At 46.0% G+C, this 115,343-nt stretch carries 87 protein-coding genes and 1 other annotated feature (2 of these 88 only partly in view); of the genes, 24 read left to right on the forward strand and 63 right to left on the reverse strand.

Annotated features, from left to right (window positions below; all coding sequences use genetic code 11):
• The 4 genes from lepA to gpr form a co-directional block, all read right to left on the reverse strand.
• Window positions 1–1,503: the 5' portion of a translation elongation factor 4 gene (lepA, locus tag ACT89M_RS20250; RefSeq protein WP_090914807.1), read on the reverse strand. It extends 312 nt beyond the left edge of the window; the window shows 1,503 of its 1,815 coding nt (coding positions 1–1,503); it begins with the start codon at window positions 1,501–1,503; its stop codon lies off the left edge, out of view.
• 146 nt (window positions 1,504–1,649) lie between these two features.
• A complete protein-coding gene (locus tag ACT89M_RS20255) occupies window positions 1,650–2,006 on the reverse strand; it encodes a DUF3679 domain-containing protein (RefSeq protein ID WP_090914809.1) in 357 nt (118 codons plus the stop codon).
• A gap of 26 nt (window positions 2,007–2,032) precedes the next feature.
• Window positions 2,033–3,325: a stage II sporulation protein P gene (locus ACT89M_RS20260; protein ID WP_154957804.1), complete on the reverse strand. Its 1,293-nt coding sequence runs from the start codon at window positions 3,323–3,325 to the stop codon at window positions 2,033–2,035.
• Window positions 3,326–3,481: 156 nt separating this feature from the next.
• Window positions 3,482–4,483, reverse strand: coding sequence for a GPR endopeptidase (gene gpr, locus ACT89M_RS20265; RefSeq protein ID WP_154887994.1), 1,002 nt, complete (start codon window positions 4,481–4,483; stop codon window positions 3,482–3,484).
• A 176-nt stretch (window positions 4,484–4,659) separates the two neighbouring features.
• On the opposite strand from gpr, the gene rpsT reads away from it, so the two are divergent.
• Window positions 4,660–4,932 (forward strand): 30S ribosomal protein S20, encoded by a 273-nt coding sequence (rpsT, locus tag ACT89M_RS20270; RefSeq protein WP_024628504.1) that lies wholly within the window; start codon window positions 4,660–4,662, stop codon window positions 4,930–4,932.
• A gap of 183 nt (window positions 4,933–5,115) precedes the next feature.
• On the opposite strand, the gene holA is transcribed toward rpsT, so the two are convergent.
• From holA to ACT89M_RS20285, 3 genes are all read right to left on the reverse strand, one after another.
• Entirely contained in the window at window positions 5,116–6,132 is a 1,017-nt protein-coding gene (gene holA, locus ACT89M_RS20275) for a DNA polymerase III subunit delta (RefSeq protein ID WP_308722836.1), read from the reverse strand.
• A 258-nt stretch (window positions 6,133–6,390) separates the two neighbouring features.
• Window positions 6,391–7,686, reverse strand: coding sequence for a zf-HC2 domain-containing protein (locus tag ACT89M_RS20280; protein ID WP_154887992.1), 1,296 nt, complete (start codon window positions 7,684–7,686; stop codon window positions 6,391–6,393).
• Window positions 7,683–8,231 carry an RNA polymerase sigma factor gene (locus ACT89M_RS20285; RefSeq protein WP_090914823.1) on the reverse strand — a complete coding sequence of 183 codons (549 nt, stop codon included), beginning with the start codon at window positions 8,229–8,231 and terminating at the stop codon, window positions 7,683–7,685. Before ACT89M_RS20285 ends, ACT89M_RS20280 begins: the two co-directional genes overlap by 4 nt.
• 349 nt (window positions 8,232–8,580) lie before the next feature.
• Here ACT89M_RS20285 and ACT89M_RS20290 point away from each other — a divergent pair, with 349 nt between their 5' ends.
• The gene (locus ACT89M_RS20290) at window positions 8,581–8,883 is read left to right on the forward strand and encodes a hypothetical protein (protein WP_090914824.1); all 303 of its coding nucleotides are present in this window, start codon (window positions 8,581–8,583) and stop codon (window positions 8,881–8,883) included.
• A 149-nt stretch (window positions 8,884–9,032) separates the two neighbouring features.
• Here the strand turns inward: ACT89M_RS20290 and ACT89M_RS20295 are convergent, their stop codons facing one another.
• The 4 genes from ACT89M_RS20295 to ACT89M_RS20310 all read right to left on the reverse strand — a co-directional run bounded on the left by ACT89M_RS20295 (window position 9,033) and on the right by ACT89M_RS20310 (window position 15,565).
• Entirely contained in the window at window positions 9,033–11,054 is a 2,022-nt protein-coding gene (locus ACT89M_RS20295) for a copper amine oxidase N-terminal domain-containing protein (RefSeq protein ID WP_154887990.1), read from the reverse strand.
• Window positions 11,055–11,193: 139 nt separating this feature from the next.
• Complete coding sequence (locus ACT89M_RS20300; protein WP_186809611.1) at window positions 11,194–14,211, reverse strand: ComEC/Rec2 family competence protein; 3,018 nt, start codon at window positions 14,209–14,211, stop codon at window positions 11,194–11,196.
• Between the two features lie 188 nt (window positions 14,212–14,399).
• Complete coding sequence (locus tag ACT89M_RS20305; RefSeq protein WP_090914912.1) at window positions 14,400–14,921, reverse strand: deoxycytidylate deaminase; 522 nt, start codon at window positions 14,919–14,921, stop codon at window positions 14,400–14,402.
• A 47-nt stretch (window positions 14,922–14,968) separates the two neighbouring features.
• Window positions 14,969–15,565 carry a ComEA family DNA-binding protein gene (locus tag ACT89M_RS20310; RefSeq protein ID WP_261769235.1) on the reverse strand — a complete coding sequence of 199 codons (597 nt, stop codon included), beginning with the start codon at window positions 15,563–15,565 and terminating at the stop codon, window positions 14,969–14,971.
• 185 nt (window positions 15,566–15,750) lie between these two features.
• Between ACT89M_RS20310 and comER the strand changes: the two genes are divergently transcribed.
• Window positions 15,751–16,596: a late competence protein ComER gene (gene comER, locus ACT89M_RS20315; RefSeq protein ID WP_123062606.1), complete on the forward strand. Its 846-nt coding sequence runs from the start codon at window positions 15,751–15,753 to the stop codon at window positions 16,594–16,596.
• On the opposite strand, the gene leuS is transcribed toward comER, so the two are convergent.
• From leuS to spoVAC, 17 genes are all read right to left on the reverse strand, one after another.
• Window positions 16,577–19,021, reverse strand: coding sequence for a leucine--tRNA ligase (gene leuS, locus ACT89M_RS20320; RefSeq protein ID WP_090914920.1), 2,445 nt, complete (start codon window positions 19,019–19,021; stop codon window positions 16,577–16,579). The genes comER and leuS overlap by 20 nt on opposite strands.
• A gap of 73 nt (window positions 19,022–19,094) precedes the next feature.
• Window positions 19,095–19,347: a binding site (T-box leader), on the reverse strand.
• 113 nt (window positions 19,348–19,460) lie between these two features.
• Window positions 19,461–20,417, reverse strand: a complete 957-nt coding sequence (locus ACT89M_RS20325) for a phosphotransferase family protein (protein ID WP_154887987.1) — start codon at window positions 20,415–20,417, stop codon at window positions 19,461–19,463.
• Window positions 20,418–20,643: 226 nt separating this feature from the next.
• Entirely contained in the window at window positions 20,644–21,414 is a 771-nt protein-coding gene (locus ACT89M_RS20330; protein WP_154887985.1) for a class I SAM-dependent DNA methyltransferase, read from the reverse strand.
• Between the two features lie 211 nt (window positions 21,415–21,625).
• Complete coding sequence (locus tag ACT89M_RS20335) at window positions 21,626–22,531, reverse strand: CvfB family protein (protein ID WP_090914926.1); 906 nt, start codon at window positions 22,529–22,531, stop codon at window positions 21,626–21,628.
• A complete protein-coding gene (rsfS, locus tag ACT89M_RS20340; RefSeq protein ID WP_090914928.1) occupies window positions 22,528–22,875 on the reverse strand; it encodes a ribosome silencing factor in 348 nt (115 codons plus the stop codon). The genes ACT89M_RS20335 and rsfS overlap by 4 nt, the downstream gene beginning before the upstream one ends.
• A 17-nt stretch (window positions 22,876–22,892) precedes the next feature.
• Window positions 22,893–23,459 (reverse strand): bis(5'-nucleosyl)-tetraphosphatase (symmetrical) YqeK, encoded by a 567-nt coding sequence (gene yqeK, locus ACT89M_RS20345; protein ID WP_154887983.1) that lies wholly within the window; start codon window positions 23,457–23,459, stop codon window positions 22,893–22,895.
• Window positions 23,443–24,033 (reverse strand): nicotinate-nucleotide adenylyltransferase, encoded by a 591-nt coding sequence (locus ACT89M_RS20350; protein ID WP_090914933.1) that lies wholly within the window; start codon window positions 24,031–24,033, stop codon window positions 23,443–23,445. The genes yqeK and ACT89M_RS20350 overlap by 17 nt, the downstream gene beginning before the upstream one ends.
• 14 nt (window positions 24,034–24,047) lie before the next feature.
• Window positions 24,048–24,341 (reverse strand): ribosome assembly RNA-binding protein YhbY, encoded by a 294-nt coding sequence (gene yhbY / locus ACT89M_RS20355; RefSeq protein ID WP_090914936.1) that lies wholly within the window; start codon window positions 24,339–24,341, stop codon window positions 24,048–24,050.
• A gap of 76 nt (window positions 24,342–24,417) precedes the next feature.
• Window positions 24,418–25,287, reverse strand: coding sequence for a shikimate dehydrogenase (aroE, locus tag ACT89M_RS20360; protein WP_154887981.1), 870 nt, complete (start codon window positions 25,285–25,287; stop codon window positions 24,418–24,420).
• Window positions 25,288–25,338: 51 nt separating this feature from the next.
• Window positions 25,339–26,466 carry a ribosome biogenesis GTPase YqeH gene (gene yqeH, locus ACT89M_RS20365; RefSeq protein ID WP_154887979.1) on the reverse strand — a complete coding sequence of 376 codons (1,128 nt, stop codon included), beginning with the start codon at window positions 26,464–26,466 and terminating at the stop codon, window positions 25,339–25,341.
• Window positions 26,463–26,990: a YqeG family HAD IIIA-type phosphatase gene (locus tag ACT89M_RS20370; protein WP_090914942.1), complete on the reverse strand. Its 528-nt coding sequence runs from the start codon at window positions 26,988–26,990 to the stop codon at window positions 26,463–26,465. Before ACT89M_RS20370 ends, yqeH begins: the two co-directional genes overlap by 4 nt.
• 108 nt (window positions 26,991–27,098) lie before the next feature.
• Window positions 27,099–29,312: a DUF4129 domain-containing transglutaminase family protein gene (locus ACT89M_RS20375; RefSeq protein WP_487344791.1), complete on the reverse strand. Its 2,214-nt coding sequence runs from the start codon at window positions 29,310–29,312 to the stop codon at window positions 27,099–27,101.
• Window positions 29,309–30,556 (reverse strand): DUF58 domain-containing protein, encoded by a 1,248-nt coding sequence (locus ACT89M_RS20380; protein WP_154888615.1) that lies wholly within the window; start codon window positions 30,554–30,556, stop codon window positions 29,309–29,311. The genes ACT89M_RS20375 and ACT89M_RS20380 overlap by 4 nt, the downstream gene beginning before the upstream one ends.
• A 3-nt stretch (window positions 30,557–30,559) precedes the next feature.
• The gene (locus tag ACT89M_RS20385; protein WP_090914948.1) at window positions 30,560–31,516 is read right to left on the reverse strand and encodes an AAA family ATPase; all 957 of its coding nucleotides are present in this window, start codon (window positions 31,514–31,516) and stop codon (window positions 30,560–30,562) included.
• Window positions 31,517–31,710: 194 nt separating this feature from the next.
• Entirely contained in the window at window positions 31,711–32,061 is a 351-nt protein-coding gene (spoVAE, locus tag ACT89M_RS20390) for a stage V sporulation protein AE (RefSeq protein ID WP_090914950.1), read from the reverse strand.
• A 5-nt stretch (window positions 32,062–32,066) separates the two neighbouring features.
• Window positions 32,067–33,083: a stage V sporulation protein AD gene (gene spoVAD / locus ACT89M_RS20395; protein ID WP_308722839.1), complete on the reverse strand. Its 1,017-nt coding sequence runs from the start codon at window positions 33,081–33,083 to the stop codon at window positions 32,067–32,069.
• Complete coding sequence (gene spoVAC, locus ACT89M_RS20400; RefSeq protein WP_090915634.1) at window positions 33,080–33,532, reverse strand: stage V sporulation protein AC; 453 nt, start codon at window positions 33,530–33,532, stop codon at window positions 33,080–33,082. The genes spoVAD and spoVAC overlap by 4 nt, the downstream gene beginning before the upstream one ends.
• A gap of 649 nt (window positions 33,533–34,181) precedes the next feature.
• On the opposite strand from spoVAC, the gene ACT89M_RS20405 reads away from it, so the two are divergent.
• Together ACT89M_RS20405 and ACT89M_RS20410 are read left to right on the forward strand one after the other, a co-directional pair.
• Window positions 34,182–35,255 carry a M42 family metallopeptidase gene (locus ACT89M_RS20405; RefSeq protein WP_154887973.1) on the forward strand — a complete coding sequence of 358 codons (1,074 nt, stop codon included), beginning with the start codon at window positions 34,182–34,184 and terminating at the stop codon, window positions 35,253–35,255.
• 202 nt (window positions 35,256–35,457) lie between these two features.
• Window positions 35,458–35,778, forward strand: coding sequence for a hypothetical protein (locus tag ACT89M_RS20410; protein WP_154887971.1), 321 nt, complete (start codon window positions 35,458–35,460; stop codon window positions 35,776–35,778).
• A gap of 275 nt (window positions 35,779–36,053) precedes the next feature.
• Here ACT89M_RS20410 and ACT89M_RS20415 read toward each other — a convergent pair whose 3' ends face one another.
• Window positions 36,054–36,761 carry a metal-dependent hydrolase gene (locus ACT89M_RS20415; RefSeq protein ID WP_154887969.1) on the reverse strand — a complete coding sequence of 236 codons (708 nt, stop codon included), beginning with the start codon at window positions 36,759–36,761 and terminating at the stop codon, window positions 36,054–36,056.
• A 272-nt stretch (window positions 36,762–37,033) separates the two neighbouring features.
• On the opposite strand from ACT89M_RS20415, the gene nirB reads away from it, so the two are divergent.
• The 4 genes from nirB to ACT89M_RS20435 all read left to right on the forward strand — a co-directional run bounded on the left by nirB (window position 37,034) and on the right by ACT89M_RS20435 (window position 41,572).
• The gene (gene nirB / locus ACT89M_RS20420) at window positions 37,034–39,463 is read left to right on the forward strand and encodes a nitrite reductase large subunit NirB (protein WP_154887967.1); all 2,430 of its coding nucleotides are present in this window, start codon (window positions 37,034–37,036) and stop codon (window positions 39,461–39,463) included.
• A gap of 63 nt (window positions 39,464–39,526) precedes the next feature.
• Window positions 39,527–39,853 carry a nitrite reductase small subunit NirD gene (gene nirD / locus ACT89M_RS20425; RefSeq protein ID WP_154887965.1) on the forward strand — a complete coding sequence of 109 codons (327 nt, stop codon included), beginning with the start codon at window positions 39,527–39,529 and terminating at the stop codon, window positions 39,851–39,853.
• 60 nt (window positions 39,854–39,913) lie between these two features.
• Window positions 39,914–40,696 (forward strand): formate/nitrite transporter family protein, encoded by a 783-nt coding sequence (locus ACT89M_RS20430; protein ID WP_145332246.1) that lies wholly within the window; start codon window positions 39,914–39,916, stop codon window positions 40,694–40,696.
• A gap of 246 nt (window positions 40,697–40,942) precedes the next feature.
• Window positions 40,943–41,572, forward strand: coding sequence for a YfbR-like 5'-deoxynucleotidase (locus ACT89M_RS20435; protein ID WP_090914967.1), 630 nt, complete (start codon window positions 40,943–40,945; stop codon window positions 41,570–41,572).
• Here the strand turns inward: ACT89M_RS20435 and ACT89M_RS20440 are convergent, their stop codons facing one another.
• The gene (locus tag ACT89M_RS20440; protein WP_261764457.1) at window positions 41,573–42,388 is read right to left on the reverse strand and encodes a response regulator transcription factor; all 816 of its coding nucleotides are present in this window, start codon (window positions 42,386–42,388) and stop codon (window positions 41,573–41,575) included. It abuts the gene before it with no gap.
• 10 nt (window positions 42,389–42,398) lie between these two features.
• Window positions 42,399–44,294, reverse strand: a complete 1,896-nt coding sequence (locus tag ACT89M_RS20445; RefSeq protein WP_261769233.1) for a cache domain-containing sensor histidine kinase — start codon at window positions 44,292–44,294, stop codon at window positions 42,399–42,401.
• 180 nt (window positions 44,295–44,474) lie between these two features.
• Here ACT89M_RS20445 and ACT89M_RS20450 point away from each other — a divergent pair, with 180 nt between their 5' ends.
• From ACT89M_RS20450 to ACT89M_RS20460, 3 genes are all read left to right on the forward strand, one after another.
• Window positions 44,475–45,776: an ABC transporter substrate-binding protein gene (locus ACT89M_RS20450; RefSeq protein ID WP_154887961.1), complete on the forward strand. Its 1,302-nt coding sequence runs from the start codon at window positions 44,475–44,477 to the stop codon at window positions 45,774–45,776.
• A gap of 110 nt (window positions 45,777–45,886) precedes the next feature.
• Window positions 45,887–46,759: a carbohydrate ABC transporter permease gene (locus ACT89M_RS20455; protein WP_154887959.1), complete on the forward strand. Its 873-nt coding sequence runs from the start codon at window positions 45,887–45,889 to the stop codon at window positions 46,757–46,759.
• 1 nt (window position 46,760) lies between these two features.
• The gene (locus ACT89M_RS20460) at window positions 46,761–47,585 is read left to right on the forward strand and encodes a carbohydrate ABC transporter permease (protein ID WP_090914971.1); all 825 of its coding nucleotides are present in this window, start codon (window positions 46,761–46,763) and stop codon (window positions 47,583–47,585) included.
• A 124-nt stretch (window positions 47,586–47,709) separates the two neighbouring features.
• Here ACT89M_RS20460 and ACT89M_RS20465 read toward each other — a convergent pair whose 3' ends face one another.
• The 16 genes from ACT89M_RS20465 to ACT89M_RS20540 all read right to left on the reverse strand — a co-directional run bounded on the left by ACT89M_RS20465 (window position 47,710) and on the right by ACT89M_RS20540 (window position 81,901).
• Window positions 47,710–49,038 carry an MFS transporter gene (locus ACT89M_RS20465; protein WP_154887957.1) on the reverse strand — a complete coding sequence of 443 codons (1,329 nt, stop codon included), beginning with the start codon at window positions 49,036–49,038 and terminating at the stop codon, window positions 47,710–47,712.
• 20 nt (window positions 49,039–49,058) lie between these two features.
• The gene (locus ACT89M_RS20470) at window positions 49,059–49,694 is read right to left on the reverse strand and encodes a TetR/AcrR family transcriptional regulator (RefSeq protein ID WP_154983237.1); all 636 of its coding nucleotides are present in this window, start codon (window positions 49,692–49,694) and stop codon (window positions 49,059–49,061) included.
• A 61-nt stretch (window positions 49,695–49,755) separates the two neighbouring features.
• A complete protein-coding gene (locus tag ACT89M_RS20475; protein ID WP_090914977.1) occupies window positions 49,756–50,523 on the reverse strand; it encodes an ABC transporter ATP-binding protein in 768 nt (255 codons plus the stop codon).
• A gap of 15 nt (window positions 50,524–50,538) precedes the next feature.
• Window positions 50,539–52,860, reverse strand: a complete 2,322-nt coding sequence (locus ACT89M_RS20480; protein WP_487344792.1) for an ABC transporter permease — start codon at window positions 52,858–52,860, stop codon at window positions 50,539–50,541.
• A gap of 30 nt (window positions 52,861–52,890) precedes the next feature.
• Window positions 52,891–53,655 (reverse strand): thioesterase II family protein, encoded by a 765-nt coding sequence (locus tag ACT89M_RS20485; RefSeq protein ID WP_154887951.1) that lies wholly within the window; start codon window positions 53,653–53,655, stop codon window positions 52,891–52,893.
• A 25-nt stretch (window positions 53,656–53,680) separates the two neighbouring features.
• A complete protein-coding gene (locus ACT89M_RS20490) occupies window positions 53,681–54,565 on the reverse strand; it encodes a hypothetical protein (RefSeq protein ID WP_186811628.1) in 885 nt (294 codons plus the stop codon).
• Window positions 54,562–54,825: an acyl carrier protein gene (locus ACT89M_RS20495; RefSeq protein ID WP_090914983.1), complete on the reverse strand. Its 264-nt coding sequence runs from the start codon at window positions 54,823–54,825 to the stop codon at window positions 54,562–54,564. The genes ACT89M_RS20490 and ACT89M_RS20495 overlap by 4 nt, the downstream gene beginning before the upstream one ends.
• A 15-nt stretch (window positions 54,826–54,840) precedes the next feature.
• A complete protein-coding gene (locus ACT89M_RS20500; RefSeq protein ID WP_154887949.1) occupies window positions 54,841–55,890 on the reverse strand; it encodes an HAD-IIIC family phosphatase in 1,050 nt (349 codons plus the stop codon).
• Window positions 55,891–55,908: 18 nt separating this feature from the next.
• A complete protein-coding gene (locus ACT89M_RS20505) occupies window positions 55,909–56,760 on the reverse strand; it encodes a 3-hydroxyacyl-CoA dehydrogenase family protein (protein WP_090914987.1) in 852 nt (283 codons plus the stop codon).
• Window positions 56,761–56,792: 32 nt separating this feature from the next.
• A complete protein-coding gene (locus ACT89M_RS20510) occupies window positions 56,793–58,115 on the reverse strand; it encodes an aspartate aminotransferase family protein (RefSeq protein ID WP_186809609.1) in 1,323 nt (440 codons plus the stop codon).
• Entirely contained in the window at window positions 58,112–59,092 is a 981-nt protein-coding gene (locus ACT89M_RS20515; protein WP_154887946.1) for an ACP S-malonyltransferase, read from the reverse strand. Before ACT89M_RS20515 ends, ACT89M_RS20510 begins: the two co-directional genes overlap by 4 nt.
• Window positions 59,089–60,246 carry an acyl-CoA dehydrogenase family protein gene (locus ACT89M_RS20520; RefSeq protein ID WP_154887944.1) on the reverse strand — a complete coding sequence of 386 codons (1,158 nt, stop codon included), beginning with the start codon at window positions 60,244–60,246 and terminating at the stop codon, window positions 59,089–59,091. Before ACT89M_RS20520 ends, ACT89M_RS20515 begins: the two co-directional genes overlap by 4 nt.
• Complete coding sequence (locus tag ACT89M_RS20525) at window positions 60,243–60,500, reverse strand: acyl carrier protein (RefSeq protein ID WP_090914993.1); 258 nt, start codon at window positions 60,498–60,500, stop codon at window positions 60,243–60,245. Before ACT89M_RS20525 ends, ACT89M_RS20520 begins: the two co-directional genes overlap by 4 nt.
• Window positions 60,497–64,639 (reverse strand): beta-ketoacyl synthase N-terminal-like domain-containing protein, encoded by a 4,143-nt coding sequence (locus tag ACT89M_RS20530; protein WP_186809608.1) that lies wholly within the window; start codon window positions 64,637–64,639, stop codon window positions 60,497–60,499. Before ACT89M_RS20530 ends, ACT89M_RS20525 begins: the two co-directional genes overlap by 4 nt.
• Window positions 64,629–81,362 (reverse strand): amino acid adenylation domain-containing protein, encoded by a 16,734-nt coding sequence (locus ACT89M_RS20535; RefSeq protein WP_487345319.1) that lies wholly within the window; start codon window positions 81,360–81,362, stop codon window positions 64,629–64,631. The genes ACT89M_RS20530 and ACT89M_RS20535 overlap by 11 nt, the downstream gene beginning before the upstream one ends.
• Window positions 81,363–81,424: 62 nt before the next feature.
• Window positions 81,425–81,901 carry a DUF6790 family protein gene (locus ACT89M_RS20540; protein WP_167375605.1) on the reverse strand — a complete coding sequence of 159 codons (477 nt, stop codon included), beginning with the start codon at window positions 81,899–81,901 and terminating at the stop codon, window positions 81,425–81,427.
• A 563-nt stretch (window positions 81,902–82,464) separates the two neighbouring features.
• Here ACT89M_RS20540 and ACT89M_RS20545 point away from each other — a divergent pair.
• Window positions 82,465–83,322: an SDR family oxidoreductase gene (locus ACT89M_RS20545; RefSeq protein WP_154887937.1), complete on the forward strand. Its 858-nt coding sequence runs from the start codon at window positions 82,465–82,467 to the stop codon at window positions 83,320–83,322.
• Between the two features lie 149 nt (window positions 83,323–83,471).
• Here ACT89M_RS20545 and ACT89M_RS20550 read toward each other — a convergent pair whose 3' ends face one another.
• From ACT89M_RS20550 to rnhA, 7 genes are all read right to left on the reverse strand, one after another.
• Window positions 83,472–84,011, reverse strand: a complete 540-nt coding sequence (locus ACT89M_RS20550) for an RNA 2'-phosphotransferase (protein ID WP_154887935.1) — start codon at window positions 84,009–84,011, stop codon at window positions 83,472–83,474.
• 19 nt (window positions 84,012–84,030) lie between these two features.
• Entirely contained in the window at window positions 84,031–84,471 is a 441-nt protein-coding gene (imm48, locus tag ACT89M_RS20555) for an Imm48 family immunity protein (protein WP_154887933.1), read from the reverse strand.
• Between the two features lie 16 nt (window positions 84,472–84,487).
• Window positions 84,488–85,393 carry a nucleotidyl transferase AbiEii/AbiGii toxin family protein gene (locus tag ACT89M_RS20560; RefSeq protein WP_261769231.1) on the reverse strand — a complete coding sequence of 302 codons (906 nt, stop codon included), beginning with the start codon at window positions 85,391–85,393 and terminating at the stop codon, window positions 84,488–84,490.
• 44 nt (window positions 85,394–85,437) lie between these two features.
• On the reverse strand, window positions 85,438–86,019 hold the full coding sequence (locus ACT89M_RS20565) for a hypothetical protein (protein WP_154887931.1): 582 nt from the start codon (window positions 86,017–86,019) through the stop codon (window positions 85,438–85,440).
• Between the two features lie 182 nt (window positions 86,020–86,201).
• On the reverse strand, window positions 86,202–87,191 hold the full coding sequence (locus ACT89M_RS20570; protein ID WP_154887929.1) for a serine/threonine protein kinase: 990 nt from the start codon (window positions 87,189–87,191) through the stop codon (window positions 86,202–86,204).
• Window positions 87,192–87,487: 296 nt separating this feature from the next.
• Window positions 87,488–88,357 (reverse strand): alpha/beta fold hydrolase, encoded by an 870-nt coding sequence (locus ACT89M_RS20575; protein WP_090915009.1) that lies wholly within the window; start codon window positions 88,355–88,357, stop codon window positions 87,488–87,490.
• Between the two features lie 210 nt (window positions 88,358–88,567).
• Window positions 88,568–89,221: a ribonuclease H gene (gene rnhA, locus ACT89M_RS20580; RefSeq protein WP_090915011.1), complete on the reverse strand. Its 654-nt coding sequence runs from the start codon at window positions 89,219–89,221 to the stop codon at window positions 88,568–88,570.
• Window positions 89,222–89,413: 192 nt separating this feature from the next.
• Between rnhA and ACT89M_RS20585 the strand changes: the two genes are divergently transcribed.
• The 3 genes from ACT89M_RS20585 to ACT89M_RS20595 all read left to right on the forward strand — a co-directional run bounded on the left by ACT89M_RS20585 (window position 89,414) and on the right by ACT89M_RS20595 (window position 91,506).
• On the forward strand, window positions 89,414–90,040 hold the full coding sequence (locus tag ACT89M_RS20585; RefSeq protein ID WP_308722841.1) for a DUF421 domain-containing protein: 627 nt from the start codon (window positions 89,414–89,416) through the stop codon (window positions 90,038–90,040).
• A 135-nt stretch (window positions 90,041–90,175) separates the two neighbouring features.
• Entirely contained in the window at window positions 90,176–90,598 is a 423-nt protein-coding gene (locus ACT89M_RS20590) for a MarR family winged helix-turn-helix transcriptional regulator (protein ID WP_154887927.1), read from the forward strand.
• A gap of 53 nt (window positions 90,599–90,651) precedes the next feature.
• The gene (locus ACT89M_RS20595; protein ID WP_253492379.1) at window positions 90,652–91,506 is read left to right on the forward strand and encodes an alpha/beta hydrolase family protein; all 855 of its coding nucleotides are present in this window, start codon (window positions 90,652–90,654) and stop codon (window positions 91,504–91,506) included.
• 157 nt (window positions 91,507–91,663) lie between these two features.
• On the opposite strand, the gene ACT89M_RS20600 is transcribed toward ACT89M_RS20595, so the two are convergent.
• A complete protein-coding gene (locus ACT89M_RS20600; RefSeq protein ID WP_308722842.1) occupies window positions 91,664–93,013 on the reverse strand; it encodes an amino acid permease in 1,350 nt (449 codons plus the stop codon).
• A 710-nt stretch (window positions 93,014–93,723) separates the two neighbouring features.
• On the opposite strand from ACT89M_RS20600, the gene ACT89M_RS20605 reads away from it, so the two are divergent.
• The 4 genes from ACT89M_RS20605 to ACT89M_RS20620 are packed head-to-tail and all read left to right on the forward strand — an operon-like array spanning window position 93,724 to window position 101,478.
• Window positions 93,724–96,516: a hypothetical protein gene (locus tag ACT89M_RS20605; RefSeq protein ID WP_308722843.1), complete on the forward strand. Its 2,793-nt coding sequence runs from the start codon at window positions 93,724–93,726 to the stop codon at window positions 96,514–96,516.
• A gap of 31 nt (window positions 96,517–96,547) precedes the next feature.
• A complete protein-coding gene (locus tag ACT89M_RS20610) occupies window positions 96,548–97,990 on the forward strand; it encodes a glycosyltransferase (protein WP_308722844.1) in 1,443 nt (480 codons plus the stop codon).
• A 33-nt stretch (window positions 97,991–98,023) separates the two neighbouring features.
• A complete protein-coding gene (locus ACT89M_RS20615) occupies window positions 98,024–99,817 on the forward strand; it encodes a FecR family protein (RefSeq protein WP_308722845.1) in 1,794 nt (597 codons plus the stop codon).
• Window positions 99,818–99,861: 44 nt separating this feature from the next.
• A complete protein-coding gene (locus ACT89M_RS20620) occupies window positions 99,862–101,478 on the forward strand; it encodes a stalk domain-containing protein (protein WP_308722846.1) in 1,617 nt (538 codons plus the stop codon).
• 92 nt (window positions 101,479–101,570) lie between these two features.
• Here the strand turns inward: ACT89M_RS20620 and sigK are convergent, their stop codons facing one another.
• The 3 genes from sigK to ACT89M_RS20635 form a co-directional block, all read right to left on the reverse strand.
• Window positions 101,571–102,269 carry an RNA polymerase sporulation sigma factor SigK gene (gene sigK / locus ACT89M_RS20625; RefSeq protein WP_090915017.1) on the reverse strand — a complete coding sequence of 233 codons (699 nt, stop codon included), beginning with the start codon at window positions 102,267–102,269 and terminating at the stop codon, window positions 101,571–101,573.
• A gap of 126 nt (window positions 102,270–102,395) precedes the next feature.
• On the reverse strand, window positions 102,396–102,575 hold the full coding sequence (locus tag ACT89M_RS20630; RefSeq protein WP_090915654.1) for a hypothetical protein: 180 nt from the start codon (window positions 102,573–102,575) through the stop codon (window positions 102,396–102,398).
• A 239-nt stretch (window positions 102,576–102,814) separates the two neighbouring features.
• Window positions 102,815–103,522, reverse strand: coding sequence for an alpha/beta hydrolase (locus ACT89M_RS20635; RefSeq protein WP_373323258.1), 708 nt, complete (start codon window positions 103,520–103,522; stop codon window positions 102,815–102,817).
• 690 nt (window positions 103,523–104,212) lie between these two features.
• Between ACT89M_RS20635 and ACT89M_RS20640 the strand changes: the two genes are divergently transcribed.
• Window positions 104,213–106,624 carry a galactose-binding domain-containing protein gene (locus ACT89M_RS20640; RefSeq protein WP_308722847.1) on the forward strand — a complete coding sequence of 804 codons (2,412 nt, stop codon included), beginning with the start codon at window positions 104,213–104,215 and terminating at the stop codon, window positions 106,622–106,624.
• A gap of 84 nt (window positions 106,625–106,708) precedes the next feature.
• On the opposite strand, the gene ACT89M_RS20645 is transcribed toward ACT89M_RS20640, so the two are convergent.
• A complete protein-coding gene (locus ACT89M_RS20645) occupies window positions 106,709–107,992 on the reverse strand; it encodes an MFS transporter (protein ID WP_261769229.1) in 1,284 nt (427 codons plus the stop codon).
• A gap of 66 nt (window positions 107,993–108,058) precedes the next feature.
• Window positions 108,059–109,006, reverse strand: coding sequence for an ADP-ribosylglycohydrolase family protein (locus tag ACT89M_RS20650; RefSeq protein ID WP_253492367.1), 948 nt, complete (start codon window positions 109,004–109,006; stop codon window positions 108,059–108,061).
• Window positions 109,007–109,524: 518 nt separating this feature from the next.
• On the opposite strand from ACT89M_RS20650, the gene ACT89M_RS20655 reads away from it, so the two are divergent.
• Together ACT89M_RS20655 and ACT89M_RS20660 are read left to right on the forward strand one after the other, a co-directional pair.
• On the forward strand, window positions 109,525–110,193 hold the full coding sequence (locus ACT89M_RS20655; RefSeq protein WP_221789837.1) for an HAD family hydrolase: 669 nt from the start codon (window positions 109,525–109,527) through the stop codon (window positions 110,191–110,193).
• Window positions 110,194–110,239: 46 nt separating this feature from the next.
• Window positions 110,240–111,412, forward strand: coding sequence for a mannitol-1-phosphate 5-dehydrogenase (locus ACT89M_RS20660; RefSeq protein WP_308722848.1), 1,173 nt, complete (start codon window positions 110,240–110,242; stop codon window positions 111,410–111,412).
• A gap of 161 nt (window positions 111,413–111,573) precedes the next feature.
• Here the strand turns inward: ACT89M_RS20660 and ACT89M_RS20665 are convergent, their stop codons facing one another.
• From ACT89M_RS20665 to ACT89M_RS20675, 3 genes are all read right to left on the reverse strand, one after another.
• Window positions 111,574–112,467, reverse strand: coding sequence for a hypothetical protein (locus tag ACT89M_RS20665; protein WP_253492362.1), 894 nt, complete (start codon window positions 112,465–112,467; stop codon window positions 111,574–111,576).
• A 226-nt stretch (window positions 112,468–112,693) separates the two neighbouring features.
• Window positions 112,694–113,350 (reverse strand): YkyA family protein, encoded by a 657-nt coding sequence (locus tag ACT89M_RS20670; RefSeq protein ID WP_308722849.1) that lies wholly within the window; start codon window positions 113,348–113,350, stop codon window positions 112,694–112,696.
• Between the two features lie 26 nt (window positions 113,351–113,376).
• Window positions 113,377–114,279 (reverse strand): polysaccharide deacetylase family protein, encoded by a 903-nt coding sequence (locus ACT89M_RS20675; protein ID WP_244159166.1) that lies wholly within the window; start codon window positions 114,277–114,279, stop codon window positions 113,377–113,379.
• Between the two features lie 380 nt (window positions 114,280–114,659).
• Between ACT89M_RS20675 and ACT89M_RS20680 the strand changes: the two genes are divergently transcribed.
• Window positions 114,660–115,343, forward strand: the 5' portion of a protein-coding gene (locus tag ACT89M_RS20680) for a DMT family transporter (RefSeq protein ID WP_308722850.1). The gene runs 261 nt beyond the window's last position; only the first 684 of its 945 coding nucleotides appear in the window; it begins with the start codon at window positions 114,660–114,662; the stop codon falls past the right edge of the window.

Consider the following 115,343-nt stretch of genomic DNA (forward strand, 5'->3'; position numbering starts at 1 on the left):
ATCGACTTGTTCGCCGTTAAGCAGGATGTCCATTTTCACCAGATTCGACTGGCGGTAACCGGACAGCTCATAGTCAAACGAAGCATAACCTTTGGTGCTTGATTTCAACTGGTCGAAGAAGTCATATACAATCTCGGACAACGGGATCTCATAGGTAATCGTAACCCGTGTTGTGTCCATATATTCCATATTGATAAATTCGCCACGTTTATTTTGGCACAATTCCATAATGGTTCCCACGTAATCATTCGGTACAATGATTGAAGCCTTCACATAAGGCTCTTCAACGTAATCAATCCGTCCTACCTCAGGGTAGTTGGATGGATTATCAATTTGAATCTGCTCGCCGTTAGTCAGCGTTACGTGGTAAATTACGCTCGGTGCTGTCGTGATCAACGGAATGTTGAACTCGCGCTCAATCCGTTCCTGAATAACGTCCATGTGCAACAATCCCAGGAATCCACAACGGAATCCAAAGCCCAGCGCGCTGGAAGTCTCCGGCTCAAAGCTGAGCGATGCGTCGTTCAACTGCAGCTTCTCCAATGCCTCACGCAGATCCACATAGTCCGATGTCTCAATCGGATACAGACCGCAATATACCATTGGATTGATTTTACGATAACCGGGCAGTGGTTCAAGTGTCGGATTTTTCGCGTCAGTAACCGTGTCCCCGACTTGAGTATCGCCGACGTGACGGATACCCGCAACGATAAATCCTACATCCCCGACGTTCAGCTCGTCCACAATGGTCATGCGTGGCTTGAACGCTCCTACTTCGATGACTTCAAACGATTTGTTTGTTGCCATCATTTTGATTTTGGAACCCGCCTTGATTTTACCGTCAATAACACGCACATACACGATAACCCCTTTGTAAGGGTCATAGTGCGAGTCAAAAATCAGCGCTTTAAGCGGTTGATCCGGATCACCTACAGGTGCGGGCACACTCTGTACCACTTGCTCCAAAATCTCTTTGATCCCGATGCCGGCTTTGGCCGAAGCCAATACAGCGTTGCTGGTATCCAGTCCGATAACATCTTCAACTTCCTGCTTCACCCGTTCCGGGTCAGCACTTGGCAAGTCAATTTTGTTGATAACCGGCAAAATCTCCAGATTGTTGTCGAGCGCAAGATATACGTTAGCCAGCGTCTGCGCTTCGATCCCTTGAGCCGCGTCAACGACAAGCAACGCCCCTTCGCATGCAGCAAGACTACGTGATACCTCGTACGTAAAGTCTACGTGTCCAGGCGTATCAATGAGATTCAGTAGATACTCTTCACCGTCGTCCGCTTTGTAATTCAGGGCAACTGCTTGCAGTTTAATGGTGATTCCGCGTTCGCGTTCCAGATCCATCTGATCCAGTACTTGCTCCTGCATTTCACGTGATGTCAGCGCACCTGTGTACTCCAAGATCCGGTCCGCAAGTGTTGATTTACCGTGATCTATATGTGCAATAATTGAAAAGTTACGAATTTTACGTTGTCTTTCCCGAATGTCAGTCATTCCTTACCCCCAGAAACAGCCTAGTGTCAATCACTTCATTATAACAGTTGCTTCAAGGTGCATCAATCCCATGATGATTTTACTTTTATAATAAAGTTACTTGAAGAGTGCCCCGGAGGTTTAGTTTTCCTTTAATCCGCCCGCTTCTATTCATCTACTCCGCCAAAAAGAGAGACCACCCACTTGATGCCGCTGTTTGACAAGTTTTGCAGCAATCCAGCCGTTTTTTCCGCCAGCACATCCACCGGGGCCTTGTGCTGGTCTGCCCCAAGCACCTGGCTCGGGGTCTGGACAGGAACAAACGGCTTTTTAACCTCGGTCTGCACAGGCTCAGTGGATACAGTTGTATTTTTCTCAGGTGCGGTTTCTGTGGTCGCCACTACGGGGACACTTTCCACAGGGTTGTTATGCTGAAAACCACTGCCTGCCAGCTGCATGCCAAGCAATACACCAAGCAACATAAGCACACTGACAGACAGCATTTTTTTGCCAAATCTGGACATCCCTCAGATCTCCCTTCTTCTATAATTTATCCGCCCTTGGATACCGGTTTTGCGCTTGCTTTATCTACGTTCTGCTCGTCCCAGTATACTTCCGCGATCATATCCGCCAGAATTTTGGACGTTCGTTTCAGCTCAGCTGCCGTATTGTCAATGCCACCGATTTCGATGAGAATGCTGTTCGGGGAAAGCGTTTGGTTATATTCTCCATTGTTGCCTCCTCCGCCATTCTTCCCCCACACCCCTCGGGATACCCCCGGATACTTCGCTTCCAGCTTTTTGTGGATTTTCGCAGCAAAGGCTTCATTTTTACGCCAATTTGGATTCTCATGTCCGATAATAAAATATACCTTGGCATAACTCTGATCACCGATGGTGGTTGTCGTTTTTTTATGTCGCTGGGAATCGCGGTGAATATCAATTAGATAGGTCAGATCGTCATTCTGAGCAAGCGCCGCTTTGACAGTCTGTCTGGAATATTTATAGGAAAAGTTCCAATTGTAATCTTTGATTTTCGTTTGATAATCTTCCTTCGCATGCTCTACTCCGACGCCCAGCTTCTCCAAGCTATCCGATAGATAGGTTCCCACTTGAAAAACATTACCTGTCGCTTTACCGGAAGATGGATTATCGCTATCCGTGCCTAGCAGTGGATTATATCCTTCACGCGGATGCGAGTGATAGATAAGGACGGATTTTCTCGTAATGGCCGGGTTCCCCTTGTCTTGCCCATTCCCTTTTGCTGGTGGATCTTCATCGACTGTACCCTTTCCCGGATCATCCTCACTGGAAACGTCTGGATCATCCTTACCCGGGGGAACATGCAGTTCACTTCCTGGCTTACCTTCACCTGATGAGGCTGTTTCTGTCAGGCCTGGACCTGGCTGATAATCTTCAGGTGCTTCTGCCTTGGTATTGCCAGAGCCTGGTCTAAGCAGAACGGGCTGATTTGCACCCATGCCTGGCATTTCACGTGCGATTAAACTTTTGGGATCTTGAGGATTCACATTCGTGAGCAATTGAAACACAAAAGAAGTTAGATTTTCACCGGAAATTGCAGTGTTCTGTTCCTTCTGAGTAAGATGAGGCACTTCCATACCCAACATGTCCACAAAAAAGCGGCTTGAGACTGAACCTGCAAATCCCTTCATGGAAGAAACCGGGGAACTATTCAACCTTTTTTCCGCCATGCCTCCGAGCCCGAGTGCAACAAAAAAGAGGGCAGATATGATCATAAGCAGCAACAGTGTACGGCCCATGGCCAGCACATGCAGACATCTTTTTTTCCACTTACCAATGTTCCATGCCAATATCTTGTTCATTCTTATGTCTCCTTCCCTTGCAGAACAACTCTTATACTTCAACTCTATGAGAGTATTCGATTTGATAGAACAGGAAGTAGAAAGATAAAGTGGACAAAAAAAAGAAAGTCCGATAGATTCGGACCTTCTTCTCCGTTCCATATTAGGGGATTTGCTCTAGTGTGTGTAAGCCGCAACGTTATCAGGGTTTACTGCTTCGTGAAGAGCCGCATTAAGTCCGGTTGCAATGACATTCGCTATGCCTTCAATGAACTCATCAATTTCTTTCGGAGTTACGATCAGGTCATGTCCGAGCGGTTCAAGCACTTCTTTTACCAGACTCAAACGATCCTCTTCACCGATGTCATCGAGCATACCCATGATTTGTTTTGTCTGATCAGTTTCCTGACGAAAGTGAGAACGCATCATTTCGATGACGTTGTTCACGATGGTCGAAGCATAACATACCGTTGGCACACCGATGGCAATGCAGGGAACACCCAGAATTTCCTTCGTTAATCCACGACGTTTGTTACCAATACCAGAACCAGGATGAATCCCGATATCAGCCACCTGAATCGTTGTATTCACTCGTTCAAGTGAGCGGGAAGCGAGCGCATCAATGGCGATAATGGCATCAGGACGGGTACGCTCAACAATGCCCTGCACAATGTCACTTGACTCGATTCCCGTTGTACCAAGCACACCCGGAGCAATAGCACTGACCTCACGATATCCAGGCGCCACCTGATCTGGTACCAATTCAAAATACTGCCGGGTAACCATCAAATTCTCTACAACCAACGGACCAAGAGAATCTGGAGTTACATTCAGGTTGCCGAGACCTACGATCAGTACCTTGGAATCCTTGCCGATGCCCGCCTTGGTCATAAACGCTTCCATTTCTCGTGTGAATTCGGCGGCTACCCGTTCCTGCAGTTCAGTATCTCCGTTGCGAAGGGAGGGCACCTCAAGTGTGACATAATGGCCTTTTACACGCCCTATGGCTTTCGCTGCTTCATCATTCAACACATCAATCCGTGTAATCGTAATGCCCTCTTTCTTATCTACATCCTCACGTAATCCGGGGATCGTCTGTTTCTGACTGCCTTGTGCCATTTCTTTGGAGTCAATGGCCAAATCGGTACGTACGGTATAATTTTGTAAATCCAGTGTCATCTGTGTCCCTGCCTCCCTTATTCCATTTGAGTATATTGTGTGGGAAAAAGGCGGGCTTTATGCAACATACCAAACAACGATGCAAAATCTGTTGCAATTTACATGCTAGCGTGATAGAATATTTTAAGTTGTGAAACGTTTGTATTCATGCGAATGCCTTACAGGAGGTGAATGTAATGCCAAACATCAAATCCGCTGTTAAACGCGTAAAAACGAGCGACAAGCGCCGCGCACTCAACGCTTCTCAGAAGTCTGCACTCCGCACAGCTGTTAAAGCTGCTGATGCTGCTCTGGTAAGCAACGAAGTTGACACTGCTAAAGCTGCGATTCAAGCTGCTTCCAAAAAGCTGGACAAGGCTGTAACTAAAGGTCTGGTTCACAAAAATGCAGCTGCACGCAAAAAGTCTCGCTTGGCGAAAAAACTGAACGCTCTTTCCGCACAAGCGTAAGAAGCGTTACTTATACGAACCAATGGAAAAATCCTGAACAGCATGGGCTTTCAGGATTTTTTAGCATCTGTTCCGCCAAGTAAAAGAACATACCATAAAAAAACAACCTGAACATCTCTGATCATCTGTTGAAATATCAACAGATGGAGAACTCTCAGGTTGTTTTTTTGTTTTTGCCTACGGCTATGCTCCAAGTCTTAACAAAAATAACTCCAGGCCAAGAACCTTATCCACGGCTCCTGTTTTCATCTGATAATCCAGCTCACTCAAGTGACTCAAAATCTTTCGCAACCGGTCAGCATCGAATTTCCGAGCCTGTTCCCCGGCAATTTTGATAGCGTACGGATGCAAGCCAAGTTGACTGGCGATCTGCTGCTGTGAGTAACTTTGTTGCCCAAGTTCCTTGACCTGAATCATAATACGGAACTGCCGCGCAATCAGCGCTGCAATCTTGATCGGTTCTTCACGTTGCTTCAAAAGTTCATAAAAGAGTGCAAGTGCTTTTTCTAACCTCAGATTAGCCAGTTCCTCCACAAGTGCAAATACGTTCTGCTCCGTGCTACGAGCCACCAGTGACTCGATATCTGCGCGGCGAATCGTTCCTCCGTTTCCTGCAAACAAACAAAGCTTATCCACTTCGGCAGATAACCCTTGCAGTCCCGTTCCAGCATAACTGATTAGCGTATCTGCTGCCCCAGCTTCAAAGGTTACCTCTCTCTGTTTCGCGAGTTTCACAATCCATTGGACCAATTCTTCTCCACTTAGCGGTGCAAAGGCCAACACAACCGCTTGTTTCTTGGCTGCTTTTACTAGTTTCTTCCGCTCATCCAACTTATCTCCTTGCGCCAAAAAAACGATCGTGCTGTAATCAGCGGGATTATCCATATATGTAATCAAGCGATCCACCTGATGCTCTATTTTGGATTCCTTTCCCGCGGTAAACAAACTGGTGTCCCTTACAATAATCAATTTGCGCGGAACGAGAAAGGGAACCGTCTCTGCTTCTTCCACAACAACCTCGATCGGTGTTTCGGAGAGATCATAGGGAATAACCGCAAAATCCTGATGCTCCTCTTCAATAACATGCGTTTTTAACATCTCTGTGAACTGCTGTATCTGGTACTTCTCCGTTCCATACAGCACATAGATTGGCGCAGTTTCTCCGCTGCGTATTGCCTTTGTTGCGCTTTTTACATCCATCCACCGTGCCTCCTTATCCCTTTTATCCTACCAGAAAATACACAAGACAACAAAGGGACCTTCATCCATGTATGGATAAAGGCCCACTGTTCTGCATCTATATAAACGCAGGCACAGCCATTCTAGAAATAGCTGGCGTGCGGTCATACGACGTCAGTTGTTGGATCAGAGATAGGACGTTCTTTAGTTAGATCCAGTATATGCTTGTTCATTAGAAAAGGTTCTCTCTAATTGCCCTGCAGAAACCTTATAATGGAGCTATTTCGCAGGTGATACATTAGATGAGGTACTGACTTTGAAGGTATCCTTTGTAGTCGCTCCGTCTTTGTCCATTTCATAATTGAACTGCTGGCTGTCTTTGGACCAACTTCCCGACTTTAACGTACCTTCTACACTCCGTTGCTCAATCAGATTCAGAACATCCGGATCATTCGCAGATTTCGCATAAATACTTAACTGGTCACCGAGTAGCATAACAACATAAGAACCATCCGGTGATTTCCATTCTTTTGTCCCTGTCGGTGCAGCGATTCCCTGTTCAGGAGCCATTAGTCCCTGCTGACCTCCAGTGGCACCCGATTCCGTTCCAGTTCCTGCATTGTCAGTTTCACTGCCTTGAGCCGGGGTATCCTGGTTTGGAATGATCGTTTGAGCCGAAAATGTCTCGTCGAGCTCATCGTTTGATTCGGACGCACTTCTTCCATCCTTGTCATTAGGAGTGGAGGCACTACCTTCACTTGTATCCGGCTTTTTCTGCTCCGTTCCCTGACCTGAATCCATGCTCTTCTGAGTATTACCAGAGTCAGAAGAAGGACTTGAATTTACCTCTTGCTTGCCTTTGTCTTGAGATGACGGCCCTTCTGCGGAAGGTTTTACTGACTCTTGATCACCTGGAGCTTCTGGAGTTTTAAGTTCTGTTCCGTTGCTCTCGTCAGGTTGATCCGCATTCGGTTGCATTGAACCTTCCGTCACCGGATCATTTGACGAGTCAGGCGCAATCGCACTGCCTTCTGCTTGGTTCCTTATGTCTCCTTGATCGCTTTTCAGATACATCCTCTGTGCAGACTGCTCTTCACTGTAGCTATCTTGCGGTGCCCCCGAGCTCATAAGCATCGAATCTGCATTCTCAATCTGCTCTGGCTGATATCCCCAGATGGCAAATCCCAATACAACAGCCGCGGCCGCTGCACCCACAGACATCCGTCCCACCATCGAATTAAGCCATTTGGTTTTCGCTTTCTGCTCACTAGAACTTGAGCGCTTTAGACTCTCAAATGCCGCAGGGACAGGACTCATTTCTTGCACGGTACTGCTTTGTTCTTTTCGCGCTTCGTCAATCGCATCCAATTGAGGCATAATCGCATCAACCAGACTGAACTTCGGGCTTACTTGCGGCAAATCTTCCAGTTCCCTGGATAGAGCTCTGAGCATACTAAAATTTTCGGCGCACTCCGGACACTTGGCCACATGCTGTAGCATCTGCGTCGTTTCCGCCTCGCCCAGATCATGATCCAGATACCGGTGCATCCATTCCACCACCTCTTCGCATTTCATCCTGTCACACCACCTTTCTGATACTCCTGTAGTAGATTTTGTAACTGTTGTCTGGCTCTAAATAAGTAAGACTTTACCGTATTTAGCGGAAGATCGAGACAATCCGCAATTTCGTTATAGGATAAATCTTGCAAATATCTTAGAACAATGACGGTCCGATGATGCTCTGGCAACTTGTTGATCGCATCTTGAATGTCCTTGGCTACATAAGTAGACATCACTTCAAATTCTACATCCTGCTTATCCTGAAAAACCATTTCATGCTCATCTATGGACACCGATGGCTTGGTTCTTCTGAACTTGTCAATGCAGATATTCGTTACGATGCGTTGCACCCAGGTTTTGAACTGGGCTTTTTCTTCATAAGAATTAATCTTGGTGTAAATGCGGATCAACGCTTCCTGCGCAGCATCCAAGGCGTCCTGTTCATTATTTAGAATGTAATATGCGGTCCGATAGACGTGCTGTTCAATCTCCCGCAATAGGGTAATTAGAGCGTCGCGATCGCCCGATTGAGCGGCTCTGATGAGTTCCGGCTCTACCACAAAGGATCCCCCTCTCCCTGCAACCTTACTGACGTAATCATCGATAAAATTGTTGCAAAGTTAAGTATATTTTAATTTTCCATCACAAAATAACGGCATATGTATAAGGGCCGCCGAATCTTATCTTAGAATAACAGAAAATGCAAACGTAGTCATCAAACGTCTGACATCACGAATTCCAGTACTTACACGACTCAAAATAAATGCAACGGCATACATTATGGTTAAGTACTTTTAAAGGCCTAAAAATAAAAAAAGTCGAAATTTGTCCAAATTTAAGCTTTTTTTAATGCATTTTTCATGAAAATGGTGTATTGTAAATTTACATTCATAAGACGAGGTGATGAGCATGCCAGCTCTAGCGAAAATTCAACAATTAAAAGAACAAATGCCAAAGGAATATCAAAGCATTTCCCACTTTGTGGAGCACGCTTTGGAATCAATCGACACCCTGGTTGAGGAACATCGGAAATATGTAGCTGCGCAGGCGTTATACGGCGATAAAATCGTCGGATCGGAAGAACGCTTGTACAGAGAAACGGTACTGGATGTCAGAGCACAACTACTGGCGACACTCGAAAAAACCGTTGAAGACATTTTGCACAAAGGTGATAAACATTGGGATAAACATTTCAAGGACGGCGTGGAATAATTCAATATTCCCATTTATATTCAGTAATCAGAACGAATATGAAAAAAGCCCTTTCTCTTAATTCTCTTTTGAAGAGAGTTATGGAGAACAGGGCTTTTTCTTGTGTTTATAGTAATTAACAAAAGTTGAGCTGTATGATGATTCGAAAATTAATAGACGTTCATGAGCTTTCCATTAAGGAAACCCAAAGCTCTGATCCCCGAGGTGCTTGAGTATACCCAAACCTCAATCTTCCCTTTTGAAATTGTATCATACGTAATATTGTTTGGAGCTCCCCATGCCAGACGTACTTGTGTGGTGTTCATCCCTACGGCTACTTCACCCGCGATTATTTTCTTCCATGTAGCCGAAGACCAATTAAATTTCTTATAGGGATCGTAGGAGAAAAATTGATCGGAATTCGCTAACATCTCGGTAACCCTAGAAGGGGAAACGCCTGCAAAAGCAATGACTGTTTTGCTCTTGGCATTACGGAAAACGATAGAGTAGCTTCGATTACCGTAATTCCCTTTTTCAATTTGAATATCTGTGATAGTTACTTTACTAAAACGCTGTCCCAAATAGGTAGTATTGTTAATCCAATAAGACTTACCAATAAACCGACTTAGATTGCCAAGCTCTTGTTTCTTAATCAAAGCAAGTGTGTCTTTCGATTCTACTACAATAACAGAATTTCCAACGAACACTTTGGCCTGTTTCAACGTAGCATCCCAATTCACCTGTATACCTGCAACCTGTTTTAACAACTCCGCAGGAAATACAGTCTGCCCGTTGATTGTCTGTACCTTGCCTTTCATTGTAACTGCTTTGTCATTAAACTCCGCTACCGGGCTTCCCTTTGTTAATGTGATGAGACTGTCGCCCATCTGAACCTTAAATTGATCGCCTTGAACATCGATTTTGGCCCCCAGTGTTTTAAAGACAGCTTGTACAGGCAAATAGACATCTCCGTTTAAAAGTTCAGCCCCTGTCAAACTCTGCTCGGTATTAACTGTAAGTTGAAGATTGGAAGACTTATCACCTAACTTTACTGTTATGTTCGTCGTTCCTATCCCCGTTGCTTTTAACTTACCATCCTTTTGCAATTGTGCAATCTGTGGTTGCTCTATTGTAACTTCCTCGGGTAAAGGGGTACGTTTCGTTTTGAACCCGTTGCTATAATTCTCCTGAACAGTAAGTGTGACTGTATCCCCGATATTAGCTTCGTTCGTAGATGCAGTCAGCGTCACTTGACTTAGTTCCGGAGCCGATAATGACATCACTTTGCCATCTTTATATGAAACCCATGTTCCATCCTTTAACTGTGCATATAATTCATCAAAATCAAAAGAATACACCATACGAGACACATTACTTAACCCCGATAATTGCTCTTCTTTATATTGGGAAGATCGTTTATAACTCCAAACTGTTCCATCCTTTTTCACTGTGAGTAGTTTGTGTGTTCCTCCCCACCAAATCATTGATTGTACATCGTTCGTAACGGTAACCTGCTTTTCCTTATACAACGTAGTCACGACAACTACAGAACCATCATCTTTCAGCACCGCTGCATAAGAACTATTCATAGCAATCGCCTTACCGTTGGTTACATTGTCAGCCTTCTGTGGTTTGTTGTAATTATCGTAGTATATATCTCCCGAAGAAGACAAGGCACCATAGGAAGAATATTTTCCAGAATAGTCCTGATAAAAACTCACATCAATAATCGATTCCAAAACTTTATTCTGCTCACGGAACGAATATAGATCCCCATTCTCAAGAAGTACTAATCCATTTCCATATACCTTCTTAATTCCTTTAAATTGTTTCGTTACAGGTTTATCTGGATTATCCTTATCCCACCTAATAACCTGATCATCTGCAGTCCATCCATATATAGAATAACTATCTAATTTTGAAATGCCAATCAGATTACGATTTTGTGTCCATGCTCCGTTAATATTGTTTTTAGACCAGATTGTGCCGTCATCCAGCAAATAGTCATTCCGATCAAGAATTGAAGTAATGGTACGACCGGAATCAGACAAGGCGAATGAAGAGGGTAGTCCAGCCATAAGACTGAAAATCGCCATTCCAATCCAAAATGTTGCAATCTTTCTCTTCAATCCTTTTTTGTGTTTTTTAATCATATTATTAATACTACATTCTAACTTTTTTAATAATTCCATTCCGTAGTTTCCCCTTCTCCTTATGTATCTCAAAACAATTCATCTTTATTTTCAGCCCCTCCTAAGCCAAGCCTAATACTATTCGGCAAAAATAACCAAATATCCTTCAAGGTATCCTTCAGACTTTATGATTCCACTCTTATCTCGGAGCCAGCTTATACCGCACACTTATCTCTCCATCTTTCACGCTCATCTGTACCTCACCCATCTGGTCCGTCCGATAAATCCGGGAACCTACTGCTTCCAAACGTTTCATTACGTCTGGGTTGGGATGACCATAGGTATTGTTAACCCCTGCAGAGATCAGTGCAGATTTGGCATTCCAGTACTGAAGCCATGCTTCTGAGGATGATGTTTTGCTACCATGGTGGGCGACCTTGAGTACATCTATAGATCGATGTGATTGTAATCGCGGTACGGTAACCACCGTTGAAGAACGATGATCTCTGCCATTGTCCGCTAGACTCCCCATCCATTCAGGCACAACTATATTCGTCTCGCTGTCCGCAACAGTTCTCCCCGATTTTTGAACGTCCTGCTGAAAAGAGGTCGCCAGCGAACCATCCTGAATGTCATACAGCACATCCTGTTCCGTTGCCGCTTCCATATCTCCGGTGAATAGCATAGACGTACCCGCCATCTCCAGCAAAAAAACAACCGACCCACCGTTCTGATTCTCAAGAACAGGCAGATCTCCTGTTGGATTAGGTCCACTCCGCTCTGGTGAGATAAAATATAAAGCCGTTTCTGAATCGGGCTTATAGGTCATGCCCTGATGTGTAGCGAATAGTGGGATTTGGCGTTGCACCGCTGTGTCCAGCAACTGATCGAATTTCTCCTTTCCACTCGTCGTTCCGTTAAAGATGAAGCGTTTCACTGGAATTTGCTCCAGTACAGCCTGAAGGCCACCGGCATGATCCTGATCCGCATGAGTCACAATGACAGCATCAAGCTGGTGAATGCCTCTCTTTTTTAATAAAGGAACAACAACTTTAGCTCCCACCTCATACGGATCACGCCTTGTTTTCCACGAGTGTTCGCTCCCCCCAAAGTTAACCGTGCCTCCGCCATCTACAAGGATATGTTTGCCTTCTGGTGTTGTTATCAATGTACTGTCTCCCTGACCAATGTCCAGAAATTGAACTACACCTGTTCCCGCAGGACGTGGCGTCTGATATGCCCACCATAATCCTGCTACAAAACTGACGGCAAGCACACCACATAACCATCGCTTCGCTTGGCTCATGCGTACTTCGCTATAGAAGGCTGCACCTCTAGATGTAAATGCACTTGCATACTCAGGCCAGGCGATACTTGCGCCAAGAGTAGAGAGTGAACCATGATCTGATGTTGCTCTTGGAGTAGGCAAGGGATCGGGCGCTGAAAGTTGCAAGCGATTGTTCGCTTTCGCTGTGTAAAGTGATTGAGTGTCAGCAGACCGTGAAGAATTGAAGCCTAATGCTAGTGTAGAGCCCCTTTGTGTAGCACCTCGTGAAGACATATCAAGTGGCGCTGTATCCTCTTCTGCAACATGAATATTTTGGGGTATCTCACCGCCGCTCCGCTGATAGAGCAAATAAAGCAACACATATAAAATCACATAATAGGTTGCAATCCATAATAAGGAAGGTGTAGGCCAGATCATCACAAAACCTGGCAAACTGTTCATCCATTCCACACTGAGAAAGGTAAGTTGATTCAACTGAATCGCAATCCATGCCAGAAGTTTCGCAAGCGGAAGCCACACAAATGATAGAATCATCGCAACGGTACCTAAGGGAAGCACTACAGCACTAATCAAAGACACCAGCAAAAAATTGGCTGCAAAAGACAGCAACGAGAACTGATTGAAGTACAAAATCGTCACTGGGAAAGAAATCAGCTGCGCTGTTACCGTAACCGAAGCTGTCGCTGCCAGCGATTTGGGCCATTTGCTGAACAACCTGTTAATAAGCGGCATATAAATCATCAGTCCCGCCGTCACCAGAAAAGAGAGTTGAAAACTCACATTTAATAAAAAATAAGGATTCCACCAGAGCATGAGCAAAGCCGCTGCACTGATGATCTGAATACCATCTCTGGCCAATCCGCGTTTCGCCATATACAGACCGATCATCGACATCATACCTGCCCGAATGACCGATGGAGAACCGCCCGAGAGCAGTACATATGCTGGCACGAGAACCAGCACAATCGTTAGAGCTGTCTCTCTTGTTAATCTCAGCCATGATAAAAGCATGAGCAATGAAGCCACATACACTGCAACATGTGTACCCGAGATGGCGAGGATATGAGTTAATCCGAGCTGTGAGAATTGACCGTACGTACCTGGATCAATATCCTTCGCCATTCCGATGATCAGACCTTTCATGTAACCGGCATGCGGTTCAGGAAACAACCGGTCCACCGCCGAACCGAGCAGTAGTCTTGCCGAATCTGTCCACCGTAGAATGTTTATTTTCCCCAGCCCTTCAGGAGACGAAGCATGAACCGAACTGGCCCCCTTCACTTTGACCATCCAATGGATATACTGCGTCCTTAGATAGCTACGATAGTCAAATCCCCCAAAATTCCTGGCTTCACCAGGAAGAACTATCGAGCCTGACAGTTTCAGCTTATCCCCTCGCTTCCAAGATGCTGCTGTATGCTGTTCCTGCTCTTCCATTAATCGGACTTGTACAATGACTCTTTCATTCATTTTGTCCGAAGTCGCTTGTGACTTTAGTGATTGCAAGGAAGGATCTGGCGAAGAATCTTGATTCTTGACTTCCTTATCTGTCTCTTCATACAGCCTAAGAGAAGAAACCTGCATCTCAAAACCTGCCCGATCCCCGTCAACCTGCACATCCGATACAAGTTCCCCTTCAACTTGAACATCTAACCCATCAATTACGTCAGTAGATCGATGTAAATATGCTGGCAATGTACTATAATTACGAAAATCATTCCACTCCCACTGTATTAAACCACCTGCAAAAGCAATAACTAAAAGAAGAATCGACCACCCACGAATATTCATGAAACGAAGTAAGAGTGGAAGACATGCCATCGCCCCGACTACTCCCCAAAATAAAGTCCATCCCTCCGTCAATAAACACGCCATGCCACTACCGCACAACCAAAAAATTGTAAAGCGAAGCAATGGTCTGCCTTTCATTCCGTCCCTCTCCCTTCTGCTCATCTCCAAGGCAATAAATACACAAAAACCCCCGAAGCCCATTCAGGCTAGCCGGAGGTTCTTCCCCATACGTATGAAACTAATTAATATTGAAAATAAAAGATATCCCAGGTGTCATCTGTTCTGACATGATCTGAATCATTTAACCTGTTCTATATAAGTTCTTGCTAATTGCTTACGGTCATCATCGTCTCCCGTGGAGGCTGGTAATTCTCCAGTCTACGGAACGAAATGCCTTTCTGATGCATCATATTTTTTACTTTACTCGTATCTTTGGGATATGAGCGATGAAATACAATCTCCGTAACACCACTGTTCGCCAGCATGTTGGCACATGTCCAGCAAGGCTCATCGGTTACATATACAGAGGAACCTTCGCGGTCAATCCGATCCGTGAATAAAAGCAAATTCTGCTCCGCATGGATGGTACGAATACAGCGTTGCTTTTTAACCATTTCTTCCTGTCCGTCCGTGACTACAAGTTCATATTCTTCCGATATCATGCAGCCTGCCTCAGAGCAATCCGCCACTCCCATCGGTGCTCCGTTATAGGCAGTACCCAGCAACTTTTTCCCTTGAACCAGCACAGCTCCTACGTGCCGGCGCGGACAACGGGAACGTGTCGATACCATATAAGCAATGTCCATAAAATACGTATCCCAGTCCTTGCGAAGCTCTGTTGCACTCATGCAGTTTTCTCCTCTCGCCTTGAACCTATTACTATTATGCTGAACTTTTAACGAATCTGTACATAGGGAGCCATCTTCTCCAGCATCTTCATGCCTATGCCCTTCACCTTGGTAAGATCGCTAACTTTGGCAAAAGGACCATGCGCATTGCGATAATCCACAATGGCCTGAGCTTTCTTCTGTCCAATCCCCGGAAGCTCCGTGAGTTTGTTGACAGGTGCCGTATTCACATCGATCTTACCGTGATCTGCCGTCTCACTGGTTGTTTCGTCAGCTGGTTTAGATGTTGCTTCTGCTTCAGATACAGATGAACGGCTTTCATTCACCTGAGCCTGTGGTTGAGCTGGTGAATTGCCTGACACAGCAGGAGCAACATTAGGCTCCCGAACCTTCGACTCCTGTGCTGGAGCTGCGTCGTCCAATTGCCTACCGCTCACCCCACCTTTAGGCGCAGCATCAGCTACATTCTCGGGAACCAAAGCAGCCGACTGTATCGCAGAAGAATTCTGCTCACTTGTCGGCTGATTGGAGCCGAGCTGCATCGGTTCCCAGCCGCTAGGTGGCTGTTCACTTTTGCCCGACCATAATATTAGTACACATCCAACCACTGCTGCAGCAATGGACAACGCTTTGTTCCGTCTCATCTTCCGCACACTCCCTCATATTCAAAATAGAGATCATTTCGAACACGGGCGGTGCTTCCGAACCGTTTCATGATTTCGCTTATCTAAGTTACATAATTTCATGTCATGTGAACCAGACCCTGATGCATACAATAGAGGGAAGAAACTGCGCCATTACCGTAAAGCATGAAAGGAGGGCTAAACCAATGAAGGTTGGATTTATCGGAACCGGCAGCATGGGCAGTCTGTTGATCTATGCCCTGATCCAATCCGGTGCACTCGAACCCCGTCAGATTGCAGCAAGCAATCGAACCCCATCCAAAGTACGTCAGCTTTCCCTCCGTTATCCAGGGCTGCATGAATCACAGAGCAATCGGGAAACAGTCATTCGCAGCAACATCATCTTCCTGTGCGTGAAACCGCTGGAATTCAGACATGTCATTGATGATATCCTGCCTGTTGTGAATTCCAATCACATAATTGTCTCGATCACCAGCCCCGTGCAGCTGCGCCATCTGGAATCTTCGCTTCCTTGCAAAGTCTCCAAGGTTATCCCCAGTGTTACACATCAGGTCGGCAGCGGAGCAAGCCTATTCATCCATGGTGAACGTATGACGGCAGAAGATCGCTCACTGCTCGAAGGCCTAATGAGTCATATCGGCAAACCTTATCAAGTGGATGAAGCCTGCACTCGAATCACATCTGACTTCTCCAGCTGTGGCCCTGCATTCATATCCTTCTTTTTGGAGCAATGGATTGAAAGTGCTGTGCGCTTGACAGGTATCAAACGTGCCGACGCCTGCGCCCTTGCCGGTGAGATGCTTCTAGGTACAGGCAAACTGCTCACTGAGGGAGGTTATACTCCACAAGAACTTCAAGCCCGTGTCGCCGTACCTGGCGGAATAACCGCTCAGGCACTTGCGCTGCTGAGAAACAACCTCGATGGTGTTTTTGATAGTCTGATCCATACAACACATGAAAAATACGATGAAGATTTAGTCAAACTGGATGAGGTATTCCGTGCCAGCGAGATTAACCGGCAACAATATTAACCAGTTTGCCTGGAACGGCAATGACTTTGCGAATAGTCTTGCCTTCCAGCGCCTGTTTCACAGGTGCAAGCTCCATCGTGTAGTCCTGCATTCCCTGTGCATCCAGATCCTTCGCGATCGTCGCACGAGTTACAATTTTGCCGTTCACTTGAACTACGATTTCCACTTCTGCATCCACAGTCATGGACTCATCGTATGCAGGCCAAGCCACGTAAGAGATTCCACCCTCGTGTCCAAGACGATTCCACAGTTCCTCTGCCATATGCGGCGCCAGAGGTGACAGCAATTGAACGAAATTCTCCATCGCTTCGCGAGGCAGCGTCTCTGCTTTGTACGCGTCATTGATGAAGATCATCAATTGGCTGATCGCCGTGTTGAAGCGCAGATGTTCCAGATCTTCCGTCACTTTTTTAATCGTTTTGTGTGCCGTGCGTTTGAACTCGTCGGTTCCACCGTCAGCTGTAATTTTCTCATTAATCGCACCAGTATCTTCGTTAATGAACAGTCGCCATACGCGTGACAGGAAACGATACATTCCCTCTACCCCGTTTGCGTTCCAAGGTTTAGTCGCTTCCAGAGGACCCATAAACATCTCATAGAGACGCAGTGTATCTGCACCGAATTCGTTAACAATCTCATCCGGGTTGATGACATTACCGCGAGATTTACTCATTTTCTCATTGTTGGTTCCCAGAATCATACCTTGGTTAACCAGCTTATGGAACGGCTCTTTCGTGTGTACAACACCCAGATCATACAGCACTTTGTGCCAGAAACGAGCATACAACAAGTGTAGTACAGCATGTTCTGCCCCACCGATGTACAGGTCAACTGGCAACCATTGCTGTTGTTTCTCTTGTGAGATCAGTTCCTTGTCATTGTGCGGATCGATAAACCGCAGGTAATACCAGCAGCTTCCCGCCCATTGTGGCATCGTGTTAGTTTCACGGCGAGCTTTCATGCCCGTTTCCGGATCAACCGTATTTACCCAATCGGTCACGTTTGCCAGCGGGGATTCCCCTGTACCTGAAGGTTTGATCTGGTCAATGTCAGGCAGCAACAGTGGCAATTGATCTTCTGGCACAGTCTTCATCGTCCCGTCCTCCAGATGCAGAATCGGAATCGGCTCTCCCCAATAACGTTGACGGCTGAACAGCCAGTCGCGCAGACGGTACGTTGTTTTTCCTTGTCCTTTGCCGTTCTCTTCGAGCCAAGCGATCATTTTCGCCGCAGCTTCTTCATTGTTCAAACCGTTCAGGAAATCGGAGTTCACATGTGCGCCGTCACCTGTATACGCCTCTTTTGTAACATCTCCGCCGGCAATGACTTCAATGATATTCAGGTCAAACTGCTTCGCGAATTCCCAGTCACGTGCATCGTGGCCCGGAACAGCCATAACAGCTCCTGTACCATAGCCAGCAAGTACATAGTCAGCAATCCAGATCGGCAGCTTCGCTCCGTTAACCGGATTAATCGCGTATGCACCAGTGAACACACCTGTTTTGTCTTTTGCCAAGTCCGTACGTTCCAGATCACTCTTACGCGCAGCCTGCTCCTGATAAGCTTTTACTGCCTCACGCTGTTCTTCGGATGTAATCGCGTCAACCAATTCGTGCTCTGGAGCCAGAACGGCAAAGCTTGCACCGAACAATGTATCTGCACGGGTTGTGAATACTTTGATCACTTCTTCACGGCCTTCGATGGCAAAAACCACTTCAGCCCCGGTCGATTTGCCGATCCAGTTACGTTGCATATCCTTGATGCTTTCCGACCAGTCCAGCTCTTCCAGATCTTCCAGCAAACGCTCTGCGTATTCCGTAATTTTCAGTACCCATTGACGCATCGGTTTACGTACAACCGGGTGTCCGCCACGTTCACTCTTACCGTCAATAACCTCTTCGTTCGCCAGAACCGTGCCCAATGCTTCACACCAGTTCACCGGCACTTCATCGACATAGGCCAACCCTTTATTGTACAGCTGAATAAAGATCCACTGTGTCCATTTGTAATACTCAGGGTCTGTTGTACTGATCTCACGATCCCAGTCATATGAGAATCCGAGAGATTTGATCTGACGACGGAAATTGTCAATGTTGCGGAATGTGATATGACGCGGGTGCTCCCCCGTATCCAGTGCGTGCTGCTCTGCTGGCAGACCAAAAGCGTCCCAGCCCATTGGGTGCAGCACATTGTATCCACGCATCCGTTTGTAACGGGATACGATATCCGTTGCAGTATATCCTTCCGGGTGACCTACGTGAAGTCCTGAACCGGACGGATATGGGAACATATCCAGTGCATAAAACTTCGGTTTGGACGGGTCCTCACCTGTTTTAAACGTTTTGTTGTCATCCCAATATTGCTGCCAACTTTTCTCCATCACTTGCGGCTGATAGCCGTGCTTCGGCTGATGATTCTCACTCATCTATAATTCCTCCTTCAGGTTATACGCGCTTTATAACAACAAAAAAACCTCAGCATCCCGTAGCGTTTGCAGCGCTAGGGACGAGAGGTTGAATTCCCGTGGTACCACCCTAGTTAGCGGACGAACGTGCTTCGTCATCCACTCCCTTTAGACCTGTAACGGCGGTTAACCGATGCGGATTTCCAGTCCTGCACCCAAGGCATAGAACTTTGTAATCACCGCATTTCTCCAAGGCGAGTTCGCAAAATACTGTCAATCGGCTTGCACCAACCGCCGACTCTCTGTCATGTACAGCACCCACTACTGATCCTTATCATCGAAATATGTATACAATATAGGAAGCATTATATAAAAATGCAAGCTCAAAGTCAATATGACATGTCACAATCTCTTTCTCACAAGTCAGACTTTATTGCCCTTCACATGTCAACTGGCATTCTCACATTTTTCTAAACCGTTCAATGCCTTCCTGCATATTACGGATCGTAGATTCAATATGCTCCTTGTTATCATACTTACGGTAATCACATTCAATTCGGAGCGCAAGATCAAAATACAAATCATATAAACTTCTGCGCTTCCGCTCGTTCTCTGTCTCAACCTCACGTCCATATCCTTTGAGAAAACCCGGAGTATAGTTAAAATGACTGAAATAATGCTCCATGAGCGGATCGCCCCATAATGAGCGTTCAAAATCAATAATGGCCGTAATTTGCTTATCCTGGACCAGCACATTGCCATCCCACAGATCCCAGCTAATCAGGGAAGGTTCTGTCACTTCATCCAGTGCATCTGATTTCTCATCAATCAACCGTCTCAGCTCATTGTAATCGATGCCGATATCAACTCCTGCCTCTTTACCATCTGCAAGCATATCATGCATGAGCATCAAGAAAGCTTCTCTCCACGTCGCGCGTTGTCTGTCCTTTCCGGAAAAATAACCAAACCGCTCTCCCTTAATCTCGTTAATTCGCTGGTTGTACCAGCCTAACTGCTGTTCAACCACTTCCTGATCTTCGGCAGTAAAATCTTCTTTCACCTGGTTGTATGGAACCCCGGGCATAAACTCCATAATGAAATACTGCGCGGGAGCCATGAGTAGTGAAGCATCATATGCGAGTACCAGAGGCACAGGAACATCCTTAAGCTCAGCAACAAGCTGGAGTGCTTCCACTTCAGCCGTCATTAAATCCTGTTCACAACGCATCAGATTGGTCGTAGCCGCAGGTGCGATTTTTAGAACAACTTTTCGTCCATCGTCAAGCAAAATTTTATAAGCATGGTTTGCCCAGCCATCGATCATTTCCTCGTAATCTTGAATCGTTACAGCAAGGTGATGCTTAATGATCTGATCCAGCTGTTCTTTGGACAATCTCGTTTTATATGTACTTTCCATCTCTACAACTCTCCCTGTGATTGGAATATAGTTTGCATGTTAAGAAAACGCTTTCCTTTTTTCATTCATTATGTCTCTCTTTGCTTCAAGCGGCAATACTTTTTATCATATATGTTCAAAAAAACTGCCTCGAGCAACATACTTACACGTTGCACAAGGACAGTTTCATATTCATATGCATATAAATTAGTTTAGCGTCGCTCATTATAATTTTCTCTTTAAACAATCATTTTACAGCCACGTAGAACAGACGCTGTGCGTGATCTCCAGCTTCTTTCCACTCAAAGTCTGCATACACCTTCACATCCCGGAAACCCGCTTTGCTTAATTCAAGCTTCATCCAGTCCGGATCATAAGCGCGTTGCGTATGAACTTCTTCGAATCGCTGATAGGTATCTCTGTTGCCCTCATCCAATCTAGAAAAAATGCTCAGATGATGCTCTATCTCACACCGCTCCTGATCAAAATCGCACGTCCAGATATATGAGACCGAGCGTTCGTCTAACACAAAAGGCTGTTCCTCATCATACCGAATCAATGTATTTGGATGGTGTACATCAAACAGAAATGTACCTCCTGGCTTCAACATTTCATACGTCCGCTCGAATGTTCGAATGACATCTTCAGATTCCAGCAAATAATTCATGCAATCGCAGAACGAAATGACCGAGTCTACAGGTTCAGGCACTCTCCACTCCCGCATATCCTGCTGTACCCAGCGTACACTGCCTTCCCTGTACAGACGGTGTCCCTGAGGTGTCGCTTCCATTTTGCTACGCGCAACAGATAACATATCTGCGGAGAGATCAATACCCGTCACTTCAAAGCCAGAGTTCACCAGCGGGATCGTAATGGACCCCGTTCCGCAGCCAAGCTCAGCCACACTTTTGGGCATGCCATGTTGTTCCCAAGCTGTTCTTGCAAACCTTATCCAGTCCGGATAAGGCATATCTTCCATTAATTCATCGTAAACGTAGGCAAATTTCCGGTAAGACATGTCGGCACCGCACTTTCAATTTCATTTTCCTCATCGGATCGGATCAAAATTCAAACTAAAAAGCAGGGCTTCCGGTGTTTACCCAGTCTGGCCCTGCCTTACTTAAACCGATGCATAAAGCATCGGCTCCATGATACATGCAATATTTCAACCAAAATGAATGCTCTAACTCAAAACATCCATGCCGTACTCGGCTATACCTTATCTGTGTCTACTTCTCTTCCTGCTGTGATTTTGGCGCAGAATCAGACAAGTACGTCCAGTTTTCCTTTTGTACCACCAATCCATCTTTCATCAGCTTACCGAGAGCACGTTTGAACGCGGATTTACTAATGCCAAAACGTTGCTTGATAATATCTGGCGGTGTCGCATCGGAATAAGGCATGCCGCCCATAGGGCGCTCTTTCATAAAAGCAAGCAGCTTGTCTGCGTCTTCGTTACGCCCAACTTCTTTGCGTTGTGTCATCGCCAAATTTACACGACCGTCTTCACGCACCAGCGTAACCCGACATTTCACCTTTTCACCCAAACGAAGCATATGACTGCGCTCCGAAGAATGGATCATGCCAATCGCTCCAAAACCAAGCACACCACCATCAACAAGTACAAATGTACCCATCTGAAGCGGCTTGTACACCAGAGCTTCCACCCACTCATTCAACCATGTGGTTGGCGCGTGGAAGGCAAGCGGAGCAAGTTCACGTTCTCCGGCCAATTTGGCACGCAGACGTCCTTGCTTATCATGCTCCATGATCACGAACACCTCATCCCCAACTTGGGGACGCAGTTCTTCAAGTTCAGGCAACTCACGGATTGGAAGCAACAACTGGCGACCAAGACCCATTTCCAGGAAGCAGCCAAGGCGCGGATGCACATCAGCTACGACCAGTTTAGCCATCTCACCCAGCGTGAGGTAAGGTTTTTTCATCGTAACAGCAAGGCGGTCTTCTGTATCAAAGAATACAAAAACCTCCAGCGTTTCACCAATCTTGATATCCCGAGTCAGCTCGGTGTAGTGAAGCAATACATCTTCCGATCCTGTCGTCAAAAAATAGCCAAATGGAGACACTTCACGTGAAACCGGTAGCGAGACGACTGTTCCTGCAATCAAACTCATACCGTTTCCACCACTTTGGCATCAGACCAGAGACGCTCGATATTGTAATATTCACGCTCATCGCGGTGGAATACGTGAACCACGACATCGCCAAGATCCATCAGCACCCAGCGTGCAGAGTCCATGCCTTCAATGCCTTTAATTGTCGCACCAGCTGCGTGAGCCTGTTTACGAATCTCTGTAGCAATCGCCTGTACCTGGGTATCGGAGTTACCGTGGCAGATCACAAAATAATCGGCAACCAGTGAAATATTATTCAGGTCAAGTGCTACAATGTTTGATGCCTTTTTATCGTCAGCGGCGGTAACCACCATGTTCATAAGTTCTTTCGATGATACTGTCATGAACCAACCTCCATAATCTATAATTGTGCAATCAAGTCATTACGTGAGAGCACCGTAAGCGGGTAGATAACACGGCGCTGGGAAAGCAATAGGCTGATCGTCGAATCAAAACCGGCAATCAAACCTTCCTCCAGACTGCGCTGTGCCTGCTCACGAATGTACTCTACACCCGGGAAATCACGTCCCGGCTCAATATAATCGGCAAGGCATACCACTTTGTCCAGCAGGCTCATCCCTACCCTACCAGAAGTATGCCACCGAATGGCGTTAATAATCTCTGAATCGGACACACCATAATCCCGTTCAGCTACAAAGGCACCCACTTCCGAATGCCAAAGCTGCTTATCATGATGTAAAAGTTCAATATTTAATCCGTTATCACGAATAACGGCTTCCATCTCGGCTACTGGCCAATATTTGGCCACGTCATGTAAAATCGCCGCTATATCCGCTTTTACCGGATCAGCACCATACTTTTCAGCCAAGACAACGGCTGATTCCATGACACCCTGCGTATGTTTCCAGCGCTTGGCCGGCATCTGTGCAGAGACAGCCTCGATTAACCCCTCACGGCTTAGTGCCATATAAACCGCTCCTTACAATGTATTGATGAACTGCATCCGGGATCATAAACCGCACCGAATGCCCCTTCGCCAGTCGTCTGCGTATCGCCGTAGATGAAATATCAACAAGAGGCATCTCGGCCAGCAGAACCCGTCCCTGCAATGCATCCGGTAAATCATCCAGATGTAGCTGGAAGCCCGGACGTCCAACACCGATGAAGGTCATTTTGGACGCCAATTCTTCAATCTCTTCCCATTTGGGAAGGTAATTCACCATATCCGCCCCAATGATAAAATAAAACTCATGCTCAGGGAAACGGCGCCACAATTCACGCATGGTGTCAATCGTATAAGATACGCCGCCAAGCTCCATTTCGATACCTAGTACCTCATACTGAGTAGCTTGCTTCACAGCCAACTCAGTCATTTCCAGGCGCTGTTGCCCCGTCGCACCTGCACTGGGTTTGTGAGGCGGGACATGAGACGGCATAAACCAGATTTCATCCAGAGCATGCGAATCCCTTGCCGCTTCTGCTGCCAGCAGATGCCCCATGTGGATCGGATCAAACGTACCGCCCATGATGCCGATCTTCACCCGCGCCACGCTCCTTATCTTGGAAGTTCGATTTGTTTATTGTCACGTGATTCTTTGTAGAGGATAATGGTGCTCCCAATCACTTGTACGAGCTCACTGCCTGTTTCACGAGCTACCTCTGCAGCAATTTCATTTTTATCGTCAAGGTTATTGTTGAGCACTTGAACTTTCATCAGTTCGCGCTTCTCAATGGCCTCTTCGATGTGACGGAACAAATGCTCATTCGTGCCCCCTTTACCAATTTGAAACACAGGGGTCAGATGATGTGCTTGTGACCGCAAAAAGCGCTTTTGTTTACCAGTTAACATGAATACTTCATACTCCTTATGTTGAGCAGGCCCTGCATGTAGCCCTAGACTGATTCAGAGCCTGGCCGTTCAATTATTATTTTTCAAAACTATCCAGTACTGCTCGTCTCATCGTGTCAACAGGGGCGGGAATGCCAAGCCAGTGTTCAAATGCAACGGCCCCTTGATAAACAAACATTCCGAGTCCGCCATGCACGGTGCATCCGCGCAAACGGGACTCACGGAGCAGACGGGTTTCGAGCGGGTTGTATATCAGATCGCTAACAGCTGCCCCTTCGCGAATCCATGCAGGATCAACTGGAACATCATCCACATGTGGATGCATGCCCGCTGCTGTTGTATTAATAACGATATCTGCCGTGGCAAGAACAGCTTGAGCATCCTGCATCCCGTTGCCGGAGATGTCTCCCAGACCATGGCTTCGCAGATCCGTAGCAAGAGTAAGTGCTCTGTCAGCTGTGCGGTTCAGGATGCTGATCTGTTCGGGCTTTTCCAGAGCAAGCGCATAGATAACACCTCTTGCCGCGCCGCCTGCGCCAAGAACAGCGATCCTTTTCCCTTCAAGCTGAGGAACAGCCTCTTCTTTCAACGAGCGCACATATCCGATTCCGTCGGTATTGTACCCTGTCAGCTTGCCATTTTCGTTCACGATCGTATTGACTGCTCCAATTAAGCGAGCACTGTCATCGATCACATCGAGGTATTGCATCACCTGCTCCTTATGCGGAATCGTGACATTAACACCACGATAACCCAAGGCAACAATGCCACGAATAGCAGCTTCGAGCTGATCAGGCTGCACATGCAGCGGCATGTACATTCCGTGCACACCTGCTGCTTGCAAAGCAGCATTATGCATGGCCGGAGATTTGGAATGAGCAATCGGGTCACCCATTACACCCAGCAGTACGGGAAGTGAAGAATTGAACTTATTTTCTGCTGACATCGATACGCCTCCGATCTGATCCGTTGTTGGAATTAGGTCCCGCCATCCAAACTAGATCAGGGAAGGACGAATCTGCACCCGAATGCCTTTTGGAACATGGACAGCCACTAAAGCACCCTTATCTCCGTTAACCTTGATCCAGCCCAGACCAGAGATGAATATGTCCGACTGACTGCCACGTTTAATCCGGAATTCATGTCTCGTCCATTCCGGCATCTCAGCGGCATTCTCACGGGTTGGCGGAGAAAGCAATTCTCCGAGGTGATCACGGTACAGATCATCTGCCCGTTCCAATTTTGTCCGATGAATATCTAGCGCAGTGCTGATAAAACAAGTGAACGATTGGCGATCCCCTTCAATAAAATCAAACCTGGCCATCCCACCGAAGAACAGTGTCTGACCGGAATTCAATTGATATACCGCAGGTTTAAGCGGTTTCTCAGGCATAATTGCAGCCAGATCCTTACGGGATACAATTTCACTGAAGCGCCAAGGATACACAATTCCCGGCGTATCAATAATATATTTTCCATCGTCTAGCGGAATGTTCACCATATCCAGTGTCGTTCCCGGATAACGCGAGGTCGTCAGTTCCTGTTCCAGATCGCTGTAGTCTCGGATCAAACGGTTAATCAGTGTCGATTTACCGACATTGGTTCCACCGACAACGTACACATCCCGATCTCCACGGTACGTGCCAACAAGCTCAAGCAGACGGTCAAAGCCTTGGTTTTGCTTCGCACTGCAGAGCACAACATCTACTGTCCGCAGGCCTTGTTCTTTGGCTTGCTTTTGCACCCAGTTCCGAACTTTGTTCCAGTTGGTAACTTTAGGCAACAAGTCCGTTTTGTTCACGGCAAGCAGTACCGGATTGTTTCCAACAAAGCGTTGCAAGCCAGAGATAATACTGCCGTCAAAATCAAACAAATCAACGATATGAATGACGAGTGCATCCTTATCCCCGATTTTGCTGAGCAGAGCCAGGAACTCGTCCTGATCCACCGTTACAGATGATGACTCATTATAATTTTTGATACGGAAACAGCGCTGGCAGATGACCGGTTCACGGTCAAGTGCTTTTTCTGGAAGATATCCGGGCAAATCCGGATTTTCCGTTTGTAAATTCACGCCGCATCCACTGCATCTTACGGCAATATTGCCGTTATGCGGTTCTGTCATTTCTTCTTTTCCTCCTCAAGCCATAAGCCTTTCTTACGCAAATTCGACAGGGCAATCCGTTCTACTCTCCGATTAAAGCGAGTCATAAAGCCCTCATCTCCGATGGAAATGGGCAGCACCAGAACCGTATAGAGTCCAAGTCTGTTCCCTCCATAAACGTCGGTAAGCATCTGATCCCCTACAACAATCGTTTTTTCGGGAGCAAGCTCCATCATCTTCATTGCTTTACGAAACGGTACATTCGATGGTTTGCGTGCACTATGCACAAACTGGATATCCAGCGGAGTCGCAAACAGGGACACCCGATTCAGATTGTTATTGGACACAATCATCAGCTTGAATCCCACCTCTTTTACACGCGCGAACCATTCGATCAATTCTGGTGTAGCATCAGGTGCTTTGGCTCCAACAAGCGTATTATCCAGGTCAGTTATGATTCCACGATACCCTTGAGCGTACAGTTCATCCAAATCAATATCAAAAACTGTGTCTACACGCAGCTTGGGCATTAACATTTTAAACAAAGAAGTCACCTCAGTTTCATACGACACACTATATCACAAATCTGTCTTTCCTGAAAATGAAAACACCCTTTATCACGTTAAAAAAAGGAAAAACGGGACGGGCATGTTCTATGCCCGTTCCGCTTTCAGTTCCTTCCGCAGCTTCAAAGCTGCCTGATAGACAACCTTCCAATCATCGGCGGTTACCGTTGCCGGACTGTAGCGGGTCTGTTCAAACTTCATTAATAGCTCTTCAAAAGTCGTTTGGGCAGATGGTCTAAGCTGACTCCAGCGAGTTACTGACTCACGAAGCGTTTCGTCACCACTGCGCGTTAGACCTCGTCTTCTCGCATAACGAATCCAGCGTTCTGTTTCAGCCAGCACCTTCTGTTCAGGTGTCAACGGTCTGCCGGTCCGCAGGCGAAGTAACAAGAATCGCAACGAAAGGCGGTTGCGCCAGAACATATAGGCTACCCACAGTACAATAACAGCAGCGGCAATCCAGATCACAAAGGTTGGAATCATGTTTGAAGTCTGCTCAGGCGTTGGGGCTTGTTTTTCTTCTTGAACCGGTTCTTCCTCTGGTTGATCTTCTGGCTGATCAGCCGGCTGGACTTCAGGTGATTCGGTTAGCAATGGCATATCAAATCCCGGGGTTGCTTCAACCGGAATCCATCCGTATTCGCCAAAATATACCTCTGCCCACGAATGAGCATCCGCATTCGTAACCGTGTAGGTCGTTTCAATGGGTGCACCCGGCTGACGTGGAGCCTGCATGTCCGAGTTCAGGGACATCTGTCCAGGTGCATAACCTTTTACCCATCTGGCTGGGATACCTTCGGCCCTTGCCATCATCACAAGCGCGGTGGAAAAGTAATCACAATATCCTTCACGAATATCAAACAAGAAACCTTCAACAAAATCATTGCTCACTTTCCGGGACAGATCCGGATTGTTGGTGTAGTTGAAGTTTTGTTGTAAATAGTCTTGCAGTAATGCTACTTTTTCATACGGTGTTTTTGCAGACGCAGTAACCTCGGCTGCGAGATCCTTTACCCTTTCGGGGAATCGGGAAGGTAATTGTAAATACTTGTCCTCTGCCGGATTGCTGGTATACAGGGCATCTGCTGATTTGGTACGAAGCTCGTCTTCCACGATAATCGGCACTTCGGATACAACCGTATAGTTTTTGGGATATTGCGGTTGCTGACGCGATGTGACCACGTGCAACTCCGCCCGCTCTGTATTCCAAAGCATACGATCCGCTCTTTCTTCACCATTCACCAAGCTCACTTGTGATATGGAATACGCACCAAACAAAATGGGATATACCGTGTCATTCAACATCGTTACTTTCTGCGTGACTTTTTTCGTTTTTACTTTACCAGCCTCTTCATTTTCCAGCGTTTGACTGGCTGACACATTCTCCATAGAAGCACGTCCAGGCTCATCCCAGCCCGTACCCGTATATTCAGAACGCGTTTCCCCTCGCCAGTAGCTTCGGTCACTGGTCGTGATTGACATGACTGGGGTGTAATCAAAGTTAAATCCTCCGCCAAGCTGACTGTCCTCGCGGCTGTATCCTGACTCCGTCGCTGTAGGAATATCCAGTACTCCATTCCCGGATTGATTTGCGGATGTTCCCGTGTAATTCCGCCAAGCGGTGTACGGATCGGTCAAGGTTGGCGGAATTTCCGGCATGTTCACACTGGCAACAATAATTAATGAGAAAATGATAGCAATATTCGCCAGTATTTTATAAGGATACCGAATCATTCGTTTCCAGCCCTGAGGGTACTGCAGCTGATAATTACGGAAGTGCTGACATACGAGCCACCCCATACCTGCAAACATTACCCAAGCGATCTCAACCCAGAGCGGAATTTGAGTAAATGAATCCAATATGCCTAGAGATATGATATTAACTCCCAGAAACACCAGGATACGGCGGGTTGAGTTTACAAGGCGAAGTGCAACCTCCAACATCACCCATGCACACAAGGAAAACCAGACATACGGAGGCATGTGCAAGATAAATTGCTCCACACGCTCTGTCAGCGTTCCATAAGGGATGTAAACCATGTAATCAATCAACGTTTTATGCAAAATATATAAGAGAACAACCGCCTTGATTATCGTTCGATACAGCATTCTAAAGGGAAGAATGACCTCCAGAATACTTACAGCCGCCAGAGTCCACAGCACCAGCGAAGTTGTCTCGGTATACCATGACTCCTGGGTGAACGATATCCATTGCAGCGCAATGAGAAATATCCATAGCAAAGATGCCGCATGATACCAGGATCTTTTTAATCCCAAACTTTCATTTCTTATGGCATTCATACCGAACCTCCCCCCATAACCGTTGGAAGCTCCTGCAGATGAGCAACGGTGAATGATCTCGTGCCCCTGCCACGCAACATGGCATTCCATTCCTTACTTTGGCGGGATTCATTGGAATCAATCAAAATGTGACATGGAGTCATGCCACGTGTATCTGCCCAACGAAGTAGCTCAATTATCTTTTCATCTTTTTGTGGAGAAACGACAACAAAATAAGCTCCCTGTGGGAACTGACGCGCTATTTTCTCAACTCCAGGCAACAAGGTAGCATCTTTTCCGTTATCCTGGATATCCACGAGATGATGCATCATCTTCTGCCGTTCAATCAGACTTTCACTTGGAGGCATGAAGGATGACTTATCAGCCAAGGTTAACAACCCCATGCCCATGCGCTCCCTACTGCCATAGTCTAGCAGAGAAGCTGTAGTAGAAACGGCCAGTTCGAATGCTTCACCGTGCGGATAACTTCCGGCGAGCGCATCGAGTACCAGGATGGTTTTAGGCACAGACTCATGTTCAAATTCTTTAGATTTCCAGTTGCCTGTTTTGGCTGTGGCATTCCAGTGAATGCGAGAAAGACGGTCCCCGTAAACGTAGTCACGCACACCGTTGATCTGGGTTGTTTCCCTGCGTGAACGTGTCAAGGCTGTTTGTGGTCCAGACAAGCGTGACTTGCGATCATAAAGCTGCCAATAAGGAATAAATACCGTACGAGGTAAAACACGAAATTCACCGCTGGCCTTGAATGTTCCACGATGTTCGATCAATCCAAAAATATCCTCGCTAGCACATTCCGTTTCCGAGAAAACATATTTCCCCCGCTCAAGCGGCGGAGTTTGAAAGGAAAGTTCACCCGTTCCCCGCATACTCGGGATCAGACTTTCCTTAAATGACCATGATTCCCCATTATGTCGATGTAACATCTCACGCACGACCACATAAGGAAGCGGAAGAAATCCCGGAATGGTCAAGTTCAGCTTCACGCGGACCTGATCACCGGCATGAAGCAGTTCTTCATGATCCTGTCCGGAAGAGAGCCTCCGTACGCCCTGAGCCCGTTTCACACCGCTGAATCCAGCAATCGCAAGATACAGGCAAAGTAGCGTCACCATGGACAAAAGCATAAGTGAGGTCTTTCCTCCTTGAAATAAAACGTACGCAACGCAGCACATCCACACCACGGCGATGCCCCATACGCGAGGGTGGCGTAAGCCTCGATTGACTGTAGTCAAAAGCGGTCTCATCAACTATTGCCCCATCGATACAGGCACACGAACCTGCTGTAATACAGCGTTCAGAACGGCCTCTGAGCTCATGCTGTCCAATCTGGATTCGGGACGAAGTACAATACGATGAGAGATGACATACGGAGCCATCGTTTTCACATCATCCGGTAGCACGTAGTCTCTTTCTTGCAAGAAGGCAAAAGCTTTTACGGCCATCATGAAGGAAATCGCAGCCCTTGGGCTAGCTCCTAATAAAACAGAAGGGTGTGTGCGCGTGTGGCGAACAACATCCAGCAGATAGTCCATCACAGGATCTCCGATGAACACTTCTTTAATCTCTTGCTGGATAGCCGAGATCTGATCCATGTGAGTCACGGATTCAAGCCGATCTACCGGTTGGCCCGACTGATGTTGCTTCAGCAACGTCTTTTCAATATCCTTGTCGGGATAACCGAGACTGATTTTTAACATAAAGCGGTCGAGTTGTGCTTCGGGTAACGTATACGTCCCCTCAAAGTCAATCGGATTCTGTGTAGCACAGAGCATAAAAGGATGCGGGAGATCGTACGTGTCACCGTCTACGGTTACACTGCGCTCTTCCATGACCTCAAGCAATGCAGATTGCGTTTTCGTCGTTGCACGGTTAATCTCGTCTGCGAGCAAAATATTGGTCATAACCGGACCCGGTCGGAAATAAAAACGCTCATCCTTCGGATGGAAAACAGAAACTCCTGTAATATCACTTGGCAGGATATCAGGATTACATTGAATACGCCGGTATTCCCCGCGCATGGATTTCGATAGTGCTTTGATCAGCTGTGTTTTGCCCGTTCCCGGTACGTCTTCAATCAGAACGTGTCCACCTGCTAGCAAAGCTGTAAGTAAAAGTTGAATTTCAAAGGACTTCCCCATAATGCAGGACTCCAGATTTGAACGAACTGCAGAGATGATTTGGATCGACTCTTTGCGCACAGGCATGTGGTCTAACCTCCTAAAAAAGCATACAGATTTCCTTTTATTGTACATGATCCAACGTCACGAGTACACTCGAAGGAACTCACAATTTGTTTCCAGTCGTCAGCTTCACCGCATTTACCGCATCGGTACGACAAAAAAAAGCCACGGATCATATAGATCCGAAGCCTTTGCTTATCACAGTATATATTTTAAATTTAACCTTTTGGACGAACAACCAGTGCCGCGAGAAAAGAAAAGATAATCGCCGACGATATCCCTGCCGCGGTGAGGTCAAAAATACCGGTAATCACGCCAATCCATCCCTCTTTTTCCAGTTCAGTTAAAGCTCCATGCACCAAAGAATTTCCAAAACTTGTAATCGGAACCGATGCCCCTGCACCAGCGAATTTCACCAGAGGGTCGTACAAACCAAAGGCATCTGCTACCGCGCCAGCCACCACCAGTGTACTCATTGTATGCGCGGGTGTTAGCTTCGCACCATCCATCAACAGCTGTCCAATTACACAGATCAGACCACCTACGATAAAAGCCCATAGAAATTGCATATCTCTTACCCCTCCTGTTCAATTGCGACAGCATGTGCTATACAAGGAATACTTTCACCCTGCTGGTATGAGAGTGGAGACAGGAGCGCTCCTGTTGCAACTACAAGCACACGCTTCAGATCCCCTTTATGCAACCGGTTCAGGATGTGACCATAAGTAACTGTAGCAGAACACCCGCAGCCGCTTCCTCCGGCAACGACTTGAGGCTGATTTTCCCGATCATAGATCATGAGTCCGCAATCGTTAAAAACAGTCTGCTCCATCGGAATCCCTTCTTTATGCAAAAGTTCCTTCGTTATAGGCAAACCGACGGAAGCCAGATCACCTGTAACGATGAGATCATAGTATCCTGGCTCCAGCCCGGTATCTCTAAAATGAGAAATAATCGTATCGGCGGCTGCCGGTGCCATCGCTGCACCCATATTAAAAGGATCTTTGATACCGAGATCCATAATCCGGCCAATCGTGGCTTTTGCTACATATGGGCCTTGTCCTGTGCGGGAAACGACACCACAGCCAGAACCCGTGACGGTGTACTGTGCATACGGCGGTTTCTGGGAACCATACTCCGTCGGATATCGAAACTGCTTTTCCACCGTACAGTTATGACTCACCGTTCCAGCGAGTACATAATCGCCGGCACCGGAATCGACAATCATGGACGCAAGTGCTAACGTCTCCATTGAGGTTGAGCAGGCTCCAAATACACCAAGATAGGGTGCACCCAATTGCCTTGCCGAAAATGAACTGCTGATAATCTGGTTCATCAGATCCCCGCCGACAAAATAATGCAGTTCTTCCTTCGTAATATTGGCGTTCACCAATGCGAGCTGAGAGGCTTGTTCCAGCAGTTTACGCTCTGCTTTTTCCCACGTTTTCTCACCGATCTCAAGGTTATCATAAATGTAATCAAAATCAGAAGATAACGGCCCCTTACCTTCATCTGGGCCTACAACGGTAGCTCTGCCTATAATTCGCGGCTGATGTTCATACTCCCAGGTCTGGCGGCCCAGCCTTTTCATAGATGTCCACCTCCGAAGCCCAAAAAGGCATACACGATGCCAATAATAAAAGCCGCTACGACCCCAAAAACAATGACGGAACCTGCAAGCTTGAACATATTTGCTCCAACACCGAGCACCAGGCCCTCCGCACGATGCTCCAAGGCAGCCGAGCACATGGAATTGGCAAATCCTGTGACTGGGACACCTGTACCCGCTCCCGCCCACTGCGCAATTTTGTCGTACACACCAAGACAGGTCAGAATCACGGAGATCAGGATCATGACCGCGACAGTAGGACTGGAAGCCTCCTTAGATGTCATGTCCAACCCAGCCATAAACGCTTCCTGGATCGCTTGTCCAATCAAACAGACGGTTCCCCCCACCAGAAAAGCTTTGATACAATTTTTGAAAATTGGACGTGAAGGTTCATGTTTTTTGGCGACTTTTTTATATTCCTTCTCATCCATCGACAGCGATGAAGTTTTCTTCTTTCCAGTTGCATATTGTTCTGGCAAGCACAGGACCTCCTTTATGTGAATGGTTTGCAGTTATAGCTGAATGGCGATTGTGGAGCACTTCTATACATTGTTTGTTATTATGGGGAAGGTTATGTATCCGGCGAGAAACAGCAGATGTTTCCAAAATGAAAGAGATGGGGAAGTTATATAAATCACGCCGCTTAATTGTAGTTCACAACCTGTTTGGTCTATAAATAAAGAAGAATGATGACGAGTAAAATAAAGAGTACAATGAACAGCACCTTCTCATTTCCTTCTTCAGGAGGCTTCATCTTGTATCCCGGCTCCTTCCTACACTTAAAACGTCGTTTAACAGGACAGCCTGATTACAAAGAATATGGCTCCCTTTTATAATCATATGCATGAAGGCAACTCTAAGATTGAGACAACAGCGGACAGAAAAACGGAAAATCCAGACTAAACACGCAAAATCATGCCTTAAAAACGTAACATAAACATGGACATTCACTTGTGCAAGGTTCATACTATAATGTGACCAGTGGTTAATAACGAGTCCTTTGTACGAAAAAAAGGACACCAGGCCAGCAACCGTTTTACTGTGACCTGATATACATATCAACAGAGGAGTTGTTAACACATGAATGAAAAAACGTTGGACATGTTTCGCACATTAACGGAGTTCCCTTCCGCCTCCGGCTTCGAACGTGAACTGCGCGGCTGGATGAAAGAGCAATTGTCCGCATATACCGATGAATTTGTACAAGATCGCCTGGGAAGTCTCTTTGGTGTTCTACGCGGAGATGAATCCGGCCCTAAAGTCATGGTGGCCGGACATTTTGATGAAGTCGGCTTCATGACAACAGGCATAACGGAAACAGGTATGATCAAATTCCGTCCGCTCGGTGGATGGTGGAGTCAAGCTGTGCTTTCACAGCGTCTTCAGATTATTACTCCTGAGCGCAGGATTACAGGCGTTGTCGGCTCTACACCTACCCACTTGCTGGATGAATCCCAGCGCAGCAAGCCGGTAGACTTGAATTCAATGTATCTGGATATTGGCGCAGATGATCGTGCGGAGGCAGAATCGTGGGGGATTCATCCGGGAATGCAGATCGTACCGATCTGTGAATTCACACCGATGGCAAACCCTAAGAAAATAATGGCCAAAGCTTGGGATAACCGTTATGGTGTCGGTCTAGCGCTTGAACTGATGGAAGAACTGCATAAAGAGAAGCTACCGAATATTCTCTATTCCGGTGCAACGGTTCAGGAAGAATTGGGACTTCGCGGAGCACGTACAGCTGCCAATCTCATTCAGCCGGACATTTTCTTTGCTCTAGACTGTAGTGCGGCGAACGACATGACGGGTGACAAACAGTCCTTTGGTCATATCGGTCAGGGCGCATTGCTCCGTATCTTCGACCCAGGAATGTTCACGCATCGTGGAATGGTGGAGTATGTTAAGGACACTGCCGCTTCCAATAAGATTAAGACGCAATACTTCATCTCGCCGGGCGGTACGGACGCAGGTCAGGTTCACTTGAGCGGTATTGGTGTACCTTCCACCGTAATTGGCATCTGCGGCCGATATATTCACACCTCTTCTTCCATTATTCATACCGATGATTACGATGCGGCTAAAGAATTAATTGTGAAGCTCGTGAAAGGTCTCGATCGTACAACGATGGAAACCATTATTAATAACGCTTGATATAGGCATAATTCAACGATTTAAAGCTTTAAACTATAGGGATACCTCATTGAATCTTTTTTGGGGTATCTCTTTTTTTAATGGTCACATAAATATATGGATCGTTTGAACATGTTGAGCACGAGATACATAAGATATGATAATGGAAGGTTAGTTAACTAAAGATGAAGAACCAACACATCAAACAGCGGGGGAACTTTGTATGGCAATGGGAAGGAACGGAAAATCAAATAAAGGTTCCAGAAAAACTAATGCCGCAAATACCCTTCTGAGTGGCAATTTAAAAGGTAAAAAACTTGAATTGATTGTTGCCGCGTTATTGGTTAGCGGGAAATTAAGAGTGGATGCGGTCACGCTGTTTAGAGAAGCCACATTAGTTGTAGAATTAGTGGGCCAGTATAAAACACTCCAAAAGATTGAACCCTCTAATTCAGATAAACTAGTACAATTTTTGGATGAAACGGGCCGAGATATGACCCTGAACGATGTCATTCAGGCTTTTCAGCAGCGTATAAATTCCTAAATGCAAGCATGAAAAGAGGTGGCTGTGATGTCTGAGTTTGATGGAGTCGGTTTTGCCGAAATGCTAATTGTACTTATTCTTGTTGTTTTACTAGCCTTTGGTTCTACAGATATCGATACACTTAGCGGTACACCTACTAAAGTCTAACTTGCTTGTTCTTGATGTGTAATCAAACAACAGCGATTTCGTGACGTGTCAACATAGCGACTACTCAAGTTAAGCTCTTGATTTCAGAACGCCAGTCCATAAATAATGGGCTGGCGTTTGTGGTTGTACTACAGAAATAAAGGCGAGAATGCAAACCATGCCAAAATCAGTGTCAGGATTACGCAGACATTTTCTACAGCTGCTCCATGTTTGGTTCCCGTACTCATCAGATTTGCCCGTATACGCAGTTTTAATGGCGGCAATGGACGAATCCCCCGATTCGTCAAGGAATCGGCAAGCAGATGAAGAGCATAAGCGGAACCTCCAGCGACCCAAATTTCTGGGCCTTGCTGCTGCGTTGTACTGTACAGTAACCCCGCCCAAACAGCTGTTCCATACAAGGTATGGGTTAAGCCCCTGTGTGTAAGTGTTGTGCACAGCATAAGCAGGCTGCCTGCAATCAGATTCCACGGAGCAAAAGCATGACCATAAAAGACCAAGCCCAGTCCAATGGCAAACATCAATACTTTACGCAGTGATCGCGAAGGCAGGAACGACACAAGCCCAATGAATACAGCAAGTAGCAGATTCCACGGTTTGGCCGGAACGTAAAAATACACAAACACAGCCGCAGGCAAAAGAATCGTCTGCAACAGTCGAATCAAACTGCTCGGCAATGCTTTCGATACCAGCAATGAATTAGGCTCATCAATATCTGGCAACAACGATCCTATTAGTGCAACGGTTACAGCCGGAGCAGTAACCTGCATTCCAAGGAGTTGCAACACTGAAAGTGAAACGCCTGTACCGATAATCAGGTGGGATCTTCCCATCATGATGCAAAAACGTCCTTTCGAGAAAATAGGGAACGTAACCGACCCCACTATGATCATACCTCGAACCAAAAATAAGAACAATAGTTCGTATTTCTCATTTCTAAAAATATTTTTGTTTTCGTGACGGTCATCACACTTATTTTAATATGAATGATCTATCGTAATTAGTGAAATAAATCACATTATGATTGAGTCAGTCGATGTATAATTCAAATATAAGCCATTAAAAATGTTGGTAAATGTACAGGTTTATCCAAGGGAGGGCTACACACATGAACGGAAATAAAGAAAAATTAGTCGTCATCGGTAATGGTATGGCCGGAATCAGCACGGTGGAACAAATTCTAAAATTAACTTCACGCTTTGATATTACGGTTTTTGGTACAGAACCTTATCCTAACTACAATCGTATTATGTTGTCCTACGTACTTGAAGGTAGTAAAACGCTGGATGACATTGTCCTTAATGATCTCCACTGGTACGAGGACTACGGCATTACGCTTCACACAGGAACCACGGTTGCCCGCATTGATGCCGAGACTCGTGAAGTAGTAACCGAAGATGGACACCGTGCTCCGTATGACAAAATTATCATTGCAACAGGGTCGAATTCTTTCATCCTCCCTGTACCCGGACATGACAAGCAGGGTGTCGTTGGTTTCCGCGATATCGCCGATTGCAATATCATGCTGGAAGCTGCAAAAGCATACAAAAAAGCAGCTGTCATCGGGGGCGGACTGCTAGGCCTGGAAGCTGCCAAAGGACTTGTGCAACTCGGTATGGACGTTACTGTTGTGCATCTTATGGATGATCTGATGGAACGCCAGCTCGATCCTCAGGCTTCTGCCATGTTGAAAGCTGAACTGGAACGTCAGGGAATCAAGTTCAAAATGGGCGCCCAAACTTCCGAACTACTGGGTGGTGAACGGGTTGAAGGTATACGTTTTGCCGACGAATCTGTGCTGAATGTTGATTTTGTGGTCATGGCGGTTGGTATTAAACCGAATATAGCGGTAGCTCGGGAGAGTGGGATCGAAGTCAACCGAGGTATCATTGTGGATGACTACATGCAGACTTCACTGAAAGACGTTTACTCTGTCGGAGAATGTAATGAACATCGCGGTGTGTGTTACGGACTTGTGGCGCCACTGTTTGAACAAGGAATGATTCTTGCGAAACATATTTGCGGAGTCGAAACAGCTCCGTATGAAGGCTCGGTTGTATCCACCAAATTGAAAATTTCGGGTGTAGACGTCTTCTCTACTGGCGAATTCATTGATAGCCCGGAACATAACGTAATTTCGCAAAAAGACGACTGGAAACGAACGTACAAAAAAATCCTGCTTCGTGACAACAAAATGGTAGGTGCTGTACTCTTTGGTGACATTACGGATTCCACTGAACTGCAGAAACTGATCAAAAACCAGACTGAAATGACAGATGAATTGTACAGTTCCCTTATGGGTACAGGTTGCGGCGGTCATAAAAAAACAACGTCTGTTGAAACGATGCCGGTGGATGAAATCGTATGTGGATGTAACGGCGTAACCAAAGGCGCCATCGTGGATGTCATTACCAACCAGGGTCTAACTACAGTTGACGAGATTAAAGCCTGCACAGGTGCAACCCGCTCTTGCGGAGGATGCAAACCAGTGGTTGAACAGATTTTACAATACGTGCTTGGAGATAATTTCACTGCCGGTGGCAAACAGGGAATCTGCAGCTGTACAACTCTCGGACGGGATGAGATTGTAGCTGAAATCCGGGAAAAAGGCTTGCAAACGAGCAAGGAAGTCATGAATGTACTTGGCTGGAGCCAGCCTGAGGGTTGCTCGAAATGTCGTCCGGCCATCAACTACTATCTGGGCATGATCTATCCGGACACACACGAGGATGAAAAAGAATCCCGGTTTGTTAACGAACGTATGAACGCCAACATTCAAAAAGACGGAACATACACCGTTGTACCTCGGATGTACGGCGGGGTAACGACACCAGCCGATCTGAAAAAGATCGCTGACGTTTCGGTTAAATATGATATCAAAGCGGTTAAAGTGACAGGCGGTCAGCGTCTTGATCTCATCGGCGTCAAAAAAGAAGATTTGACTAAAGTATGGGCTGAGCTGGATATGCCTTCGGGTTACGCTTACGCGAAATCGCTTCGTACGGTTAAAACATGTGTTGGCTCCCAATTCTGCCGCTTCGGTACACAGGATTCGATGGCCATGGGTGCGAGAATCGAACGTAAATTTGAACGTCTCGATCTGCCAGCCAAATTCAAATATGCCGTGAACGGCTGTCCTCGGAACTGTGCAGAAGCATGCACGAAGGATATCGGGATCGTCGGCAATGACGGCGGCTGGGAAATCTTCATCGGTGGTAACGGCGGAATCAAAGCAAGGCTTGCTGACTCGCTGTGCAAAGTCAAAACCGATGATGAACTGATCGAATTGTGCGGAGCTATCATGCAGTACTACCGCGAGACAGGTAACTATTTGGAGCGTACTTCCGAATGGGTAGAACGTATGGGTCTGGAGCACATCCGCTCGGTTGTTGTGGATAACGTTGAGGAACGTAAAGCGTTGATGGAACGGATCGAGTTTGCCCTTGCACAGGTGGAAGAACCATGGCAAAAAGCGATTCGTGATGAAGAAGGCCAAAGCAAAATGTTCCATAGCATTGAAGTTACGGCTCGCCCGTAAACCAAAGTAGATTATATGAGATTCAAGTAGAGAAACAAATTGATACAAAAGGAGTGGTTTACGATGACAACCAAACAAACAGGCACGTATTTCCCGGCTGGAGCTATAGATGAATTCCTGCCACGCATTGGCAGAGTTGTCGAGATCGAAGATCTGCAGCTTGCGGTATTCCGTGCTTCGGATGGCACCATCTTTGCTGCTGACAACCATAACCCCCACCCTAAGGGTGGGCCGCTGGCGGAAGGCATTGTCTCTGGACACTATCTCTATGATCCGCTGTACGACTGGAAAATTGATTTGACAACAGGTCAGGTGCAAGCACCAGACAACGGTCAAGTTCAGATGTATCCGGTCAAGGTAGAGAATGACCAGGTCTGGATTGCTGTATAACCTCTGCTCTACCGTAACAATGGGGATTGCGATTGATGTTGACTAATGGGGGAAACCGTGATGTATACACCAAGTGTTGAAGGAATTATTGAAGCTGCCGTCAAAAAGAGAGATCAGATGAATGCAAGTTTGCCACGTTACATGGTCGCTGCCTTAATGGCAGGCGCATATGTGGGGCTCGGCATTATCCTGATTTTTAGTATCGGGGCTCCGCTGCTTGCCGCACACTCACCACTGCAAACGATGCTGATGGGCATGTCCTTCGGACTCGCCCTGACGCTGGTGATCTTTGCCGGGTCAGAACTGTTCACAGGGAACAACATGTTTTTTACGATGAGCACACTCGCCGGACGAACCACAGTGAATGATACGCTAAAAAACTGGGGACTTGTTTTTCTCGGCAACTTGATCGGTGCCGTCCTGCTCAGCCTGCTGATTGTAGGGAGCGGTCTGTTCAAAGCAGCCACCCCGGAGCATCTTCTGTTCGTTGTTTCTGCCAAAAAAATGAGTGCTCCAGTAACTGAGCTTTTCTTCCGCGGCATTCTCTGTAACTGGCTCGTATGTCTAGCCATCTGGATGTCTGCCCGCTCCAAAGAAGATATCGCCAAACTGGTTCTCATCTGGTGGTGTCTGTATGCCTTTATCGCAAGCGGTTATGAGCACAGTGTAGCCAACATGACCCTCCTGTCCCTGGCGTGGCTGTTGCCTAACCACCCGGATACGATCTCGCTGGCTGGTTGGTTCCACAATATGATTCCGGTCACACTTGGTAACATCATCGGCGGCGCCTTGTTTGTTGGTATGGCCTACTGGTACACTTCACCGGTACGCAAAAAAGCATAATACACCTCCTGCAGATTATGTTCCTGATAGTACTACTATCAATAGTTTCATGAATACAAGATATCCTTCCTTTCACATATACTCAAAGCCATGTGAGATACTGAATCTGATTCAGCATCCCACATGGCTTTTTGATCTTCCTTTTACAAATTTACATAGGGTGTAAAGATCGTTAATCTTCGGTTAACATAACCACAGTATAGTCGGTGTATCGACCACCCAAACTAGCAAAGGATGATCACATTTATGGGAATCCATACGTACTTCCGATCACTGAACGATCTTGAACGTATCATTCGTACCCCTGGCAAATTCAAATTCGAAGAACATTGTGTATCCGCTCACTCCTGGAAAGTCGTACAATACGCCAAAACACTCGCCGATATCGAAGAACAGCAAGGTGTAAGTATCGATTGGAAGAAGCTATACGAGATCACCAGTAGCCATGATTATGGCGAAATTTTCATTGGTGATATCAAAACACCGGTCAAACACTACTCGCTGGAGCTTCGTTCCATGTTGCAACAGGTGGAAGAAGGCATGGTATCCCATTTTATTAATGAGAATATCCCACCTGAGTTTCAAGATATTTTCCGCAGACAACTGCGCGAAGGTAAAGACAACTCCGTTGAAGGGCTTATCCTTGAAGTAGCTGATAAAATGGATCAAGTATATGAAGCATTTGCAGAGCTACAACGCGGCAATACGGAAAAAGAATTCATTGTCATGTACCGCTACGCATTGATCAAGATCAAAAATATCGACCTCCACTGTGTTCGTTATTTCCTGAATCACATCCTGCCCGATATTATCGAAGAAGGTAACCGCTCCCCGTTTGATATCCGCAAAATTACGGAAGAAGCATTATCCCAATAATCAGCTCAGCCCATCCGGATTGCCTTGATCCATGGACAGAGCTTTTTTTTGTACCTGCCACTGTTGCCGATACTCGCTCGGATACAGGCCCGTTTTGTTTTTGAAAATCCTGCTAAAATAATGTGAATCCGCATACCCTACCGCTCCGCCAATGGTCTTGATATCCAAATGCTCATACGCTGCAAGCAGACGTTTTGCCTCGTTTAGTCTCAGACCCGTCAGGTATTTCAATGGTGTCTCCCCTGTTACCTTTTTAAAACATTTCCCCAGATAGTCTACGCTGAAATGCATCTGTGCTGCCATATCCTGCAATGTAATCTCATGCATGTAGTTTTGTTTGAGATAGAGCTTAACTGACGCTGCAATATCTTCCGTTTTCACCTGATCCTCCAGCACGACACTTACATGTGACAGTGAATCCACAGCGCTTCCCAGCTTCAGCTCCATCGCATCCAGCAGCGCACGAAGCTGTTCTTCCGACAACGGTTTAAGTAAATAATCTTCGACTTTATAATGGATCGCCTGCCGTGCATATTCGAACTCATGATACCCGCTAAGGATAACAATTTTAACATGCGGGTAAGCAAAATAAAGATATTTTGCTAGTTCAAGCCCGTTCATCACGGGCATCTGAATGTCGGTAATGACCAGATCAGGTACACTCTGTTCGATAAGTTGCAACGCCTCCTGACCATTTCTCGCCTCCCCGATGACTTCAAACCGTGTATTCAGCTCTTTGAACTTTCGTGACACATTACGACGAATTAAAGCCTCATCCTCTACAATTATGGTTCTGTATTTCATCATCATATTCATACGTTCGACCCTACTCCTTTCGAATGGAACCTCTTATACGAATGCTGACACCGCCGGTAGATTTATTTTCGATACACATCCTGGCTGCCGGACCATACCATAACTTCAAGCGAGCCCAGATATTTTTGAGCCCCATCCCGTTAATCTCAAGCTGAGGCATTTGATCCCATTCCTGAGATTCATCGATATAATGCACAAGTTGTGCGAGCGTTTCAGGCTCCATGCCTGGGCCATTATCTTCAACGTGAATCTGCCAGCTCTCCTGATCGATATGCAATTCACCTGTGATATGCAATTTCCATGGCAGTGTATCACTCAAACCGTATTTCATCGTATTTTCGAGCAAAGGCTGAATGATCAGCATCGGAACCCGGATATTTTTCATCTCATCAGGGATCGAGAAATCGTAGTGCAAATCATCCTCAAAGCGAATTTTCATACATTCAAGATACCGTTCACAATACTCAAGTTCGTGAGATAACGGGACGCCGTTTTTGCCAGAAGTAGAGATATAACGAAGCATAGAAGCGATATGATCGCAGAACACCACGATCTGTTTATTCATGCCCTCCTCCGCCATGATGCTTATATTGGTAATGTTGTTGTATAGAAAATGCGGGTTCATCTGTGACTGCAATGCCAGCAACCTCGCCTCTGTTTCCCGGGATTTGATGGCCATCTGGTCCTGAAAAGACTGCACAAGCTGCTGATTCAACCGGATGAAGGTATCATTCAGCTCTGCCAATTCCCGGATGGACGCAGGATGGTCCAGCTTGAATAACAACTGACCAGCCTCCTGACCTGACATCAGGTCGTTTTCACCTGTTTTCTGGATAATGCGCTGCAACCGATGAAGCGGCAAAGTAACCCTTTTCGAGATCAGATACGAAAACATCAAAATAATCAACAGGGTAGCTAGCGTAGCACCTGCAAAGAACAATGCCATCCGGTTCAGATTGGCGAAAAGGGACTGCTTGGACTGCATGACAACAACAGTCCATCCGGTTTCCTGCGATGTCATATACGTCATCATCTGCCTTGACCCCGTAGGCGAATGGGTGACTTCCTGCATTGTTTCAGGCGGAGATGTACGATGTTGAATCAGTTTCATATCTTCCGAATAGCCAGCTGAAGCTGAAGAGGAATCAGCATCTAACGTGGCTGAAGGAAGCGGGTACAACAAGGTATCCTGCTCATCCAGCACATAAACTCGAAGTTCCTTATTACCTGCTTGCAGTTCGTGCAAATACTGGAATAGGTCTTCGGCAAGCTGCAAAATTTCAACGACACCCTGACTGACGTAATTGCCATCCTTGTAAACCCGTGTAAGCGAGATATAAGGTTGATCCGTTCTCCCTTCCCCGGTGGGCATGGGCAATGCACCACCTTGTAACAGACGAATGACACGCCAGCCGCTCCGTTCCCAGGTTTCCTTATACCAGGGGCGCTGCTTCAGATCTACCGGAAGCTGTCCGTTGAATACTCCCGCCCCCAGCATCTTTCCATTCACATCGTAAATGTTAGCCTGTTTGGCCGTATTGGAGCTGCTAATAATCGCCATAATGACATCAATGAGTGTAGTCGTGTCCTTATACAGCGAGGGGTCACTTGTCATCGTTCGTTCAACCCCCTCTGCCGGAGCCAAGTAATGACTGAAATGCTCCTTGACCAGATTGGAATATACGATGTTCATGGAGAAATTGTTCATTTTCACAACTTCCTGATCCAGATGACTAACAATGGACAACCCCAATTGTTTTTGCTGCTCTTCACTTCGATGACGAATATCACTGGTGAGATACACATATAACAGGCCAGCCACAATAAGGGAAAACGTAATAAATACCGCTGAATAATACGCAAACAAACTCTGTTGTAATGTTCTGAATCGATACCGCAATTCCATACCCCCGTCTTCATTATCAATATCTGCGTATCTTCGATGACTTCGAAAATGTCCACCTCGAAGAACGCTTTTGTCTATTGAGCCTACTCGTTATTCAAAGTAAAGTTATCCACATAAGAATACGCTTACATAAAGCGTTTGGGCAAGTGCATAAATGATTGAATTTTAGGGAGGTTCAAAATGAGAAAACGATTTCTTTTTTCAATGACAAGTATGCTGCTTCTCTCTGTCCTGCTGCTTGCTGGCTGCAACTCGAACAAAAACGCGGAAGGCACAGGCAAGGTCACACTGACCTTCGGCACAAGCCAATCCGGTATTCCACGAACGGGGATTATGCAGACGATGGCGAAGGAATACGAGCAGGAAACCGGGGTCAAAATTGATTTTCAGGTGGTTCCTGACGCGCAGTGGCGTGATCTGATCAAGGTAAAACTGGCTTCCGGTGAGGCTCCTGATATTTTTAATGTAGATGTAGACCCGCTGAGTATGCCAGCCAATGTCAGACCAGAAGAAAATGCAATTGATCTGACCAATGAGGAGTTTACGGGACGGATGTCAGAAGAGATCTTGCCTACCGTCAGTCATAATGACAAGGTATATGGGGTTTCTTTTGCCCCTACGAAAATCTGGTATGTGTACTATAACAAACGTATCTTTGCTGACCTAGGTATTGAGCCTCCTACGACCTATGCTGAATTCAAAGCGATTAGCCAGAAAATTAAGGATAAAGATATTATTCCATTCTATCAAGCTCCAGCAAGCGGTTGGTATCAGGTGCTGCCGTTGTTCGAGACCGGGCCAAACTATGAGCAGAAGGCCGCAGGAACCTATGAAAAGCTGAACAATAATGAGATGAAGATCGCAGACTTGACCCAATTGAAGACCGTTATCGAGCAATTGAAAGAATTTGCTGATCTTGGCTATTTCGGCAAAGACTTCTTATCCAATACAGTAGAAGCGGGCATTGAAGCATTTGGACAGGAAAAAGCTGCAATGCTGCTGCGTGTTCCAGGCACGGAAAAAGAAGTCTCTGAAGCCTATCCGGCGATGAAAGATAATATGGGATTCTTCGTGATGCCTTGGGGAGACAATCAGACGATTGGTGTGAACCCCGGCGGTTCAGCGGCCATGTTTGGGAACAAAAACAGCAAACATCCCGAAGAAGTGTTGAAGTTTTTCCGCTGGATTACCGAGCATGATCATCTGCAACAGGTGTTTGATGGAGGCGAAGGAAATCTGACGATCTGCTGGCCCGAGATCGAACCGAAGCTGACACAGGACTACATTGATTATGAGAAAAATCATGAGAAGGGCACCGTCATGCAGGCTGCCGTAAAATATATCGATCCACAGTGGATGGATATCGGTAAAGACTTGTCAGGCATGTTTGCGGGAGCGATGACCCCTGATCAGATTCTGCAAAATATTGATAAACGCCGCGCCGAACAAGCCAAAGTGCTGAAGGATGAGAAGTGGCAGTAACAGCCGAAGGTTATTTCGGAAACAAATGCACAACTGGAATGGAGTTACTCCATTGGTCAAACGCTGGGGTGCTTCTTCCCGTTTGGCAGGAAGGATTGGTGTTACGGGTTATGAATACGAACAAAATCTACCCTTGGTATTTCTCATCCGGAGCGATTTTACTATATGTGTTGTTCATCGTTGCTCCTGCCCTGCTGGGTACCTATTATTCTTTCACCGATTGGAACAGCTACAGTTCGGAGAAAAACTTTATTGGTTTGGAGCATTTCCGCACGATTCTGGCAGGTGATCCGACCTATCTGCTTTTCATTAAAAATACAGTGCTGTTTACGGTGGTTACCTCCTTCGCCAAAACCGTTCTGGGCTTGTTCCTTGCCCTGCTGCTGGTCAGCGGTGTAAAAGCTGCCAATTGGCATCGGATGATTATCTTTTCGCCCCAAGTCCTCTCCTTCCTGATTGTAGGTCTGGTGTTCAAAAGCCTGCTTGATCCGAACAACGGGTTCGTTAATGTTACACTGCGTTCCATCGGTTTGGATGCACTCGCCCAGAACTGGCTGGGCTCTCTCACTTGGGCGATGCCATCGATTATGGCTGTCGATACGTGGAAAGGCATGGGGTATATCATGGTGCTTTTTATCGCGGGACTGCTCGCCATTCCACGGGATTATTATGAAGCTGCATCCATCGATGGTGCGGGCTTTATTCAAAAGCTGTTCCGTATTACCATACCTATGCTGCTGCCTACCATCACCATTGCCACCGTGCTCAATATTACGTATGGCCTGCGTGTCTTTGATGCGGTATACGTTCTGACAAACGGGGGCCCGGGCAATGCTACGGATGTGATCAATACGGCCGTTTATTCATCTTTTGCCAAAGGATACTGGGGGCTCGGGAGCGCGCTATCTACCATTCTCTTTGTCATCATGGCGATCATCTCTTTCTTCATCATTCGTTTGATGAATCGAAAGGTGGAATACTGATATGCGGTTTCGAAAAAAGATTATCTCTCTGACGTTAAATGTACTCGCTTGGCTATTAAGTCTGGTTGTACTGATTCCATTTGCCGTTATCCTATTGAATTCATTCAAGTCAGACGCCGAAGCCAAGGTACTGAGGCTTACGCTTCCCGAGAAATTTATGTTTGAAAATTATAAAATCGTCTATGAGCAAGGACACTTGGGAGGTTCCTTTTTTAACAGTCTGCTGCACTCGGGCGTGTCATCTCTGCTGCTGGTGTTTGTCGTGGCATTCTCTGCGTTCACGTTATCCCGCAATCATTCGAAACTGAGCAAGTTTTTATACTTTTTTCTGATTCTGGGCATCACACTGCCACTAAACTATATTCCGCTCATGGAAGTGATGAAATCACTCGGGATGATCAACTCCCACGCAGGCATGATTCTGCTCTATACCGCCATGGGCATTCCCATCTCCCTGTTCATCACGTATGCGTTTGTGGGCAACATTCCGAAAGAGCTGGATGAAGCTGCAATTATGGATGGTTGCAATGGAATCAAGCTGTTTCTTCGAATCATTGTACCTTTGTTAACCTCGGTGCTGGTTACCGTATTTGTTCTGAATTTTCTGAGTGTCTGGAATGAGTTCACTGCGCCGCTCTATATGCTGAACACCGTAGAGATGTGGCCAATGACGCTGGCGGTTTACAATTTTTTCGGACAATTCAGCGCCAAATGGAATCTAGTCAGCGCCGATATCGTACTCACCTCGCTGCCAGTTCTGATCGTATTCCTCATCGGGCAAAAGTATATTGTAGGAGGTCTGACTTCCGGTGCAGTGAAAGGTTAGACCGGATTGTAGCTTTTATATAAAAAAGCCCTCGTCTGAACCAACTGTACGCCGTTTAAGGTTAAGAACGGTATACACGGATCAGACGGAGGGCTATCTTGCTTCCTACAACACTATAAATGTATTAATCATGCGCAAGACCGCCCACATCGGGAGGTGAAGCGATATCACTGCTCTGCTCCAGTGATTTGATCATTTTCAAACGTGACGTGATAATCGCAATCAGAATAACGAACAGGCCCGCAATGATAAACAGCAACGCTATGCCTCTGCCAGGTCCGGTTCCAATGATCTGACCCACGGAGGATGCCAGCGCTCCCCCCTCCACTAGCAGTGGGTTAAACACATGGTCCGCCAGAAATCCAGCCAAACTGTACGCGATAATGAAACCAAGCTGGGACAGGATACCGATAATCCCCCACACTCTGCCTTGCTTTTCATTGGCAATATTGTTCCGCACCAACACATCTGCACTCATATTAACAAATGGTAGGGAGGACAGGAACAGAAAACCCGCAAAGATAATAAAGTAAATGTTCGTCGATACACCCAGTAAGGAGAACGCCAGACCACACATGACCAAACCTGCAACCAGCACACTCGCATATTTCTTCGTCATGGTGAAAATACCGATGCACAAGCTGCTGATCAGCATACCGATCGCACTAACGGACTGAAACGTTCCGAGTGTTTTGGCATCGGTGAATGAGAGCAACATTGGGCCAATGAGTGTTTCTAGGAACCCGAGATAGAAGGTAACCAGAGAAATGATAATAACGAGTAGCAACACACCTTTGTTTGTGACAACCTCTCTCCAGCCTTCCTGAATATCGGTCATCCAGTTGCGATCGTCCTTTTCCTCTCGCTCCACCTTCATGCTCTTGCGAATAACGAGTACGGCCAGAATGGCAACCAGGAACGTCGCAATGTTAATGATCATAATAACTTCAATCGTTGTCACGCTAAGCAGAATACCTGCGATAATCGGTGAAAACAAAAACTTGGAAGATTCAGCAAGTTGCACTAGGCCACTGCCCTTGGAGAACTGATCCTTATCCAGCAAGTCAGTTGCTGACGCTTTATATGCCGGACTTTGCAGCGCCGAGAACACCGAGCTGAACGCCACACCCACATAGATATGCCATAACTGGATATCACCCGTGAGCATGATCGACAGAATAAAGACCAGACCAGCCGCAGATCCAAGGTCACCAATAATCATCATCGTACGGCGGTCAAATCGGTCAGCCATCACCCCTCCGATCGGGCGAAGCAAGATGTTGGGCAAAAACGTAAATAGCGTAATCAGCGCAACGCTGGTTGCGGTATTTGTTTTTTCGAAGGCATATACCCCCAGAGAGAACGCTGTCAGTCCGATACCAATCATCGAGATCAATTGACCAAACCAGACAATCAGAAATTTACCAAATGATTTGTGAGCAGTTTGTTCCATGGTTACGACTCCTTTACTTGTTAAGCTTGATGTGGGAAATATAATTCCGTTACATAGGCAAAACTTCCATGTTCAGCACCCAGAACCCGTTCCATAATCTGACTGAAAGCTCTAACCTTCTTCTGAAACTCTTCTTCCTGCCAATGAAAAATGCCCTGATCCAGCAAAAACTGCGAGGAAACAAGTAAAAACTCAATGCTCTCCTGAGGAGCAGGGGTATGAAATACCCCCTCCTGAATGCCCTGTTCCACGACTTCTGCCAGAATGGGACTGAGACGGAGAACCGTTTCAACCAGACTTTTTTGATGCATTTCTACATTTTGCACGCTGTGCAGTTGCTCGATCACGCCAAGCTTGCGATCATCAGGCTGATTCTGGGTCATAATGATGCGGAAAATTTTATCATGCGCGCTGAGCTCGGGATCTGCCACGACACGCCTCGCCGCAGCTTCGCCGCTCATAATAAAACGCATAACGATGGCATGCATAACCTCCTCTTTGGACTGGAAGTAGTAATAGAATGTGCCTTTGGCAATATCACAAGCCTGAAGGATATCCATAATCGTTGCTTTGGTATACCCTTTGGTCACGAACAGAATTTCGGCTGCATCCAAAATTTCATTTCTGCGTTCCTCCGGATTTTTCATCAATCTCATATTCTGTCCTCCATTACCTCTCGACCGACTGTCGGTCTATTCTAGTCATGAAGCTCTAAGTTTAGAACCCCATTTCCGTCAACCATTGTCCTAACCGACTTTCTCTCGCCTTCAAATCCTGTTTGTCCCGGTCATACTTTCCGATGTTTTTGTCTGCAACCAGATTGCCGTCCATCATAAACAGTACTCGTTCCGAGCGGGCTGCAACTTTAACATCATGGGTCACGAGCAAAATCGTTGTTCCTGTGGCATTAATATCACCAAGAATGTCCATGATCTCATGTGTTGATTTTGAATTCAGCGCTCCAGTAGGTTCATCTCCGAACAAAATATCCGGATTGTTGATCAAAGCCCGGCATATCGCAATCCGTTGCAGTTGTCCCCCTGAAGCTTGGGTAATGTTATGCTCAGCCAGTTCGTCGATTCCCATTTTTTTCATTAATGACATTGCACGGTTATTAATCGTGTCCCGGTTGCTGTTTTTGGCCAGATAAGCAGAAAGGATGATGTTGTCGAGCAGATTTAAATTTTTGAGCAGATGAATGTTCTGGAAAATAAAACCCATTTTGGTCAAGCGTAGACTCGCCAAATCTTTCTCCGGGAAAGCCGATATTTGTTTACCGTTGAAAAACACACTGCCTGCACTGATCTGATCCATGCCACTGATGTTATAGAGCAGGGTCGATTTACCCGAACCGGACGGGCCCATAATGGAGACAAACTCTCCTTTTTTGAGTTGCAGATTAATATCTTTCAGAATGCGCTGTTCTTCATTCTCGCCAATCGCTACGGATTTATTCACATCTCTAGCTTCTAGTATTGTTGTCATCTTCGTTATGCCTCCCTATTCCACTATCATTTTCGAAATGCTAGTTTCCCGAATCGACTGAATGCTGATCCAGGCTGTAATAATGATCGTTCCTGCCAGCAGCAATGGACAGAGTACATACGCCTGCACCGGATCAATTACAAATACAATCTTTGAAGCACCAAAAGAGGACATAATGCCACTCACCAGCATTGGACCCAGTGTATTGGATAAGATTGTGCCTGCGGCTACACCTACAATGAGGATGACCAATGACATCACAACATACTTTAATTTGATCTTGGATAACGCAAAGCCGATGCTTCGCAATACAGCAATATCGTTGTTATCTTTGGCAACCATCATCTGCAGGAACAGTGAGGTAATCAAAATAGAAATGAATACTCCGATGGCCAGTGCAAGTGTTGTCACCAGCTTTAATTGCTGAATCGTACCACCAAGCGTTTGATTCAAGTATCCTTGAAGATCCGTTACACGCGCTGGCGAGAAATCTTTCTCGTATGTTGCAATTTTGGCAGCCATCACACCGCGGTCTTTCAGATCCAAGCTGACTACATACCAGAGCACACTATCTTTGTTGTATGGCAAAAGCGCCTTTGCTGTTTTTCCGCCATTCGTCACATCCTGATAAATGCCGCTGACCGTCATCACTTGGTCTTGACCGCCCACTTGCAAGGTCAGCTGATCCCCCGTTTTAAGTTTGAGATCATTGCTGTTTGCATCCGAGAGAGCAATCTCACGATCTGTTGCTGGGGCATTTCCACTTAGATAAGACAAAGGAAATATACTGAAGTCTCCGCTCTCCACGCTCAGATTATCGTAGCTACCTTCTGCATTACGAATCTTGAACTGGCTTGTTACGAGAGGTGAATATTTTTGAACATCCGCATCGTTTTCAATTTGATTCACCAGACGAGCATAACGCTGCTCTACATCATTCGTATGCTTAAGATCAATTCGAATATCACTTTGCCCTACACCCATATAAGATATGAAGCTTGGAGCCTGAAGTGTGTTCAAAAAGTTAAGCGGTACGATCATAATAAATGAGCTGACGATGAATACGAATAATAACAAACGGAACATTTTGACACGCTGCATCACGTCTTTTAACCCAAGGAAAACAGGTACGGAAGACCAGCGATTACGTGACAGGTTTAAACGATTGCGAACGATCTGTGTATCTCCCAAACTTCCAGTGCGAAGGGCCTCCACAGCAGAGATCGAACGAAAACGACGAAGCACAGCGCGGCAGAATAGCACAACCATGGTGAATATCAAACCTGCTGCGAGCAGAGGCACGGCGAAATGCAGTAATGTAGCCGGTGCTTTCCCCATATACAGCATAATATTAGATACAAAAAGCTGGTTCACTCCGAGGGAAGCGATGTAACCCAAGATGGAAGCCAAACCCGCCATAAACACATATTTGACCAAATAGAGCCGCTTGATATCTCTCTCTGAGATACCAATAGCTTTCATGACGCTGATCTCGCGGTAATCTTCCTCAATAGTGGCAAGCATGGTAAAACGAATACACAGCATCGCAATCAGAATCAGCACCAGGCTGACCAAAATAATAACGGCTGCAATAATTCCGTCTGTCATCCCATTGAGAATCTGGAACAAACCATAGGTCACCACCGGGCCAGCGTTAGGAAGCCCTGCATTTTGATAGGCTTGGGTGAACTCGCTTGTTTTGGAAGGATCATGCAGTCGGAACTCAATGAGATATTCCATCTCTCCGACCCCTTGCTTCAATTGCTCTATATCACTCGGGCTTACGATAAAACGCTTCGAGTGCACAACAGATGGATTCATCTGTGCATCACGCACAAAATCAACAATGGTGTATGAACGCTCAAAAGCCCCATTATTGATCCGAACCTGGTCACCGATATTTAATTTATTTTGCTGTAAATAATACACAGGTACAGCAATCTCGCCATCACGAACTTGGATAATCTCGCTATTCAGATTCAGTAAATAGTCGAATTGCTGATTTTGTGTAACAAAGTCAATATCCATGACGGTATTTTTCTCGGACTCTGCACCAAGATAAAGGTTGGCTCCATTGATGTTAACCATCTCGACAATCTGATGTTGCTCAACCATTGCATTTCCTTCAGCCCATGTGTTCACTTTGGCCTGATCCAGATCTCCAGAGTGCATTTGCACAAAATGAGGTGTCTTCGATTCAGAGAACAAATACTGAATGGAACTCGTCAGTTCCATGATCATTCGAGAACCGGAAGATACCAGCAAAGCAGCGAGCAGGACAAAAATAAACAGCGCAGCCGTAATTCCTTTTTTCCTCATTAAGTCGTTTCTCAGCATTCTCAGCAGCATAAACTAACATGGCTCCTCTCATCTATCTACTATGTTCAGTCGTTCTACTTCTGGAGTCATAAAGCTTGTCAGATAATGCGCCACTGTTGAAGGGTGGTGCATGATGAACATATGTGTCCCCTCTCGAATGGTCTGAAGCTTCATCGGTACATCAAAATATCGTTCCCATTTGAGCGCTGACTGAAGGGGAACGGCATTGTCCCGTTCTCCCCACAGAAACAGCACTGGCAGTGAAAGAGGCTGACATTCAAGTGTCGCTGCGGATTCCAGCATGCGAAAATCTGCCCGAATTACAGGCATGAAATACTGCAAAAGTTCTTTTTCGTGGATGAGCTCTTTCGGTAGACCGTCATAGGAAAAAAGGTGATCAATCAGATGCTCATCAGACATCTGATCATAACGGTTCAATCCACATTCAGCAGGCGTATTGCAGGCGGATAACACAAGACGCAATGTCTCAGCTACATCTGGAAGCTCCTGTTGTAACCGCTGAGCAACATAATAAGCTGTAATTCCGCCCAAGCTGTGCCCAAACAACGTTGCACCAGATTTAATTATAGGCAACAGTTCGTTCGTATAGAGCTCTACAAGTTGTTGCATATGTTCCAGAGGCTCTTCCGAATTCATCCCGTGACCGGGAGGTGTAAATGCCCATATTTCCGTATCCGGAAGGTGAGATATTAAAGGATAAAAACTCCGAGAGTGTCCACCCAGATAAGGAAAACAGATCACCTGCCTGTTCCCCCTGCCCTTCTGCAGTCGTTCAAGATAAGTCTGTGCCATCACTCCATCACCACCGTTAATTGCTTTATTTCGCGTCTAGAACATATGCAGGAAATGTCTGGAGCGTTGTGTCAACTTTTTTGCGTTTAAAGACGATATGAATGATAATTGCCGAGGTTACGAAAAAGAAAAATTGCATGATCTGTACTTGCGGATTGAAGTAATACAGATCGATCTGACTTCCTGTAGCAACAAGCCAGAAAGCCAAAAGGTAAAATAACAGCGTACCTCTGGTAGCATTGAAGATGTAGCTCTGAAATACGATAAACGCCATAAGCTGCACCACGTAGTATATGTATGTGGTTGAGGTGCCAAAAGATGAAATCAGATAACCCGGAAGCACCCATAGTCCAAACAGGAATCCTGTAATCAGACCACTTGTTACATTGTTTTTCAACTTGCCTTGCAAGAAGGGAAGTAAGAATCCAATCCAGCCAAATAAACCGCCGATGAGCCCCGTCTCCTTGAACAAGTTCAAAATGCCAAGCCAGATCATTTCCGGTACACTATATGTCAGATCGGGGACCGGTATGCCGAATAGCAGGGAGCCAAAATGCATCGATGAAGCAAATACGATGGAAATACCGATAATTACAGGAATCCAGAACAGATCTTTTTTTCGCGGAACCAGCTTCAAGAACATGCCTTTCAGCGCGTCTTTGCCACCCATTAAATAACATGTAATCAATCCGGCAATGGAAGGAGAGTACAGAGCAACGATAGCTAACGGATGCATCAGATGCAGTTCACCAGTGATTGGTACAATAAAATCAGGAAAGAACATGAACAAGCTGGCAATACCATAACAAGTACCGAAGGACATCGCCAGAAACAGGTACATATACTTATTGGAAGGACTGGCTGCCGGGCTAGACACTGGACGAACAGATGACTGATTGGCTGTTATCATCGTGCCACCTCCTTGGCAGCAAGCTTTCTCTCAATGAGATCATGCAAACGGTTAATGGTACTGAAATTGGCCAAGTCCAGATCATCATTTCCGATCTCAATCTGGAATCTGCGCTCTACAAAATCCACTAAACGCATCGCAAAGAGTGAGTTGACAAATCTCATTTCAAAATAGTTGTCGTTGTCGCTAATTTGAGCGTCCTCATGTTCCATGGTAAGATTGTTTCCAATAAACTCTCGAATTTCCTGACGATAATCCACTGCTCTTCCCCCTTGTTATTGATGTTGTCTTTCAGGCACACAAACTTCAATATAGTCCGGAAACTCCACAACCTGCTTCAGATCATGCGAAAAGACGATCTTTCCGTCAGGATCTGCAGACAGCTGTGTAAAACCAGCAAAACGATAGCTGATATTCATCATCCGGTTTCTCCCGGTTTCTCTGAAATCAGCAAGCATCTGCTTACCCTGTTGCCTCGCTTCACGCATAATATAAGTGAGCAATACACTTCCTGCCCCCCTTGACATGACGCGGCATGACATCAGCAACATGTTCAGTCTCCATATATCCGGCTGCTTATGAATAAGCGCGAGCCCGATCTTTCCATATGTTCCGTACTTGTCTTCAAGTTCACACACCAATAGCAAGTAATCCTGTGAAGTCATCAACTGATGTAGTTCCTCATAACTGTAAGTGATCCCTGTAGCATTCAACTGATTGGTACGAACCGTGAGTTCTTCCGCTCGCTGAAGATCATCCTCTGTCGCTTCATAGATCGTAAACTTCATACCAAGTGAAGCCAGAAACTTCTCCGAAGGACCTTCATACTGTTCTTCCGCCTGCTTTCGAAGTGTATCTGCCTGATACATCTGTCTTCTGCGGGAAGAGTCTGCTGTAATAAAGCGAGGCATCAGTCTCGGATCATTCAGCATCGTCTCATAGTGATCTGCATGAAGAACCTGAACATCCGCATGTACACTTTTCACTTCCTCCAGTTCAAAAGGCTGGTCGTCCACAAACAAGATGGCATCCATTCCGATATTGATGTTCTGCTGAATACGCTGAATGGATATGGACTTCGCATCCCAATGAATCTCGGGGTATAAAAAATACTCGGCAATGCCCAATTCGGTAAGTTTGGCCCAAGCCAGCTCTGCGTCATTTTTACTGGCAATGGAGTGCAGTATTCCGCGGCGGTCTAATTGTTCAATCACCTCCTTTATGCGCGCCCTTAGCTTCACATCTCCGGATTCAAGTAAGACTCCATCCCAGATCGTGTGATCCAGATCCCATACGACACATTTGATATCCTTCAACCTCTCCATGGTCATGCCTCCCTTTCGTTAATAGGCATAGAACCCTTGCCCCGTCTTGCGTCCCCAGTGTCCAGCATCCACCATTTTCTGCAATAGCGGACAACAGCGGAATTTGGGGTCCTGATAACTGTCGTACAGCACTTTAAGCGAATGCACAACGGTATCGAGACCGATCAGATCTGCTGTTTCCAGCGGGCCCATCTGATAACTAAACCCCTTTTTCATAATGGCATCGACCTGCTCAGCTGTAGCGATACCATCCTGCACAATAAAGGCTGCTTCATTCATTAACAAATGCGAGAGTCGGTTCGATACAAAACCCGGCAGATCCTCGATGACGACCGGATTTTTGCCGAGAGACTCCAGAAACGCTACCATCTCTTGCTCTGTCTCAGGTGTTGTATGATGCCCTTTGATCACCTCCACCATCGATTTAACCGGAACCGGATTCATCAGATGTACACCTATGGCGCGTCTTGGATCAGGTAAAAAGGAGGCCAGCTTGGTTACTGAAATACAGCTTGTATTCAACGCGTAAAGAGCATCTGGACGGGCCTTTTGACTCAAACGCGCATAAACTTCCTTTTTGGACTCTATATTTTCGGTCACATTTTCAATAATGACGTTAGCCTCTTCCACACCTTCGTCCTGTATTTGGAACGAAATTCGATCCATGATGATATCGAGCGGGACCTCACCGTATCCTTGTTTCAAGAAACAGGCTGAACGGTATTCACGACGTATGACATCAGGTGCCTGAAGGATCACGGACTCTGAATGATCCTGCAAAATGACCCGATACCCCGCTCTGGCAACATCCAGTGCTGTAGCACATCCCATAACGCCTGCGCCAATGATTGCAATGAGCTGATTATGCATACCTAACCTCACTTCCTATTGATCTGGCGGTATTAGACAAGTTCATCGTAGAGCTCTTTCATCTCCGCAATCGCCGCAGGGACACGCTCGCTGAACCAGGCCACATCTTTCATGTCCAGCATAATGTTCGGATACATGCGAGAGAGTGTCGATACAAGAATACCGTGTTCCGCGAGCTTGCCATTCAACAAAATATCAAAGGACATCAATTCAAATGTATAATCGGCCGTACTGCTAAGTTCTTCGGTGCAACAATGATAGGAAGCGCATCCCGCTGGGCCTTGAACAACAAGGGGGAGCCCCACCTTCGCTGCTTCCCTTGTGAGAATGTCATGAATCATCTCGGCGTGAAGATTCATACGATTCATGGCTTCTCCTCCATTGCGGCCCAACATTTCGAGCGTTGCTTTCACCGCGGCTGTACCTAACGGATAACCGTTAAACGTTCCCGCATGAATTACTTTTTTGTCCACCAGCAGCTTCATGATATCGGCTCGGCCAACTAGAGCAGACACGGGAACACCGCCGCCAGCAATCGCTTTTCCCAGCGTAGTCAGGTCGGGCGTAACACCAAACATCTCCTGAGCCCCGCCAAGTCCCATACGAAACCCTGTAATGATCTCATCAAAAATAAGTACAACCTGATGATGATCACATAGTTGTCTCACTCTTTGCAGATAACCTGGAGCTGGCATGACTCCGCCTCCGTTAACACAAACCGGCTCCATGATTACTGCTGCAATGTCATCACCATGTTCAACAAACAATTCTTCCAAACGGGCAGCATCGTTCCAAGGTAGCAGATAGGATTGGGATTCCATGACATCCCTCGCCCTTCCCTGTGTTCCCTTCATGTCACCAGGATAGTCCGAAGGTACAGGCAAACCTGTTCTGGGCGTTTTACCGCCCATAATGTTATCTGAATTGCCATGATAATGACCTTCAAAACGAACAAAGCGATTTTTGCCTGTCCAGGCGCGGGCAAGGCGCAGTGCATTTTGCACAATTTCTGTACCCGATAACCCAAACCGAATCATCTCAGCCGAAGGTACATATTGGTGGATTAACTCCAATGCCTCAGCGTCCAGATCACAATGGCTTACCGACAGAACACGATCAATCGTATCCTTCAGGCATTCGTTATATTCCTCGTTACCGTGCCCTACAATAAGTGCACCAAAGCGGGCATAGAGATCCAGATACTCACGGCCGTTCATATCGGTTACCCTGCTTCGGGATGCATGGGCAAAGTGTAGCGGTGTCTCCTCCCAGGGAAGATGGAAATTATAGTGCACACCGCCAGGAAGGTGTTGTTTCACTCGCTGGTTATACGCCATCATATTTGTAGTAATCATCGCGCTTCTCCTCCCCGGTATGTTTGAATCCCTGCCGCATACATTGCCAGGAGCTTCGACTGATCCTGCGAATCATCCAACGAATAGGCAGTGATTGAAGTGTCGTACTCGGCAATCATATTTCTCACACTCTGGCCTGGCCCGACATCCATCCAAATGCTCGCACCCAACCGCCGAATTTGCGCTAAAGCCTGAATCCAGTGAATCGGCTGCAACAGCTGAGCTGTCAGTAACCTTGGGATATCCTCTGCTGCTTGGATGAACTCTCCATTCACTGTGGAACATATCGCAAATGCAGGCTCGGTAAAGGAAAGCTTAGATACCATTGCGTCCATCTCAGGCTGGATAAATTGCATCAGTTCGCTATGATATGGCGCATCTGCTTTCATAGGCATCATGCGGAAGGGAATGAATTCCCCTCCAGCTTGATCCACGAGATCATCCAGCAAACGCAAACCTCCCACCTCACCTGCAACAACGAATTGGTTAGGTGAGTTATACCCCGAGATAGTCACGTAATGAACCTCTCGAATATTGGCAACGATGTTTTCGAGTTCTGCTTGACTCATATCAACGACAATTCCTGCTCTGCCCTTCTGTTCCTGTATTGCACGATGCATCAATGCCCCCCGTGAAGCCGAAAAGCGGACTGCATCTGCAAACTTTAATGCACCAGCAGCCACCAAAGCAGAGATCTCACCCAGGCTGTGACCAATCGCATAATCTGGATTAATTCCAGTCCGGCGAACGAAGGAATCAAACAACGCATAACTTGCTGTAAGTACAGCGGGCTGAGCATATTCGGATTGTGTCAGTTGCTCCAGTGAGCCGGCCAGAATCAAATCTCTGAGATCAAACCCGATAACCTCACTCGCTTCGGCAAAAATCAACCGGACTTCCGTTTCTCTCTCTAAGAGATCACTGCACATCCCGATATATTGGCTACCTTGCCCTGGAAATAATGCGCAGATCGTCATAGCCCACCGCCACGCTTGTAATAGGTTTTCAGCCCATAGTGTGAGATCATCTCCTGCTGCATCTGGGAGGAGCCTTCAATAATCTCCAGGATTTTAGCCTCCTTGTACAGTCTGGATACCGGATACTCACTGCTAATTCCATTGGCTCCATGAACCTGGAGCGCATCATTTGCCACTTCTACTGCAATTTTGGATGTAAAATATTTAGCAATCGTTGTTTCCATGACAGCCTGCGGGTCCTTGGCTTCTCTAAGCTCGGCTGCCCGCAAACATAGCGCTCTTGCTGCATGGACTTTCGTTACTGCATCACCAATCATGCCGCGGATGAGCTGGAAATGACTGAGTTTTTGGTCAAATTGCTTTCGCTTGCGTGAATAGGTCACCATGGAGTCCAAAGCCTCCTGCGCTATAGCGAGTCCTGCCCAAGCGATGCTATATCTGCCCTGATCAAGCGCACCGCTTACGATGTACTCAAAGCCTTCGTGCATACGCCCAATCAGATGGCTTTTGGGCACACGAACTTCATGAAGATCAATTTCAGCGATTCCTGTCTCGCCACCAACCATTACACCCTCGATGGCTTGCGTCTGCACACCGTCAAACTGACGTTCAACCCAGAATGCTGTACTCCTCCCTTCTTGGGAGGCAACAATAATGAACACATCCGCTACGTCTCCAAAGGTAATCCACTTTTTCTTTCCATTAAGTACATAACAGTCCGCTTCTTCCCGCCAAGTTGTCTTTACGTTTTTGGCATCCGACCCGATCTCGGGCTCTGTCAGTCCAAACGCTCCGATCCATTCCCCACGGACCAACTTGGGTAGCCAGGACGACTTTTGATCTGGCGATCCGAAACGTACCAAAGTTTCGCTCACCAGTGAAGTATGTACCGTCAATAAGCTTCGAACCGCCGGAAGTGCTTTACCAAATACTTCCGTTAACAGTCCGTATGCTTTGGGACCAAGACCCATTCCCCCATACTCATGTGGAATAGATGCAGCTAAATACCCTCTTTCGGCCATAGCACGAATTAACGAGCGGGGGATAGACTGCTGCTCCTGAATTTGCCAGGCATAAGGACGAATCTCACGGGTAGCAAATAACTCGGCTTCATGGAGAATCTCTTGCTCCTGTTTCGAATCCAGTTCAATCATTCGACTGCCTCCCCTTGAAGAAGCGATTCATGAAGATATGAAGCGAATTCTGCAATCGTCTTGTATTCAAACAACGCAACAGGACTAATATCCACCTGCAGATGTTTACGTGTACGATTTATAATTTTGAGTGCCTGGACGGAAGAAACCCCTATTTTCAAGAAATTCGTTTCTTCATCAATCTCATCAGGTTCCTGTTTCAGTGCGGCAGCGATTTCCCCTTTAATAAACCCTTCAATCTCTTCTCTTGTCATATCAAGACCTCCGTTCCCTGATTCGCCCCTACCCAATGTACATGTGGCTCGAATGGATGCGCTGGTAAATGCACGATCTGGCCCGTTCCATCGGGATGCAACTGTTCCCAATCCAGTGAAGCACCACGCACGTAGAGCTGTCCCAGCAACAAGGCTAATTGTGTTTCCATAGTAAGCGTTGTCGCTCCGGACAAGTGGATATAACTCTCTTTGCCTGTACCTCCCGCAGGTTCGACCCCATCACAAGTAGCCAGCATTACAACAATATCTGCACTCGCCATCGGGCAGTTTGCATCCTGAATACTTCCGAATGTTATTTTGCTGCGATTCAGCGTGATTGTCGGCTTATCTGGAGCCTGGGTGGAATCCGCCTTATCGTTCAGCTTGAGCTGGGACAGCATTTGTTCTCCACCGTCAATGCCACGAACCTCCTGGATGGAAGGTACGATACGCATGAGGGATTCGAGTAGGTTCGCCCAATACTCCTGATCAGCCAATTCCAACTTATTTCCTCCAACAACGATGTTGACACGGGCGGCTCGGCTTCTCTTTTTGAAGCCAAATTGCAAGCTTTCCTGACTCCACTCCCCGGTCTCTTTTACTGCGACAGCGGCACGATAACGGTAATGCTTTCGATACCTGTTCCGTGTGAAGCACACGTCCGTTAGTCGGAGATCCGGATGTTCTTCCAGATACTTTTTCGTACTATCAATCAGCTTCTGCAACGCCTGCTCTGACTTGGCAGAGAAGGTTAACAATTGATCCCGTTCCGTGTCCTGTCTCCAAACTGCCCGTGCATTCCACTCCTCCAGCACAATATGAGCATTCGTGCCGCCAAGACCAAATGAACTAATACCAGCTTTACGCGTCTTCCCTTCGGTTACCGTCCAATCTTTATGCTCATTAACGATATAAAAAGGAGACTGATCCAGGCGAAGAGCTGGATTAGGGTTATTCATATGCAGACTTGGAGGAAGTTCCTTGTGCTGCATACTAAGCAAAACTTTGGCCAGACTAGCTCCACTGGATGCTGCGAATAAATGTCCTATATTGGTTTTGACGGAGCCTAGACCGATAGAGGTGCCTTCGCCGTATCCTTTCTCCTGAAACAGACGGAGTAACGCATTCACTTCAATGGGATCTCCAATTCTTGTTCCTGATCCATGCGCCTCGATATACGAGATTTCTTTTGGATTCAGATTGGCATCGTTATATGCAGCTCGTAGCACTTCATATTGCCCCTGAGGATTAGGTGCCATAATACCTAAAGAGTACCCATCGTTATTCACCGCTGTGCCACGGATCACGCCATAGATATGTTTATTCGCGCGAACTGCCTCTGTTAGCGGCTCCAGGTATACAACTACTGCACCCTCACCAATAACCGAACCATCAGCTCCCTGATCAAACACCTTGGTATGTTGTGTAGAAGAGCATATTCCCGCATTACGTGATAACTGGTGCACATGAGGTGTTGCCAAAATGCTTGCTCCGCCTACAACTGCGCCAGAGATACGTTTGTCCTGAATCGCTGCCACTGCTTGCGTCAAGGCTACGAGAAAGGAAGAACAAGCGGTATCAATGGCCAGCGCCGGGCCCGTGAAATTGTATAAGTGTGAGATCGATGCCGCTGCGATATTGGACATATTGCCAACCATCGCATGAGAGTGCACCTCGAATCCCTTGCTACGATTCATGTAATCTACAACGAGATCAAAGTAGGAGCTGGGGTTAATACCAACATATACACCGACATCACGTTTTTCCTCCTGATCCACGATCATGCCTGCATCCTCGAGCGCCTCATAGGCAACCTCCAGCAATTTGCGGTGCTGCGGATCCATAAATGAAGCCTGTTCCGTCGGCATTTCAAAAAATTCGTGGTCAAAAGTATCCGGGTTCTTTATTTCTCCAATCCAATCTGTCCAATCCGGCCGTTTGGAGCGTACAGCTCGTTCCGGACTCACCTGATCCACACTGTCCAATCCTTGAACAAGATTGCTCCAGAACTCCTCTTGTGTATCTGCATCAGGAAGCCGAAGGGACAACCCTGTTATTGCAATCGCTCGGTGTACGTTCAACTGATTATCCGGGCGTATTTCATTTTCGAGTGACCTGTTCTCTTCGGGAAGTTCCTGAAGATACTCGACCATTTCCTGTACCGTTCTGCCAAAGACGAGTACTTCCTGTCCCAGTTCACGTCCCATGTGTGCAGACAGCTTGTCAAGCAATTGGTAGGCAAGAATGGAATTTCCCCCTAGTGCCAGAAACGAAATATCCGTCGCTACTTTCCCCACAGGTAACTGTAGAACCTCAGCCCAAGCCCCACGCACAGTCTGCTCCAAGGTTAACGGATGAACGCTCTCCGCAATGGACTGTGATTGGTTTTGAAGAAGCATAGCTTCAATGGCCTCGATATCCTTGTTAAATGCACCGCCCTCATACTCGTTTCTCAGCATAAAACGCTGAACTTTGCCGCTAGTCGTTTTCGGAATAACCTTAATTGGAAGAACATGAGTAATCTCTATTCCTAGACCAGCCCTCATCCGATCTATTAAGTCCTGCCTTATTTCCAGAAACTGCGGAGTGTTCGATTTATATTTTACAAATACAAGCAGTTCTTCCGTTTGGGAAATGTTATTGAAATGTCCCACAACCGTCAGATTGCCTCTTGGAATACTGCCATTTTGATATAAAATTTCTTCCAAATCATGTGCGTAATGATTTTGACCACGGATGAAAACGATATCCTTGATTCGTCCACTTACAACAAGGGAACCTTCCGCCATAAAACCGAGATCCCCCGTCTTCAGCCATCCGTCCACGAATAGCTCTCGATTGACTTCTGGCAGATTGTAATATCCGGAGGTTACGGATTCCCCGCGAATCTGGATTTCACCCACCGTGCGCTCATCGACAACTTCTCCGTACTCATCGGCTATTCGAATCTGGATTCCCGTCATGGGATAACCTTCATGCACAAACTCAATCAGATCTGCCGGGTCATGAACAGCGGCATCCACCGGAATCGCTTTTCCTTGTTGCACAAGCGCTTTACGTGATATTTGTTCGATGCGCGGCTCCTCTTTCAACCTCCAGGTACACACACCCACAGTTGCCTCAGCCATGCCGTAAGCAGGAAACATCATATCCGTGCGGTAACCACAGGAACTGAATTTTTGAGCAAATCGTTCAATAACTTTGGTCGATATGGGCTCGGCACCGTTTAGGGCCATGCGCAGCGAAGACAAATCAAGCGAAGCCAGTTTGGAATCCGGGATCTTTTGAACCATCCATTCAAAACCAAAGTTTGTGCAGCAGAACCACTTCCCTTGATGTTCCATAATTTTGCGTAGGAACAAGTAAGGGGATCGTACAAAGGTATACGGAGACATAACCATTAAATTAGCAGCGCTTAGTACAGTCGTTAGGTGTTGCCCGAACATTCCCATGTCATGCGTATGAGGCAGCCAAGTAAACACGTTATCTCCTTCTTCAGCACCAAGGAAGGTCTTGCATGCAATACTGTTTGCAATAATATTCCGATTCGTTAACTGTACTCCCTTAGGGATACCTGTACTTCCTGACGAAAACTGTAGAAATACGACCTCTTCAGGAGCAGTCAGACTTATTTCAGCAAGTGTATAACTTGTCTGAAGCTTGCTGACGCTAATGCAGTTCAATCCCTCAAAAATTGGACTCTCAGTAAGCTGTTCGTATTTTGGCAAAAATGCTTCTTCTACGACTACCACAGGTTTCCCGAGGATTCCCCATATTTTCGTGAATTTCTCCAGACCAGCTGAACCCGGCTCCCAGGAGGCAGGAGGACTGACCGGGGCGACAATAATGCCGCCCAGAATACAAGCCCAAAATGTACGATAAAACTGCTGTGAATGATCAATCTCCAATATAACGACTTGTCCCTTAGTTAACCCGCTCTCAAGCAGGCCTTGGAGATACAGACGTCCTTGCTTCAGCAGCTCAGGATACGATTCAAACTGTTCTTCGCCGGATGAACTGATATAAGTGATTCCCTTATCCGGATGTTTGTCAGCGATATACATAAGAAGTTCAGCAACTGTTGCATAATGCTCCGGCACAATCAACTCCGGCCCTCGTTGTATGGACTTACTGGACATGTTGCACCTCCGCTGCCTCATTATGAACTTTCACTTTTACATTCACGTAACTGCCGAGTTGCTCCTCAATCTGCTGTTTCAAGCGCTCCGTATCCAGACCTGTATGACACCCCAGGTGCACGTACACAGAATTTTCATCGTATCGAATGACCCATTCCATGTATGCGAGGCTCGGATTAGACCCGGAGTCATCGATCTGTTCGAACTCTGGGATGGTCTCCTCGCTGGAGATAAAGCCCTGGAAGTTGAACAAAATAAGTTTCCTTGGCTCCTGACCCGTCTGTCTGTAGGCTGTAGCCAATTGTCTTTGAATTTTGGAATACGGAGACGTCATGACCGATTCATCTGTCAGCGCCATAAAGTTAATGCTGTGTCGTTTCGTGAAGTCCAAGCGTTCCACCAAATCTTCCTGAGCAAAATCAGCATGCACAAGAATCGGAATCAGATCGAGGAATTCACCTACGTGATCATAATACGTTTCTTGTCCATACTCTCGGCCATAATGCACAAGCGCAACAGGCAACTCTTTCGCATTCAGATAAGAAGCGATAATGCCAGCAAAGGATTTAAAATAGTTCCACCAGGACTCATTAAGATCTTGGTCTGTAATATCTGTACGCGGTATTTCAACCGTCATCGCTGAAGGCGCTGACTCGCCTGTGGTGATTAACAGTTGATTCATAACGCTACTATTGCAATGTTGCCAAGCCTGAATGGAATACCGCTCCTCGAGTTCATGCTCAGTGATGTTAACAGGCCCTCGAGACAGCATGTTTACATAATCCTCATATTTGCGTATCTCCAATGAACCTTCTGCAGCGATCATTCCAGATTGCTGATTACGGGCAATTGCCGACTCAAGTTGCTGCTTAATGATCTCGGCGCTCATGCCATCAAAGGCAAGGTGATCGAAACTCCAAATCAGTTTGTGCTTACTAGCTCCTGTTCGCAGAATACACAGACGCCATGGCAATCCATCGAGTGTATGCGACTTGTGTAATAGCGACTGAATTAGTTTGTGCTCCATTTTTTCCAGCGTAGCAAGAGCGTAGTGACGAACATCAAGATATGGAATGAGTTGTTGCAACATATCTGCTGCTTCGGACAAATCACACTGATGCCACTGTAACGTGTCTTCCTCATATATAATGCTGTGTAGCAACTGATGACGGGCAATCACCCCGAGAATCAGTCTTTTCACAGTAAATTCATTTAAATTACCCTCCAATATGGTTGTAAAACCGCTTGCTCGTGCAGTTGTAGAAGCATGTGCTCTTTGAATTGGAGATAGTGGGAAGCGACCAATAACAGGTGTTCCCGCCATGAAACTTGAAACCTGATTACAATTATTCAAGACATGTGATACCAGGCTGTCTAATTGTTTCTCATGAAGTGTAATGTCTTGGGGAATTTCGATAGGGGACTGAATTTGCAGGCTTTCTTCGAATAAACTGGGTGGAGAATTCAGCATTTCCAGCGAATTCGCTAACGCTCTAACTGTAGGATATTGGAATAATTCGCTCACACTGATGGCAATTCCTTCTTTTGACAAAATTTGCGTGAGTGCGATACCTTTAAGCGAATGTCCACCATTTTGGAAGAAATGATCGGTTACGCCAAAGTTCGGATTACTCAGCACCTTTCTCATGGCTGCAAGGATTTTTTGCTCTATCTCCGTCAGGACAGAATCAGTCGCTCTAGGAACGCACTGCGCTTCTGCCAGATCGGCTAAAACCTTCCGATCCACCTTGCCGTTAGCATTAATAGGCAGATGATCCATTCGCCAGATCTGTGCAGGTACCATGTATTCAGGCAGTCGCTTGTGCAACTCTGCTCGAACATCATCAACCGTTCGTGAGATGTTGGATTCACATGTATAAAATGCAGTGACATATAAACTTCCAGATTCATCTGTAGCTGTCATCACAAAAGCATCCCTGACTCCCGGAAGTTGCTCCAGACAATTGTGGATCTCTGATAACTCAATTCGGAACCCCCTGATTTTCACTTGAAAATCAGATCGTTCAATAAAGATCAAATGGCCATCATGTAGACGCTTGACGATATCTCCTGTCCGGTACATCCGTTCGCCTTTGCGGAAAGGATCAGCTATAAAATGTTTTAAGGTCAGCTCTTCCCGGTTCAAATATCCAATACCTACCGCATCCCCGCTAATATATAACTCGCCTGGCACATTGGCAGGAACAGGATTCATATCCTCGTCCAGAACATATAGAGCTGTATTGGACAATGGATAACCTATAGGCAGAGAGTCGGTATACGGCTCTGTTTGCTCCAGTAAATAATAGGAGGCAAAGAAGGTCGCTTCCGTTGGTCCGTATCCATTTAACAGTACGCCTGGTCCGACACATGCCATTGCTTTATTTGCGTGGCTCACGGATGCCGCTTCGCCCCCAAACATCACTCTGCGAACCTGTTTCAGGCATGCTGCATCCCAATCCACCAGCATATTAAACAACGAGGTTGTAATGAAAAATACAGATATTTGCTGCTGACGAATGACTTCCGCCAGACGAGCCATATCGAGAATGATCTCTTTTGGAATAAGTACCAGAGTAGCCCCATTAATTAAGGAAGCAAAAATATCAAAGATCGAACCGTCAAACGCATAATTGGAAACTTGTAATACCCGATCCCCAGGCACTACTGTCACAAAATTGCTTTGCTTCATCACTTTAATGACATTGCGGTGACTCATGACCGTGCCTTTTGGCGTTCCGGTCGAGCCTGACGTATAGATGATATATGCCGGATCGACTGCAACAGTCTTTATCTGCTGGACTATAGGCTCTACAGACTCTCCTGAAACAAACGATTCCAGTTCTGCGGACGGGATCATGACACGTGGAACCGCTGATTTCCATGCCGAGGCATACGATTCTTCGCTCAAAAGTATAGACGCATTGCAATCTTGTAAAATGAACTCAATGCGAGCCGGCGGTGATGCCGGATCAATTGGTACATATTGACAACCTATTGTTAGTGTAGCAAGGATACTGATCATCTGGATCGGTCCGCGGTCCAGGATCAAAGCAATACTTGAGCCTGATGCCACGTCTTGTCCGAGTATTCGAGATGCAAGCTTCTGAACCTGTGCGTACACATCAGCATAACTCCACTCCTCGTTACCCCACACCAAGGCTGTCTTCTGTGGATGTAATTGAACTTGTTCCTCAAATAGTTCGGGAATTGTTGCTTCCCGCGGATAGTCCATGTGGTTGTCGTTGACACCGAACAACAGCCATTCATCCTCTTCAGGCACAGTAAGCTTGATCTGACGAACCCGCTCTACCTCTCCTGTGACCATCTGAGTTAAGATATACCGGAACTTGTCCATCATCATTTCCATGGATCGTGCATGGAACAATTCAGAACGATATTCCAGTTCAAGCGTATACTGTTGGTGGTGTTCAACGACCGTCCAGGTCTGATCAAACTTGGCATGCACCTTTCCATCCATCCAGGACTCAACTTGTAATGTCCCTGCTTCAAGCTCATCCGTACCCATATTAATGTAATTAAGAACAATATCGAAAAGTGGATTACGGCTCCCATCACCCATCAGATCAAGCTTCTCAACCAACGCTTCATATGGATATTGCTGATGTTCATAACAGGTTAACAGCTTGCTACGAACTTCGTTCAGATAAAGCTCAACAGGCTGATCCTTGTCTAACATAGTACGAATGGCGAGCATGTTTACAAACATTCCCATGACGTTATTCAGTTCTGGCTTCTCTCTTCCGGCTACAGCTGTGCCAACGACCAGATCATGCTGTCCCGTGTATTTGGAGATCAACACATTTAAAGCCGCCATGAATAACATGTAGGGAGTCAATCCCTGTTTTGCACAAAAATCATTAATCTGTTCACTTAACTGTTCTCCAAACTCACTGCTAATTCGGCCGCCCTGGTTAGAAAGTTCTCCACGTCTCGGGTAATCTGTAAGCAATTCGACAGACGCAGGCACATCCTTGAATTCTTCAAGCCAAAACGCCTCATCTTCGGCAGCATGCCCGTCTGATGTAGATTGATCAATCCATTCAGCATAGTCCTTGTACTGAATCGATAATGGTTCTAAAGATTCCCCACTATATAACCGGGCAAATTCTTGCATAAGAATCGCGATGGAACTCTGATCAGAGATAATATGATGCATATCTATGAACAGAATATGTTCGTCATCGGACAGGCGGGCAAGTTTTACACGAACCAGTGGTGCCTGGGTCAGATCAAATGGTTGCAGCCATTGCATAAACTGCTGCTCCGGCTCTTCTTTTTCAAGTTCCAGCAACTCCACTACACTTGAAACCTTATCCTCAATGACCTGGTATAGTTCACCTTCAAGCATTTCAAAGCGCGTACGGAACGCCTCATGCCGCTGTACGAGAGCATCCATCACCGCTGTAAATTGTGCCGTATCGAGCGCTCCCTTCAACCGGTACGAACTTGCAAGATTGTAGGCTGTGCTCTCGCCTTGCATCCATTCATGTACCACGAACATTCTTCGTTGCGCAGAAGTCGTCTTGTATCGGTCTTTGTATGCTGCTGGGAAAATGCTGTCTCCTGATCCCGAATAATCCAACCCATTGTCTTGTTGCTGATCAATCCATGCCACCATACGGGCAAGGACAGAATGATCGAACACATCCTCTAGTCCCATAGCAACTCCGAATGTTTCCTTGACTCGGGATGCCAGAGTGATAGCTTTGAGAGAATGTCCACCAAGCTGGAAGAAATCATCCTCGGAGTTCACTGATTCACAACCAAGCAACTCTTGCCAGAGCTGAGCAGTGGTGTCATATACTTCATCCACATTCAAACGGACTCTACTCTTACCCGTGTTCGCCTGTTCTGGTAATGAAGTCAGAGAAGCCGCAGTTTGAGGCACACCCGTAAGCAGGTACAGCGGAACATCATGCTTATGAACGATTGGATCGAACGAATAAGTCGGGAGAGATATCTTTTGCCCAGAGCTATGTCCGTTAATATGTGCCCAATTCAGTTCGATGCCTCTGCACCAGCAATATCCCAGTGTTTTCATGAAATAGATATCGGCTTCAAGCGAGCTGGAACGATCTCCGGTAAGAGAGATAACCTGCGCATCCTTCAATATATCGTTGTCTACAAGCTCTCCGTTCTGTAGCGGACAGGCTGATACCCAAAGTATCTTTTCCGCAGACAGTAAAGAATTCTTTGATGTGTCGATCGTACTCATTGCCTCAGAGAAGGCACCCTCTTGTATCTGCGAATCTTCACGGCTATATAAGAGACGCACTGCATGAGCCAACTCAAGCGTATTGCTAATGACCTGTCCGACCAGTTCACCGACACCTTCTCCACACATTCCATCCGGTTTAACCCCTGACTCAATCAACGTTGCAAACAGAGCGTACTGCACCACAAAGCAATACATAAATTTCAGGTCTGAATCCCGAATTGGCCTGCCTATACTTTGACGAAGTGCATACTGTTCCTTGGATTCAAAAAAGCTCAGTACTTCTTCAAAGTGTTGCTTGAATCGTTCAGACACTAGACTGCGATACCTGGAAGCATAAAGTTCCCGAATCACGTGTGGTTCCCATAAAACATCCCCACGGATGTAGAACATTACTTTAGGCTTATCCCCCTGGTTCACACTCGCTTGTGCTTCATGTTCCTCCACCTGATCTTGCGAAGGGACGTAGCCATCCACAACGACAAGAGCTTTACGATAGTTAAATCGACTTCTTCCCTCTTGCAATGTCCAAGCAGCGCTCGGCATCTGTTCCGGCATTTTTTCGAGTGCTTGTAAAACCGAATGATACGTTCGATCCAGAGCGGATTCGCTCTTGGCCGAGAACGGGAGTAAGTGTACAGGCTGATACACACTTTGACTCTCTCGTACGGGCGGTTGCTCCAAAATCACGTGAGCATTCGTGCCGCCGATCCCGAAGGAACTTACCGCTGCGCGCAGAACCTGCTGCTGATCTTTGAAATGTTGCGGCTCCTGATTAATGTAGAAAGGACTGCGTTCCAGTTCCAGCATAGGATTGCTTCTTTCCATATAAATCTGCGGCGGAACTGTTCGGTGATGCAACGTTAGAACGGTTTTGATAAATCCGGCAACACCAGCTGCAGCGTCCAGATGACCGATGTTTGCTTTGACCGAACCGAGGGCGCAATAATTACGTTTATCCGTTCCCCAGGACTGTCTAAGTGCTTCGATCTCGATGGGATCACCGAGCTTGGTGCCTGTCCCATGTGCCTCCACATAATTGATTTCCTGTGGAGACACTCCCGAGCGGTCAAGTGCGGTTTGAATGACCTTCACCTGTCCGGTAACACTTGGCGCAGTATATCCGATTTTATCCAATCCATCATTGTTAATCGCTGAGCCTTTGATCACCGCAAAGACCTGATCCCCATCGCGCAAAGCATCATGAAGCGGCTTCAGCACAACCATGCCGCACCCGTTCCCCGAAACGGTACCTGATGCCTGTTCGTCAAATGCTCGGCAATACCCATCTTTGGAATAGATCATGCCTTCATGCCAGCGATACCCTTCTTTGAGCGGATAAGAGATAGACACTCCCCCTGCGAGAGCCACGTCACATTCTCCCCGGATCAGTGATTCTGCTGCCTGATGAATCGCGACGAGCGAGGTCGAGCATGCCGTCTGCACAGCCATACTTGGCCCTCTTAGATTCAGCTTGTGAGATATACGTGTCGTAATATAATCCTTCTCATTCAGCGTCATCGCTTCAAAAGCTTGCAGTAGATCACCTGAACGACCCAGGAATTGAACCATCCATGGTAAACTCAATCCGCTTCCGGCAAATAAACCGATGGAACCTGAGTACCGGTATGGATCACAGCCCGCATGTTCAAGCGCTTCCCAGGAACACTGATGAAGCAGTCTAATCTGCGGGTCCATCATTTCGGACTCCTGATACGGGTATTCGAAAAATCCGGAATCAAAAAACTCGGTATCTTGCAAAACGCCTTTGGCTCGAACATATTCAGGATGTTTATACTCTTCAGGCCGCACCCCTGCTGCTGCCAATTCTTCTTCAGTCAGTCGGGTAATGCCGTCCTTACCTGCCATCAGATTATCCCAGAACTCCTCGATATTTTTTGATCCTGGAAAACGACCGGCCATACCTATAACAGCGATATCCGATGGGGAAGTGCTTCTGTTCCTGCTGTTCACATCCGCATCTGTTTTGATGTTTATCACTCTTTCTTGCATCATTGAAGGATCAGGTTTGACCGCAGTGCTGGTACTCGCGATGGATTCCCCGGATACATGTTCTTGCTCATGTTTATTCTGAACAGGGACATCCACCGAAGTTAACATCTGTTCAGACATCAGATGATCAACGAGCGAAGTAATGGAAGAGTGTTCAAACAACTGCACAAGCGGAATATTTTTCCCAAGATAAGCGTTTAACCGGTTATTAATCAAGATCAGACCTAGCGAGTTACCGCCAATATCAAAAAAGTGCTCTTGTACTCCGACATGATCCCGGTTCAACATCTCTTTCCATGTTTCAACCAGCATCTGTTCCAGCTCTTTGCGAGCCTGTTCTCTTCCCACTGGAGAAGAAGAACCAGCCATTAAAGATGGAGCTGGCTTCTCATTAGCTTCGATCGCCTCAATCGCTCCAAAGTCAGTCCATTGAAGGGCATTCCGATTCAATTTGCCATTCGGCAGAACTGGCAGCTTGTCTAGACGAATGATGCGTGAAGGCATCATATACTGTGGCAACCTCTGTTTCAGCCAAGACCTGAGCAAAGTGTCCTGCTCTTCCATATTCGATACACTTATGTCCGGCTTCAAGCTGTAGTAGAGCACCAGTTGCGACTGCTCAGGCTGGTTTCCTTCGACCTTCACGACGGCTTCTCTCAAACGTTCATAGCTCATAGCCATTTGCTCGATCTCGTTTAATTCGATCCTGTATCCTCTGATCTTCACTTGCTGATCCAAACGTCCTGCTAGTTCGACCTCCCCGTCCTGCAACACACGAGCCAAGTCACCTGTCCGGTACATACGTCCACCCAGAACCTTTGCATTGTCAATGAACTTGGCAGTCGTTTCGGTCAGATTATTCAGGTAACCTCTGGACACCCCACGGCCTGCAATGCAGAGTTCCCCATAATTTCCGGGAGGCAATAATTCACCCTCTTCATCCACGATATAAAGCTCCGTATTAGCAATAGGTTTGCCAATCGTGATGAGTCCAGATTGTTGCAACTCTTTGGTCGTTGACCAAATCGTCGTTTCGGTAGGGCCATACATATTAAAGACACGGGCAGACGAATATTTTTTAATATCAATCAGAAGTCCTGCCGGAACACTTTCTCCTCCGGTAAGAACACACCGAAGATGAGAAAGTACCTTCGCAAATTCCGAATTTTCAACAAACGCTTTAATCCGGGATACCGTGCTGAGAATATGCGTTACGCCATGCTGCCTTATCTGGCGCGCGGCAAGAACGGGATCAAGCTGTTCCTGCTCGTCTGCCAAATATAGAGAATGCCCTGTACACAATGGTGCCCACACTTCAAATCCGAAAATATCAAAAGATACCGTTGTTACACTAATCATTCGATCTGTTTCATATTCAAAAATGTTTCGATGCCTGATGTCTTCCACAAAATTGACCATCGCATCGTGAGCAATCATTACCCCTTTAGGCCTTCCGGTGGATCCAGAGGTGAAGATGACACAAGACAAGTCAGAAGATAGAACGTCCACATTCGGATTAATAGTTGAACGTTCGTCAGCAAAATCAGGCTCATAAACGATGCGTTCGCCTTCAAAAGCCACGACATTGGCCTCATTAGCAGTGCACAGTAGCAACTTCATCTTGCTATCTTGCATCATGTCCAGAATACGCTGCGGTGGAAATGCTGGATCTATAGGCAGGTAAGCTGCACCCGCTTTGAGTACTGCGATCAACATAATAATGAGAGTTTCATCCCGGCCAGTTAATATGCCTACGGGTTCATCTCTGCGTACCCCTCGATTGATCAGCTTCCAAGCCAACGCATTCGCTCGCTCATTAAGCTCAAGGTAGGTAAGTTCCTTGCCTGAAGAAACAATAAGTGCAGTCTGGTCTGGTGTACGCTCTGCCTGTAGTTCAAACAAACGATGCAAGCTCAGGGTATGATCATAATGTAAAATGGGGCCTGCCAACCGATGAACCTCAGCTCCCGAAGCACGCTGGACTCGTTCATACAGCTTACCTAGAGGTGCGTCCGGTTGTTGCACAACCTGCTCACATAGTTCAATGAATTCCTGAATCATATGTTCAACCGTTTCACCTCGGAACAGGTCTAACGCATATTCAATGTACCCTTCAATGACTTGCTGCTCCCTGTTCTCCTGACATGTTAACAACAGGTCATAAGTTGAGACTCCGGTCTCCACAGGAATAGAACTGAATTGAAGTCCATGAAGTTCAAGATCATGCAGTTCCATGTTCTGATAATCAAAACACACATCAAAGATGGCATTACGGTTCAGTTCCCGCTTAAGTCCAAGCTGCGTTACAAGCTCATTAAATGGATACTCCTGATGTGCAAAAGCATCGAGTGTATGCTGTTTCAGCTCTTGTAAAAAAGCGGTATAGGTCCGATCTGATGCTGGATAATTCCGCATGGCAATCATATTCACAAACATTCCGACTGTTTCTTTCCATTCTTCCTGTAACCTACCCGCTACGGGGGTCCCGACTACGATGTCCTGCTGACCTGTTCGACTCGCTAACAGAAGATTCCATACACTCAACATCACCATATACATGGAAACTTCCGTGGATGAAGCCAGCTTGTGCAATCGCTCCGTTAACGAGTGGCTCAACGTGAAATGAACTCGTTCACCTTTCATCTCTCGCTGTAATGGACGATCATGATCAAGTGGAAGCTGCAGTACAGGCGGTGTTGGACTCAACCGTTCCAGCCAGTATGTTTGATGCGGCTGATATGCCTGAGAAGTAAGACGCTCCTGTTGCCAGACCGCATAATCTTTGTAATGTAACCGGACAGTGCGTTCCTCCCCAAAGTACAGTGCATTGAAGTCGCGTGTAATCAACTCAACGGAAGTACCGTCCGCAATAATATGATGGATATCAAAGAACAACAGATGCTTGCGCGCTCCTGTTCTAATCAGGTTCACTCGCATGAGTGGAGCCTGATGAAGCTCAAAAGGACGAATCAGCGTCTGAATCAAAGCAGAAGTCTCTTGTTCATCGGCTAAATACTGCTCGGTAAAGCTGAAATCTAAAGGAACGGATGCATGAACCATCTGCACCACCTGATCTCCGCGTATTGCAAACGTCGTTCGAAGCGCTTCATGACATTGCACCAGCTTTTCCAGTGCAGCCTCTACTCTGGCATGATCCAAATCTCCTTCGATCAGGGTAGCCGACGGCAAATTATACGCCGTGCTATTTGGATCCAGCATGGATTGAGTGAACATACGCATCTGCGCAGATGAGATTGGATAGGCATCCATTATCGGCGCAGCCTCAATCATGTTCTGCTTCTGTACTTGCGGCTCAACCATTGCAAAGAGATGTTCCGCCAGTTGGGCTGGTGTAGCATGGTTAAACACATCCGCAACCTCTGCCTGAATCCCGATGGAAGACCGAATCGATGCGGACAAACTGACTGCTTTGAGCGAGTCTCCACCAACGGCGAAGAAATTAACATGCTCTTCCAGGTCATTTATGCCAAAAATCGTTTCATACGCCTCCAGAACAACCCGTTTCATGGCCTCCAGACTACCTGCATAACCTCCCGCAACGGAAAGGGACGTGTTGCTATATTGTTCACTCGACTGAGGTGTATGTCGACTACTGCTTGTTCCTTCCAACGTCGAACCACCAATAAGCGACTGGCCAATTGGATAATGCTGCTTATCAAAATGATAGGTTGGCAAGGAGCATTTGCGGCGCACGTTCTGTCCCTTGAGTACTTTCCAGTCCGGCTGAAGGCCCTCGCACCATAACTCGGCGATTCTGCGGTTTGTATATAGCACGTCCGGTTCTGTTTCTCTAACGTGACGCAACATATTCAATACGGTTTGTGTTTCCTTGGACTTAATGTGCTGTCTCACAAACGAGCTTAATGTCCGTCCTGCCCCAACCTCAATGAATACAGCTTGTTCTTCCTTTAACATTTCAGCCAAGTTTGCTTCAAACAACACCGGCTCTAAAATATGCCTTGCCCAGTAGTCTGGACTTACGATCTCATCCGGCAAAGCCCATGTTCCGCTCGTATTCGAAAGCAATGGAATCCGCGGGCTGTGTAGCGAATAAGTCGACAGACTGTGTTTGAACTCCATCGCTGCATCCTTCATCATTGGCGTATGGAAGGCATGAGAGGTTTTTACACGAACGCATTTCCAGCCGAGTCTTCCGGCCTTATCTTCCATTCGGTCAATCGCCTCTGCCGTCCCGCCAATGACACTGGAACCTGTTGTGTTGACTAGAGCCAGCCACGTACCTTCTTCCAATTGGGATTTTACCAACGGAGAGTCCTCCATGATGACGAGCATGACACCTGGCTGTTGTTGCTGCATCAAACGTCCCCGTAGCCTTACGATCTGTACAGCATCTGCAAGATCAAATACACCTGCAACCACAGCTGCTGTCAGTTCTCCGATGCTATGTCCGATCATGCTATCTGGCCTGATGCCCAGATCAATCAAGGATTGAGCCATGGCATAACTGGTCATGAATAGCGCAAATTGGCTGTACTCCGTCTGGTTAATTCGCTCTGGATGCTGATTACCGTATACAACAGACAGAATCTCTTCTCGCTCTTCTTCAGGAAGCAGATCCACAATCTGCTGTACATGCTTCTTGAACAGTGGTGCAATGCCTGACTGTTCTGTCGATTTGTACAATGCTGCACCCATGCCCTGATACTGACTGCCCTGCCCAGGGAACATAAAATAAATCGGGCGCCGATCTTGCGGCGAATGAACCATTTTTGCCTTCTCCAGCTGACGCATGAATTGCTCGGGATCATCTTTCCAGCTTTTATCCAGAACCAGTGCCTTACGATAAGCAAAATCCGTTCGACCGGTCTGCAATGTCCACGCTGCATCCGAAATGGATAGCTCTGGATGCTGCACGAGATGCTCCATAATTTGTTCAGCAGTGCGGCTCAGCGAGTACTCTGTTTTGGCTGAAAAAAGCAATACATTGACATCATCATCCGGACTGCACTTGTCCATCTTTGGAGCCTCCTCCAACACCATGTGAGCATTCGTGCCTCCTACACCAAATGAATTAATCCCTGCACGCAGAACACCAGCTTCACCTGGTTTCCAGTCCACCCCCTGCGAGTTGACCTTGAAGGGCGTGTTTGCAAAATCAATCTTCGGATTCGGTTGTTCATAATTCGCGGTACCCGGGATATATCCTTGATCAAGACTAAGTGCAACCTTAATCAAACCAACAACGCCAGCCGCTGTATCCATATGTCCCACGTTGCCTTTTACTGAGCCAAGATAACAGAACTGCTTTTTCTCGGAGGCAAAAGCACGTGTCAACGATTCAACTTCAATCGGATCACCCAGAAGTGTGCCTGTGCCATGCGCCTCAATGTAACTAACCGTTTCGGGATCAACTCCGGCTGCCTGATACGCATCCTGAATGACCTCTGCCTGACCGCTTACACTTGGTGCAAGGAAGCTAAGCTTCTCCTGACCGTCATTATTAATGGCTGAACCTTTAATGACACCGTAAATATGATCTGTATCTCGCAATGCATCACTTAACCGCTTCAACACCACGATCCCCATCCCATTCGAGAACACCGTGCCGCTTGCAGCTGCATCAAATGGACGGCAATGGCCATCCGAGGCAAACATCATGCCATCTTCGTACACGTAGCCACCTTCATTCGGCAGCTCTACTGTAATTCCACCAGCCACAGCGACATCACATTCTCCAACGATTAAAGACTGGCATGCCAGATGTGGAGTGACCAAAGACGTTGAACATCCCGTAAGAGCTGTATAAGCAGGACCTCTAAGGTTCAACTTGTAGGCCATGCGAGTAGCCAAAAAATGATTGGTACTGAGTGTAAATGCTTCATATTTGCTGCTGTATCCCGCATCCCCGAACAGCACTTGTCGATACCACTCAAAGTCATCCGATCCACCGAGGAAAACGCCGACTTTTCCTGCTTCATCAGGTCTGCACCCAGCATCCTCAAATGCTTCCCATATTCCCTGATACATTAGTCTGAACTGAGGGGACATCATTTTAACTTCGCCAGGTGTATAGTCGAAAAAGCCAGCATCAAACTCCTCAATCCCGTTGACTCGCCCTTTGGCTTTGACATAACGAGGAGAACGCAGCAATGCCTCGTCTACACCGAGTGTCCTCAGTTCCTCATCACTGTAAAAATGAATGCTCTCCTCTTGTGCCATCAGATTACGCCAGAATTCATGAATATCCTCTGCTCCGGGTACATTCACGGACATCCCTACAATGGCAATATCATCACGCAGAATACCCGCTTTCCGTACAAAACGTTCTTCTCGCAACATCGGTATCCGTGCTGTCTCCTGTTTCTGTCCCAATGCTGCAAACTGCCGCAGTGTAGGACGCTCAAAAAAGCGGGGCACTGGGAAATCCACATCAGTACGATGCTTTAAACGATTATGAGCCTGAATAACGGAAAATGAATTGCCACCAAGTTCAAAGAAATGATCATCTCTCCCGACTTTCTCGACACCGAGCACTTCTGCCCATACCGCTGCAATCTGCCGCTCTAATTCCGTGGCTGGAGCAACGTAAGCCGTGCTTGAAGTGTGAATATGCGTGGTATCTGCAATTAGTGCATTGCGGTCAATTTTCCCGCTACTATTGAGTGGGAACTCCGATTTATGTACAAAAACAGATGGAATCATATAAGCTGGCAGAGATTTGGACAAATGGTCTCTCAGATCAGCCACAGGCAATTCCTGCTCCGATAAATAATAGGCATACAGTAAACCGGACCCTGTCTCGGAGGATTTCATCACAACGACGGTTTGAATGACTCCCGGGTAGGATGAAAGAGTATTTTCGATCTCACCTGTCTCTAACCTTGCACCCTGAATTTTGACCTGAAAATCAATGCGCCCCAGGTATTCAATCGTTCCGCTTGGCAGGGAGCGAACCATATCCCCAGTGCGGTACATCATTCTGAAATACTCAGGGTCCTTCTCTTCGTCAAAGAAAGGGTTAGGAACAAATTTATCTCTTGTCATTTCTTCCAGGTTCAAATATCCGCGTGCAAGACCTACACCGCTCAGACATAGTTCCCCCGGAATGCCCAAAGGCTGTAATTCATCCCGGCTTCCAACGACATACCATCTGGACTCGTTCAATGGGGAACCAATGGGTATGTTTCCATGCCCTTCATAGGCACTCAATGGATAATGGGAGACCCATATCGTACATTCCGTAGGACCGTATACATTATCCAGGCTTGCCCGGATATTCAGTTGGTTGAATTTTTTAATGATATCGGGTGTGACGGCCTCTCCGCCCACAAATACCCATTTCAGCGTGTCCAGTCCTGAGAGATCAGAACGAAGTTCCATCGTCTCGAGAAAAAGACGGAATAGTGTCGGCACAAAGTTGATATGAGTCACCTGATGTTCAGCTACTGTAGTCAATATCTGGTCCGGGTTCTTCTCCTCGCCTGGCGGCAGAATACTTAATGCTCCCTCACCCATAAACCAACCAAACAATTCTGTACAGGATACATCAAAGGTATACGCTGTTTTTAACATATACACATCACTCGCTTGTACTGGAAAACGACGTTCCAAATCAAGCAATGTATTGACCACACTATGGTTTTCAATCATGACCCCTTTAGGTTTGCCCGTTGATCCTGACGTGTACATAATGTAGGCGAGACTGTAAGGATCTAGAGGCTCTTCGAGATTGGAACTGTCTCCCGTGTATACCATCCCATCTTCTGTGTAGATATAGTGAGCCGGAAGCGAGTCATCCTCTGCTTCTGGCCGGATGGCAATAACGGTGGATATATTCGCATCGGATAAAATGTAGGCTTTTCTGGATACCGGATAGGAAGGGTCTAGGGGAACAAAAGCACATCCAGCCTTCAGAACAGCCAGCAAGGCGATGACCAGATCGGAAGAACGTAGCATTTGTACGCCGACTGCCTCGTTTTCGGTCTTTTTCCGTGCGATGATCTGTTTTGCCAATTGATTGGCCTTTGCATTAACTTGTGCGTAGGTTTGTTTTTCTTTTCCTTCGAGTAGAGCGACTCGTTCTGGGTGCTTTGTTACTTTTGTATGAAAAACATCGATGATATGCTGCGGAGTGTAGGGAAAATATGAAGTTTGGTTAAATTGATGCAGCAATTGCTCCTGCTCTTCCTGCATCAGCAGGCTGTATTCACCAATGCTCTTCTCTGGTGCAGTTACCAGCTGTTGCATGAGGAATAAGAAGCGCTGACCCATTCGTTCAATGGAGTCTGTTCGAAACACATTCGGTTTATATTGCAGCTTCAGCTGTGTGCCTTGAGGTGTGCCGTTCAATACAACCATCAGATCACCTGGGAAAGTAACCTTATCCTGTTCCACAAGCTGGCTTCCTGGCAAATCCTCCTCATATGAGTCATACACAAAGGAGATATCAAATACAGATGGTGAGCCTGGTTGCACCTGCAACATACTGTCTCTGACGATTAGATTATTAGGATATCCAATGTGTTTATACGTATCGATCCAGGCTGCAGTGACTTGCTCAAGGAGAGAACCAAATTTAGATTCTAGGTCAATCTGGAACCGCATCGGCAACATATGTACAAAACAGCCAATCGTTTCTTCCAATTCGATATCCGGACGATGGGAATACGGAGAAGCAAACGTGATATCCTCTTTGCCTGCATATTTATTCAAGAGAATACTGAATGCCCCCATGAAAAACATAAATACCGTAACCTCATGCTCCTTTGACATCTCTGTAATATCCGCCATCAACGCCTCTGGAATATCAAAACGTAGCTCATGTCCCACACCGGTCTGCGAACCGCCAGCCGGATAGTCATGCTGCAGTGCCAGGGGCTCTGCACCGTTCATTTTGGATAACCAGAACTCACGCTCACGGTTATACTTGTTCTCTTGTATTTTCGTATTCTCTGATTCGATATAAGAGATAAAGCCCTGATCCTGCTTTATGTCCAAAGGTAGATCCTGCAGGATGCAGGTGTACGCATGGAGAAGTTTATTTTTAAAAATTTCCAGAGACATACCGTCACAGATTAAATGGTGGATACATAAAGTAAGAACATGTGTGTTCTCGTCCATATGTACAAGCATGATTCGAAATAAAGGGCCTTGCTCCAATATGAAGGGAGCCTGAATACATTCTTCAATGTATCCCTCCAGTTGCTGTTCCTTGCCATCCTGATGAGCTTGACTCAGATCCCGCAAAATCAGTGAGTACTCCATATCATCGTGGATCGCCAGAACTGGTCTGTCCTGCTGTATCTCAATGTGCGTGCGGAGCACGACTTGTTCATGCATGAGCAACTCGATGGAACGTCGAAAGGCTTCAAGTTGAAGCCTTTCGATTTGTATCGAAGCGGAGATGTTATAAGAAGATGGATCATTCACTTGGCAATCGAAATAGATTCCCTTTTGTGTTTCGGAGAGTTCCACGGTTTTACGTACCATCACGACCACACCTCATTCATTAATTGAGATTCAAGCTGTGTTGTCATAAATCCAGTCTCTGTCTAGCTCATTACCCAGATGCCGCCAGCCCATATGGAAAGAACGGTGATAAACGTTTGATAGACAACATCCATTATCAAATTGCCGATACTGTCCCCATCTGCCTTACGATTCTTGATCATGACATAAGTATGTGACCACAGACCACTCAAACCATATATGTACATCGTAACCAATACACCCACCCAGAAGTTCCCTTGAAACCAGATCGCCATAATACCCATAACGCCAAGTCCGACTTGCGAGAATCCATATTTGACCTGAAACGGTCCTCCTGGCCAACCTAGCATTTTGGCTGTCTGTTCTGCTCTAGCAATGTTAACCACGTAACCAATAACACCTACAAGTCCAAATGTAACCACAAACTGATGAAGCAATAACACTCTGCTAATCTCGCTCATTTCGCCAGGGAAACCGAGCATCCAAAGATGAATCGTTCCTGAAATAAGCCCAAATAACCATAAAACCAAAAACCACATCGCTGTTTCACTCCTGCCAATTTGTTATTTTGGAATCATTTGTAACTAAATGGATTAATTTGTAGATACCCACATTATATAATCGCTTTTACATTTGTCAATTCGTACATAATTTTCTATTTTGTCGAAGGTTTTACCATTTTCCTTCTCTTATACGCAATGAATCTATCGTACTTAGTTCTATATAACTTGAAATTTTTGGGTCTTATATACCATTTTTACATATATTCAACCAATATATGTTTCTTTTTTAACACTCCAAAAGAACCACCTCTCATTTATTCCATAGTCGAAAAAATTTAATAACCAATGGTTGATTCCTTTACCCATATATTCAGACTACTTTAGTCGTATTTATAGATATTAAATTTGACAACACTTTATTATGTAACTATTATAGTTACATAGATAAACACTTTCGTTTCACACATCCACAGCCACTCCTTGGAGGTGGTATTGCCTTAATACTCCATAGGTACGCTGTACATACACGATTGTTCAACAATGACAATGAAGCTGCTAACGATGCAAATGTTGCAAACCACATTTTAGGAGGAAACACAATGAAATTGTTAGTCACAGGCGCTACGGGTAAACTTGGTTCACTGGTTGTTGACGCGTTGTTGAAGACAAAAGCTGCAACAGACTTGGCTGTTAGTGTTCGTTCACCAGAAAAAGCAGAAGCATTGCGCTCGCAGGGTGTAGACGTTCGTCATGGGGATTTTGATCAACCGGAAACATTGGAGAAAACTTTTGCCGGTGTAGACCGCCTGCTACTGATCTCCACAGACGGTGATAACGAGACACGTATCCGTCAGCACCAGACTGCTGTTCAAGCTGCCAAAAAAGCAGGCGTCGGTTATATCGCTTATACAAGTGTGGTCAACGCCGAGCATAACCCGCTCTCTCTTGCTGAGGTACACCGCAAGACAGAACAAACGATTCGTGAGTCTGGCATCCCTTATACGTTCCTGCGTAACAATTGGTACCTTGAAAATGAAGCTGGCAGTGTACAAGCCGTAACACATGGTGCTCCTTGGGTACATGCCACGAATGACAGTCAGGTCGGCTGGGCTACTCGACGTGATTATGCTGAAGCTGCTGCTGCTGTACTTGCAGGCGAAGGACATGAGAACAAGGTCTATGAATTGTCTGGTAAACTGCGCACACAAGCTGAGCTTGCTGCCATTGCTGGTGAAGTGTTGGGGCAGGAAATCAACGTACAAAATGTCGACGATGCGGCTTATGCGGACATCATGAAAGGTGCAGGTTTGCCTGATTTTGTTGTATCCATGCTGGTTGAAATGCAAAGCGCGATTCGCCAAGGCGCACTGGCTGTAGAGAGCGATGCATTGGAAACATTGCTTGGGCGTCCAGCTCAACCGTTAAGCGAAGGTTTTAAAGCTATTTTGGGTAATTAAATTCGTCATGTCCCCTTCACGGTAACATACAGGATATAGAAAAAGGGTTGTTCCATACGTCACATGATGACGGGGAACAGCCCTTTTCGTATACATTATTATGGAGCTCTTCGAACAAAACTTACACATTCTTTAACCTAACTAATCGATTAACCTTGCTCAATATAACGCGATGGAATTACATCAGCCAGCCAAATACTCTCGTTGCCATGGTAAAAAAGAATACCCTCACGTGCGGCCTGCCCTGCCTTAACGCGTAGAATAACAGGCTGATCATCTCGCCTTTGTCCAACTTGACGTGCCGTATCCATATCAGCCGATAGATGCACATACTGCCGTTGCCGTGGCTGCAAACCGTGCTCCATGATGGAAGACACAGCACGTACGGGTGTACCGTGATACAACCATTCGGGAGGCTGTGTAGCTATTTTGGATATTTTTTGCGGAGTAGAATGACCATAAAGTGCACGAATTCGTCCAGCATTGATCTCGTGCCTTTTTTTCTCCGAAACTGCAATTATATGTTTCAGGTCATCTTCTGTTACATTACGCCACCCTGGGCTTTCGTGCAAAGCGACGAGCAGTTGTGAAATCTCTACCCATCCCTTTTCATCCAGCTCAAGCTCGTATTCCCATGGCGCATGTCTCAATGCATAGGAAAGCTCTTTGCTCAGTTTCATGTAGTCCATGTCTCTCACCTTCCCACATCTATCCTTGTTGCTGAACTGCCGCCATAATCTCCTGAATGTTACGAGCAAGAGCTTCGTGATCCTCCTGCGTAAACTGGATATGTCCATTAATACCGCGATGAATAATCGTATTCATCACTGGATGAACCTCTTCCTTGGATGCAACACGAATCAGATCGTCAGCAAAATCAACTGCCTGTTGTTCACTGTAATTAAACGGTTTGATCAACATCCGAATGCTCAGCGCATGAGCCTGGGGTTCGGCCAGCCGATCACGATGAGTAATGCTGTACACCGCACCAAAACCAAAAGCGGCGAGCACTTGACGTTGCAGTTCTGTCGTTTCTGCGAGTGGTGTGCCAATCAGTTCGCAGACCTGTTCTACCATCTGCTCCAGTTCATGGGCTGCTGCGCCCAAAATAACATCATTCTTATCATCCTTGTTCATAAAATCATTCATATCCATACTCTCCGTTCTATCCTTTATTCCATATCGGGGACGGCAGATGTTTGAAAGCCTCTTGATGGATACCCGCACGATTCAGCGCTTTTCGCAAGCGAGTAGCAACTTCCATGAAATAAATTTCAGGTACCCGATCCCCTGCAAGCTGCTTCAATAGATAATCGTTTTCCAAACCTTGATACAGTGGATGCAAATCTTCGACTAATATTTTCTTCATATCTTCACTCGTAATACTAGCCGTCATGCTACATTCATTGACGAGTGTCTGCAGCGTATCTTCTGCAGCCTGCTTGTCATAGGACGGGTGAGATACAAGATACTGCAGATCATATAGATCCTTGAACCTCGGTCTCACAATCGTCTGATGCAACTTCCAAGCGACTTGAGTGGACAACGGAACCGTGTAGGGAACTACAAAAGGCTCACCTCTTAACGGTCGGTAGTTTAACTCCACAGGCTCTGCATCCAGCTTCAGATTAAATGAAATATCAAGAAAAAGCTCATCTTCGTACCGATTCCCTTCACTGGACTCACTCTGGATCGCATAGGCGATATCGGTATTCACCGTTGGAAAGTCATCATCCATTGCGTAATCAATTTCACGCCAGAATGCATTCTCCCGAAAGCTGCGAAAATGGACTCCATCATTCAGATCAAGTTTGGTCACCTGAATCATCCAATCCGTAAAAATCTGCTTGGCCTGATCCGCATGTTCAATCGTACCTTTATACAAAAAGTCGATATCCTCAGCATAGCGCAGACTTGGATTCTCCAAGTACTGTCTCGTTAACAGGCTACCTTTCAAAATAAAGGATGAATGGACTAGCGTAGCCCGTTTCAATAGCGCTTCCAAAACAATAATTAATCTCTCGTCTTCATTGAAGCGATGTATGGGTATTTCATTCCCGTTTCTCGTCACAACTGTTCCTCCAATCTTATCTTAAACACATCAAGCTGGTTCAATCAGATCCAGCCCCGATCCAACTCTTCCCGACTATCATATATACACAGCTCATATTGTTGCTTGATTAGTTCAATTTGATTGCTTTGCAAAATGTTATGAATTTCCTCGACGCTACGATAAAAGTGATCTGCATGCTCATACTCACGCACAGTTACAAACCTTATACTGCCATTCTTATGGAGCGAATTACGGGAGATATGGCCACCTGTACCCGCACATATACGCTTCAGCCTATTCACATCTTCGACTTGAACCTTACCATGCCACTCAAAATAAGGTCTGGAATGAGGCACCATCGGTTGCTTGAAAAACCGTTCCTCCTTAGCCGGTATCTCTACTTTTGTACGTACCACAGTGAACCCGTTATTCCTAAATGTTATTGAAATCTCTTCAATGATACGCTGTACATCCTGAAAATCCTCGCTATGGACAATGCCCGTAATCATGGGTTGATGGATGTGCTCTCCCTGATCGAGTTCGATCAGGACCGGTTTTACGTTCTCTTCTTCACAGATACGGATAAAAGTTTGCTTTTCTTGCGGGCTCAGGTCACTCAGGGTAACATGAAATTCAAACTCCATTCGTTCACAACCTTCTTTCCTCCAACGTGCTTATACTAGATTAACTCTACCTTTATTATAGTAAAACCCAAAATAGTAAAAAAACCAAATCTTCTCTGCAGATAGAGTCGATTTGGTCTCCTTTAAACACCACAGCTATACGCAACACAGTCTTACTCCACTTTCATTGAGACTCACTACGGTCATGCCGTCTCATGTTGGTTCTTCGGCTCTGGCTCATAGACTTGAGTATGCTCGTTTTCCTCATGCATCCACTCCACCATACCTGGTTTGCGAACCTTCCACACCAAGGCCTGAATGCGAAGTGATCTTCTCACCCAAAACAGAGAGGTACAACGCTTCTCCGAACGCACCATAAGTCCCCAATGAATGACCCGGGCAAGCCACGGATTGACATATTCATTGTGCTTGCGGACGGAAGGCAATTCATCTTGGAACAAACGTTGCTTCACATCCATAGGCGGCTGACCACAAGTCCAGTAATGAAGCAAGGCAGACAAACTATAGATATCTGACATGGGTCCCTGAACCGCTTTCTCGGAATAAAATTCAAGCGGCGAATACCCTTTAGAGGTAAAAATTGCCTGTTTTGCTCCGGTCTGCATCGGCCAGCGCACAGCCGCACCAAAGTCCAGCAATTTGGGCGTGCCATCCTCCATCACCATGACATTGGAAGGTTTGACATCCCGGTGGAGAATGCCTTGTTTATGAATGTAATCCAGCGTATCCACGAGCGGCAGTAGCGTATCGGTAATAAACTCGGGTTGCAGCGCATGGTTACGCTCCTGTAAATAATCGGTCAAGATCATGCCCGCGCAATATTCTGTGACCAGATATCCCGTATCATTGGCCTCAAAATGATCCACATATGTAATGATGTGAGGATGATTAAGAGATGACAACAACTCACCCTCCTGAAGAAATACAGATAACAGTTCATGGAATTGTCCGCCGTATCCTCGGGATGCACAAAATACACTGCGCTTGTCTGACTGACGTGCAGCAATCCGATGGGGGAAAAATTCCTTTATAGCGACTTTGGCACCTGTATGCCGATTCCGCCCAACATACACAATCGCTAATTCACTACTAGTCAATACCTGTCTTACCTGATATGTATCATTCAAAATGACATTGCGTTGCAAAGCCATATTCCAGTTATTTTTTCTCATCCCAAACCTCTTTTCAAGCTTGTCGATCGGAAGACTTGCCACATAACGACGAATTCGAGCCTGGAACGCATCGGAAATAAATCCAATCAGACAGTCGAATCATCGCTAACCATCTTTATAAACCATACACCACCGTTTGAAACATTTTTCTCGCGGAAAGTGCATTTTCGTTCAAGCTTCCGTTTTCTATATCGAAGATGCAAGCACTCTTCTATACATAGTATCGACAAAAGGGGCAGTTTCGTTAATCTGTTCGTAAAAATGCGAACTGCCCCATGTTCCTATGTTAATCGCCTTTAATAATGCTTATTTAAAAATTGCTGAATCTCCTCATTCATCTCTCTTAGTACATCCTGAGAAGGGAAGTGGCCTGTATCATATTTAATCGCCTGTACATTCGGAATAATTTTCTGAGCACGGTCAATGCACTTATCTCCTGGGAAAAAGACATCCTTCTCACCCACCAGAAGTAGTGTAGGCGAGGTATAATTTTCAAGTTCTTCTCTCTCTGCGAGTTTGGGTAAATCCTGCTCCAGACTGACATATTTGAATATTTTGCCGATCAAGTTTTTATCTGCTTCCTTCATACAATGGCATGACAGGTTATCCGTAATCTTTTGCAAAGAAGCTGGCGAAGAAGTCATACGATACTTAACGAGTGGAAGTGTAATATCATGAGCGGTTTTCATTCTGGAGTTGACCGCAAGACCCGCGGGAGCTACCAGCACCGAGCATGCAATACGCTCCGGAATATAAGTAGCCAATCTCAGAATGATGCCGCCGCCAAATGAAGGACCAATGAACGCACTTTGTTCAATGTTGTAATGATCCAGCAGATCGGATACCCACATCGCCAAGCTGTCAAAACGAGCCGAAATGCTCGTTTCCTCGCTGTACCCGGGATGGCCGATCGTATCCGGCGCAATAATCCGATAGGATTGAAATAAGGAAGAGAACCAGGACAGAGTCATTGGATTCACACAATTGCCACCCTGAAGAATAAATAACGGCTTGCCATCTTCCGGCCCAGTCAGCAACACATGTGTTTTCCCAAAACGTGTCTCCACATACTCTCTTGTAAATCCTTCGCCCAGCTCACTCAAATAAATTTCGTATTCTTCCAGAATACTGCTCTTGCCTTCTTCACTTCTATAAATGGAACTCATGTCTGCCTCCTGCAATGTGTACTCATCTCACCTGTTCCAGTGATCAATAGCCGGAATCCCGGCCCAAAAAGATAAAGAGGGCCTGTTAAAATGACAGGCTCCTCCATATGTGCGACTTATCATATGCTGATGATTATAGAATGGAAATTGGAAATTGTAAATATCGTTTCTAATAGACATGCTTATCTTTTTTTAACTCGAGTAGAAGTGTCACTTTCGGCCATAATCCGCCTTGATCTCGCCCCACTGTTTCGTCTGCCATTTGAGCACTTTATTCGTGTACGTATTCGTGCGAAGCCACTGCTCTGCCCGGTCAATCATCAACCAGATTTCTTCCGTTGAGTTGTCACGTGGGAGTGTTGTCGCAACTTTTTTTTGTTTCAGCCATTTCATCGCGTTCACCGAATCGGTGTAGACCGTTTTATTACTACCTTCTTTTTTGAGATAAGCCAGCGCATGCACAATCGCCAGAAATTCTCCCAAATTGTTGGTGCCTTTCGAGATCGGGCCGACGGAAAATAGCACCTCACCTGTGCGGGTATCCACACCTTTATATTCTACTGGCCCTGGGTTGCCTCGTGTGCCTACGTCAACAGAGATGCTATCATAGTCCACTTCCTCGGATGTCTCCATCCCGGCACTTCTGCCGCTGCTGCCTGACTTCGACTTGGAAGCGCCACCTGCACTTGAACCCCAGTTCCCTTTCCAGCCAGCACGATACGCTGCTTCGGCAGCTGCCTTGGATTCATATGATTTATATTTGGCTCCGGCATATTGATCTGTCTGTGCTTTGCATGCCGCCCAAGTATCATATACACCGGGCTGCTTCCCTTCCCATACCACGTAATATTTCTGTTTTGCCATGCGTAACCGCTCCTTTGTTTACTGCATCAATACCCTATTGTAAACGAAGAGGTGATTAAAATGAAAGTTCGTTATTCGCCTCAGCGCCAGAACAGAGGTATAACCAGAACGGATGAATTAAGTATACTCCCTCTCATTCCAGAACATTCTAATAAGCAGAGTACACACACCGGAAGAGAAAGGATGCTGTGCATGGATTGGATCTGGAAATCCGTCTTACTTGTTCTCATTGGCATGATCCTGCTGCGAATCGCAGGTCGCAAATCGATCTCACAGATGAGTGTTGCAACAACCGTTATTATGATCTCCATTGGAACCACGATTGTGCAGCCGATTGCCAACCACGAATTAGGGAAAGCCATTGGCTCAGCAGCCGTGTTTATTGCAACCTTGCTCATCGTAGAGCAGCTACAGATGAAATATAATTTTTTTGAACGTATCATGAGCGGACGCTCCAAGGTTGTTGTGGAAGATGGTAAAGTCATCATTCCGAATCTGAAACGAATGCGTTATACGATGGATCAGCTAGAGATGCATTTAAGACAGGCAGGAATAAAAAGTATAGATGATTTGCAGACAGCAACGGTCGAACCCAACGGGCAACTCGGGTATGTCCTGAAGCGACACGCTCGCCCAGTGACCGTTGGCGATCTGGAAGAGATTTTGCGTAATTACACCATTACAACTAAACCTGATACGGATCTACAACACAAGTTCAGTAAACAAAGGCCCACAGAGACGAGTACGAATTCAACGGACATTTTCGAAGAGGTCAAGAGCGGAGATCACACTCACCCTGTTAGTCCCAAACTCCAATAGATACACTTTTTACTATAAACATTAGCGCTTTTCATCGCCCACCCTGGTAACCCGTTTTTCTATGACTCAAACAAGAGTTTTTTCCACTTATATGAGTCACTTGACATTAGTTTGATATCCAATTATATTACAAGTATGAAAACAAGAGATGCTGTTTCACTTATATCCAAAATTAAAGAGAAAACAAGTCGTTTTATTTTGAGCGAGATGACAGCACAGGGCATTCACGATCTGGCTACTTCACATGGAGATATCATCTACGCACTTTACAACCATCGGCGCATGACCATGGCGGAGATTGCCAAGAATATTCGCAAAGATAAATCGACAGTAACCGCACTTGTGGACAAATTGGTGAGAACCGGATACGTTGCCAAAGAACGAGATACAGGCGATTCCCGTATTGTTCATGTGGCGTTAACTGCCAAGGGCGAAGCATTACAACCGATCTTTGAGAATATTTCACAGCGATTGCTGGACACCTTCTATACGGACGTTACAGATGATGAGAAAAATGAACTGCTTCGCATTCTGATCAAAATACACGATAACTTTTAATTTTTTTTGAATTAATAGTTTGATATAAAACTAATTATCAGGGAGGATTTATTATGATTGATTACACACAATTTTTACCTGTACATGAGGTAGAGCGAATGGGTAAACATGAACTTCACGTTGAAGTTTACAGGGGAAATCGAAATCAAGGATCAGGCACAACATCGATAAGCACGCATCCTCCGCTGTTATTGGTTCACGGGGCATACACAGGTAGCTGGATGTGGAGTAAGTATATCCCCCACTTTGTAGAGCATGGATGGACTTGTTATGCAATGAATCTCAGAAGCCATTATAGAAGCCGGGTGATGGACATGACTCGAATTACGGTGGAGGATTATTTGGAAGACATTCGTGAGGTATTATCTCTGCTTGATGAACCTCCTATATTGGTGGGCTTCAGCATGGGCGGCATACTTAGCCAAAAGGTTGCGGAAACCGCTGACTTGGCAGGTTTAATAATCATTGACACCAGTATCAGCAGAGAAGTCCATGATGCTCTCCCTTACCCCCTGGCGGATCGAATAGAACCAGGAATAATTATGCCAGCACCTCTGCGCGAGGAGAACGAAACGATCGATGAAACCGCAGAGGATATCGCTTTTCAACGACACTATCTGCAAATGGAATCGGCAAAAGCATTTCGAACCTTCTCCGCACTCTGCGGGGCAAAAGGGATATCCATTGATGGAAGCCTGATTACTTGTCCCGGTCTGGTGATCAAAGCTGTGTTGTCTGAGGACGAGGAACAAAGAGGCCGATTAACCGCGAAGCAACTAGGAGCCAGTTATGTTGGGCTTTGGGGTACAACACATACAGGTCTACTTGTGGGTCAGCGATATAAGGAAGCTGTAGATGTGATTCTGGAGTGGCTTGATTCCAATTATTCGGGTAAAAAAACGGGCTGAAAGAAAAGAGCAACCTCCTTGGAGATTGCTCTTCTCTATTCTCTCTTTTCTCTATTTTCTTTCCTTATTCCCTTAATTCTTAATACTTATTTACTTAGTTCCTTAGTTCCTTACTCCCCAACGGGTGTTCTGCTTCAATTAGAATGAACATTTCCCCTTACTGTTTCGCTCTTTTCTTGATCATATAAATAACTGAAACGATCAGGAACCATACGGGTGTTACAAACAACGCCACCCTTGTATCCTCTGCGAGCGCCAACACAACGATCACAAAAGCCAAGAACGCCAGAATTAACACATTGGAAAATGGATATAGCGGCAGTCTGAACCGACTTTGACGTGCCAGTTCGGGTTCAGTACGCTTATATCGCAGATGGCAAATCACCATGATTCCCCAGACAAATATAAAACACACCGTTGACACACTGGTAATCAGTGTGAAAACCCCTTCGGGCATGATGTAGTTCAGCACAATCGCAATAAAGATCACAATGGTGGAGAAAAAAAGCGCATTGGCTGGAACCTTTCTTTTGTTTACACGTGCAAATGAATCAGGGGCATTTTGGTCTTTGGCCATAGAATATACCATACGGCTTGTACTGAAAATAGCGCTATTACATGCCGATGCGGCAGACGTCAGCACGACAAAATTAACCACTCCGGCTGCCGCCGCAATCCCTACCGCCGCAAATACCTGTACAAACGGACTTTCGGTTGGCACAATCGCACTCCACGGATAGATACTCATAATAATCAGCAAGGCTCCCACGTAGAAAAGCAACACTCGAATGGGAATCTGGTTAATAGCTCTCGGAATGACTTTCTCCGGATTTTCCGTTTCCCCTGCGGTCAGCCCCACCAGTTCCATGCCTACAAACGCAAACACGACCATCTGAAATGATATGATGAAACCATGCATCCCATTCGGAAACCAGCCCCCGTGGCTCCAGAGGTTCGTGAAGCTTGCAGCACCCTGATCTGTTGTAAAACCTGTAAAGATCATATACAAACCGACCACGATCAGTGCCAGAATAGCGATAACTTTAATCAAGGCAAACCAAAACTCCATCTCTCCAAACAGCTTGACCGTAGCCAGATTCATGCCCAGCAAAATGACCAAGGCAATCAGTCCCGGCATCCATTGAGGTACGTTCGGAAACCAAAATTGTGTGTACAGACCAACAGCAGTAATATCTGCCATCGCGATAGATATCCAGCAGAACCAATAGGTCCAGCCCGTAATAAACGCCGCCATATTTCCCAGGTAATCACGCACGAAATCCACAAAGGAGTGATACTGCAGATTGCTCAGCAATAACTCTCCAAGCGCTCTCATAATAAGGAATAATACGATACCTGTAATGATATATGCGAATAGGATCGATGGGCCGGTGAGTTGAATCGTTTTGCCCGCTCCAAGAAATAATCCTGTTCCGATCGCCCCTCCAATCGCCATCAACTGCACATGCCTGTTCTTGAGTCCTCTTGTCAACGTTTCTTCCTGCATGGTACACCACCACTCTCTTTCTGCGCATGCTCTCTGTGATGAAAAAATAATATACCATCTAATATATATTATTCTGCAGGCGATACCTATACTTCTTTAAATATATTTATGGCAATTAGTCATAAATAATTTAAAAAACATACAAAGTTATTAATAGTTTCTATTAAACCTTTTTATTTACAAGCCAAAAATTCTAATCAAAATAGCAACTAATGTCGATATATACAAGATGAATTTTTTGATTTTGGAGGTCTATAATGAAAAAACGACATAATAAGAGAAATATAAGAAAAAAAACAACAGCTGCCCTATCTTTAGCAATGATATTAACTTCTCAAGTATCTCCATTTGTTCAAATTATGAGAGCTTCTCCTCATCCGGAACCCAAGGAGAATTTACATTCGATCGCTAACAATAAAGTAGAACTTAAGATGGACCATAGAAACAACTACATAGTTTCTCATAACAATAGTGATAACATAATTAAAGTTTCAACTGAATCCGGGAACTCTTTAAGTTTAGAACCTTTAAAAAAAGGAAGCCCCTTCTTTAATTTAATCGTTTCTAATATAGATAATACCTTCGTTCAATCCTTTATAGTCAATAACTTAAATACTGGAAATGATGGGGTTTTGGATATAGGGGATATTGTAAATTTCCTAAACATCTCCCCATCTTCTGCTGTCGCAAGTGATGTTAAAAATATGTTAATGGGGATCAACTCCCGTGCTTTCTCCAATCCGAGCACCCCCGATTCAAACCTTGCGCCTCTGATTGTCAGCTCACCTGTCCTGACCTTTGATCCGAATTCGAATTTGTTCTACCCAGGTTTCTGGAATGTATCGGACTTTTTCCGCGATCCGAATCAGGATTCGCTTTCCTACGCAATTGTCCAACAGCCGGATGATTTGAGCGGGCTCAGTCTCAGCTTAAACGGGGGACAACAGTTGGCTTTCGGCGGGGTGCCGACCCTGCCAACTTCCTTCACCGTGCGGGCGACCGACCCTCGGGGATTGTATGCCGATTTGACCAGTACACTCCAGTTTGCACCTGAACCCGTCTCCCATGCGATAGTGGACGCGACCGGCTCACGGACTCAAGTGGATCTCAACGCCTTTTTCCGGGATCGGGATAACGATCCGTTAACGTTTGAATTAAACGGAACCAGTCATGCGGCGAATGTGCGGATTGAGGGGGGCCTGTTGACTTATAGCGGCACCATCCTTGCACCCGTTCGCATGGGAGTCACTGCCACCGATCCGCAGGGATGGTCGGCTTATAATGTAGTGGAAATTCAAGGGGACAATCTGGCGCCTCTCACCGTCAGTTCACCTGTGCTGACCTTTGATCCGAAAATAAATAGATTCTACCCCGGGTTCTGGAATGTATCGGACTTTTTCCGCGATCCGAATCAGGATTCGCTTTCCTATGCCATTGTCCAACAGCCGGATGATTTGAGCGGGCTCAGTCTCAGCTTAAACGGTGGACAACAGTTGGCTTTCGGCGGCGTGCCGACCCTGCCAACTTCCTTCACCGTGCGGGCGACCGACCCTCGGGGATTGTATGCCGATTTGACCAGTACACTCCAGTTTGCACCTGAACCCGTCTCCCATGCGATAGTGGATGCGACTGGGACACGGACACAAGTGGACTTAAATGCCTTCTTCCGGGATCGGGACAACGATCCGTTAACGTTTGAATTAAACGGGACCAGTCATGCGGCGAATGTGCGGATTGAGGGGGGCCTGTTGACTTATAGCGGCACCATCCTTGCACCCGTCCGCATGGGAGTCACTGCCACCGATCCGCAAGGTTGGTCGGCTTATAACGTAGTGGAAATTCAAGGGGACAATCTGGCGCCTCTCACCGTCAGTTCCCCTATGTTAACGTTTGACCCGAAAATAAATAGATTCTACCCCGGGTTCTGGAATGTATCGGACTTTTTCCAAGATCCGAATCAGGATTCGCTTTCCTACGCCATTGTCCAACAGCCGGATGATTTGAGCGGATTGAGCCTTAGCTTGAAATGGGGACAGCAGCTGGGTTTTGGCGGTGTGCCAACCCTGCCAACTTCCTTCACCGTGCGGGCGACCGACCCTCGGGGATTGTATGCCGATTTGACCAGTACACTCCAGTTTGCGCCTGAACCCGTCTCCCATGCGATAGTGGATGCGACTGGGACACGGACACAAGTGGACTTAAATGCCTTCTTCCGGGATCGGGATAACGATCCGTTAACGTTTGAATTAAACGGAACCAGTCATGCGGCGAATGTGCGGATTGAGGGGGGCCTGTTGACTTATAGCGGCACCATCCTTGCACCGGTTCGCATGGGAGTCACTGCCACCGATCCGCAGGGATGGTCGGCTTATAATGTAGTGGAAATTCAAGGGGAAAATGTTGCGCCTCTCACCGTCAGTTCCCCTGTCCTGACGTTTGACCCGAATAAAAATAGATTCTATCCGAATGTTTGGAATATTGCAGACTTTTTCCAAGATCCTAACCAGGATTCGCTTTCCTACGCGATTGTCCAACAGCCGGATGATCTGAGCGGGCTCAGTCTCAGCTTAAACTGGGGGCAGCAACTTGCTTTTGGCGGTGTGCCGACCCTGCCGACCTCCTTCACCGTGCGGGCGACCGATCCGGGGGGATTGTATGTAGATCTGACCAGCAGACTCCAGTTTGCCCCTGAACCTGTCTCGCATGCCATGGTGGAGGCGACCGGTTCACAGACGCAGGTCGATCTCAACGCCTTTTTCCGGGATCGGGATAACGATCCGTTAACGTTTGAACTGTCTGGCACCAGCTATGCTGCGAATGTTTCCATCAAGGACGGCCTGCTAACGTATAGCGGCACCATCCTTGCACCGGTTCGCATGGGAGTCACTGCCACCGATCCGCAAGGTTGGTCGGCTTATAATGTAGTGGAAATTCAAGGGGAAAATGTTGCGCCTCTCACCGTCAGTTCCCCTGTCCTGACGTTTGACCCGAATAAAAATAGATTCTATCCGAATGTTTGGAATATTGCAGACTTTTTCCAAGATCCTAACCAAGACTCGCTTTCCTACGCGATTGTCCAACAGCCGGATGATCTGAGTGGGCTCAGTCTCAGTCTAAACTGGGGGCAGCAACTTGCTTTTGGCGGTGTGCCGACCCTGCCGACCTCCTTCACCGTGCGGGCGACCGATCCGGGGGGATTGTATGTGGATCTGACCAGCAGACTCCAGTTTGCCCCTGAACCTGTCTCGCATGCCATGGTGGACGCGACCGGTTCACAGACGCAGGTCGATCTCAACGCCTTTTTCCGGGATCGGGACAACGATCCGTTAACGTTTGTTATTGATGGAATTAGCAGTAGTAGTTCAATTAGCGCCTGGGTAGATGGCAACATGCTTTCTGTATCAGGCATCATTAATTCCTCAGTGAAACTAAATATTAGAGCTACTGACAGCAATCATTTTAAGATTAACAACACTGTGCACATTGAACCGAAAAGCAATTAAAATAGAAAAACTTTAGACGGAAGGAATTGTTATGGATCCCAGACACAATCACATATCAGACTTAATATTAAAACAATTACATCATTCAGCTGAACTAGCGGCTAAAAAACACGTTCAGGAATTCCCATTAGATGGTCAGGGCTGGCTTTTACTTGGAGAATCACTGATGAAACAAGGTAAGGGAAGAACGGCCCAACTCCTGTTCAATCGGGCCTTGTTTCTTGATCCTAAAGGGCAGTGGATGCCCTTCATGCGCGAAGAGTTACAAAAAGTACCCTGCAATGAAATAGTGAGTAAGGAAATACAATTACTTCTAAGTACACCAAAAGTCACTGTTTCAGCTGCTCTTATTGTCAAGGATGAAGAACGAAGCATAGAACGGTGTATTCAAAGCATTCTGAACGCGGTTGATGAGGTCATTGTTATCGATTCGGGGTCAACCGATCAAACCTTATCGATTCTGCAAAAATATCCGCAAGTCCAAGTGTATCATGTGCAATGGAACGACAACTTTGCGGAATTACGTAATGAAGCATTAAGCCATGTTCGTTCAGAATGGGTGTTCTGGCTGGATGCAGACGAGTGGCTACATGAGGAAGATCAAGAACTCATTCGACTGGCAGCAGGAATTTATAGCTCTATGAAAACCTATGTTCCAGCCCTCCAGCCTGCCATTATGAATTATGTAGGAAATAAATGTTTATCAGAATATTCCGTTCCACGCCTTTTTCAAACCAATAAAGGTATTCATTTTAGTGGCAGAATTCATGAGCAGATCGCTACAGAAAAGGAAGGGATTTTCACTTCCAACATTATTCATAAACCTGTCGGGATTCGCCTACATCATGACGGCTATGAACCCGAGATTAAATCTAAAAAAAACAAGATAGCACGTAATATCGAGCTATTAAGAAAAATGACAAAGGAAGAGCCGAGCAACCCAGGTTGGTGGTACTTCCTTGGACGTGAAACAATGAACACGAATGATAAACAAGCTTCATTATTTTATTTCACAAAGGCCATTGAACTAGGGCAAATGAATTCACATTTTGGAAGAATCGCAGAAATTCATGTGTTAATGGGTAAAATCTATACTACTCAAGACAACCTTGAAGCTGCTGAAAAATGTTATTCTCAAGCCCTTTCCATACACCCAGATTATCCTGATGCACATTTCTTATTAGCAAATATAACGGTCTCCAAAGCTCAAAAATTGCTAGAAGGAGCCTACTCACATGTGAATAAGGCTACCACTGGCTTTCACTCTTATCGCGGAACCATTGCTCCTGATCAAGACATTTATTTGTGGAGATCCGAGTTACTACGCTCCGATATCCTTGTTTTGAATGGTCATTTTGGCGAAGCAGTGACTATATTACAAGCCTTAAAAGAGAAATTCCCGAATTTAGAGGTTGTAGAAAGAAAATTAACATTCATCAATGAACAGGTTCAACTTGTATCAAACAAATCGTAAGGATGATCAAATTAAAGAAAGAGTGATGTTACTTTGTTAAAACGGATTGGAACTTTAACGCTCTTCCTCGCCTTATTAACGTTTATCTTAAGCTCTTTGAATGTTTCGGCAGCAACGCGAGTAATCGAGAGTGCGCTTATCACAACGGTTCAAGGAGAAGTAACGATAACGCGAGCTGGAGGACTAAAACAAATACCTGCTTTTTCAAATATGAAACTCTATCAAGGTGATCGAATAATTACTGGAAATACTGGCGCAGTAACGTTTAAGGTAAGCAATCCAGAGTCAGAAAGATCTTTAGGGAAAAACTCTAACGCTGTCATCTCTAAATTAAAACACAACACTTTAGGAAATGAGTTTTCCATTAAATTATGGACAGGTTCAATCTGGAGTTCCGTATCCCACTTGGCCGATTCCGATACGGATTACATTGAAACCCCTGGTTCCAAATTACGTGTACGAGGAACCAATTTTCACGTTATGGTCCAATCAGATGGTACATTAACGGTATTCGTTGCCTCTGGCCTTGTTGCTGGATCTACAAGTGATATCCATGCTTCCAAGGCATCCTTTCTGGTCGCACCCGCGCAGCAGATCAGCTTTAATTCTGTTGCTCCACCGAAAAATATGCAGGATGCTATAACTGTAGCTGATGTCGCAAAGCTAACACAACAAGCGGACCCTTTCATTCTAAAAGCGATGCTATTCAGTACTCCTGCTATCATCACAGAGAATACAAAGCTTGAGAAGCAGCTTAACGATGATATGAATAAAAATATCTCTCCCTTGATTCAACGAGATGGAATTCAAGCTGACATGACAATCAATAACAAAAAAGCTCTCTCTAACTACTTAGATAACATCAATAGACTAATATCGAATATCGCTTCTGAATCTGTTCGACTTAACAAGATAAATAATAATGAAATGAACGTAATTCTTAATACGGTCAACCAACAGATTATAGATATCGAAAGAAAAATAAGCTTACAGAACGTCAAACCTCTTCATGCGATGGGAGGTATCAATCCAGAAGGTTTTCAAAATAAGGAGACAGAAAGATTACGATTAGAATCATTACAAAAAGAAATACAAAAGCAGCAACAGGTCTTAAAAGAAGAAGCCAAGGCTAGGTTAGATTCTTCTTTGGAAACCATTTTAGATAACAAACAAAAGATTGATTCAGTAAATAAATCGATATTAGATCAAATTCAAGGTCGTGCTGAAAAGACTTACACAGCTCAATTATCGCCAGAGGAACTTAAAACCTTTGAAAAAAACAAACAACAATTAGGACTGAATCATTCCGATTCTGATCCTGCACCGGTTGTAACAGCTCCTGATTCTCCTGGCAATTCAGCTGGGAAACCGAATACACCCAAAGTCACGTTGGTGCAGACGCCAACAGCAAAAGGATTCGAATTGTCTATTCGTTTAAAGGATTTCACGGGGTCCAGTGCTATCTTTGGCACGGAATTTCACTTTATTAGTGATACTGGTGTAGATGTAACTAATCCAGCGAACCGTTTTTTGAATGATTCCTACTTCAATCCTTCAAATAGTGTAGACATTACCAAAACCTATGTTGGAAATTCAGATAACGGCCTAACTCAAAAAAAAGAAACGATATATGCTGCAACCCAATTCGGCACTACATCAAACATTGCGATTTCGGACGGGATCTTAGCTACTATTCCTTTCTCCATAAGTGGGGATGGAACATTTAAGCTATTCTATGTGAAGATCGTGGACCATACAGGCAGAACTATCTTAGAATTAAATGATTCAAATGCTGATTTGCCACCTGCATTTCACTTCACCAAGTAAGATACAGATATTCCCAAAATAAAAATACAGCACAAGGAGTTCTTATGACCTTACTACACAAAACATTTCTCTCGCTCAGTGCTATAATCATTATCTTTAGCTCGAGTATCGGTTCAGCTGCCAATGCTGCCCCATTATATAATGATAAAGGGAATATGATTGCAACCGTCTCAAGAATTGCTGGTAACGGGATGTATGGAGAACAGGAAGGGCCAGCCTTAAATTCTTCCTTCAGACAACCGACAGGATTAGCTATTGGGGAAAAGAATCAGCTTTTCGTTTCAGACACGGGGAACCACAGAATCTTTAAACTCAGCAATGGTAATACCAATACTTACGCAGGCCCTTCATCCTCTTTACTCGTTGATACGGGAGGCCAGCCTATTGGAACCCTTCTTAACGGGAATAAATTAAACGCCATGTTCCAATCTCCTGCTGCTCTAGCTTACAGCACAGACAAGAGCTTGTATGTTGCAGATACCGCAAACAATGCAATCCGGAAAATATCCTTCACGGGTGAAGTGACTACAGTTGCAGGAAATGGCCGAATTGGTGCTACAGACGGAAAGGGAAAAGAGGCTCTATTTAATCATCCACAGGGAATTGCTGTTACGAAAGAGGGATTAATCTACGTTTCTGATACCTTGAACCATACTATCCGCAAAATTATGCCAGACGGCACCACTACTACGTTAACCGCAGCATCAAAACGTGTTGTCGAGATTCACCCTGGGTTTGTATCACCGGCTGGTGATTACAAAAATGGTTCGATCCAACAAGCTTTATTTAACGAACCCACCGGCCTTGCTTTAGATGAAAAGGGAAATTTATATGTCAGTGACTCTGGTAACCAGCTCATTCGTTATATTGATTTTTCGACTAATAATGTCACAACTGTAGCTGGTCAGTTACATGTAAAAGATAATTCAATCTATGATAAACATGAATTATATGCTTCTGGAGGTTACACGGATGGGTCATCACAAATGGCCGCCTTTCACACGCCCAGAGGAATTGTCTTAGACAAAACAGGAGGCCTTCTTGTTGCTGATTCTCTAAATAATGTAATAAGGTATATCAAAAATGGAAATGTGACTACAGTATCGGGCAGTCAGACAGGTGAATCGGGTGACCAAGATGGTCCCGAGCGAGTAGCACTCTTTAATTCCCCACAAGATGTAGCCATTACATCTGAGGGAATCATCTACGTTGCAGATACAGGCAATAATATCATTAAAAAGATTTCACCCTATACACTACCCACAAATATGAATAAAACCTCTGGAATTAACATTGTTTTAGAGAATAAGCAGATCAAGTTTGATACTTCCCCTGAGATAAAATCAGGACGAATTATGGTTCCTCTCCGTCAAATAGCCGAGGCTCTGCGCTTTAATACAACCATCTCTTCGGACGGTAAATCTATACATTTAGAAAAGGGAAACCGTTCTATACAACTTTTCCTTAATTCGAAGAAAGTCCTAACAAGTGAGACAAGCAATACATTACAAAATAAAGAACTTGATGCAGCACCCTATATGAAGAATAGTAGGACATACGTTTCTCTTCGGTTTGTAGCAGAAGAACTCGGAATAGACGTCCAGTGGGTTCCAACTGCTGGAGCTGCCATACTTCGAAACAACATCACTAATGAATACTAAATGACATAAGACTCCAAAGAGATCAAAAGTAAGCTTTTCTTGATCCCTTAGGAGTCTGTTTTTTTATCTCTATTTCAGTTTGTTTTTTTTCATTATTTTTGCTTATAAAATTCATGATACAGTTTCATCAACGCCCGCTTCTCGATCCGCGAAACATAACTGCGTGAAATGCCAAGCTCCTTGGCAATCTCGCGCTGCGTGCGCTCTTCTCCCCCAGCTTCCAGGCCAAAGCGGCCAATGACCACTTCTTTCTCCCGATCATCCAAAATGTCGAGATTGCGATAAATTTTGCTTTTTTCAATTTTAAGCTGCACACGATCTACCACATCATCGGCTTCGGTGCCGAGGATATCAATAAGTGTAATTTCATTTCCTTCTTTATCCGTACCAATGGGGTCATGCAGGGATACGTCTTTACGTGTTTTCTTCAGAGATCTTAAGTGCATTAAGATTTCGTTTTCAATACATCTCGCTGCAAATGTCGCCAGCTTTGTGCCTTTGCCTTGCTGAAAGCTTTCGATCGCTTTGATCAATCCAATCGTTCCAATGGAAATCAGGTCTTCCTGATCTTCTCCGGTATTGTCAAACTTCTTGACGATATGCGCCACAAGACGCAGATTGTGTTCAATGAGCAGATTGCGCGAGTGGGCATTGCCTTCAGCCATGAGGCGCAGGTGCTTGGCTTCGTCATCCTCAGCGAGCGGCTGAGGAAACGCATTGTTTTTGACATATGAAACGAGTAACGTTAATTCTTTGATGAACAGAGCTATTGCGGTAAACAATCCGGGCACAGATGACACCTCCTGCAGTTTTACAACGATCTGGCCTGAGCACATAAGGGAACAGGGTCAATCTATTGTATGTGGGCAGAGGCCTAGAAGTGCACGTACCAATAAATCCGCATCAAAATAAACACGTTACACACTCACCGTAACAATTGAACCCACTCTCTCCAGCAACAAAAACTCTTTCTCCACACTTTCAATAAAGTATGTTCTCTCCCCAAACAAAATCACATCATGCTGTACCAGCGGAACTTCGCTTTTAAAATAGATAACGTTATCCGTTTCCCGAAATGCCCCTTTATAATAAAACATCGTCAACCAGTCCCTCACTTTCACGAAAATACCTATGTACGCCTCATCTTATACTATACTATTTACCCTTCTGATTTGAATCTGCTTCACCGAGAAAAATACATAAAGCCTCAGGCGCTGTATAATACAAGCCTGAGGCTGATGCTCATCCCAATACTCCCTCTTAAACGCTACCCTCTTCTTAGAGAATAGTGTGGATGGAACGTTCAGATGATTACTTTTGGATGGAAGCTGGTGTACTATTTAAAAATGCGTTGCGAGAACTGATACAGGCCACTATTCCAAACTTTTGGCTCATGTCCACCCACATCCTGATACCAAATGTGTGGAACGTTCATACTGCTGAGACCATTTTTAAAGTTCTGGCTCACCCACAACAGGCCATCACTTCCTCCACAGGAAATCCAGAGCAATTTCAGTTTGCTGGCCGCCTGTCCAGGATTCGTGATCAACTGGTTCACAGGCTTCGTATTCGGAGCTGCCGAGAAGGCACCTACATAAGCGAACGTATCCAGATTCTTCAATCCAAAGTTGAGAGATTGTCCGCCACCCATGGACAGGCCAGCAAGTGCACGATTGTTTTTATCCTTATACACGGGATAAGTTCTCTCAATATGCGGGATGAGATCCTTGAGCAGATCTTGCTCGAACCGTTCAAAGGCGGCAACTTTATCCGGTGCGTAAATATCACCTACCGGGCGATCATCCTTCATCGCACGGCCATTCGGCATAACCACGATCATCTGCGACAGTTTTCCTTCCGAATACAGGTTGTCCAGAATGTTCTTCGGTTTCATCGCGTTAGCCCACTCGTGCTCATCCCCGCCAATCCCATGCAGCAGGTACAGCACGCTATACTTTTTATTAGGTGAATATCCAGGCGGCGTGTACACCATCGCTTTCCGTGCATTGCCAACTGTCGTAGAATAGTAGGTAATGAGGTTCATATTCCCATGCGGAATGTTATTCCGATAGCCATCATACCCCGCTGGTGCCGGTACAACCGGCGTAGAATTTAGAGTATTGTTAACCTCATTGGTGGAAGCATTGGTGGATTCATATGCAGTGTTCTGAGCAGAAATTTCGCTAGATTCCGTGGCAGACGCCATCGTTGGAGCAAGCATAGCAACAACCATAGAAAGACTTAAAAGGATAGAAACACGTTTCTTCATTCACTTTTCTCCTCTCAATTGGGTTAATCACAAGCAACACTTCTGTCATGAAAGCCCTTACAAATAAATCCACCACCTCCCTTCCGTCACACTCACTGAGGATAGAATACGTTGAAATTTGTAGATTTGACTTGAATCCTCTCTCTAAATTACTTATATAGTATATTTAAACTTATTTATCCATTTTTTGCAACTATATTCGACACTTCTTATCTACAATCATTCTACTTTTATATAAAAACAAAGAATTCACATTTCACTTTACTATGAAATCCCACTATAAAAAATGTAAAATACTGTTGTTAAATTAAATATTTTACCTTATTATAATCTCAAACAAGGAGGTGTCTATACCAAATTACAATATTTTCTCGTTTTTTCTTGTCTACAGGCATTTAATTCACCAAGTCAGGCGGCATGATTGATTGTTCTGCAAATCAACTATTTCTTGGGAGGGAAATGATTGTGAACAAACTTCGCTCATCTATTCAAAAGACATGGGCCTCATTTTTGGTTTTCACGTTATTGCTGCCTTTACTTGTCGGTCTTTGGCCTACCAATGCCTACTCTGCTTCTAACAACGAGGGAAAACTATACATAACAGCCGACAATGAATTCTCGCTTTTTGTTAACGGTAAACAAGCAGGTAAAGGGGATGACTGGACCAAAGCCTATACGTTCCCTGTCCCCATTCAACCTGGCACCAATGTTATTGCGGTTCAAGCCAAGGACTGGGGTTCGTATGCCGGACTGCTGGCAGATCTCAGTTATGAAGATGAAAATCTGGTTACTGACTTCAACTGGAAAGTATCTGAACGATACGTTGAGGGTTGGGAACAACCAAGATTCGATGATAAATCCTGGGCGCGCGCTTCAGATTTTGGACGTTATGGCAGTGATCCATGGAAACAAATCCAAGGCATGCCGGAAGAGACAAGTGCACGTTGGATCTGGGCAGGGAAAACAAATGTGGATGCCCCGATTGCGGAAGCTTATTTCCGCATTACGTTTACCATTTCGGAAGACGGCCTGGGGGTCAGTAATCCGATTACATCCTCCGGCCAGTTTGAGCAGGTGGATTATCAATTAAAACCGACACAACCTATGCCATCTTCCATCGTGCAAAAACTACCCGTCGTTAATTCCGTCTTCGAAACGGTGGAAGATAAAGGTTCAATCGAACTGAATTCCCGAGAAGCTGCTCAGATTGGAAACCTGCTTTCCCCTGGTCAGATTTTTCTGGATGAGTCTTCCGCCAGGGCAATTAAAGTGGCTAGCACCAGCAAAAGTAAAGATGGATTACTGGTGGATTACACCACACCTGGTGTAGATGAACTGTTTGATTACTATGATATTCCTGAGCAAGAAGTTTCTTTGGAAGAGCGAAATATCGTCATGCCTGATCTGGACATGGTGCTGGAAAGCAATGAACGGCTTGGCGCTTTGTCTATATCCGATGAGCAGATCAATGCGGATCAAGAAATAAAACATTTCAACATCGACAACACGCTCCAGCAAGATGCTAATCTCTCAAATCCAGAAAAACCTGCCGAGCAAGCCTTCACAACTATAGATCCTATGGGTCTAAGTAACGAAACCTTGATTCAACAGGGTGACGAAACTACGATCCATCAGAGTGAAGATGCTTCCGTTGATTTGAATCAAACAAATTCCGCAGACATCACTGATGCAAATGCCATAGATATGAATGAGCTTATTCGCACCGCTGGAGCAGGTGATTTTGCCACTTGTAAAAAATCCGGAAATGAGTTTGTCTGTGATTTCAAAAAAGTACTTGTAAATCAACAAAATGCAAACGGCAACAAAGTTTACGTTGAAGCGGGCGGCAAACTTACATTGATCGCACCCAAGGTAACGGGAAAATACGGTTTCTGGGGAAAATACGATCTTAAATTCACAGCAGGTGAGAAAGCGAACGTCTACATTAAAGGCGACGCCAAATTCAAAAAAGAAGTTAAAGTGCCGATTATGGGCTTCAATATCGGTGCAGGCAGCCTGGGCTCCGTATCCGTTGGGGTATTCCTTGTCATCGGTATTGATGGCAATGTCACATTTGAATTCCAAGTGGATCAGGGGTATACCGTCACTCTAGGCGTAAAAGGTAAAACACGGGCTTATATCCCTGTACAAATCAAGCCTTACAGCAATGTGAGCCGTTATCTTACCGTCACACATAAAATTGAAGGACAAGTTACGGCTTGGGCAGGAGCCAAAGCTGAAGTGAGTTTGAAAATTGCAGGCAAGAAAATATTAGAGGTCAGTGTGTTCGCAGGCATTGAGGCCACAGGAAAGTGGACAAGTAGCAACAGTGTTCCAAGCACCATGTCCCTTACCATTGATGCGCTCGTGAAGGGGGAAGGCGCTGTATTTAATAAATCCTTCAAACTCTTTGAGCTACGCTGGAATCTCGTAAGACTGGTGAAAAATCCTATCAATCCGGGAACCGGGCAGAACCTGGCGAGAAATGCCACCATAACCGCATCCTCCACCTATCCGGGGTACTCAACAGCCCGAATCAATGACGGCGACCGTAACACGGCACTTGGGGAAAGTTATAGCTGGGCAAATAATCGTAATTCCTCATTACCGCAATATGTCACTCTTGATCTGCCTGCATCCAGTTCCATTCAGCGGATCGATCTATATACAACCAAGGGTTATGTCCTTGCCAACTACGACCTGCAATACTGGAATGGTTCAAACTGGGTAAACCTGGTTCAAGTCACAGGCAACCAGGAGACGACACGATCACATACATTTGCAGCAGTTAACACCTCCAAGGTCCGTGTCGTCGCTAACAGGGGACCTTCACATCAGTCAACCTATGTTCGAATTAACGAGCTTGAAATCTATTAAAATACAACAGAAAAAACCTCAGTTTTCTTGTTTATAACAAGAGGCTGAGGTTTTCTTCATTATCATTAGTCTATAATTTGTAATTTAATGCAACGATACGGGATGAACGCCATCTGCACCTTCCGGTGAAGTTTCCTTATCCTGCTTAAACAAGCTGAGTAACAATCCAAGCAAGCCAAGTGCTGCAATTACTGCGGCGTAGATCGGCACTGAGATCAGTCCTGTATGTGTAATGGCGAATCCGCCGAGATAAGCCCCCGCCGCATTCCCCAGATTAAATGCAGAGTGGCTGGATGTCGTCGCCAGCAGCGGAGCTTCACGCGTCATATTCATAATGCGAAGCTGAAGCCCCGGCATAATGCCAAAGGCTGCGACACCCCAGAAGAAGATCGTGATTACCGCCAACACCGGATTGTGTAGTGTCAGCGTTAATGCAGCGAGTAGTACAGCAAGAATACCGAAGTTCACAATCAGTGAAGGCATAAGCTTCCAGTCCGCCAGACGACCACCAACCATATTCCCGAGCGTAACACCGAAGCCAAACAGCACCAGAATCCAGGTTACACTTTGCTCTGCAAAACCACTAATATCAACCAGCATCGGCGTAATGTAAGTGAAAACTGCAAACAGACTTCCGCAGCCCATTGCTCCGATTAGAAGCACAAGCAATACCTGTGGGCGGATCAGGTTACGGAACTGCTGTCCCAGGTTAGCTGGTGTACCTTGCGGAATAACCGGGATAAAACGAATAATACCAAGCAGTGAAACAATGCCCAGAATGGTAATCGCCCCAAAAGAGGAACGCCAGCCAAGCTGTTGACCGATAAATGTACCAAACGGAACACCGATAATATTGGCGATGGTCAGTCCCGCAAGCACTACCGACACCGCACCAGCTCTCCGATCTGGTGTTACAAGCTTGGTAGCCATGATTGAACCTACGCCAAGGAACGTGCCGTGAGCAAATGCCGTCAGGATACGTGCCGAGATGAGCAGCCCATACGTAGGCGCAATGACAGACAAGGCGTTACCTATTATGAAAATGCACATCAGCAGCACCAATAGTTTTTTCTGCGGAATCTTGTGCGTGAAAACGGTTAGAATGGGAGCGCCTACGGCTACGCCGAGTGCATATCCCGTAATTAGTTGTCCCGCCTGTGGAATGCTAACGTTCAAATCCGTTGCCACATTAGGCAGCAAACCCATAATGATAAATTCAGTCATGCCAATGGCGAATGCCCCAATCGTCAAGCACAGCAGCGACAAAGGAAACGGTTTTCTTTTACCGGATGTTGTGGTCTGTGATGTACTCGTGGATTCCTCCCGTTCACCCGCAACAGGTTCTAATGATTGTTCTGTCTTACTCATGATGTTTTCTCTTCTCCTGTCCTTCATATATCTATTGTTTTACGCTAAGCTCTTTCTCTCCATGTTCTATGATTTTCTCTGCGCGGCATTGCCCGATGCTTTTAACCATAAAGCCTCATTTAATTGAGCAAACGTATCTCTCATTGCCAGCTTGTCCTGCCAATGGGATGGAATCCCGCTTCGCCCGTAATACGCACCCGCAATCTGTCCATAGACAGCGCCGGTTGTATCTGCATCATCTCCCAGATTAACGGCAAGCAACACCCCATCCGAAAAACTGGATGACTTGTTGAACGCCCAAAGCGCTGCTTCCAGAGAACGAACCACATACCCACTGCCTTGGATTTCGGGCGGTTCTTTACGCTCGTATGACCCCATAACCACTTCTTCGATGGCAGGCGAAAAAGAACTCCCTTTCTCCGTCCGCCAGCGCTTCATCGTCTCTGGAGATAACATTGCGGCCTTGTCTGCTCCATGGAATCCCGCCACAAGAATGGCTGCCAGCACTTCGCAGGCCTCTACACTTTCCGTCGCTGCATGTGTTGTCCGCGAACTCAGCCCTGCGTAACGAACCGCCTCCGACGGTTGAAGCGCATAAGCCATGGCAACTGGAGCAAGCCTCATGATGGAGCCATTCCCGGCAGTCATGGGGTCAGTTGATCCACTATAGGCTTCACCGGTTCGAGCAAATCGTTCCAGCGCGCTTCGCGTAGCTCCACCAATATCAAAACAATCTCCGGTACTGCTCATATAACCGATCTTATACCAATTCGTATAGCGGCGCATCTGATCAGCGGGATCGAAATTTTCCTGACGCACCAGACTTTCCGCCAGACACAGAGCCATAGAGGTATCGTCCGTCCATTCTCCAGCTTTTAATCCAAACACTCCGCCGCCTATCATATCTGTGACAGGTTCAAAAGTACCCGGACTACTGAATTCAACAGTTGTTCCTAGCGCATCTCCTACTGCGAGCCCGATCAAACCGCCCTCAAAACGATCTCTTTGCAGCATGTTCTCTTCCTCCTTCACATCACTTATCCAACAGGCAACTCGTGGCCTTATTGTCCCACATGCGCTGATCTGGCGTAAAGCAAATTAAACTAAAGTTGCCGATTCATTTCTTCTATTATAAACGTGTCGAAAGCTGTTGAATGGCCCAATACGATTCATTTTCAACAATTTTTTTTATTTTTTTCGTGTTGAAAAAACCGTTCATCCATTACACCGCTTACATGCAAAGGGCTTAACGGTTTGCAAGGTTTCACATTTTCTGAAAGTAAGTCACACATGTGAAAATTTTCAATGTAAACATTCATGACACACTTGACCCTATTCTTTGTCCTGTGGTACGGTTTTATTAGATTCAACGCATATTTTTTCCCAAATTAATATCCCTATCCCGCTTTTTGCGTTAACTAACATTCCGCGAGTTAATGAATGTACGGGAATTAATTTGCAGAGAATTCACGAAAGTTAGTGTTTCATTTTCCAACCCAAAAACAAATTCTGAAAACAGGAGGAACAAATTGATGATTAAGGCACTGATTTTTGACTTCGACGGAACGATTATTGACACAGAGACAGCTTGGTATATCGCATTTCGGGATGCGTACAAAGAACATGGTGTTGATCTAACACTGGAGATGTATTCCAAGTGCATTGGTACCAGTCTCAAAACCTTCAATCCGTATGAGTACCTCATCACAGATTTGAACCTTCCGATTGATCGGGATGCGTTCAGGGAATCGGTCCAATTGCAGCATGCTGCATTGATGAACAAAGAAAAGGTTCGCCCAGGTATACAGGAATATTTGGAACAAGCAAGCAAAGCCGGTATAAAGCTCGCTGTAGCTTCCAGCTCCAAACGTGAATGGGTAGAGCAACACCTGGAGCAACTGAAATTAAAAGACTATTTCGAAGTGATCCGCACGGCAGATGATGTTGCCAATGTAAAGCCTGATCCGGAACTGTACAATCAAGCACTCGAAGCCCTTGGAGTAACTGCAGACGAGGCCGTAGCCATTGAGGATTCACCTAACGGCGCGCGTGCAGCATCTTCTGCTGGTATGCATTGCGTTGTCATCTCGAATACCATCACCGGAACGTTGGCATTCGATATGCCTCACCAGCGACTATCCTGCCTGACCGACCTGCCATTTAACGATTTGATCTCGAAGCCACTCGTCACCACCGCCTAAGGTCTGCACGAATTTCGTCATCCAATCTTAAAGGGGGAGTTCACACATGAAAGCTGTACATTTTGGTGCGGGCAATATAGGCCGTGGGTTTATTGGTCATATGTTGTCCGCTTCCGACTATGAGGTCTGCTTTGTCGCACGTAACCCAAAGAAAATATCATTGCTTCAGAAGAGGCAAGAGTATCCGATCACCCTTGCCAATAACGAACAGGACACAACCATTGTGAATAACGTAACCGCGATTAACGTAAACGAGCAACATCGTGTCGCGGAAGAGATTGCATCCGCTGATCTCATTACGACAGCGGTAGGTGTATCTGCCCTCGGGGATATCGCCGAACCGATTGCAAAAGGCATCTATCTGCGCATGAAAGCTAATAATTACAATCCTCTGCACATTATCGCTTGTGAAAATGCGATCGGCGGTAGCACCCGGCTGAAAAAGCGTATCTATCCTTTTCTGGATGAGCCCACCCGGGCCAAAGCCGAACGTTATATTTCATTCCCCAATGCAGCTGTGGACCGGATTGTTCCGGCTCAGAACCACGAAGACCCGCTGCAGGTCACGGTTGAACCTTTTTATGAATGGGTTGTTCACCGCCCGGCCCTGCTGGATGGGTTTAAAGAAATCGAAGGCGTTCACTATGTTGATTCACTGGAACCTTATATTGAGCGCAAAATGTTTACGGTCAACACGGGTCATTGTGTCGCCGCATACTTCGGTTATCTCGCAGGCTTGAAGACCATCCGGCAGGTCATGAGCAATACGGCCCTTCGCGCCAAGGTGCGTCATGTCATGGAAGAGACGGGAGCCATGCTGATCCGTAAACACGGTTTCAACGCGGAAACACACCAAAAATATATCGATACTATATTGGGACGGTTCGCTAACCCCAATCTCACCGACCAAGTGACCCGGGTTGCACGTTCTCCACTTCGCAAGCTTTCACCTCATGATCGGCTTGTTCGCCCAGCGATGCAGGCCAGTGAATTCGGAATCGCTATTCCTCACTTAACCTCTGCGATGGCGGCCGCAATGCTGTTTGATGACAAACGCGATGAGGAAGCCATGAAGCTGCAACATTTTATTCATGAAGATGGACTCTCTCCTTTTATCCGCGAACGCATGGACATTCCCGAAGAACATGTCCTTCACCAGCACATTATCACCTGTTATGAAGAGCTTCAAGAGCATAAGGTACCGAAGGTACTTACCTGAACTTGAGTTCAGCCTGTGGATCGACCATCTCCGTTGACCAACAGCAACATCATGAACAAGGCAAACAGCCGGGAGGAACGTGTGCTTGCTCTTGTTCCTTCCGGCTCAACAAAACAGCGTATCCCCTCTTTTCAGGAGACACGCTGCCCACGGTTATCGCTTTATTCATTCATAATCGAGTTCACTGATGCATACACCATAGGCAGGAAACCTTCGGAAGGTTCACCAACCGGCGCATCAATGTGGAAAATGAATCCATTCCCGTCCAGTTCCTTGACGATGAAATATTGCGTTTTCTTCCCATTCTGAGACATCATAAACAGTCTTGCATCTTTCATCGGCCCATTACTAAGCTGTTCAGGAGTTAATTCTTTGACTTCCCCCACCTCGGACAACTCTTCCTTCGCGTCCATCTTCAAATAATCCAGATTAAAGTCCGAAGGCAACTTTTCGATCTCTACCTTGTATCTAGGATCAATCTTCATCGTTAACTCATGGTCTTTTGCATCAAAAGCCATCGGCTCAAAGATATATAGCGAATACCCTTTGGTCTGTGCCAGAGTTACTGGCCGCTTCTCCGTGATCCCTTCCACCGTCACTTCCAGTTCTGACGTTTTGGCGCGATCAGATGTAACGATATTTCCTGCCCCAGTACCCGTTTTATCGCCATCCTCAGATGCAATTTTGGTAATCCCGGTGAGTACCAGTTGTTTGGTTGATGCATCCACTGCTTTTTCTACATATTTGAAACGAACCGAATCCTCATCATCGATATCGTCCAGTAATTTCTGCATATCCTCCCCCACCTGGAAAGACATCGCTTTATCCTTTACACGAATCTCAACCGTGTGTGGGTCAGCCCAACCCGTCAGAATGCCCTCTGCTTCAATGACATCACTTTCCTCCGGCTTCTGTTCCGGCGCTGGTGACGTTTCCTTTGTATTGTTCACAGATGGTTGAAGTGCAGGTGCACTGCTCCCACAAGCCACGAGTGAGAATCCCATAAGTAGAACCACTAATGTAGTGCTGACCTTTACCCTATTCCTTTTTCGCATATGAACACCTCCGTTAGCTTAAACGCAATGCTGCTTGTCCATGTTGCTACATCCATTGAACCAACGATGCTTCACACGATCACTCCGGATAGCGGCGGGATCTTGCAATCGCTGTTTTGTGCAAAGACTGTTTGTTCCATTTATATAGCTTCGTATAATATTTACTTACACGGGAATCAGACAGCTCAATCACGCATAAACGGTATTCAAAGGCCAACTCTCCAGCCTAGCCCGCCTGATCAAGCTTAACCAATTGCGCATGCGCCGCGTTGAAAGCTTGCGTCTGCAAGTTGAATTGTTTACGTACTTCCGCAAGCTTGGCGTATTCTTCATTACGTGTGCGGATGGCACGTTTAATTTTAACAAGATTCGGCTTAGCACTTGCTCGCATAAGCCCGTACAGTTGTTCTTCAGCATTCAGGCTATGTTCATATGAAACTACAAATAGCTCATAGGTTTTGGCTCTTGCCTCATATTGATCCAGCACTTTACCTGCGTGAGCAAGCGTCTCTTCCTTCTCAATGGTAAGCTCCTTGAGAGAACCGCGTAGTGCTTCAATCTTCTCTCCTGTCTCCTGCATAACCTTCCCCGTCTGTTCAAGCAACGCTCGACGTTGCTGAATATCAGCCTCTGCTTGATCCAGCAGCGCTTCGATATTGCTGTTCTTTTTCTTTCCATTGCTCAAAATACTCTTGTATAGTTCCATATCCTCTGCTTCATACCGTGTCAAATCCTTCAGACTTTTGTCGATCTCCTGACCGCTCTGCACCAAACGATTCACCTGATTGGCCGCAGGCTCCTGCGGCTCTCCACACCCGCTAAGTAAAAGCATCAGCAATAGACTGCATGCTGCTAGCGTAATTTTTTTGCTCGTAATTAACATGTGTTCTCCCTCTCTTGCCATAACGTCTACAGACGTGTATCCCCGCTAAAATTGGCAACCCAGTGTGCGCTCGGATCATACACTTCAAATTCGTAGCCCCGATCTTCCAGCAGCTTCATAATGCGCGGCAGCGCCTGCACAGTCTGTTCCCGTTCATGCATCAAAATAACTTCCTTATCCCTGTGCACACTATTGCTCACTCGGGCTACAATTTTATCCGGCTGACCGGGAAGATTCCAATCCAGGGAATCTGTCGTCCAGTCCCACATTTTGAAACCTGCCGCTGCAATGTCTCCCCTGAATGCTTCACCAATCTGCGGACTGCTACCGTAAGGAGCACGGATGAGATGCGGTGTGTATCCGATCAGTTTCTCGACCATTTTCTGTTCCTTTTTGAACTCATTCACAAAGTTCGCCGAACTTCCGCTCTTATAGAGTTTCTTATAGTTATGTGTCATGCTGTGTAAACCAGGATAACTACCTTCCTTCAGCAAACGTTTCACCGCATCCGGATGCTCATTTAACTGCCGTCCAATCATGAAAAACGTCGCTTTCGCTTCATGTTGCTTTAAAATATCCAGCAATTGATCTGTATATTGACTTGGTCCATCGTCAAATGTTATGTACACCACTTTTCGAACCTGACCCATAAATCGTGCCGGCTCCTCTTTCGACTCCGGTGTAACCTGAATCATCCCCAGCTTTGCGGGTTGCTCAATAACAGCAATTGGCGGTGGTGCCATTACCGTTTTCATCCAATGGGTCATACCGATAAACACATATGTCAAGCCCGCAACAAACACAAGCAAGAGCATGATCGCCACGCTCAATCTGCCGTAGCGGATTTTCCTTTTTTTATGAGTTTGTTTTCGACTGACACTGCGAATCGCATTTCCATAGTCTCGCGTTGTTTCTTGTTGTACTCTCACGACCTAGCCACTTCCCAACTGTCTTTTTTTCCCGATGAATGGAATATTATATCGATTCACGTCTCTATATAGAAGATTAATAGAAAAACCGTCGCTGTGAATGACAGAATAGTTACAAGCTCGGTTACAATCTACTTATCTCTTTTCCATGTTTCTCTAACCACGGATGTGCAACTGAATTTATTCGTTGTTAAAAGTAAAACGTGTTTCATGGCCGAGATGCTGCTTCCAATTTTTTCAGCGTCCATACAACATTTATATATATCAAGATATCTGCTGCGTGGTGAAGTATCTTTACCTGCTGATGTCTTCCCTGCACTGACCTTCTCCTGTATAATGAGGTGATTTAGGTTATCTATTTACAAGAAGGAGCTACACCTATGACAAGCATGAACCGTGCCGGCAGATCCATCTATTTGTTATTTTTTGTCGGCATTATTGCCATTTCTTTCTCTTCTATTTTTGTACGCTGGTCTGACTCAGATGTTGCGGTCATTGCCATGTATCGCCTGTTTTTAACTAATGTGCTCATGCTGCCTTTCGTTTGGCCACACAGGCATGAGATGCTTCGTCTGAATGTTCGTCAGTGGGTTTTGTTACTCGCTTCCGGTGTGATGCTTGCGCTACACTTCCTGCTCTGGATGGGATCACTGAGATTAACCAGTGTCGCCAGTTCCACCGTCATCCTTGCTCTCGAGCCGATTCTGATTCTGGCCGGATCGGTGTGGCTGTTCAAAGCCAAAATCAACCGCATGATGCTCATTGGCATGGGTATCGCGCTGTTGGGGTCGATCATTATCGGTGCAGGAGATTTTCAGGTGGCAGGGACCGCGCTACAGGGAGATATTTTATCATTACTTGGCACGATGGCAGTGGCTGTGCATATGTTGCTGGGACAATTTTTGCGAACAGGTCTCAGTGCATTCTCGTATAATTTCTGGGTGTTTCTTGTCGCTGCCTGTACGTTCGCGGTGTACAATCTGTTCATGGGGCATCCGTTCGGCGGTTACGCGGCTTCGGAGTGGGGAATCTTCCTGTTACTGGCTATCGTGCCTACCATCTTT

It is taken from the genome of Paenibacillus sp. NN59 (assembly GCF_057597225.1).

Bases quoted from the DNA above. Each gene is read 5' to 3' on its own strand.
- comER (WP_123062606.1), top strand. From the start codon at position 15,751: ATGAAGGTTGGATTTATCGGAACCGGCAGCATGGGCAGTCTGTTGATC.
- ACT89M_RS20435 (WP_090914967.1), top strand. From the start codon at position 40,943: ATGGGAATCCATACGTACTTCCGATCACTGAACGATCTTGAACGTATC.
- ACT89M_RS20290 (WP_090914824.1), top strand. From the start codon at position 8,581: ATGCCAGCTCTAGCGAAAATTCAACAATTAAAAGAACAAATGCCAAAG.
- ACT89M_RS20480 (WP_487344792.1), bottom strand. From the start codon at position 52,860: ATGCTGAGAAACGACTTAATGAGGAAAAAAGGAATTACGGCTGCGCTG.
- ACT89M_RS20515 (WP_154887946.1), bottom strand. From the start codon at position 59,092: ATGACGATCTGCGCATTATTTCCAGGGCAAGGTAGCCAATATATCGGG.
- ACT89M_RS20410 (WP_154887971.1), top strand. From the start codon at position 35,458: ATGGCAATGGGAAGGAACGGAAAATCAAATAAAGGTTCCAGAAAAACT.
- ACT89M_RS20300 (WP_186809611.1), bottom strand. From the start codon at position 14,211: ATGAAAGGCAGACCATTGCTTCGCTTTACAATTTTTTGGTTGTGCGGT.
- ACT89M_RS20570 (WP_154887929.1), bottom strand. From the start codon at position 87,191: ATGAGAAAAAATAACTGGAATATGGCTTTGCAACGCAATGTCATTTTG.
- ACT89M_RS20330 (WP_154887985.1), bottom strand. From the start codon at position 21,414: ATGTCTTACCGGAAATTTGCCTACGTTTACGATGAATTAATGGAAGAT.
- ACT89M_RS20520 (WP_154887944.1), bottom strand. From the start codon at position 60,246: ATGATTGAACTGGATTCGAAACAGGAGCAAGAGATTCTCCATGAAGCC.
- gpr (WP_154887994.1), bottom strand. From the start codon at position 4,483: ATGACACTGGATTTACAAAATTATACCGTACGTACCGATTTGGCCATT.
- ACT89M_RS20475 (WP_090914977.1), bottom strand. From the start codon at position 50,523: ATGACAACAATACTAGAAGCTAGAGATGTGAATAAATCCGTAGCGATT.
- rnhA (WP_090915011.1), bottom strand. From the start codon at position 89,221: ATGGCAAAACAGAAATATTACGTGGTATGGGAAGGGAAGCAGCCCGGT.
- ACT89M_RS20375 (WP_487344791.1), bottom strand. From the start codon at position 29,312: ATGAATGCCATAAGAAATGAAAGTTTGGGATTAAAAAGATCCTGGTAT.
- rpsT (WP_024628504.1), top strand. From the start codon at position 4,660: ATGCCAAACATCAAATCCGCTGTTAAACGCGTAAAAACGAGCGACAAG.
- ACT89M_RS20510 (WP_186809609.1), bottom strand. From the start codon at position 58,115: ATGATTACTACAAATATGATGGCGTATAACCAGCGAGTGAAACAACAC.
- ACT89M_RS20600 (WP_308722842.1), bottom strand. From the start codon at position 93,013: ATGCAGGAAGAAACGTTGACAAGAGGACTCAAGAACAGGCATGTGCAG.
- ACT89M_RS20470 (WP_154983237.1), bottom strand. From the start codon at position 49,694: ATGAGATTGATGAAAAATCCGGAGGAACGCAGAAATGAAATTTTGGAT.
- ACT89M_RS20490 (WP_186811628.1), bottom strand. From the start codon at position 54,565: ATGATAACAGCCAATCAGTCATCTGTTCGTCCAGTGTCTAGCCCGGCA.
- ACT89M_RS20530 (WP_186809608.1), bottom strand. From the start codon at position 64,639: ATGTCCAGTAAGTCCATACAACGAGGGCCGGAGTTGATTGTGCCGGAG.
- ACT89M_RS20460 (WP_090914971.1), top strand. From the start codon at position 46,761: ATGCGGTTTCGAAAAAAGATTATCTCTCTGACGTTAAATGTACTCGCT.
- ACT89M_RS20645 (WP_261769229.1), bottom strand. From the start codon at position 107,992: ATGAGTAAGACAGAACAATCATTAGAACCTGTTGCGGGTGAACGGGAG.
- ACT89M_RS20575 (WP_090915009.1), bottom strand. From the start codon at position 88,357: ATGAGTTCCATTTATAGAAGTGAAGAAGGCAAGAGCAGTATTCTGGAA.
- rsfS (WP_090914928.1), bottom strand. From the start codon at position 22,875: ATGACAGTATCATCGAAAGAACTTATGAACATGGTGGTTACCGCCGCT.
- ACT89M_RS20305 (WP_090914912.1), bottom strand. From the start codon at position 14,921: ATGAGTGCAACAGAGCTTCGCAAGGACTGGGATACGTATTTTATGGAC.
- ACT89M_RS20605 (WP_308722843.1), top strand. From the start codon at position 93,724: ATGGGGATCAACTCCCGTGCTTTCTCCAATCCGAGCACCCCCGATTCA.
- ACT89M_RS20500 (WP_154887949.1), bottom strand. From the start codon at position 55,890: ATGGAGAGGTTGAAGGATATCAAATGTGTCGTATGGGATCTGGATCAC.
- ACT89M_RS20385 (WP_090914948.1), bottom strand. From the start codon at position 31,516: ATGCCTGTGCGCAAAGAGTCGATCCAAATCATCTCTGCAGTTCGTTCA.
- ACT89M_RS20585 (WP_308722841.1), top strand. From the start codon at position 89,414: ATGGATTGGATCTGGAAATCCGTCTTACTTGTTCTCATTGGCATGATC.
- nirB (WP_154887967.1), top strand. From the start codon at position 37,034: ATGAACGGAAATAAAGAAAAATTAGTCGTCATCGGTAATGGTATGGCC.
- ACT89M_RS20325 (WP_154887987.1), bottom strand. From the start codon at position 20,417: ATGGAAAGTACATATAAAACGAGATTGTCCAAAGAACAGCTGGATCAG.
- ACT89M_RS20595 (WP_253492379.1), top strand. From the start codon at position 90,652: ATGATTGATTACACACAATTTTTACCTGTACATGAGGTAGAGCGAATG.
- leuS (WP_090914920.1), bottom strand. From the start codon at position 19,021: ATGAGTGAGAATCATCAGCCGAAGCACGGCTATCAGCCGCAAGTGATG.
- ACT89M_RS20620 (WP_308722846.1), top strand. From the start codon at position 99,862: ATGACCTTACTACACAAAACATTTCTCTCGCTCAGTGCTATAATCATT.
- ACT89M_RS20635 (WP_373323258.1), bottom strand. From the start codon at position 103,522: ATGAACCTCATTACCTACTATTCTACGACAGTTGGCAATGCACGGAAA.
- ACT89M_RS20485 (WP_154887951.1), bottom strand. From the start codon at position 53,655: ATGGCACAGACTTATCTTGAACGACTGCAGAAGGGCAGGGGGAACAGG.
- holA (WP_308722836.1), bottom strand. From the start codon at position 6,132: ATGGATGTAAAAAGCGCAACAAAGGCAATACGCAGCGGAGAAACTGCG.
- ACT89M_RS20550 (WP_154887935.1), bottom strand. From the start codon at position 84,011: ATGGACTACATGAAACTGAGCAAAGAGCTTTCCTATGCATTGAGACAT.
- ACT89M_RS20335 (WP_090914926.1), bottom strand. From the start codon at position 22,531: ATGAGTTTGATTGCAGGAACAGTCGTCTCGCTACCGGTTTCACGTGAA.
- ACT89M_RS20260 (WP_154957804.1), bottom strand. From the start codon at position 3,325: ATGAACAAGATATTGGCATGGAACATTGGTAAGTGGAAAAAAAGATGT.
- ACT89M_RS20650 (WP_253492367.1), bottom strand. From the start codon at position 109,006: ATGCTGCAAAGAGATCGTTTTGAGGGCGGTTTGATCGGGCTCGCAGTA.
- ACT89M_RS20540 (WP_167375605.1), bottom strand. From the start codon at position 81,901: ATGTGGTTTTTGGTTTTATGGTTATTTGGGCTTATTTCAGGAACGATT.
- ACT89M_RS20465 (WP_154887957.1), bottom strand. From the start codon at position 49,038: ATGGAACAAACTGCTCACAAATCATTTGGTAAATTTCTGATTGTCTGG.
- ACT89M_RS20440 (WP_261764457.1), bottom strand. From the start codon at position 42,388: ATGAATATGATGATGAAATACAGAACCATAATTGTAGAGGATGAGGCT.
- ACT89M_RS20525 (WP_090914993.1), bottom strand. From the start codon at position 60,500: ATGACAAGAGAAGAGATTGAAGGGTTTATTAAAGGGGAAATCGCTGCC.
- yqeH (WP_154887979.1), bottom strand. From the start codon at position 26,466: ATGACAGAACCGCATAACGGCAATATTGCCGTAAGATGCAGTGGATGC.
- ACT89M_RS20380 (WP_154888615.1), bottom strand. From the start codon at position 30,556: ATGAGACCGCTTTTGACTACAGTCAATCGAGGCTTACGCCACCCTCGC.
- ACT89M_RS20295 (WP_154887990.1), bottom strand. From the start codon at position 11,054: ATGGAATTATTAAAAAAGTTAGAATGTAGTATTAATAATATGATTAAA.
- nirD (WP_154887965.1), top strand. From the start codon at position 39,527: ATGACAACCAAACAAACAGGCACGTATTTCCCGGCTGGAGCTATAGAT.
- ACT89M_RS20590 (WP_154887927.1), top strand. From the start codon at position 90,176: ATGAAAACAAGAGATGCTGTTTCACTTATATCCAAAATTAAAGAGAAA.
- spoVAC (WP_090915634.1), bottom strand. From the start codon at position 33,532: ATGGATGAGAAGGAATATAAAAAAGTCGCCAAAAAACATGAACCTTCA.
- imm48 (WP_154887933.1), bottom strand. From the start codon at position 84,471: ATGAATGATTTTATGAACAAGGATGATAAGAATGATGTTATTTTGGGC.
- ACT89M_RS20405 (WP_154887973.1), top strand. From the start codon at position 34,182: ATGAATGAAAAAACGTTGGACATGTTTCGCACATTAACGGAGTTCCCT.
- ACT89M_RS20310 (WP_261769235.1), bottom strand. From the start codon at position 15,565: ATGAGACGGAACAAAGCGTTGTCCATTGCTGCAGCAGTGGTTGGATGT.
- ACT89M_RS20630 (WP_090915654.1), bottom strand. From the start codon at position 102,575: ATGTTTTATTATAAAGGGGCATTTCGGGAAACGGATAACGTTATCTAT.
- ACT89M_RS20670 (WP_308722849.1), bottom strand. From the start codon at position 113,350: ATGTTAATTACGAGCAAAAAAATTACGCTAGCAGCATGCAGTCTATTG.
- ACT89M_RS20255 (WP_090914809.1), bottom strand. From the start codon at position 2,006: ATGTCCAGATTTGGCAAAAAAATGCTGTCTGTCAGTGTGCTTATGTTG.
- spoVAD (WP_308722839.1), bottom strand. From the start codon at position 33,083: ATGAAAAGGCTGGGCCGCCAGACCTGGGAGTATGAACATCAGCCGCGA.
- ACT89M_RS20665 (WP_253492362.1), bottom strand. From the start codon at position 112,467: ATGCGAAAAAGGAATAGGGTAAAGGTCAGCACTACATTAGTGGTTCTA.
- ACT89M_RS20445 (WP_261769233.1), bottom strand. From the start codon at position 44,294: ATGGAATTGCGGTATCGATTCAGAACATTACAACAGAGTTTGTTTGCG.
- yqeK (WP_154887983.1), bottom strand. From the start codon at position 23,459: ATGGCACTAAGCCGTGAGGGGTTAATCGAGGCTGTCTCTGCACAGATG.
- ACT89M_RS20545 (WP_154887937.1), top strand. From the start codon at position 82,465: ATGAAATTGTTAGTCACAGGCGCTACGGGTAAACTTGGTTCACTGGTT.
- yhbY (WP_090914936.1), bottom strand. From the start codon at position 24,341: ATGTTAACTGGTAAACAAAAGCGCTTTTTGCGGTCACAAGCACATCAT.
- ACT89M_RS20565 (WP_154887931.1), bottom strand. From the start codon at position 86,019: ATGGAGTTTGAATTTCATGTTACCCTGAGTGACCTGAGCCCGCAAGAA.
- ACT89M_RS20660 (WP_308722848.1), top strand. From the start codon at position 110,240: ATGAAAGCTGTACATTTTGGTGCGGGCAATATAGGCCGTGGGTTTATT.
- ACT89M_RS20280 (WP_154887992.1), bottom strand. From the start codon at position 7,686: ATGAAATGCGAAGAGGTGGTGGAATGGATGCACCGGTATCTGGATCAT.
- ACT89M_RS20415 (WP_154887969.1), bottom strand. From the start codon at position 36,761: ATGATGGGAAGATCCCACCTGATTATCGGTACAGGCGTTTCACTTTCA.
- aroE (WP_154887981.1), bottom strand. From the start codon at position 25,287: ATGTCAGCAGAAAATAAGTTCAATTCTTCACTTCCCGTACTGCTGGGT.
- spoVAE (WP_090914950.1), bottom strand. From the start codon at position 32,061: ATGCAATTTCTATGGGCTTTTATCGTAGGTGGTCTGATCTGTGTAATT.
- ACT89M_RS20655 (WP_221789837.1), top strand. From the start codon at position 109,525: ATGATTAAGGCACTGATTTTTGACTTCGACGGAACGATTATTGACACA.
- ACT89M_RS20430 (WP_145332246.1), top strand. From the start codon at position 39,914: ATGTATACACCAAGTGTTGAAGGAATTATTGAAGCTGCCGTCAAAAAG.
- ACT89M_RS20535 (WP_487345319.1), bottom strand. From the start codon at position 81,362: ATGGTACGTAAAACCGTGGAACTCTCCGAAACACAAAAGGGAATCTAT.
- ACT89M_RS20455 (WP_154887959.1), top strand. From the start codon at position 45,887: ATGAATACGAACAAAATCTACCCTTGGTATTTCTCATCCGGAGCGATT.
- ACT89M_RS20505 (WP_090914987.1), bottom strand. From the start codon at position 56,760: ATGCATAATCAGCTCATTGCAATCATTGGCGCAGGCGTTATGGGATGT.
- ACT89M_RS20450 (WP_154887961.1), top strand. From the start codon at position 44,475: ATGAGAAAACGATTTCTTTTTTCAATGACAAGTATGCTGCTTCTCTCT.
- ACT89M_RS20610 (WP_308722844.1), top strand. From the start codon at position 96,548: ATGGATCCCAGACACAATCACATATCAGACTTAATATTAAAACAATTA.